Origin of the sequence: Mycobacterium sp. JS623, assembly GCF_000328565.1 — a bacterium.
Taxonomy (GTDB): Bacteria; Actinomycetota; Actinomycetes; order Mycobacteriales; family Mycobacteriaceae; genus Mycobacterium.
Genome location: NC_019966.1, coordinates 4,770,937 through 4,884,288, shown reverse-complemented (window position 1 = coordinate 4,884,288; position 113,352 = coordinate 4,770,937). Strand labels below are relative to the sequence as shown.

General features: G+C 66.1%; 110 protein-coding genes and 1 pseudogene (2 of these 111 cut by a window edge). 64 read left to right on the top strand and 47 right to left on the bottom strand.

Going from position 1 to position 113,352, the window contains the following annotated elements:
* On the bottom strand, window positions 1-25 hold the 5' portion of the coding sequence (locus MYCSM_RS23825; protein ID WP_015308731.1) for an Rv1157c family protein. Its footprint begins 917 nt before the window's first position; only the first 25 of its 942 coding nucleotides appear in the window; the start codon lies at window positions 23-25; its stop codon lies off the left edge, out of view.
* A 56-nt stretch (window positions 26-81) separates the two neighbouring features.
* Window positions 82-651: a hypothetical protein gene (locus MYCSM_RS23820; RefSeq protein WP_015308730.1), complete on the bottom strand. Its 570-nt coding sequence runs from the start codon at window positions 649-651 to the stop codon at window positions 82-84.
* Between the two features lie 174 nt (window positions 652-825).
* On the opposite strand from MYCSM_RS23820, the gene MYCSM_RS23815 reads away from it, so the two are divergent.
* Window positions 826-2,031, top strand: coding sequence for a mannosyltransferase (locus MYCSM_RS23815; protein WP_232425835.1), 1,206 nt, complete (start codon window positions 826-828; stop codon window positions 2,029-2,031).
* Here the strand turns inward: MYCSM_RS23815 and MYCSM_RS36185 are convergent.
* Window positions 1,973-2,260: a 4a-hydroxytetrahydrobiopterin dehydratase gene (locus tag MYCSM_RS36185; RefSeq protein ID WP_015308729.1), complete on the bottom strand. Its 288-nt coding sequence runs from the start codon at window positions 2,258-2,260 to the stop codon at window positions 1,973-1,975. The genes MYCSM_RS23815 and MYCSM_RS36185 overlap by 59 nt on opposite strands.
* Window positions 2,261-2,286: 26 nt before the next feature.
* Between MYCSM_RS36185 and MYCSM_RS23810 the strand changes: the two genes are divergently transcribed.
* Window positions 2,287-2,679, top strand: coding sequence for a (deoxy)nucleoside triphosphate pyrophosphohydrolase (locus MYCSM_RS23810; RefSeq protein ID WP_015308728.1), 393 nt, complete (start codon window positions 2,287-2,289; stop codon window positions 2,677-2,679).
* A 14-nt stretch (window positions 2,680-2,693) separates the two neighbouring features.
* Window positions 2,694-2,933, top strand: coding sequence for a hypothetical protein (locus MYCSM_RS23805; protein ID WP_015308727.1), 240 nt, complete (start codon window positions 2,694-2,696; stop codon window positions 2,931-2,933).
* Here MYCSM_RS23805 and MYCSM_RS23800 read toward each other — a convergent pair whose 3' ends face one another.
* On the bottom strand, window positions 2,934-3,191 hold the full coding sequence (locus MYCSM_RS23800; RefSeq protein ID WP_015308726.1) for a hypothetical protein: 258 nt from the start codon (window positions 3,189-3,191) through the stop codon (window positions 2,934-2,936). It lies immediately after the preceding gene.
* Window positions 3,192-3,410: 219 nt separating this feature from the next.
* Here MYCSM_RS23800 and typA point away from each other — a divergent pair, with 219 nt between their 5' ends.
* On the top strand, window positions 3,411-5,300 hold the full coding sequence (gene typA, locus MYCSM_RS23795) for a translational GTPase TypA (protein ID WP_015308725.1): 1,890 nt from the start codon (window positions 3,411-3,413) through the stop codon (window positions 5,298-5,300).
* A 44-nt stretch (window positions 5,301-5,344) separates the two neighbouring features.
* Window positions 5,345-7,252, top strand: coding sequence for an ABC transporter family substrate-binding protein (locus tag MYCSM_RS23790; protein WP_051073936.1), 1,908 nt, complete (start codon window positions 5,345-5,347; stop codon window positions 7,250-7,252).
* On the opposite strand, the gene MYCSM_RS23785 is transcribed toward MYCSM_RS23790, so the two are convergent.
* Together MYCSM_RS23785 and MYCSM_RS23780 are read right to left on the bottom strand one after the other, a co-directional pair.
* Window positions 7,253-8,827, bottom strand: coding sequence for an LCP family protein (locus MYCSM_RS23785; RefSeq protein WP_015308723.1), 1,575 nt, complete (start codon window positions 8,825-8,827; stop codon window positions 7,253-7,255).
* 100 nt (window positions 8,828-8,927) lie between these two features.
* Entirely contained in the window at window positions 8,928-10,163 is a 1,236-nt protein-coding gene (locus MYCSM_RS23780) for a chloride channel protein (protein ID WP_041314797.1), read from the bottom strand.
* A 55-nt stretch (window positions 10,164-10,218) separates the two neighbouring features.
* Here MYCSM_RS23780 and mshB point away from each other — a divergent pair, with 55 nt between their 5' ends.
* A complete protein-coding gene (gene mshB, locus MYCSM_RS23775; protein ID WP_198345117.1) occupies window positions 10,219-11,103 on the top strand; it encodes an N-acetyl-1-D-myo-inositol-2-amino-2-deoxy-alpha-D-glucopyranoside deacetylase in 885 nt (294 codons plus the stop codon).
* 113 nt (window positions 11,104-11,216) lie between these two features.
* On the top strand, window positions 11,217-11,630 hold the full coding sequence (locus MYCSM_RS23770; RefSeq protein ID WP_015308719.1) for a hypothetical protein: 414 nt from the start codon (window positions 11,217-11,219) through the stop codon (window positions 11,628-11,630).
* Window positions 11,631-11,633: 3 nt separating this feature from the next.
* On the opposite strand, the gene MYCSM_RS35335 is transcribed toward MYCSM_RS23770, so the two are convergent.
* The gene (locus MYCSM_RS35335; protein ID WP_015308718.1) at window positions 11,634-12,659 is read right to left on the bottom strand and encodes a hypothetical protein; all 1,026 of its coding nucleotides are present in this window, start codon (window positions 12,657-12,659) and stop codon (window positions 11,634-11,636) included.
* Between the two features lie 207 nt (window positions 12,660-12,866).
* On the opposite strand from MYCSM_RS35335, the gene MYCSM_RS23760 reads away from it, so the two are divergent.
* Window positions 12,867-15,446 (top strand): bifunctional FO biosynthesis protein CofGH, encoded by a 2,580-nt coding sequence (locus tag MYCSM_RS23760; protein ID WP_015308717.1) that lies wholly within the window; start codon window positions 12,867-12,869, stop codon window positions 15,444-15,446.
* Between the two features lie 49 nt (window positions 15,447-15,495).
* Window positions 15,496-15,957: a DUF2231 domain-containing protein gene (locus MYCSM_RS23755; RefSeq protein WP_015308716.1), complete on the top strand. Its 462-nt coding sequence runs from the start codon at window positions 15,496-15,498 to the stop codon at window positions 15,955-15,957.
* A 71-nt stretch (window positions 15,958-16,028) separates the two neighbouring features.
* On the opposite strand, the gene MYCSM_RS23750 is transcribed toward MYCSM_RS23755, so the two are convergent.
* From MYCSM_RS23750 to MYCSM_RS23735, 4 genes are all read right to left on the bottom strand, one after another.
* Window positions 16,029-16,589, bottom strand: a complete 561-nt coding sequence (locus MYCSM_RS23750; protein ID WP_015308715.1) for a YceI family protein — start codon at window positions 16,587-16,589, stop codon at window positions 16,029-16,031.
* 156 nt (window positions 16,590-16,745) lie between these two features.
* On the bottom strand, window positions 16,746-18,779 hold the full coding sequence (locus MYCSM_RS23745) for an NADPH-dependent 2,4-dienoyl-CoA reductase (protein ID WP_015308714.1): 2,034 nt from the start codon (window positions 18,777-18,779) through the stop codon (window positions 16,746-16,748).
* Window positions 18,776-19,336, bottom strand: a complete 561-nt coding sequence (locus MYCSM_RS23740) for a PadR family transcriptional regulator (protein ID WP_015308713.1) — start codon at window positions 19,334-19,336, stop codon at window positions 18,776-18,778. The genes MYCSM_RS23745 and MYCSM_RS23740 overlap by 4 nt, the downstream gene beginning before the upstream one ends.
* 80 nt (window positions 19,337-19,416) lie before the next feature.
* On the bottom strand, window positions 19,417-19,629 hold the full coding sequence (locus tag MYCSM_RS23735; protein WP_015308712.1) for a hypothetical protein: 213 nt from the start codon (window positions 19,627-19,629) through the stop codon (window positions 19,417-19,419).
* 364 nt (window positions 19,630-19,993) lie between these two features.
* Here MYCSM_RS23735 and fdxA point away from each other — a divergent pair, with 364 nt between their 5' ends.
* Together fdxA and dapC are read left to right on the top strand one after the other, a co-directional pair.
* Window positions 19,994-20,320, top strand: coding sequence for a ferredoxin (fdxA, locus tag MYCSM_RS23730; RefSeq protein ID WP_015308711.1), 327 nt, complete (start codon window positions 19,994-19,996; stop codon window positions 20,318-20,320).
* Window positions 20,317-21,435 (top strand): succinyldiaminopimelate transaminase, encoded by a 1,119-nt coding sequence (gene dapC, locus MYCSM_RS23725; RefSeq protein ID WP_041312593.1) that lies wholly within the window; start codon window positions 20,317-20,319, stop codon window positions 21,433-21,435. The genes fdxA and dapC overlap by 4 nt, the downstream gene beginning before the upstream one ends.
* A gap of 56 nt (window positions 21,436-21,491) precedes the next feature.
* Here dapC and MYCSM_RS36180 read toward each other — a convergent pair.
* A pseudogene (locus MYCSM_RS36180) lies at window positions 21,492-21,653 on the bottom strand (response regulator transcription factor); the annotation flags it as partial.
* 207 nt (window positions 21,654-21,860) lie between these two features.
* On the opposite strand from MYCSM_RS36180, the gene MYCSM_RS23715 reads away from it, so the two are divergent.
* The 8 genes from MYCSM_RS23715 to MYCSM_RS23680 are packed head-to-tail and all read left to right on the top strand — an operon-like array spanning window position 21,861 to window position 29,347.
* Entirely contained in the window at window positions 21,861-22,973 is a 1,113-nt protein-coding gene (locus MYCSM_RS23715) for a polyprenyl synthetase family protein (RefSeq protein WP_015308709.1), read from the top strand.
* The gene (gene crtI, locus MYCSM_RS23710; protein WP_335337497.1) at window positions 22,970-24,496 is read left to right on the top strand and encodes a phytoene desaturase family protein; all 1,527 of its coding nucleotides are present in this window, start codon (window positions 22,970-22,972) and stop codon (window positions 24,494-24,496) included. Before MYCSM_RS23715 ends, crtI begins: the two co-directional genes overlap by 4 nt.
* Window positions 24,493-25,443 (top strand): phytoene/squalene synthase family protein, encoded by a 951-nt coding sequence (locus MYCSM_RS23705; RefSeq protein WP_015308707.1) that lies wholly within the window; start codon window positions 24,493-24,495, stop codon window positions 25,441-25,443. The genes crtI and MYCSM_RS23705 overlap by 4 nt, the downstream gene beginning before the upstream one ends.
* Window positions 25,444-25,445: 2 nt before the next feature.
* Complete coding sequence (locus MYCSM_RS23700) at window positions 25,446-25,790, top strand: lycopene cyclase domain-containing protein (protein ID WP_015308706.1); 345 nt, start codon at window positions 25,446-25,448, stop codon at window positions 25,788-25,790.
* The gene (locus MYCSM_RS23695) at window positions 25,787-26,116 is read left to right on the top strand and encodes a lycopene cyclase domain-containing protein (protein WP_015308705.1); all 330 of its coding nucleotides are present in this window, start codon (window positions 25,787-25,789) and stop codon (window positions 26,114-26,116) included. The genes MYCSM_RS23700 and MYCSM_RS23695 overlap by 4 nt, the downstream gene beginning before the upstream one ends.
* Window positions 26,113-26,823, top strand: coding sequence for a class I SAM-dependent methyltransferase (locus tag MYCSM_RS23690; RefSeq protein ID WP_015308704.1), 711 nt, complete (start codon window positions 26,113-26,115; stop codon window positions 26,821-26,823). The genes MYCSM_RS23695 and MYCSM_RS23690 overlap by 4 nt, the downstream gene beginning before the upstream one ends.
* Window positions 26,820-28,343 carry an FAD-dependent oxidoreductase gene (locus MYCSM_RS23685; protein WP_015308703.1) on the top strand — a complete coding sequence of 508 codons (1,524 nt, stop codon included), beginning with the start codon at window positions 26,820-26,822 and terminating at the stop codon, window positions 28,341-28,343. The genes MYCSM_RS23690 and MYCSM_RS23685 overlap by 4 nt, the downstream gene beginning before the upstream one ends.
* The gene (locus MYCSM_RS23680; RefSeq protein ID WP_015308702.1) at window positions 28,340-29,347 is read left to right on the top strand and encodes a DUF5914 domain-containing protein; all 1,008 of its coding nucleotides are present in this window, start codon (window positions 28,340-28,342) and stop codon (window positions 29,345-29,347) included. Before MYCSM_RS23685 ends, MYCSM_RS23680 begins: the two co-directional genes overlap by 4 nt.
* On the opposite strand, the gene idi is transcribed toward MYCSM_RS23680, so the two are convergent.
* Window positions 29,341-29,892, bottom strand: a complete 552-nt coding sequence (idi, locus tag MYCSM_RS23675) for an isopentenyl-diphosphate Delta-isomerase (protein ID WP_015308701.1) — start codon at window positions 29,890-29,892, stop codon at window positions 29,341-29,343. The genes MYCSM_RS23680 and idi overlap by 7 nt on opposite strands.
* A gap of 52 nt (window positions 29,893-29,944) precedes the next feature.
* Entirely contained in the window at window positions 29,945-30,814 is an 870-nt protein-coding gene (locus MYCSM_RS23670; RefSeq protein WP_015308700.1) for a MerR family transcriptional regulator, read from the bottom strand.
* Between the two features lie 99 nt (window positions 30,815-30,913).
* Here MYCSM_RS23670 and MYCSM_RS23665 point away from each other — a divergent pair, with 99 nt between their 5' ends.
* Entirely contained in the window at window positions 30,914-31,342 is a 429-nt protein-coding gene (locus MYCSM_RS23665; RefSeq protein ID WP_015308699.1) for a hypothetical protein, read from the top strand.
* 9 nt (window positions 31,343-31,351) lie between these two features.
* Here the strand turns inward: MYCSM_RS23665 and MYCSM_RS23660 are convergent, their stop codons facing one another.
* Window positions 31,352-32,971 carry a PucR family transcriptional regulator gene (locus MYCSM_RS23660; protein ID WP_015308698.1) on the bottom strand — a complete coding sequence of 540 codons (1,620 nt, stop codon included), beginning with the start codon at window positions 32,969-32,971 and terminating at the stop codon, window positions 31,352-31,354.
* Between the two features lie 93 nt (window positions 32,972-33,064).
* Here MYCSM_RS23660 and pruA point away from each other — a divergent pair, with 93 nt between their 5' ends.
* Both pruA and MYCSM_RS23650 read left to right on the top strand, forming a co-directional pair.
* Entirely contained in the window at window positions 33,065-34,696 is a 1,632-nt protein-coding gene (gene pruA / locus MYCSM_RS23655; protein WP_015308697.1) for an L-glutamate gamma-semialdehyde dehydrogenase, read from the top strand.
* Window positions 34,696-35,661 (top strand): proline dehydrogenase family protein, encoded by a 966-nt coding sequence (locus tag MYCSM_RS23650; protein ID WP_041314786.1) that lies wholly within the window; start codon window positions 34,696-34,698, stop codon window positions 35,659-35,661. The genes pruA and MYCSM_RS23650 overlap by 1 nt, the downstream gene beginning before the upstream one ends.
* A gap of 69 nt (window positions 35,662-35,730) precedes the next feature.
* Here the strand turns inward: MYCSM_RS23650 and MYCSM_RS23645 are convergent, their stop codons facing one another.
* From MYCSM_RS23645 to MYCSM_RS23635, 3 genes are all read right to left on the bottom strand, one after another.
* On the bottom strand, window positions 35,731-36,126 hold the full coding sequence (locus MYCSM_RS23645; RefSeq protein WP_015308695.1) for a YybH family protein: 396 nt from the start codon (window positions 36,124-36,126) through the stop codon (window positions 35,731-35,733).
* 183 nt (window positions 36,127-36,309) lie between these two features.
* Complete coding sequence (locus tag MYCSM_RS23640; protein WP_157681386.1) at window positions 36,310-36,843, bottom strand: pyridoxamine 5'-phosphate oxidase family protein; 534 nt, start codon at window positions 36,841-36,843, stop codon at window positions 36,310-36,312.
* Between the two features lie 37 nt (window positions 36,844-36,880).
* Window positions 36,881-37,417: an NUDIX domain-containing protein gene (locus MYCSM_RS23635; protein WP_015308692.1), complete on the bottom strand. Its 537-nt coding sequence runs from the start codon at window positions 37,415-37,417 to the stop codon at window positions 36,881-36,883.
* Window positions 37,418-37,458: 41 nt separating this feature from the next.
* On the opposite strand from MYCSM_RS23635, the gene MYCSM_RS23630 reads away from it, so the two are divergent.
* The 3 genes from MYCSM_RS23630 to MYCSM_RS23620 are packed head-to-tail and all read left to right on the top strand — an operon-like array spanning window position 37,459 to window position 39,838.
* Complete coding sequence (locus MYCSM_RS23630) at window positions 37,459-38,862, top strand: acyl-CoA synthetase (protein ID WP_041312588.1); 1,404 nt, start codon at window positions 37,459-37,461, stop codon at window positions 38,860-38,862.
* Window positions 38,853-39,203 carry a VOC family protein gene (locus MYCSM_RS23625; protein ID WP_015308690.1) on the top strand — a complete coding sequence of 117 codons (351 nt, stop codon included), beginning with the start codon at window positions 38,853-38,855 and terminating at the stop codon, window positions 39,201-39,203. The genes MYCSM_RS23630 and MYCSM_RS23625 overlap by 10 nt, the downstream gene beginning before the upstream one ends.
* Entirely contained in the window at window positions 39,203-39,838 is a 636-nt protein-coding gene (locus MYCSM_RS23620) for a M15 family metallopeptidase (protein ID WP_015308689.1), read from the top strand. The genes MYCSM_RS23625 and MYCSM_RS23620 overlap by 1 nt, the downstream gene beginning before the upstream one ends.
* On the opposite strand, the gene MYCSM_RS23615 is transcribed toward MYCSM_RS23620, so the two are convergent.
* The gene (locus tag MYCSM_RS23615; protein ID WP_015308688.1) at window positions 39,835-41,013 is read right to left on the bottom strand and encodes an MFS transporter; all 1,179 of its coding nucleotides are present in this window, start codon (window positions 41,011-41,013) and stop codon (window positions 39,835-39,837) included. The genes MYCSM_RS23620 and MYCSM_RS23615 overlap by 4 nt on opposite strands.
* Window positions 41,014-41,065: 52 nt before the next feature.
* Between MYCSM_RS23615 and MYCSM_RS23610 the strand changes: the two genes are divergently transcribed.
* Window positions 41,066-42,259, top strand: a complete 1,194-nt coding sequence (locus tag MYCSM_RS23610; protein WP_015308687.1) for an ROK family transcriptional regulator — start codon at window positions 41,066-41,068, stop codon at window positions 42,257-42,259.
* Here MYCSM_RS23610 and MYCSM_RS23605 read toward each other — a convergent pair.
* Both MYCSM_RS23605 and dapD read right to left on the bottom strand, forming a co-directional pair.
* Entirely contained in the window at window positions 42,256-43,533 is a 1,278-nt protein-coding gene (locus MYCSM_RS23605; RefSeq protein WP_015308686.1) for a nucleotide disphospho-sugar-binding domain-containing protein, read from the bottom strand. The two genes, MYCSM_RS23610 and MYCSM_RS23605, sit on opposite strands and share 4 nt — an antisense overlap.
* Window positions 43,534-43,638: 105 nt before the next feature.
* Window positions 43,639-44,583: a 2,3,4,5-tetrahydropyridine-2,6-dicarboxylate N-succinyltransferase gene (dapD, locus tag MYCSM_RS23600; RefSeq protein ID WP_015308685.1), complete on the bottom strand. Its 945-nt coding sequence runs from the start codon at window positions 44,581-44,583 to the stop codon at window positions 43,639-43,641.
* 34 nt (window positions 44,584-44,617) lie between these two features.
* Here dapD and dapE point away from each other — a divergent pair, with 34 nt between their 5' ends.
* From dapE to MYCSM_RS23580, 4 genes are all read left to right on the top strand, one after another.
* The gene (gene dapE, locus MYCSM_RS23595; RefSeq protein WP_015308684.1) at window positions 44,618-45,685 is read left to right on the top strand and encodes a succinyl-diaminopimelate desuccinylase; all 1,068 of its coding nucleotides are present in this window, start codon (window positions 44,618-44,620) and stop codon (window positions 45,683-45,685) included.
* A 78-nt stretch (window positions 45,686-45,763) separates the two neighbouring features.
* Window positions 45,764-47,374: an ABC-F family ATP-binding cassette domain-containing protein gene (locus tag MYCSM_RS23590; RefSeq protein ID WP_015308683.1), complete on the top strand. Its 1,611-nt coding sequence runs from the start codon at window positions 45,764-45,766 to the stop codon at window positions 47,372-47,374.
* 39 nt (window positions 47,375-47,413) lie between these two features.
* A complete protein-coding gene (locus MYCSM_RS23585; protein WP_015308682.1) occupies window positions 47,414-48,538 on the top strand; it encodes a hypothetical protein in 1,125 nt (374 codons plus the stop codon).
* 4 nt (window positions 48,539-48,542) lie between these two features.
* A complete protein-coding gene (locus MYCSM_RS23580) occupies window positions 48,543-49,226 on the top strand; it encodes a hypothetical protein (protein ID WP_015308681.1) in 684 nt (227 codons plus the stop codon).
* Here the strand turns inward: MYCSM_RS23580 and MYCSM_RS23575 are convergent.
* Window positions 49,223-51,292, bottom strand: a complete 2,070-nt coding sequence (locus MYCSM_RS23575; protein ID WP_041312586.1) for an AAA family ATPase — start codon at window positions 51,290-51,292, stop codon at window positions 49,223-49,225. The two genes, MYCSM_RS23580 and MYCSM_RS23575, sit on opposite strands and share 4 nt — an antisense overlap.
* A gap of 28 nt (window positions 51,293-51,320) precedes the next feature.
* On the opposite strand from MYCSM_RS23575, the gene MYCSM_RS23570 reads away from it, so the two are divergent.
* The 8 genes from MYCSM_RS23570 to MYCSM_RS23535 all read left to right on the top strand — a co-directional run bounded on the left by MYCSM_RS23570 (window position 51,321) and on the right by MYCSM_RS23535 (window position 58,537).
* Entirely contained in the window at window positions 51,321-51,911 is a 591-nt protein-coding gene (locus MYCSM_RS23570; RefSeq protein ID WP_015308679.1) for a TIGR00730 family Rossman fold protein, read from the top strand.
* Between the two features lie 52 nt (window positions 51,912-51,963).
* The gene (fadD6, locus tag MYCSM_RS23565; protein WP_015308678.1) at window positions 51,964-53,775 is read left to right on the top strand and encodes a long-chain-acyl-CoA synthetase FadD6; all 1,812 of its coding nucleotides are present in this window, start codon (window positions 51,964-51,966) and stop codon (window positions 53,773-53,775) included.
* 69 nt (window positions 53,776-53,844) lie between these two features.
* Complete coding sequence (folP, locus tag MYCSM_RS23560; protein ID WP_232425834.1) at window positions 53,845-54,669, top strand: dihydropteroate synthase; 825 nt, start codon at window positions 53,845-53,847, stop codon at window positions 54,667-54,669.
* Between the two features lie 46 nt (window positions 54,670-54,715).
* Window positions 54,716-55,666: a glucosyl-3-phosphoglycerate synthase gene (locus MYCSM_RS23555; RefSeq protein ID WP_015308676.1), complete on the top strand. Its 951-nt coding sequence runs from the start codon at window positions 54,716-54,718 to the stop codon at window positions 55,664-55,666.
* Between the two features lie 75 nt (window positions 55,667-55,741).
* On the top strand, window positions 55,742-57,250 hold the full coding sequence (locus MYCSM_RS23550; RefSeq protein ID WP_015308675.1) for an adenylate/guanylate cyclase domain-containing protein: 1,509 nt from the start codon (window positions 55,742-55,744) through the stop codon (window positions 57,248-57,250).
* A 43-nt stretch (window positions 57,251-57,293) separates the two neighbouring features.
* Window positions 57,294-57,665 carry a DivIVA domain-containing protein gene (locus tag MYCSM_RS23545; RefSeq protein WP_015308674.1) on the top strand — a complete coding sequence of 124 codons (372 nt, stop codon included), beginning with the start codon at window positions 57,294-57,296 and terminating at the stop codon, window positions 57,663-57,665.
* Window positions 57,662-58,264: a DNA-3-methyladenine glycosylase I gene (locus MYCSM_RS23540; protein ID WP_015308673.1), complete on the top strand. Its 603-nt coding sequence runs from the start codon at window positions 57,662-57,664 to the stop codon at window positions 58,262-58,264. The genes MYCSM_RS23545 and MYCSM_RS23540 overlap by 4 nt, the downstream gene beginning before the upstream one ends.
* 105 nt (window positions 58,265-58,369) lie before the next feature.
* Window positions 58,370-58,537: a DUF3117 domain-containing protein gene (locus tag MYCSM_RS23535; protein WP_083906423.1), complete on the top strand. Its 168-nt coding sequence runs from the start codon at window positions 58,370-58,372 to the stop codon at window positions 58,535-58,537.
* 24 nt (window positions 58,538-58,561) lie between these two features.
* Here MYCSM_RS23535 and glgA read toward each other — a convergent pair whose 3' ends face one another.
* Window positions 58,562-59,725: a glycogen synthase gene (glgA, locus tag MYCSM_RS23530; protein WP_041312584.1), complete on the bottom strand. Its 1,164-nt coding sequence runs from the start codon at window positions 59,723-59,725 to the stop codon at window positions 58,562-58,564.
* Between the two features lie 123 nt (window positions 59,726-59,848).
* Between glgA and glgC the strand changes: the two genes are divergently transcribed.
* Window positions 59,849-61,063, top strand: a complete 1,215-nt coding sequence (gene glgC / locus MYCSM_RS23525) for a glucose-1-phosphate adenylyltransferase (RefSeq protein ID WP_015308670.1) — start codon at window positions 59,849-59,851, stop codon at window positions 61,061-61,063.
* Here glgC and MYCSM_RS23520 read toward each other — a convergent pair.
* Both MYCSM_RS23520 and MYCSM_RS23515 read right to left on the bottom strand, forming a co-directional pair.
* Window positions 61,060-61,548, bottom strand: a complete 489-nt coding sequence (locus MYCSM_RS23520) for a MarR family winged helix-turn-helix transcriptional regulator (protein WP_015308669.1) — start codon at window positions 61,546-61,548, stop codon at window positions 61,060-61,062. The two genes, glgC and MYCSM_RS23520, sit on opposite strands and share 4 nt — an antisense overlap.
* Window positions 61,549-61,612: 64 nt before the next feature.
* Entirely contained in the window at window positions 61,613-62,179 is a 567-nt protein-coding gene (locus MYCSM_RS23515; RefSeq protein WP_015308668.1) for a TetR/AcrR family transcriptional regulator, read from the bottom strand.
* Between the two features lie 111 nt (window positions 62,180-62,290).
* On the opposite strand from MYCSM_RS23515, the gene MYCSM_RS23510 reads away from it, so the two are divergent.
* From MYCSM_RS23510 to MYCSM_RS23495, 4 genes are all read left to right on the top strand, one after another.
* Window positions 62,291-62,767, top strand: a complete 477-nt coding sequence (locus tag MYCSM_RS23510; RefSeq protein WP_015308667.1) for a DUF1772 domain-containing protein — start codon at window positions 62,291-62,293, stop codon at window positions 62,765-62,767.
* Between the two features lie 56 nt (window positions 62,768-62,823).
* A complete protein-coding gene (locus MYCSM_RS23505; RefSeq protein WP_015308666.1) occupies window positions 62,824-63,141 on the top strand; it encodes an NIPSNAP family protein in 318 nt (105 codons plus the stop codon).
* 22 nt (window positions 63,142-63,163) lie between these two features.
* Entirely contained in the window at window positions 63,164-63,541 is a 378-nt protein-coding gene (locus MYCSM_RS23500; RefSeq protein WP_015308665.1) for a DUF4267 domain-containing protein, read from the top strand.
* Window positions 63,542-63,671: 130 nt separating this feature from the next.
* Window positions 63,672-64,616: an NADP-dependent oxidoreductase gene (locus MYCSM_RS23495; RefSeq protein WP_015308664.1), complete on the top strand. Its 945-nt coding sequence runs from the start codon at window positions 63,672-63,674 to the stop codon at window positions 64,614-64,616.
* Here MYCSM_RS23495 and MYCSM_RS23490 read toward each other — a convergent pair.
* Window positions 64,613-65,479, bottom strand: coding sequence for a sigma-70 family RNA polymerase sigma factor (locus MYCSM_RS23490; RefSeq protein WP_041312582.1), 867 nt, complete (start codon window positions 65,477-65,479; stop codon window positions 64,613-64,615). The genes MYCSM_RS23495 and MYCSM_RS23490 overlap by 4 nt on opposite strands.
* Window positions 65,480-65,547: 68 nt before the next feature.
* Between MYCSM_RS23490 and MYCSM_RS23485 the strand changes: the two genes are divergently transcribed.
* Entirely contained in the window at window positions 65,548-65,949 is a 402-nt protein-coding gene (locus MYCSM_RS23485; RefSeq protein WP_015308662.1) for a hypothetical protein, read from the top strand.
* On the opposite strand, the gene MYCSM_RS23480 is transcribed toward MYCSM_RS23485, so the two are convergent.
* The 6 genes from MYCSM_RS23480 to MYCSM_RS23455 all read right to left on the bottom strand — a co-directional run bounded on the left by MYCSM_RS23480 (window position 65,922) and on the right by MYCSM_RS23455 (window position 71,333).
* Window positions 65,922-66,596 carry a methyltransferase family protein gene (locus MYCSM_RS23480; RefSeq protein WP_015308661.1) on the bottom strand — a complete coding sequence of 225 codons (675 nt, stop codon included), beginning with the start codon at window positions 66,594-66,596 and terminating at the stop codon, window positions 65,922-65,924. The two genes, MYCSM_RS23485 and MYCSM_RS23480, sit on opposite strands and share 28 nt — an antisense overlap.
* A 12-nt stretch (window positions 66,597-66,608) precedes the next feature.
* Window positions 66,609-67,283, bottom strand: coding sequence for a methyltransferase family protein (locus MYCSM_RS23475; RefSeq protein WP_015308660.1), 675 nt, complete (start codon window positions 67,281-67,283; stop codon window positions 66,609-66,611).
* Window positions 67,284-67,295: 12 nt separating this feature from the next.
* Window positions 67,296-68,948, bottom strand: a complete 1,653-nt coding sequence (locus MYCSM_RS23470) for an ABC transporter permease (RefSeq protein ID WP_015308659.1) — start codon at window positions 68,946-68,948, stop codon at window positions 67,296-67,298.
* Window positions 68,945-69,877, bottom strand: coding sequence for an ABC transporter ATP-binding protein (locus tag MYCSM_RS23465; RefSeq protein ID WP_015308658.1), 933 nt, complete (start codon window positions 69,875-69,877; stop codon window positions 68,945-68,947). Before MYCSM_RS23465 ends, MYCSM_RS23470 begins: the two co-directional genes overlap by 4 nt.
* Window positions 69,849-70,535 (bottom strand): TetR/AcrR family transcriptional regulator, encoded by a 687-nt coding sequence (locus MYCSM_RS23460; RefSeq protein ID WP_041312580.1) that lies wholly within the window; start codon window positions 70,533-70,535, stop codon window positions 69,849-69,851. Before MYCSM_RS23460 ends, MYCSM_RS23465 begins: the two co-directional genes overlap by 29 nt.
* 132 nt (window positions 70,536-70,667) lie before the next feature.
* On the bottom strand, window positions 70,668-71,333 hold the full coding sequence (locus tag MYCSM_RS23455; RefSeq protein ID WP_041314778.1) for an O-methyltransferase: 666 nt from the start codon (window positions 71,331-71,333) through the stop codon (window positions 70,668-70,670).
* A 179-nt stretch (window positions 71,334-71,512) separates the two neighbouring features.
* Between MYCSM_RS23455 and sigE the strand changes: the two genes are divergently transcribed.
* The 4 genes from sigE to tatB all read left to right on the top strand — a co-directional run bounded on the left by sigE (window position 71,513) and on the right by tatB (window position 74,701).
* On the top strand, window positions 71,513-72,268 hold the full coding sequence (gene sigE, locus MYCSM_RS23450) for an RNA polymerase sigma factor SigE (RefSeq protein WP_015308655.1): 756 nt from the start codon (window positions 71,513-71,515) through the stop codon (window positions 72,266-72,268).
* A gap of 91 nt (window positions 72,269-72,359) precedes the next feature.
* Window positions 72,360-72,752 carry an anti-sigma E factor RseA gene (gene rseA / locus MYCSM_RS23445; protein WP_015308654.1) on the top strand — a complete coding sequence of 131 codons (393 nt, stop codon included), beginning with the start codon at window positions 72,360-72,362 and terminating at the stop codon, window positions 72,750-72,752.
* A 69-nt stretch (window positions 72,753-72,821) separates the two neighbouring features.
* Window positions 72,822-74,312, top strand: coding sequence for a serine protease HtrA (htrA, locus tag MYCSM_RS23440; protein ID WP_041314775.1), 1,491 nt, complete (start codon window positions 72,822-72,824; stop codon window positions 74,310-74,312).
* Complete coding sequence (tatB, locus tag MYCSM_RS23435) at window positions 74,312-74,701, top strand: Sec-independent protein translocase protein TatB (RefSeq protein WP_015308652.1); 390 nt, start codon at window positions 74,312-74,314, stop codon at window positions 74,699-74,701. Before htrA ends, tatB begins: the two co-directional genes overlap by 1 nt.
* Window positions 74,702-74,767: 66 nt before the next feature.
* Here the strand turns inward: tatB and MYCSM_RS23430 are convergent, their stop codons facing one another.
* The 4 genes from MYCSM_RS23430 to MYCSM_RS23415 form a co-directional block, all read right to left on the bottom strand.
* Window positions 74,768-75,934 carry an Mrp/NBP35 family ATP-binding protein gene (locus MYCSM_RS23430; protein WP_015308651.1) on the bottom strand — a complete coding sequence of 389 codons (1,167 nt, stop codon included), beginning with the start codon at window positions 75,932-75,934 and terminating at the stop codon, window positions 74,768-74,770.
* A gap of 34 nt (window positions 75,935-75,968) precedes the next feature.
* Window positions 75,969-77,312, bottom strand: coding sequence for a lytic transglycosylase domain-containing protein (locus MYCSM_RS23425; RefSeq protein ID WP_015308650.1), 1,344 nt, complete (start codon window positions 77,310-77,312; stop codon window positions 75,969-75,971).
* Between the two features lie 88 nt (window positions 77,313-77,400).
* Window positions 77,401-77,952, bottom strand: coding sequence for a DUF1003 domain-containing protein (locus MYCSM_RS23420; protein WP_015308649.1), 552 nt, complete (start codon window positions 77,950-77,952; stop codon window positions 77,401-77,403).
* Window positions 77,952-79,271 carry a magnesium transporter MgtE N-terminal domain-containing protein gene (locus tag MYCSM_RS23415; RefSeq protein ID WP_015308648.1) on the bottom strand — a complete coding sequence of 440 codons (1,320 nt, stop codon included), beginning with the start codon at window positions 79,269-79,271 and terminating at the stop codon, window positions 77,952-77,954. The genes MYCSM_RS23420 and MYCSM_RS23415 overlap by 1 nt, the downstream gene beginning before the upstream one ends.
* A 26-nt stretch (window positions 79,272-79,297) precedes the next feature.
* On the opposite strand from MYCSM_RS23415, the gene MYCSM_RS23410 reads away from it, so the two are divergent.
* Window positions 79,298-80,266: an HpcH/HpaI aldolase/citrate lyase family protein gene (locus MYCSM_RS23410; protein ID WP_015308647.1), complete on the top strand. Its 969-nt coding sequence runs from the start codon at window positions 79,298-79,300 to the stop codon at window positions 80,264-80,266.
* Between the two features lie 30 nt (window positions 80,267-80,296).
* On the opposite strand, the gene MYCSM_RS23405 is transcribed toward MYCSM_RS23410, so the two are convergent.
* Both MYCSM_RS23405 and MYCSM_RS23400 read right to left on the bottom strand, forming a co-directional pair.
* Window positions 80,297-80,722 carry a DUF4190 domain-containing protein gene (locus tag MYCSM_RS23405; RefSeq protein ID WP_015308646.1) on the bottom strand — a complete coding sequence of 142 codons (426 nt, stop codon included), beginning with the start codon at window positions 80,720-80,722 and terminating at the stop codon, window positions 80,297-80,299.
* Between the two features lie 2 nt (window positions 80,723-80,724).
* A complete protein-coding gene (locus MYCSM_RS23400; protein WP_015308645.1) occupies window positions 80,725-81,453 on the bottom strand; it encodes a DUF4190 domain-containing protein in 729 nt (242 codons plus the stop codon).
* A 107-nt stretch (window positions 81,454-81,560) separates the two neighbouring features.
* Between MYCSM_RS23400 and MYCSM_RS23395 the strand changes: the two genes are divergently transcribed.
* The 6 genes from MYCSM_RS23395 to MYCSM_RS23370 all read left to right on the top strand — a co-directional run bounded on the left by MYCSM_RS23395 (window position 81,561) and on the right by MYCSM_RS23370 (window position 87,251).
* On the top strand, window positions 81,561-82,088 hold the full coding sequence (locus tag MYCSM_RS23395) for a general stress protein (protein ID WP_015308644.1): 528 nt from the start codon (window positions 81,561-81,563) through the stop codon (window positions 82,086-82,088).
* 189 nt (window positions 82,089-82,277) lie between these two features.
* On the top strand, window positions 82,278-83,675 hold the full coding sequence (locus MYCSM_RS23390) for an ABC transporter substrate-binding protein (RefSeq protein WP_041314770.1): 1,398 nt from the start codon (window positions 82,278-82,280) through the stop codon (window positions 83,673-83,675).
* Window positions 83,672-84,598, top strand: a complete 927-nt coding sequence (locus MYCSM_RS23385; RefSeq protein ID WP_015308642.1) for a carbohydrate ABC transporter permease — start codon at window positions 83,672-83,674, stop codon at window positions 84,596-84,598. The genes MYCSM_RS23390 and MYCSM_RS23385 overlap by 4 nt, the downstream gene beginning before the upstream one ends.
* A 19-nt stretch (window positions 84,599-84,617) precedes the next feature.
* Window positions 84,618-85,442 (top strand): carbohydrate ABC transporter permease, encoded by an 825-nt coding sequence (locus MYCSM_RS23380; protein WP_198345115.1) that lies wholly within the window; start codon window positions 84,618-84,620, stop codon window positions 85,440-85,442.
* Window positions 85,443-85,446: 4 nt separating this feature from the next.
* Complete coding sequence (locus MYCSM_RS23375; protein ID WP_015308640.1) at window positions 85,447-86,661, top strand: ABC transporter ATP-binding protein; 1,215 nt, start codon at window positions 85,447-85,449, stop codon at window positions 86,659-86,661.
* The gene (locus MYCSM_RS23370; RefSeq protein WP_015308639.1) at window positions 86,658-87,251 is read left to right on the top strand and encodes a suppressor of fused domain protein; all 594 of its coding nucleotides are present in this window, start codon (window positions 86,658-86,660) and stop codon (window positions 87,249-87,251) included. Before MYCSM_RS23375 ends, MYCSM_RS23370 begins: the two co-directional genes overlap by 4 nt.
* Window positions 87,252-87,368: 117 nt before the next feature.
* Here MYCSM_RS23370 and corA read toward each other — a convergent pair whose 3' ends face one another.
* Window positions 87,369-88,472 carry a magnesium/cobalt transporter CorA gene (gene corA / locus MYCSM_RS23365; protein WP_015308638.1) on the bottom strand — a complete coding sequence of 368 codons (1,104 nt, stop codon included), beginning with the start codon at window positions 88,470-88,472 and terminating at the stop codon, window positions 87,369-87,371.
* 183 nt (window positions 88,473-88,655) lie between these two features.
* Here corA and MYCSM_RS23360 point away from each other — a divergent pair, with 183 nt between their 5' ends.
* The 3 genes from MYCSM_RS23360 (at window position 88,656) to MYCSM_RS23350 (ending at window position 91,739) form a co-directional block, all read left to right on the top strand.
* A complete protein-coding gene (locus MYCSM_RS23360; protein ID WP_015308637.1) occupies window positions 88,656-89,645 on the top strand; it encodes a malate dehydrogenase in 990 nt (329 codons plus the stop codon).
* Window positions 89,646-89,712: 67 nt separating this feature from the next.
* Window positions 89,713-90,894, top strand: coding sequence for an NAD(P)-dependent malic enzyme (locus MYCSM_RS23355; RefSeq protein ID WP_015308636.1), 1,182 nt, complete (start codon window positions 89,713-89,715; stop codon window positions 90,892-90,894).
* A gap of 8 nt (window positions 90,895-90,902) precedes the next feature.
* Complete coding sequence (locus MYCSM_RS23350; protein ID WP_015308635.1) at window positions 90,903-91,739, top strand: glycine betaine ABC transporter substrate-binding protein; 837 nt, start codon at window positions 90,903-90,905, stop codon at window positions 91,737-91,739.
* A gap of 52 nt (window positions 91,740-91,791) precedes the next feature.
* On the opposite strand, the gene MYCSM_RS23345 is transcribed toward MYCSM_RS23350, so the two are convergent.
* The 5 genes from MYCSM_RS23345 to MYCSM_RS37880 form a co-directional block, all read right to left on the bottom strand.
* Window positions 91,792-92,622 (bottom strand): SDR family NAD(P)-dependent oxidoreductase, encoded by an 831-nt coding sequence (locus MYCSM_RS23345; protein WP_015308634.1) that lies wholly within the window; start codon window positions 92,620-92,622, stop codon window positions 91,792-91,794.
* Between the two features lie 360 nt (window positions 92,623-92,982).
* Complete coding sequence (locus tag MYCSM_RS23340) at window positions 92,983-93,759, bottom strand: cutinase family protein (RefSeq protein ID WP_015308633.1); 777 nt, start codon at window positions 93,757-93,759, stop codon at window positions 92,983-92,985.
* 245 nt (window positions 93,760-94,004) lie between these two features.
* The gene (locus tag MYCSM_RS23335; protein ID WP_442928540.1) at window positions 94,005-97,802 is read right to left on the bottom strand and encodes a multifunctional oxoglutarate decarboxylase/oxoglutarate dehydrogenase thiamine pyrophosphate-binding subunit/dihydrolipoyllysine-residue succinyltransferase subunit; all 3,798 of its coding nucleotides are present in this window, start codon (window positions 97,800-97,802) and stop codon (window positions 94,005-94,007) included.
* A gap of 91 nt (window positions 97,803-97,893) precedes the next feature.
* Complete coding sequence (locus MYCSM_RS23330; protein WP_015308631.1) at window positions 97,894-98,649, bottom strand: hypothetical protein; 756 nt, start codon at window positions 98,647-98,649, stop codon at window positions 97,894-97,896.
* Window positions 98,650-98,808: 159 nt separating this feature from the next.
* Entirely contained in the window at window positions 98,809-99,096 is a 288-nt protein-coding gene (locus MYCSM_RS37880; RefSeq protein ID WP_015308630.1) for a WGxxGxxG family protein, read from the bottom strand.
* 181 nt (window positions 99,097-99,277) lie between these two features.
* Here MYCSM_RS37880 and MYCSM_RS23320 point away from each other — a divergent pair, with 181 nt between their 5' ends.
* Together MYCSM_RS23320 and MYCSM_RS23315 are read left to right on the top strand one after the other, a co-directional pair.
* Window positions 99,278-100,540, top strand: a complete 1,263-nt coding sequence (locus MYCSM_RS23320) for a multidrug effflux MFS transporter (protein ID WP_015308629.1) — start codon at window positions 99,278-99,280, stop codon at window positions 100,538-100,540.
* Between the two features lie 88 nt (window positions 100,541-100,628).
* Complete coding sequence (locus MYCSM_RS23315) at window positions 100,629-102,839, top strand: MFS transporter (RefSeq protein WP_015308628.1); 2,211 nt, start codon at window positions 100,629-100,631, stop codon at window positions 102,837-102,839.
* Here MYCSM_RS23315 and MYCSM_RS23310 read toward each other — a convergent pair.
* A complete protein-coding gene (locus MYCSM_RS23310) occupies window positions 102,836-104,179 on the bottom strand; it encodes an FAD-binding oxidoreductase (RefSeq protein ID WP_442928539.1) in 1,344 nt (447 codons plus the stop codon). The two genes, MYCSM_RS23315 and MYCSM_RS23310, sit on opposite strands and share 4 nt — an antisense overlap.
* A 2-nt stretch (window positions 104,180-104,181) precedes the next feature.
* Complete coding sequence (locus tag MYCSM_RS23305; protein WP_015308626.1) at window positions 104,182-107,655, bottom strand: TM0106 family RecB-like putative nuclease; 3,474 nt, start codon at window positions 107,653-107,655, stop codon at window positions 104,182-104,184.
* Between the two features lie 190 nt (window positions 107,656-107,845).
* Here MYCSM_RS23305 and MYCSM_RS23300 point away from each other — a divergent pair, with 190 nt between their 5' ends.
* Window positions 107,846-108,775: a DUF559 domain-containing protein gene (locus MYCSM_RS23300; RefSeq protein ID WP_015308625.1), complete on the top strand. Its 930-nt coding sequence runs from the start codon at window positions 107,846-107,848 to the stop codon at window positions 108,773-108,775.
* 51 nt (window positions 108,776-108,826) lie between these two features.
* On the opposite strand, the gene MYCSM_RS23295 is transcribed toward MYCSM_RS23300, so the two are convergent.
* Window positions 108,827-109,375 (bottom strand): LppP/LprE family lipoprotein, encoded by a 549-nt coding sequence (locus MYCSM_RS23295; RefSeq protein ID WP_041314765.1) that lies wholly within the window; start codon window positions 109,373-109,375, stop codon window positions 108,827-108,829.
* Between the two features lie 87 nt (window positions 109,376-109,462).
* Between MYCSM_RS23295 and MYCSM_RS23290 the strand changes: the two genes are divergently transcribed.
* The 3 genes from MYCSM_RS23290 to MYCSM_RS23280 form a co-directional block, all read left to right on the top strand.
* Complete coding sequence (locus tag MYCSM_RS23290; protein WP_015308623.1) at window positions 109,463-111,163, top strand: DEAD/DEAH box helicase; 1,701 nt, start codon at window positions 109,463-109,465, stop codon at window positions 111,161-111,163.
* Complete coding sequence (locus MYCSM_RS23285) at window positions 111,160-112,311, top strand: acyltransferase family protein (protein ID WP_015308622.1); 1,152 nt, start codon at window positions 111,160-111,162, stop codon at window positions 112,309-112,311. Before MYCSM_RS23290 ends, MYCSM_RS23285 begins: the two co-directional genes overlap by 4 nt.
* A 270-nt stretch (window positions 112,312-112,581) precedes the next feature.
* Window positions 112,582-113,352, top strand: the 5' portion of a protein-coding gene (locus MYCSM_RS23280; RefSeq protein ID WP_041314762.1) for a formate/nitrite transporter family protein. Its footprint extends 60 nt past the window's final position; the window shows 771 of its 831 coding nt (coding positions 1-771); the start codon lies at window positions 112,582-112,584; the stop codon falls past the right edge of the window.

The following is a 113,352-nucleotide window of genomic DNA, read 5'->3' as shown; positions in this document are numbered from 1 at the left end:
CGAATGTCCTCCTGATCGATGACATGGTTTCCCCGATTCCTGGTTGCCTGGTTTGTGGTCAGCGATGCGCGCCAACCGCTGTCACGGCAGCGCCGACAGCGGCATGATCAGCGGCGCGATGGCTTGGGTTGCCCCCGCCGCGGGTGCGGCAGCCACTGGAGCCGCTGCGGCAGGAGCCGCGGCGGCGGTAGCGGCGGGCGCGGCCGCCGCCGATGGCAGCAGCCCGGCAAGCGGTGTGCCCGCCGGCATCAACGACGCCAACGCGCCCGGGACCGAGGTCAGCAGGTTCTGCGGCGCAGCCAGTGGGGATGCGGCCGGCGCGGGGGCAGGAGCCGCGGCCGGGGCCTGCGGCAGGGTTATCGACGCGGTTGCAGCGGGCGGAGTGGCGGTCGGAGCTGAGGCAGGCGCTGCGGCCGGTGCAGCTGCGGATTGCGCGGTACCGAGGAACGACGTGAGGCCCTGCATCAGGGTCGTCGCCGTAGCCGGATTAGTGGCGAGCTGCTGGAGGAACGGCAGACCCGGTACGCCCGGGGTCGGTGCGGGCGCCGCGGCTGGGTCGGCTGCAGCGGTCGCGCTGAGCCCGAGCGCGAGCCCGGCCGCGCTCGCGGCGGTGATCATGCTGGTCGCAAGCGTTTTCCTGGTGAATTTCATGGTTCTCCCAATCAGTTGTAGGCACGCCTGGGCCCGAGAGTCGTCGCGTTACTGGTGTTACTCAAGTGACACGTGTGGCGGAGATCGAAACGTTACGGATGCGACGACGTACCGTGACCGCTCGCTAGAGTCGGCGGCATAGACGCCACCGAATCCGCCGCCACGACATCTCCGCTGACGCCGAACCGACTGGCGATCGCGGCGCCGGTGCTGTTGGCGCTCAGCATCGCCGCTCGCCTCGCGTGGACGTACTTCGTCCCCAACGGCGCCAACTTCGTCGATCTCCACGTCTACGTCGGCGGCGCTGGCGCGCTCGACCATCGCGGCACGCTCTACGACTACGTCTACGCCGACCAGACGCCCGATTTCCCGCTGCCGTTCACCTACCCGCCGTTCGCGGCGGTCGTCTTCTATCCGCTGCACCTGATCCCGTTCGGAATCCTCGCGTTCGCATGGCAACTCGGCACCATCGCGGCGCTCTACGGGGTGGTTCGCGTCAGCCAGCGACTGCTGCCCGGGCAGTCGGGTGACCCTCGGATCGCGATGTTGTGGACCGCGGTCGGCATCTGGCTGGAGCCGCTGCGGAGCAATTTCGACTACGGGCAGATCAACGTGCTGCTGGTGCTGGCGGTGTTGTACGCGGTCTACAGCACACGATGGTGGCTGTCGGGGCTGCTGGTCGGGCTCGCGGCCGGCGTGAAGCTGACGCCCGCGGTGTCGGGGCTCTACTTTGTGGGCGCCCGACGCGGGGCTGCCGCGGTGTTCTCGGCGGTGGTGTTCTTCGGCACGATCGCGGTCTCGGCCGTCGTCGTCGGCGACCAAACCCGTTACTACTTCACCGAATTGCTCGGCGACGCTTCTCGCGTAGGCCCGATCGGCACGTCGTTCAACCAGTCGTGGCGCGGCGGCATCTCGCGGATTCTCGGACACGACGCGGGGTACGGGCCGCTCGTGTTGGCAGGCATCGCGATCACCACGGTGTTGGCCGTGTTGGCGTGGCGTGCGATCGGCGGCGCATCCGATCGGCTCGGCGCGATCGTCGTCGTGCAGCTGTTCGGGCTACTGCTGTCGCCGATTTCGTGGACGCATCACTGGGTGTGGTTGATCCCGCTGATGATCTGGCTGCTGCACGGCCCGCTGCGTGAGCGGCTGGGCGCGCGGGTGCTCGGGTGGGGCTGGCTGGCGCTGACGGTCATCGGAGTGCCGTGGCTGCTGAGCTTCGCGCAGCCCACGATCTGGGTCATACCCCGCCCCTGGTACTTGGCATGGGCCGGACTGATCTACATCGTCGCGACGTTGGCGACGCTGGCGTGGATCGCGACTACGGGTTCCCGACGATCTCGTTTATCTCCCGAGCCATGTCGAGATCGTTCTCGGTGATACCACCGGCGGAGTGCGTCACCAATGCGAAAGTTACTGTCCGCCAACGGATATCGATGTCCGGGTGATGGTCTTTTTCCTCGGCTTTTTCGGCTACTCGACGCACAGCGTCGATGCCGTCGAGAAACGCGGGAAACTTGATCGAGCGGCGCAACGCCCCGTCGGCGCGCTCCCAGCCGGGAAGGTCGGGCAGTGCGGCGTCTACTTGGTCATCCGTTAACACAGCCATGTTCCGACGGTATACCGTCGCGGGCAGTGTCAGATCAGATCGTCGTTGCCGGTGCACTGATTTCGGGTTCCCTACTGCTCGTGGCCCAGCGCGCGCGGCCGCCGGAACTCGCCGGCCTCTGGGAGCTTCCGGGTGGCAAGGCCGCCGCGGGCGAGAGCGATGCCGCCGCGTTGGCCCGTGAACTGCACGAGGAACTCGGCGTCGACGTCACCGTGGGCACACGCATCGGCGCCGATGTCGCGCTGACCGAATCCATGACGCTGCGCGCCTATCGCGTCACCCAGACCGGCGGAGCGTTGCATCCCAACGATCACCGCGCCCTGCGCTGGGTCGGCGCCGACGAACTCGACGACCTGCCATGGGTGCCGGCCGACCGGGCGTGGGTCGGTGAGCTGACCCGCTTGCTGCGCCCCGACTAGCAGCCGCCCTGCCAGTGATCACCGTCGCAGACGCGAAAGGCCATGCGGGACAGACGTTTCGCCTGGAGGGGCAACTCGCATCCAAGCCGGCGTACTGGGCACCGAAGGGCACCGGACGCGGGGGCAACAACTACGCGGGTGCCGGCGTGCTCGTGGACTTGTCGTCAGGCGGCCAAGCGCTGCTGCTCGCCGAGTCCGACTTCCCGCCACCTTCCGACGGCGGTCGAGTTTTGGTGCTGTTGACCACGCCGTAGTTAGTAATGCAGTCGGTCGTTGACGACCACGCCGGCGTGGCGTACGGAGTGGATCGGATGCATTAGCGCGGGGTGCTTGCAGTGCGGGCAGGACTCTCGCGACTGATTGGCCGACGAGAACGTCAGATGGCGGCAGGCCGCGCACCGGACGACATAGAAGGCGCCGATCCAGTTGAGCAGCCCGAGGTAGATTGCCGCCGTCGCGGCGGTCGCCAGCACGGCGATGACTGCGATGGTGAAAACCTCTTCAGCAGGCATATTCGTCAACCTCCAACCCACTATTGACGGGCTAAATCGACGCTACGCCCGGACGCTGTGAGTGGCCTGACGATCGCCGAACGTTCCGTACCGCTCGAAAAATTGCCGAAATTTCGAGCGGTACGGAACGTTCGCGGCGGGGATGGTCGCGGGGTGAGGGGTAGTGACCGGCGTCTCTCGTTTTCATGATCGACCCGCCACACTGCGACAATCGGCGACGTGGATTTCAGAAACGTCGCCATCGTGGCACACGTCGACCATGGGAAGACGACCCTCGTCGATGCCATGCTGCGCCAATCGGGTGCCCTGCACCATCGGGGTGACGACGCGGTCGAACGCTTGATGGACTCCGGTGACCTGGAGAAGGAAAAAGGCATCACGATCCTGGCCAAGAACACCGCGGTGCACCGCAAGCACCCGGACGGTTCCATCACGGTCATCAACGTCATCGACACCCCCGGCCACGCCGATTTCGGCGGCGAGGTCGAGCGCGGACTCTCGATGGTCGACGGCGTGCTCTTGCTGGTCGACGCCTCCGAGGGCCCGCTGCCGCAGACCCGCTTCGTGCTGCGTAAGGCGCTCGCGGCGCACCTCCCCGTGATCCTGGTGGTCAACAAGACCGACCGGCCCGACGCCCGCATCGCCGAGGTCGTCTCCGAAAGCCATGACCTGCTCCTCGACGTCGCCTCCGACCTCGACGAGGAGGCCCAGAAGGCCGCCGAGGAAGCTCTCGGATTGCCCACGCTCTACGCGTCGGGACGCGCAGGCATCGCCAGCACCACCGAACCGGCCAACGGCGAGAATCCCGACGGCGAGAACCTTGACCCGCTGTTCGATGTGCTGCTCGAGCACATTCCGCCGCCGCAGGGCGATCCAGAGGCGCCGTTGCAGGCGTTGGTCACCAACCTCGACGCGTCGGCCTTCCTCGGCCGCCTCGCGCTGATCCGCATCTACAAGGGCCGGATCCGCAAGGGCCAGCAGGTCGCCTGGATGCGCGAGGTGGACGGCCACCCGGTGATCACGAACGCCAAGATCACCGAGCTCCTGGTCACCGAGGGCGTCGAACGCACGGCGACCGACGAAGCCATCGCCGGTGACATCGTCGCCGTCGCGGGCATTCCCGAGATCATGATCGGCGACACCCTGGCCGATCCGGACCACGCGCACGCGCTGCCGCGCATCACCGTCGACGAGCCCGCGATCTCGGTCACGATCGGCACCAACACCTCGCCGCTGGCGGGCAAGGTGTCTGGACACAAGCTGACCGCCCGGATGGTGAAGTCGCGACTCGATCAGGAACTCGTCGGCAACGTGTCCATCAAGGTCGTCGACATCGACCGGCCCGACGCATGGGAGGTGCAGGGCCGAGGCGAGCTGGCGCTTGCCGTGCTCGTCGAGCAGATGCGACGCGAGGGCTTTGAGCTGACGGTCGGCAAGCCACAAGTGGTCACGCAGACGATCGACGGCAAGCTGCACGAGCCGTTCGAGGCGATGACCATCGACTGCCCCGAGGAGTTCGTCGGCGCGATCACGCAGCTGATGGCCGCCCGCAAGGGCCGCATGGAGGAAATGACCAACCACGCCGCGGGTTGGGTCCGGATGGATTTCATCGTGCCCAGCCGCGGCCTGATCGGCTTTCGCACCGACTTCCTGACGCTGACGCGCGGCACCGGCATCGCGAACGCGGTGTTCGACGGCTACCGGCCGTGGGCTGGCGAGATCCGCGCGCGCCACACCGGCTCGCTGGTGTCGGACCGCTCGGGGAGCATCACCCCGTTCGCCATGATCCAGCTCGCCGACCGCGGGCAGTTCTTCGTCGAGCCGGGCCAGGACACATACGAGGGCCAGGTCGTGGGCATCAACCCGCGCGCCGAAGACCTCGACGTCAACGTCACCCGCGAGAAGAAGCTGACGAACATGCGCAGCTCGACGGCCGACGTCATGGAGACGCTGGCCCGGCCACTGGAACTCGACCTCGAGCAGGCCATGGAATTCTGCGCGGAGGACGAGTGCGTCGAGGTGACGCCCGAGGTGGTCCGGGTGCGCAAGGTCGAGCTGACGGCCAGCTTGCGGGCCCGGGCAAAGGCTCGTGCGAAGGCGCGCGGCTGAGGTTTGATGTCGCCAGCCGTATCGGCTCCGACCCTGCCGATACCCTGAACAGCGTGCTGGGCCCCCTACGCGTTGTCGCTGCGCTATTTGCACTGGTGACGTTGGTAGCGGCGGGGTGCACCGTCAGCCCACCGCCCGCGCCACAGAGCACCGATACGTCCGAGTCGACGCCGCCTCCCCCGATGAAGGCCACGCAGATCATCATGGCCATCGATTCGATCGGCCCGGGCTTCAATGCACACCTGCTGTCGGATCAGTCGCCGGTAAACGCGGCGATAAGCGCGCTGGTGCTGCCCAGTTCCTTTCGGCCGGTGCCGGATCCCAACGCGCTCACAGGGTCTCGCTGGGAGCTCGACACCACGCTGCTGGAGTCGGCGGACGTCACCAATCAGAACCCGTTCACCGTCACGTACAAGATCCGTCCCGAGGCGTCGTGGACGGACAACGCACCGATAGCCGCCGACGACTACTGGTACCTGTGGCGTCAGATGGTCAGTCAACCGGGAGTCGTGGATCCGGCGGGCTATGACCGGATCACCGGCGTGCAATCGGTCGAGGGCGGCAAGACCGCGGTGGTGACGTTCTCTCAGCCCTATCCCGCGTGGCGCGAACTGTTCAACAACATCCTGCCCGCCCACATCGTCAAGGACGTACCCGGTGGATTCGCGGCAGGCCTGGCGCGCGCCCTGCCGGTCACCGGCGGCCAGTTCCGGGTGGAAAGCATTGACCCTCAGCGCGATGAGATTCTGCTCGCCCGAAACGACCGCTATTGGAGTGCGCCCGCCAAGCCGGACCAAGTGCTGTTCCGTCGCGGCGGGTCGTCGGCCGCGCTGGCTGACTCGATCCGCAACGGCGACACCCAGGTCGCCCAGGTGCATGGCGGGGCGGCGGCATTCGCACAACTATCGGCGATTCCCGACGTTCGGACCGCCCGCATCGTCACCCCGCGGGTGATGCAGCTGACGCTGCGGGCCCAGCAACCCGCGCTCACGGATTCCCAAGTGCGCAAAGCGATTCTGGGCCTGCTCGACGTCGACCTGCTCGCCTCGGTTGGCGCCGGCGACGACAACACCGTCACCTTGGCGCAGGCCCAGGTGCGGTCCCCGTCCGATCCGGGTTATGTCCCGACGGCGCCGCCCGCGATGACGAAGGAGGCCGCGCTCGCGCTGCTGGCCAACGCGGGCTATCAGGTTGAGCCGATCGAGACGCCGCCGGGCACGCCTACGCCGGAGAACAATCGCGGGCGGATCACGAAAGATGGTGTGCCCCTGACGCTTGTCCTCGGGGTAGCGGCCAACGACCCCACTGCCATCGCCGTGGCCAACACCGCCGCCGACCAATTGCGCAATGTCGGCATCGGCGCGTCGGTGTCCGCACTGGATCCCGTTGCGCTCTACGGAGATGCGCTGATCAACAACCGAGTCGACGCCGTTGTGGGGTGGCATCAGGCGGGCGGCGATCTCGCGACATCCCTTGCGTCGCGATACGGCTGCCCGGCGCTGGAGGCGACGGCGGTTTCGACGGCCACACCTGGAGCCACGTCGTCGACCCCTTCACCGACGACGAATTCGCCTTCGCGGACAAGCAATTCGCCGACACCGCCCCGGCCGACCACCCCGCAGACAACTCCGACGCAGACAACGCCGACGCAGACCACTCCGGCCCCGGCGCCCGAAACAGGACAGCTCGTCCAGGCGCCAAGCAACATCACCGGCATCTGCGACCACAGCATTCAGCCGAAGATCGATGCGGCGCTCGACGGCACCGAGGACATCGGCGAGGTGATCAACGCCGTCGAACCTCGGCTCTGGAACATGTCGACTGTGCTGCCGATCCTTCAGGACACCACGATCGTCGCGGCGGGCCCGAGCGTGCAGAACGTCAGCCTGTCCGGCGCGGTGCCGGTGGGCATCGTCGGAGACGCAGGAAAGTGGGTCAAACCGCGGCAGTGATCACTTCACACAGGGAGTGTTCTTGCCCGCCATCTCGGTGAGGTCCGTCGGCGCGGGCGCCTGCGTTCCGGTGGCGGTGGCCTCGACCGTGGTGACCGGGGTCGAAGGTGTGGTGGGCGTGCTCGAGGCCATGTACTGATCGGCGGGGAAATCGGCGCCGATGGTCAACAACACCGTGTCGGGGGCGACGGTGTCGGAGGCGGTCGCGGAGAGCTGGAGGCGGTCGGCCAACATGCGCGCGGCGTCTGCAGCGCCGACTCCGTAGGCGATGCTGCTCGTGTTGGCCAGGCGATCTGCCGTCGACACCGCCCCTGCGATCATCCCGTCGGTGCCGAAGGAACGCTCGACGGCCGTGCCGAGGCCGTCGTGATTGGTGGCGTTGACGACGTCGAGTGTTGTTGGGGCAGAAGGTGTTTGAGTCGGCTTGGGAGTCGGGGTTGACCCGTCGGCGAACAGGTTGTGCACGATACCCCGAATGCTTTGCACGTCAACGATGTTGACGTCCTCGCCCGCGGTGTCCTGGCCGAACTCGCTGATGGGCAGCGTGTAGAGGGTCAGGGAACTGTCGGTCAGCGCTGCAGCGTGGTTGACGAAACTCGCGAGGTCGAATCCGTCGTCAACGGCGATGTTCTGCCGCGCGACCTGCAGCAGGTTTCGTAGGTCAGCCGGATTGGACAACGCGCCGCCGCGGCGCAGCGCGGTCACCAGCGACACGATGAATGCCTGCTGGCGGCGCGTGCGGTCCATGTCGGTGAACATCTGATCGTTCTCGTCGCGGCGCTGCCGCACGAACGCCATCGCCTGCGCCGCGTTGATCTGTTGGGTGCCACGGTGGAAGTCGGCACCGGAGTAGCTGTCCGACGTGTCCTCGTTGAGGCACACGGTGATCGGCTGGACCACCTGGGCGATCTGAAAGAACGCGCCGAGCGTGACTTCGACGAAGTGATCGATCGGCACACCCAGCAGCCTTCGCACAGTGTCGATCTCGGCCTTGCGGCCGGCCTCGCGCGCGGTCTGCTCGCGTGCGGAGGCGGCGATGCTGTCACTCAGCGAGTTCATCTGCTGCTGGTACGCCAAACCGTAGGCCTGCTTGACCTTGCCCTTGCACACCCCGCTGGGACAGCCCGGCAGGTCGACGTAGTCATCGCGGGGTATCGAAACGGCGCTGACCGGACCGCTGCCACCCGGTAAATGCAGAAGGATCAGGACGTTGGAGTTGTAGCCGCCGACCGTTTCGTCGCCCGCATGCAGCGCGTCGTAAATGTCTTGGGGGAGCGGCTGGCCGTGTTGGTCCAGCCTGCTGTCCAAACCCATGATGAGGATGTTCTGCGCCCCGCCGACCGACGCGGGTCCGCCTACCAACGCTTGGGAGGTGGTGATGCCGCCGGACAGATGGCGGTAGCCACTCCAGCCTGCCGCCGTGACGGCCAGCACCAAGACAGCGGCCAGTCCGCCAAGCACTCGACCGGCGGCAAGGATCCGCTTTCGACTGCCGCGCTGGGATAGCCGATGTCGCGGACCATTCACCCGCGGTATCGGCTCCGTATCCAACGCCGAAGCGGCCGATCGACTCATGATTAAGTGGGATTATCCCGACACCTCCTGAGAACGCCGACACGGGATTCTCAGGATCTTCGAACAGGAATCGGCCGCCTTCGGGGGAACGACAGTGCAATCAGTTGGCGGGCTCAGTCTGCCGTTGCTCGCGGAGCAGACGCAGGCCATGCGATGCGAACGCCGCGATCGCGAACACGGCAAGCAGCCAGTACGGCGGCCTGGCAAGTTCCCAGACGAACAGCGCGGCGAAGAGCGGCGCCCGCTGCGTGATCGCCAGCACGCCCGCCGCACACGTCAAGGACACCGCGGACACGTGAATGCCGGTGCCGGCCAAGTGGTTCAAGGCCAGTGTCGCCAGCGAACCCGCCGCGGCGCCGGTCGCCATCGCGGGCGTGAGCAGGCCGCCGACCGCGCCGGCGCGCAGGAACAGTGCTGTCAGTAGCGGTTTCAACAACAGGATGACCGCGGCCGCACCGAGGGTCAGTCCGCTGTTGATGCTGACCGTCAGGATGCTCCTGCCGTTGCCTGGTAACTCCGGCCACCAGATCGAGCAGACTCCGGTCAGCAGTCCGGCCGCGGCGACCGACGGGATCAGAACCCACGATTTGAACTGCACCTTGGGCCGGGCGATCGCCATCACGCGGTTGAACGCGAGGCCCACCGCCGTCGCCAGCGGTGCAATAGCCAGCGCCAGAAAACCGAATAGGTAGGACAGCTTGGCGTCCGGCCACGTCAACGCGTGCTCGAGATGCGTGACCGGCGACGCCACCGCAACCGCGAGGCTCGACGTGATCAACGCCGCGCCGAGCACCCTGGGATGCCACGTACCCATCACGATGCGCGCCGCGAACAACGCGCCGCCAAGCGGAACGCTATAGACCGCGCCGAGGCCTGCTCCTGCAGCGCAGGCCAGCAGGATTTCGCGATCTCGCGGCGTCAGCGCCAACCGCGTGGTGCCGAAATCGCCTAGCGCGGCGGCGAGTTGGCGAGGCGCGCCTTCGCGGCCCAGCGACGCACCGGACCCGACGATCAACACCTGCAGGCCCGCGTCGACCGACAGCGGCCATCGGGGAACTGCGCCATGGCTCTTGATGGTCTCGGTCAGGCCGGGAACCTCGGTGCGCCGTCGCAGAATCCACCACCCCCAGCCGGCCAGCGCGCCACCGATCATCGGGCCGACGGCCCGCCGGATCGGGCTGCTGCCGCCGACGCCTGCGAGCAGGGTGCCGAATGTGTAGTGATACGTGAGGTGTTCGATACCGTGCAGCAGCAGCGTCGTGGCCGCGCCCGCAACTCCTGCCAACAGGCCGATGATGACGATGGCGCAGCCGAACTCAACGCTGCGCCGTGTCACCAGGTGAATGTATGTCACCGGGCCGCTCTGTTCCGGTTGATGACGAGCAGGCAAGCTGATGCGAATGGAAAGCCCGCGGCTGTTGTTCGTCCATGCCCATCCCGACGACGAAACCCTGACGACGGGCGCGACGATGGCGCACTACGCCGCGCGCGGCGCTCAGGTCTGTGTCGTCACGTGCACGCTCGGCGAGGAAGGCGAGGTGATCGGCGAGCGTTGGGCGCAGCTGGCCGTCGACCACGCCGATCAGCTTGGTGGCTTCCGCATCGCGGAGCTGAGCGCTGCGCTGAGCGTGCTGGGCCTCGACGGTCCTGTGTTCCTCGGTGGGGCAGGACGCTGGCGTGACTCGGGAATGGAAGGCACGCCGCCGCGACGTCGGCAGAGATTCGTCGACGCCGATCCCCGCGAGGCCGTCGGCGCGCTCGTGGCGATCATTCGTGAGCTACGCCCGCACGTCGTCGTCACCTACGACGCCAAGGGCGGCTACGGACACCCCGACCACATCCACGCGCACGAAGTGACGATGGCTGCGGTCGCCGCATCGGGCGGTGCCGACTTCGCAGGCGAACCGTGGACGGTGCCGAAGGTGTATTGGACCGTGATGTCGACGTCCGCGATGGCCGTGGGGCTCGAGGCAATTGGGGACACCCCCCCGGAGTGGCTGCGGGTGTCGATCGACCAGGTGCCGTTCGGCTACCCCGACGACGCGATCGACGCGGTGATCGAAGTGCCAGACCAGCTGCCCGCGAAAGTCGCGGCGCTGCGCGCGCACGCCACCCAGGTCACCGTCGCGCCTGATGGCCGGTCACTGGCCCTGTCAAACAACATCGCGCTGCCGATCGGGCCGATCGAGCACTACATCCTCGCTGCGGGCAGCCCGGGCGAGCGCGACGGCCGCGGCTGGGAAACTGACCTGCTGGCGGGCCTTAACCTGGAATAGGCGGACTGGCTCGCGGTAAGCTCCGACAATCGGTCGCGTGTGAAAGGGATGGCAATGGACCCGGATATGGATCCCAACCTGCAGCACTGGCAGGACCGCGCGGATAACTTTCAGTGGGTGCTCGGCTCGCTCGTCTCACTGCTCGACAGCATCCCGACCTGATTCAGCCGCGTCCCGTCGTTCTGACGCTGCTTGGGATCGACGGTGTCCTCTCGGCCGTCGCAGGCGCATTCTTTCTTCCGCTCCGAATCGGATCGGTGCCGTTTCCGATCAGCGCACTGATCAGTGGCCTGATCAACGCCGGGCTGGTGTGGGCCGCCCTGCAATGGACGTCCTCACCGCGACTGGCTGCGTTGCCGCTGTGGTGCTGGTTGCTGACCGTTGCGGGGCTGACCTTCGGCGGGCCCGGGGACGACATCGTCTTCGGCGGCGGCGGACCCATGGAGTACGCACCGCTGCTGCTGATCGTGTTGGGTGCGCTGCCGCCCGCGCTGGTGCTGTGGCGGCGCGTGCGCGCCGAGGCTTGACGGCTACTCCTTGTCGGCCTTCTTCTTGTTGTTGCCGCTGTCGTCGTTCTTGTTGCCGTTGTCGTCGTTCTTCTTGGCCTCGTGCTTCGGGCCGGTATCGGCTTTCTTCGCGTCGTTCGAGACCTTCTTGGCGTCCGTAGTATCCGCATCCGCGGGCCCGCTGCTTGCCTCGCCCCGAGCCGAAACATCGGCAGTCTTGGGCGTTTTGGGCTCACTGGGTTTCTTGATGACGTCGGAGGCCGTGGCTTCGGGCGCCACCAGGCTGTGCTTCTCGCTGACCTGGGTGGTGTCGGCCAACGTCGCCGTGGCTTCGGGCGCCGCCAGGCTGTGCTTCTCGCTGACCTGGGTGGTGTCGGCCAACGTCGCTATGTCTGCGGCCGCCGTCGTCGCGGTCGTTGCCTGCGTCGCCGAGAACGGGAAGAAGATCGGCGGCAACGGCGGAATCGGCGGAAGTGGTGGCAACCAGAACGCGAGTTGGTCGTTCGCCAGGAAGATGAACGAGTTGATGGTGTCGACACCGACGTTGACCAAGCCCTGGCCGAAACTGATCTTCCCATCAAGAAAATCGGCGATGTTGAACGTGATGCTGCGTGCGATTCGTTCGCCGAAGTTGTAGAAGATCGTGATCTGCGGCGCCAGCCATCCGACATACGGAATCCAGCCGACGGCGTAGGCGGCCAGATCGGCGGCGTATCGCGCCCACGGTTCGACCGCGGTGTAGATCCACTTGATGCTGCTGCCGATCGACGTCGGCGCAACCACTGGCGGGAACTGCGGCGTCGGGAAGGGTTGGCCGGCACTAGGCGGCACCGCGATCCGTTGCAGCCAGTCGACCAGCAGGCCCGGCAGATCGGCCACGGCCAACGGCTGCACCGCTGCCGTGAGTTGGACCGGCGGCGTCGCAACCTGAACTACCGGTGGGCGCGACGCGAGCGGCGTCGGCTCCTGGACGGCTGGGCCGAAGGCGACGGCCGCTGCGGTGATCGCCGCGACGCTTGCCGTCAGGCATGTGCGAAGTGAAATGTCCATGTCAGCTTCCCCTCCAACTACTGCAGCTACTGGACATCTGCGAACTTACGCCGCTGTCAAACCGATGGCGGGGCATTGAGCAACGCGTCAGGGGCGGGGCGCACAACCCGCGCTCGGCTGCGACTACTGTGACCGATATGTTCGGCGCAGTGGTTTCAGAATGTGAGACATGCGGATGATTCGCGACGAGCGTGGGGTTACACGGGAGTGGCTCTGAACTCCCAGCGCGACGCCGATCTGCCCAGCCCGGTGGTCCCCCCGAAGTCTGACGCGCCAAGCGCTGCTGCTCTGCGGCGGGTGTTGCGGCGGGCTCGCGACGGTGTCGCACTCAATGTTGACGAGGCCGCGATCGCGATGACCGCGCGCGGCGAGGACCTGGCGGATCTGTGTGCAAGCGCGGTGCGGGTGCGTGATGCGGGGCTGGAGGCCGCAGGCCGCCGCGGCGCCACTGGGCGATTGCCGGTCAGCTATTCGCGCAAGGTGTTCATCCCCGTCACGCATCTGTGCCGCGACACCTGCCACTACTGCACCTTTGTGACGGTGCCTGGCAAGCTGCGCGCTGCCGGTATGGGCATGTTCATGGAGCCCGACGAGATTCTGGACGTGGCCCGCCGGGGTGCCGAATTGGGTTGCAAGGAAGCGTTGTTCACGCTCGGCGACCGGCCTGAGGCGCGATGGGACGAAGCGCGGCAATGGCTCGATGAGCGCGGCTATGACTCGACGCTGGACTATGTCCGCGCGATGGCGGTCCGGGTGTTGGAGGAGACCGGGCTGCTGCCGCATCTGAACCCGGGCGTGATGTCGTGGTCGGAACTGTCACGGCTCAAGCCCGTCGCGCCGTCGATGGGCATGATGCTGGAGACCACGTCGCGGCGGCTGTTCGAGACCAAGGGGCTGGCGCATTACGGCAGCCCCGACAAGGATCCGGAGGTGCGGCTGCGCACGCTGGCGGATGCCGGTCGGTTGTCGATTCCGTTCACCACCGGGCTGTTGGTCGGCATCGGCGAGACGCTTGTCGAGCGCGCTGAGACCATTCATGCGATTCGTAAGTTGCACAAGGAATTTGGGCACGTTCAGGAAGTGATCGTGCAGAACTTCCGGGCCAAGGATCACACCGCGATGGCCGCGGTTCCCGACGCCGGCTTCGACGACTTCGTCGCGACGGTGGCGGTCACCCGATTGGTGATGGGGCCCAAGATGGTTATCCAGGCGCCGCCGAACCTGGTGTCGCGCACCGAGTGCCTGTCGCTGATCGGCGCTGGTGTCGACGACTGGGGCGGGGTGTCTCCGTTGACCCCGGACCACGTCAATCCGGAGCGGCCATGGCCGGCCCTTGACGAACTCGCGGCCGTCACCGCCGAGGCGGGCTACGACTTGGTGCAGCGGCTGACCGCGCAACCGAAGTATGTGCAAGCCGGTGCGGCGTGGATTGACCCGCGGGTGCGGGGTCACGTCGACGCGTTGGCCGACCCCGACACCGGCCTGGCCGCTGACGTCAATCCGGTCGGGCGGCCGTGGCAGGAGCCCGACGAGGCCAGCGAGTCGCTCGGCCGCATCGATTTGGCGACGGCCATCGATTCCGAGGGTCGACTCACCGAGACCCGCAGCGATCTGGGCAGTGCGTTCGGCGACTGGGAGTCGATCCGCGAGAAGGTGCACGAGCTGGCGGCGCGCGCGCCCGAGCGCATCGACACCGATGTCTTGGCGGCGCTGCGTTCGGCCGAGCGTGACCCGGCCGGCTGCAGTGACGACGAATACCTGGCGCTGGCCACCGCCGACGGTCCAGCGCTGGATGCCGTTGCGGCGCTGGCAGATTCGCTTCGTCGCGAGGTGGTGGGCGATGACGTGACGTTCGTCGTCAACCGCAACATCAACTTCACCAACATCTGCTACACGGGATGTCGGTTCTGCGCGTTCGCCCAACGCAAGGGTGACGCTGACGCGTACTCGCTGTCGACGGCCGAGGTGGCCGACCGGGCGTGGGAAGCCCACGTCGCGGGCGCGACCGAGGTGTGCATGCAGGGCGGCATCGATCCCGAACTGCCGGTGACCGGCTACGCCGATCTGGTGCGCGCGGTCAAGGCGCGGGTGCCGTCGATGCATGTGCACGCGTTCAGCCCGATGGAGATTGCCAACGGCGTGACCAAGAGCGGGCTGTCTATTCGCGAGTGGTTGACCTCTTTGCACGAGGCGGGCCTGGGCAGCATCCCTGGCACGGCCGCCGAGATCCTCGACGACGAGGTGCGCTGGGTGCTGACGAAAGGCAAGCTGCCGACGTCGATGTGGATCGAGGTCGTCACCACCGCGCATGAGGTCGGGCTGCGGTCGAGCTCGACGATGATGTACGGCCACGTCGATTCGCCGCACCACTGGGTGGGCCACCTCAACGTGTTGCGCGGCATCCAGGATCAGACCGGTGGCTTCACCGAGTTCGTGCCGCTGCCGTTCGTGCACCAGAGCAGCCCGTTGTATCTGGCTGGCGGCGCGCGCCCGGGCCCGACCCACCGCGACAACCGCGCCGTGCACGCGCTGGCCCGAATCATGCTGCACGGCAGGATTTCCAACATCCAGACCAGCTGGGTCAAGCTCGGCACCGAGCGCACACAGGTGATGCTGCAGGGCGGTGCCAACGATCTGGGCGGCACGCTGATGGAAGAGACGATCTCGCGGATGGCAGGTTCGGAGTTCGGGTCGGCCAAGAGCGTCGAGGAACTGGTCGACATCGCGGCCGGGATCGGCAGGCCCGCCCGCCAGCGGTCGACGACATACGCGCCGCTGGCCGCTTAGCTCACGGTTGACAGCAAGTTTTCAGCAAGTCGCGAATACTGTGGCGTTGATGACAACGATCGCTGGACTGCCTGCCCACGCCTTGCTCGTGCACGCGATCGTCGTGCTCGCGCCATTGACCGCGTTGCTCGAGATTCTGTGCGCGGCTTGGCCCGCTGCTCGTGAACGTTTCGTGTGGCTAGTACTCGCCTTAGCGGCGGTGAACCTCGTGCTCACCCCGGTGACCACCGATGCCGGTGAGTGGTTGCTCAGCCAACGCCGCAGCGTCAGTCCGGCGCTGCAGACGCACGCCCAACTGGGCGACTGGATGATTTACTTCTCCGCCGCATTGTTCATCGTCGCCGTTGCACTGGCCGTACTGCATTGGCTCGACGGGCGGTCGGACCAGCGCAGAACGGCGGCCAATGTCGTGGTGGCCATCGTCGCACTATTGGTGGGCGTCTCATCGATCATCACGGTTGTGCGGATCGGTGACTCCGGCGCGCATTCGGTGTGGGGTGATGGAGGGTGACTCCTGCGCCGAATGTGAAGCCACCGCGAGTATCTGATCGATTCTTCGCAGTGGCTACACACTCGAGAGAGTCAGGCCTGCTTGAGCGCCTCGATCTCCAAGGTGATGGTGACCTTGTCGCCGACGACCGTGCCACCCGTTTCCAGCGGCATGTCGATATCGATGCCGAAGTCCTTGCGGTTCAACACGACTGACGCCTGGAAACCGGCCACCTCGCCGTGACCCATGCCGGGGTTGACGCCGTTGAACTCGAGATCCAGGCTCACCGGCTTGGTGACGCCCTTCAAAGTGAACTCGCCGTCGAGGACATAGTTCTCGCCGTTAGCGCGGAGGTTCGTCGACCGGAACGTCGCGGTGGGGTGGTTCTCGACGTCGAAGAAATCGGCTGACTTGATGTGGCCGTCGCGCTGCTCGTTGTTCGTGTGGATCGAGTCGACGGCGATCTCCGCCGTCACCGACGGGGTGCCGTCCTCGGCGACGACGATCGCTCCACTGAACTTCTCGAAGCTGCCTCGCACCTTGCTGACCATCAGATGGCGTACGGAAAAGCCGATCGACGAGTGAACCGGGTCGATGGCCCAGGTACCGGTGCTGAGCTGGGCGGTCCCGGTGGCCTCCGAAGTTGAAGTCATGTCTATCTCTCTCACCTAAGGGCGTCGGCCTCTCCGACGTCTTCGACAAACTAAACGGACTGCAGTCCGAATGCATTCCCGGGCATCGAGCGACCACAAAATGCCAGCACGTGGCGGTGTGTCGCCGTACCGACGCGGTCGCTCGCAGGACGGTGGCTAAAGCTTGGCCGCGAGCTCGGTGCCCTGCCGGATCGCGCGCTTCGCGTCGAGCTCGGCCGCCAGAGCGGCGCCGCCGATGATGTGCGGTTCGACACCGTTCGCGCGCAGGCCGTCCTCGAGGTCGCGCACCGAGTCCTGGCCCGCGCAGATCACCACGTTGTCGACCGCGAGTAACCGCGGGTCGGAGCGGTCGGCGCCGAAGGTGATGTGCAGCCCGTCGTCATCGATGCGTTCGTAGTTCACTCCGGACAACTGCTGAACGCCCTTGGCCTTCAACGAGGCCCGGTGCACCCAGCCCGACGTCTTGCCGAGCCGCTTGCCCTGCGGGCCTTTGGTCCGCTGCAACAGATACACCTCGCGTGCGGGCGGAGCGGGCAGGGGTGTCGTCAACGCGCCGCGGGTCTCCTGCGGATCGGCCACACCCCACTCGGCCTTCCACTCCTTGAGAATTATTGATGGCGACCTGTATTCGCCTGTCGGCTCGGCCGGCGTAGTCACCAGGAACTCGCTCACGTCGAAGCCGACGCCGCCCGCGCCGACCACTGCGACGGTCTTGCCGACCGGCTTTCCCGTGATCGCCTCCGCATACGACAGCACCATCGGATGGTCGATGCCGGGAATGTCGGGCATCCGCGGCGACACACCGGTCGCCAGCACCACATCGTCGAAACCGGCGAGCTCGCTCACTGTCGCGCGGGTCCGCATCCGCACCTCGACGCCGTGCTTGTCGAGCATCCGGGTGTAGTAGCGGATGGTCTCGCTGAATTCCTCCTTGCCGGGAATCCTTCGCGCCAAGTCGAATTGACCACCAATCGCATCGCTCGCTTCGAACAGCGTCACCTGGTGGCCGCGCTGGGCTGCGGTGACCGCAGTGGCCAGGCCGGCCGGTCCCGCGCCGACAACGGCCACGCGTTTGGTGCGCCGCGTCGGCCCGAGGGTCAGCGTTGTTTCGTGGGCCGCGCGCGGATTGAGGAGGCACGAAACCGTTTTGTGCACGAACGCATGGTCGAGGCAGGCCTGGTTGCAGGCGATGCAGGTGTTGATTTCGTCGGCCGCATCGGCTTCTGCCTTGCGAACCCAGTCCGGGTCGGACAGCAGTGGCCGTGCCATCGAGATCAGTGCCACATTGCCCTCGGCGAGAATCTGCTCTGCCGCCTCCGGCATGTTGATTCGGTTGGACGCCACCACCGGGATCTGCACGTGTTCTGCCACCGCGTTGCTGATGTCGACAAACGCGCTATTGGGCACTGAGGTGACGATGGTCGGCACCCGCGCCTCATGCCACCCGATACCGGTGTTGATGATCGTCGCGCCCGCAGCCTCGACTTCGGTTGCCAGCGCGATGATTTCGTCCCAGCTCTGGCCGTCCTCGACGTAGTCGGCCATGGACATCCGGTAGCAGATGATGAAGTCGTCGCCCACCGCGGCGCGGGTCCGACGCACGATCTCGACGGGCATCCGTCGGCGCTTCTCCCGTGTGCCGCCCCAACCGTCGGTGCGCTTGTTGGTGCGAGGGGCGAGGAACTGGTTGAGCAGATAACCCTCGCTGCCCATGATCTCGACGCCGTCGTAGCCGGCTTCGCGGGCTAGCACCGCACAGCGCACGAAGTCGTCGATGGTGCCGTTGACATCGCGCAGCGCCCGCGGGCGGAACGGGTTGATCGGCGCCTTGATCGACGAAGCACTCACCGAAAACGGGTGGTACGCATAGCGTCCGGCGTGCAGGATCTGCAGCAGGATCTTGCCGCCTGCGCCATGCACCGGTTGCGTGATGCGCCTATGCCGCCGGGCATCGGAGCTCGACGTCATCTGTGCGGCGAACGGCAGCAGCCAGCCGGTGCGGTTGGGCGCGTACCCGCCGGTGATGATCAGGCCCACGCCGCCGCGGGCGCGTTCGGCGAAATACTCAGCGAGCCGGTCGGTGTCGCGGGCACGGTCCTCCAGGCCGGTGTGCATCGAGCCCATCACCACCCGGTTGCGCAGGGTGGTGAAGCCAAGATCCAACGGCGACAGCAACTTCGGATAACTCACTGAACATCCCCCGTCAAGGCCGCTGCCACTTCGTCGAGCCAGCCGACGGCGCTCTCCTCGGCACGGATACCGCCGCGGAGCACCAGGTATTGGTGCAGCGCAGCACCGGTCAGACTGCGTGGGTCGGGAAACTGGCGCTTTTCGAATCCGCGGTAGGTGTCGAGTAGTTCGGTGCGCTCGGCCCGCAACGCGGCCACTTGAGCGCGCACCGCGTCGACGTCGCCGTACTCAGCACCGCGAACCTTCACCGCGATGTCGCGGGTGCGGTTGTCGGCGACAGAGCTGCCGCGCCCCGACAGCGGTTCGGCGATCCAGCGCGCGAGTTCGGCGCGGCCGGCGTCGGAGACCTCATAGACCTTCTTGTCCGGCCTGCCCTGCTGCGCGACGGGCGTGACGGTGACCCAGCCGTCGTCCTCCATCGTTTTCAAGGTGCGGTAGATCTGCTGATGGGTGGCCGCCCAGAAGTAGCCGATGGACCGGTCGAACCGGCGGGCCAGCTCGTAACCGGAGCCGGAATGTTCGCACAGCGACACCAGGATCGCGTGGGGGAGGGCCACGCGGGGAGCCTAAAGCGAACCCGCGGTCCTATGCAACTTGTTGCACTGCAAACAAGCGCATAGGGCGCGGGTTCGTCAGGTCAGCACCAGTTCACGTTGACGTCGGTGCCGCCGGAATTGACGTGCACCGAGCAGTCGACGGGCCGAACGGTCGGCGAATCGGAATGCGTCGAGTAGACCGCATCGTGATTGGGCGTGACGTAGTCGGGCGCGGCCATCGCGGGGCCTGCCAGCCCGAGGCTGATGGCGGCGAACGCACCTGCACTGGCCAGGCCGAGGGCGAACTTCTTCATCTCTGACTCCTTTGTCTGGCTTAGCCGGGCTAAGTACTCTATGCCGGTTGAAACGCGTTACGAAGGGGCGGTGTTCCGTCACGTGGCCCGGCTCGCAGGCGATCACAGGTTGGTCACGGGTGTGGCGGGCATCACACACCTGACAAGCAGCGAGAAGACCGATTCAGATGGGATTGTCCCTAGGCGCGCTGTATGTGCAACGTCTAGTATCAGTAACTACGCGGCACCCTTAACCGGGCACCACGGAAGTTAGGGCACACTGACACGAATGTCCGAGTACCGGCAACGGATACTTGGCAGCGACTTTTCGGCGGGCCCGGCCAAAGAGCGGCAGCCCCACTGACAGGAGATCGAGGAGACCTCAGTGACGTACACGATTGCCGAACCCTGCGTCGACATCAAAGACAAGGCGTGTATCGAAGAGTGCCCGGTCGATTGCATCTACGAGGGCGCACGCATGCTGTACATCCACCCGGATGAATGCGTCGACTGCGGCGCCTGCGAGCCGGTCTGCCCTGTCGAGGCCATCTACTACGAAGATGACGTGCCCGACCAGTGGAGCGGATACACCCAGATCAACGCCGACTTCTTCAGTGAACTCGGATCGCCAGGCGGCGCCTCCAAGGTTGGCCTGACCGAGAACGATCCGCAGTCGGTCAAGGACCTCCCGCCTCAAGGTGAGGATTCCTGACGGCTCGCGCGGAGCTTCGTAAGCGCGTCTCATCGTTATTGCCTGAGTTCCCCTGGGACACCCTGGCTGACGTCACCGCGCTTGCACGTGCGCATCCCGACGGCATCGTCGATCTGTCGGTCGGTACACCTGTCGATTCGGTGGCGCCACTGATCCGCGACGCGCTTGCCGCGGCCAGCTCGGCGCCCGGTTACCCAACGACGGCGGGCACCCCGGCGTTACGCGCGTCGGCTGTCGCGGCGTTGGTTCGCCGATACGGCATCACCGGGTTGACCGACGACGCCGTGCTACCCGTTATCGGCACCAAGGAACTGATCGCGTGGCTTCCTACGCTGCTCGGTCTCGGCCGCGACGAGCTGGTCGTGGTGCCCGAATTGGCCTATCCCACATACGAAGTCGGCGCGCACCTGGCAGGCACTCAGGTAATCCGCGCGGACTCGCTGACGCAGCTCGGTCCACAGTCACCGGCGCTGGTCTATCTGAATTCGCCAAGCAATCCGACGGGAAAGGTGTTGGGCCTCGACCATCTCCGCAAGGTGGTCGGGTGGGCCCGCGAGCGCGGCGCGCTGGTGGCGTCCGATGAGTGCTACCTGGGACTGGGTTGGGACGCCCAGCCGCATTCGGTGCTGCATCCCGACGTCTGCGACGGCGACCACACCGGGTTGTTGGCCGTGCACTCACTGTCGAAGACGTCGTCGTTGGCCGGCTATCGGGCGGGGTTCGTCGCAGGCGATCCGGCGGTGGTCGCCGAGCTGCTGGCAGTTCGCAAGCACGCAGGCATGATGGTGCCGACGCCGATACAGGCCGCCATGGTCGCCGCGCTCGACGACGATCCGCACGAACGTGTGCAGCGCGAGCGGTATGAGCGGCGACGAGCCTTGCTCCTGCCGGCACTGCGATCGGCAGGACTGACGGTCGATGACTCCGAGGCCGGGTTGTATCTGTGGGCTACCCGCGCCGAGCCGTGCCGCGACACGCTCGCGTGGCTGGCGCAGCTCGGAATCCTGGTGGCGCCTGGCGAGTTCTACGGCCCGCGCGGGTCACACCACGTCCGGGTCGCGTTGACGGCGGACGACGAGCGGATCGACGCTGCGGTAGCCAGGTTGCGCGGCTGACGGCCTAACCGCGAGCAGTCGCAAAATGCCCCGACACGCCGATGATTTGGGGCACTTTACGTCTGCTCGCGCAGAAGACCGAGCGACATCGCGGTCGTCACGGCCGCAGTGCGGTCCGACACCCCAAGCTTGTTGAATGCCCGCAGCAGATGAGTCTTCACCGTGGCTTCGCTGATGTGGAGCTGCTGGCCAATCTCAGCGTTGGATCTGCCCTTCGCGCGAGGCCCGCACGGTTGATTTCGCTGTCCATCGACCGGTTGACTGGGTGAACCGTTCCGAAGTGAAGCAATCGATGCATAATCGATGCAAAATGGGGTACAACTGACTACTACGTCGCGAGATTTGGCTTTTCCCCGACGGGGTACAGCAACGCCATCGATGCAGGAGAGAGGTGCCGCTTGACGGCTATCGACGGACGCGCGCGCATGCCCGCATCGACCTTGCAGCGGGCCACCGCTGGATCCCGGTCCCATCCGGAGTTGTGTGGCGATCGTTGGCGCAGGACCACGCGAGGCGCCGTGCAGGCGATCATCGAGGACTTCGTCACCACGCGATGCGCACCCCAGCTGCACACCGCAGGTATCGGCATCGCTTCTGAGGTGCTTCGCGACTTCGTCACAGGCGGCAAGTGCGTGCGGTCGACTTTCATGTACCTGGGTTGGTTGTGCGGGGCCGACGAGGATGACGCCGCGCTGCGGGCCGCCGCCGGCCTCGAGCTGCTGCACGCATTCGCGCTGCTGCAGGACGACGTGATGGACGGTTCGGTACTGCGCCGTGGTCGGCCGTCAGGCCACGTCGCGTTCGCCGGATGGCACCGTCACCTGGGGCTCTCGGGTTCGCCCGACCGGTTCGGTGATTCCGCCGCCGTCCTTCTCGGCGACATGTGCTTGGTCTGGGCCGCCCAGATGATGCGCGAAAGCGGTGTCCCCGCGGCTTCACTGGACCGGGTCTGGCCCCGATACGATGCGATGCGGACGGAACTCGCGGTCGGGCAGTTCGCCGATCTGATCAACGATGCCCGCGTCTTTCCGACCTTGGACAAGGTGCTCGACGTGTCGCGGCGCAAGTCCGGCAACTACACCGTCAAGCGGCCGCTCGAAATGGGCGCCGCGATGGCCGGCTGCGGCGAGCATGTCATGACCATGCTCGCCGAGTACGGCGATGCGATCGGCGAAGCGTTCCAGATGCGGGACGACGTGTTGGGAATCTTCGGATCGCCTGCCCTAACCGGAAAGCCCGCCGGCAGCGATCTCGCCGAACGCAAGGCCACCACAGTCGTCGCCGCCGCCTACCATCTCGCCAACCCGAGCCTGCGCAGGCAGCTGCGCGAGATGATGAGCGCCGACCACCTCGACGACAACGACGTCCGCCGATGGGCGGCGTTGATCCAAGCCACCGGGGCGGTCGATTGGATTGAACGACTGATCGATTCGCGGCTCACCCTCGCCTTGAATTTGGTCAGTGACTGTGATGTCCGCCCCGCCGTCCAAACCGCCCTGGCGGATATGGCGGAAGCGTGCGCCGAGCGGACGGCGTGACGGACATGCGAACCATCGGGAAGAACGCCAACCGGGTCGTCGTGGTGGGCGCCGGGCTGTCCGGATTGTCCGCGGCGCTGCACCTCGCCGGTCGCGGCAGGGACGTCACTGTCGTTGAACGGGCACCGCATCCGGGCGGCCGCGTCGGCCGGCTCGACATCGATGGTTACTTCATCGACACCGGCCCGACAGTGCTGACGATGCCCGACATCATCGACGACGCCTTCGCCGCCGTCGGCGAAACGCTATCCGACCGGCTTGATTTGATGCGCGTCGAACCTGCCTATCGCGCTTCGTTCGCCGACGGCAGCGCGTTGAACGTGCACAGTGGCCGCGACGCGATGGCCGCAGAGATCGAGCGATTCGCGGGCCGTAAACAGGCGGATGGCTATCTGCAGCTGAGGGATTGGCTGACCAGACTCTATGAGGTCGAGTTCGAGGGGTTCATCGCCGCGAATTTCGACTCGCCACTGTCTCTGCTCACTCCACAGCTCGCTCGACTCGCCGCCATGGGGGGCTTCCGACGCTGGGATCGGGTGGTTCGCCAATTCATCAGCGATGAGCGACTGCAGCGGGTGTTCACCTTCCAGGCCCTCTACGCAGGGGTGCCACCCGAACGGGCCTTGGCGGTCTACGCGGTCATCGCCTACATGGACACGATTTCCGGGGTGTACTTCCCCCGCGGCGGCATGCGCGCGCTTCCTGACGCGCTCGCCGCGGCTGCCACCCACGCCGGCGTCGAATTCCGCTATGGCGCAGCCGTTTCCAGATTAGAGCGAAGTGCAGCGCAAATCACGGCTGTGCACAGTGACAACGGGGACCGGATTCCGGCCGACGCGGTGGTATTGACAACCGAGCTTCCCGACACCTATCGACTGTTGGGCCGAACACCGCGCAGGCTGCTGCCGCTGCGTCCGGCGCCGTCTGCCGTTGTCGCACACGTGGGTTGCCGCGCCGTTGGCGACGACATCGGCCACCACAACATCGTGTTCGGTGAGGCGTGGCAGCAGACCTTTCGCGACATCATCGACGACGGGCAGTTGATGGCCGATCCGTCGCTGTTGGTCACCCGACCAACGGCTGGTGACCCCCGGTTGGCTCCAGCGGGCCGTGACCTGCTCTACGTCCTGGCCCCGACGCCGAATATCGCTGTCGGCAAGGTTGATTGGGCCAGCAGGGGAGCGGACTACGCCGAGCAGATGCTGCAGGCGGTTCACGACCGGTTGCCTGCGCTCGGCGTCGACGCCGAGGTGCTGCACGTCGACGATCCTGCCGCGTGGGCGCGGCAGGGAATGGTGGCAGGCACACCATTCGCGTTGGCGCACACTTTCGGCCAGACCGGCCCATTTCGGCCGGCCAACACGGTGCGCGGCATCGACAACGTGGTCCTCGCCGGATCGTCGACCGTGCCGGGAGTCGGGGTGCCTACTGCCCTGCTTTCGGGTCGCTTGGCCGCCGATCGAATTACCGGCGCGGTTTCACGGCAGCGTCGTCAACGCCGTCCTAGGGTGGTGCAAACATGATCAGTTCAGAACTCCACGCAGCCGGTGTCCGAGATCCCGCGCTGCGCAACGCCTATCGTCGTTGCCGCACGCTCAACTCGCAGCACGGGCGCACCTTCTTTCTGGCTACCCGACTGCTCGCGCCCGAGCAGCGCCCTGCTGTGCATGCCCTGTACGGCTTCGCCAGACGCGCGGACGACATCCTCGATGACTTCGATCCGGCGTTGCAGACAGCCGACCGGGAGCACGAGCTGCAATGCCTGGCGACACAGCTCTTCAACCGGATGGTGGAGGGCGCCGCCGACGGTGGCGATCCCGCGCTGGCTGCGGTGGTCGACACCGCACACAAGTACGGGATCCGCTGGGAGTTGTTCGACGACTTCCTCGCTTCGATGCGAATGGATCTCACCACCACCGACTACGCCGACCGTGCGGCACTGAACCGCTACATGTACGGCTCGGCAGAAGTGATCGGCTTGCAGATGCTGCCCGTCCTCGGCACGGTATGCGAGCGCGAGGAAGCCGCGCCGTACGCCGCCGCATTGGGAAAAGCCTTCCAGCTCACCAACTTTCTCCGCGACATAGGCGAAGACCTGGAGCGGGGACGGATTTACCTGCCCGCCGACGAGCTCGCTGTTCATCAGGTGAACCGTGACGTGTTGATGTGGTGTCACACCCATCAGCGCACCGATGCCCGGGTCCGCAGAGCACTGATAGAACAGCACGCGGAAACCCGGCGTATCTACGACTATGCACGCCAAGGCATTCCGCTGCTGCACCCGCGGTCGAGGCCGTGCATCGCCGCGGCGTTCACCTTGTATTCGGAGATACTGGATCGCATCGAAGCACTCGACTTCGCCGTGTTCAATCAGCGCGCCGCCGTGGGGATGGGCAGGCGACTGCAGGTCGCCGGTGCCGGCCTGACCAGAGCGTGGGTTGCCCGGTCCTGGGGCGCACGAGGGGCGTGACGATGAGTCACTGGCAGTATCTGTTCGTTCTCGCAGCATGTTTGGCGATCACGCTGCCGCTGGAGCTTCTGGGCCCCGGCGTATACCGGCAGCCGTGGCGGACCGCCTGCGCGGTAATCCCCGTCGCCGTGGTTTTCGTGATCTGGGACGCGATCGCCATCGCGGCGGGCATCTGGACCTACAACCCGCTCTACGTCAGCGGCATCGAGGTTTTCGGGCGGATACCCATCGAGGAATTGTTGTTCTTCGTCGTGATCCCGCTGTGCGGACTACTGACCTACAACGCCGTCGAGGCGATTCTGAAGCGATTGCGGCGGTCCCGGTCAGAACCTGCGCGGGCGCCATGATCGGCCTCGGCTACACCGTGCCGGCCGTGATTGCGGTCGTCGCGGTGTGCGTACTGGAGTTCGCGGTGTTGCGCACCGGCCTGTTTCGTCGTGCTGCGTACTGGATCTCGATGGTGATCGTGCTGGGATTTCAGATTCCGGTCGACGGCTGGCTGACCAAACTCCACGCCCCGATCGTCGTCTACAACGAGCGTCACACCGCAGGCGTGCGGTTTCCGTTCGACATCCCCGTCGAAGACTTCCTGTTTGGCTGGGCGATGGTGACCGCTGTGCTGCTGCTGTGGGAACGCCTGCGGCACCGCGACCGCGAAAGGCCGGTTTCATGACTCTGTCGTACGGCGATATCCCGGACGCGTTCGACGTCGGCGCGCCTGCGTACGACAAACTCGTCGGCACCAACCCCGGATACCACAGCCATCTGCGGCTTTCGGTGCAGCGGATGCGATTGCCGGGTGACGGCGCGGGGCTACGTCTGCTCGACGCGGGGTGCGGCACAGGCGCATCCACGGCTGCACTGGTCGCTGTCGCACCGAAGGCCGAGATCGTTGCCGTCGACGCGTCGAGTGGCATGTTGGCGCAGGCGACTGCCAAACGCTGGCCGACCTCGGTGCGGTTCGTGGAAAGCCGGATAGAAGACCTCACCGACGCAGGAGTGTGCGGGCCGTTCGACGGCATTCTGGCTGCCTATCTCATCCGTAACGTCGAGGACAAGGACGGCCAGCTGCGGAGGTTTGGCGCCTTGTTACGGCCCGGGGGAACGCTCGCCGTTCACGAGTACTCGGTGCGCGATTCGCGGCTCGCCACGATCGTGTGGAACGCCGTATGCGCGACGATCATCATTCCCAGCGGCCGCGTGCGCAGTGGTGACGTGGCGCTGTACCGATACCTCAGGCGAAGCGTCAACCGGTTCGACGGCGCAGCCGCGTTCCGAGACAGACTGCGCGCCAACGGCTTCACCTCGGTGCGGAGTGAAACGATGCCCGGCTGGCAGCGCAACGTCGTGCACACCTTCTTAGGGCAGGCGCCACGATGACCGATCCGCGACGCGTGACGCTGGCCGCCCGCCAAGGCGTTCCTGATGCCGCGGCGCTACCCAGCAGGCCACACGTGGTGGTCATCGGCGGAGGCATCGCCGGGCTGGCGGCCGCGACGGGATTGGCAGAACGCGGCGTCACGGTCGACGTTGTCGAGCAGCGTCCGTACCTCGGCGGCCGGGTCGGTGGCTGGACAGAGACCTTGCCTGCGGGCACCGATGTGGCGATGAACCGCGGGTTTCACGCGTTTTTCCGCCAGTACTACAACTTGCGGAACCTGTTGCGCCGCGTGGACTCAGACCTGTCGATGTTGACGCCGGTGGATGACTATCCCCTGATCGACGCGGCAGGCCGGCTGGACACTTTTCGCGGGCTGCCGCTGGCGCCACCGCTCAACGCGTTGGCATTTGCGCTACGCAGTCCGACATTTCGGCTGCGCGATCTCGTGCGGCTCAACGCCCGCGCTGCCGGTCCGCTTGCCGCGGTGTCGGTGCCCGACATCTACCACCGGCTCGACCACATCGATGCCGATTCGTTCCTTCGTGACATCAACTTCCCAGAAGCGGCACGGCATCTGGCGTTCGAAGTGTTCTCGCGCAGCTTTTTCGCCGAACCGGCCGATCTGTCGGCAGCAGAACTTGCGGCGATGTTCCACATCTACTTCCTGGGCTCCAGTGAGGGCCTGCTCTTCGATGTCGCCAACGCCAATTTCGATGTCGCCCTGTGGAATCCGCTGCGGCGCTATCTGGAGTCGCTCGGCGTTAGGTTCCTGACAGGCACGGCCGTGCGGGAGGTATGCGCCCAAGGACCGATGGTGGTGCACTGTGAGTCCTCGAAACGGCTCGATGCCGACGGTGTGGTGCTGGCGACTGATGTCGCAGGCCTTCAGCGCATAGTGGAGAACTCACCCTCTCTCGGGGACGACGACTGGCGCAAGAGTGTGACGAAGCTGGGCACCGCGCCGCCCTTTGTGGTGCTTCGGTTGTGGCTTGATCGCAAAGTGAATCCCGACCGCGCACCGTTCGTGGGCACGGGCGGGCGGACTCCGTTGGACAACGTCAGCGTGCTGGAGCGCTACGAACGCGAAGCGAAAGCATGGTCTGAGCGCACCGGCGGGTCCGTCGTCGAACTGCACTCGTATGCGGTGACGGCCCACGCCGACGTGCGTGAGGAGTTGTTGGATCGGTTACGTGAGCTGTACCCGGAAACCAGGGCGGCCAGGATTGTCGGTGAGAAAGTGTTGTGCCACAACGATTGCCCGCGGTTTGCGCCGGGCGACTTCGAGGATCGTCCTGGTGTGGCCACGCCGAACCCCGCTGTGATGCTGGCCGGTGACGGCGTCCGCATCGACCTACCTGTCGCGTTGATGGAACGCGCCGCCACGACCGGTTGGGCGGCCGCCAACGGTCAACTGCAGCGATTCGGGATCCGGGGTCACCCGGTGCACACTGTGCCGAACGCCGGCCGGATAAGACTTCTGAGCCGGCTTGCCGACCGCGAAAGGCGATCACAACGATGAGCAGGTTCGCCGATCTCACCTCACGCCTGTCGAAAACGACGCCCTTTCAAATGCTTCCGGCCCTGCGCTGGTCGCAACAACGTCCGACCTATCTCGATGCGGCGCCTGCTGTCATCAATGCCGCGTTACGCCGCTCGCAACGCCGCCCAAGCGGCAACTGGTATGCGTTCGCCGCCAGTGATGCCATCAGGAAGCGACCGGTTGGCGGGTCCGTCGCCGGCGTTGAACTGGTCGCGTGGCGAGGTGAAGACGGTGCCGTGCATATCGGACCGGAGGCATGCCCACACCTTGGCGCCGACCTCACGACGGGGAGTGTCGACTGCGGCGCGCTGGTATGCCCGTGGCACGGGCTACGCCTGCACGGCGGATCCGAATTCGGTTGGCGGCCTTATCCGTCGCACGACGACGGCGTGCTGACCTGGGTGCGTCTGGACGGCATCGGCGGTGAGCCGCCCACGGAGCGCCCGGTGCTTTCCGAGCGGCCGCGCGGGGCTCAAATCGACGCAGTGGCGCGCCTGGTCGGTATCTGCGAGCCGCGCGACGTCATCGCCAACCGGATGGATCCCTGGCATGGATCATGGTTTCACCCGTACTCGTTTACTCGGCTCGACGTCCTCACCGCGCCGCCGGCTGACGACGATGTTCCAGAGGAGCTGGATCGTTTCCTGGTCGCGGTGACGTTTCGGATCGGCAGGGTGGGGGTGCCCGTCGTCGCCGAATTCACGAGTCCGGAACCGCGGACGATCGTGATGCGCATCGTCGACGGCGAGGGAACGGGCAGCGTGGTCGAAACGCACGCCACGCCAGTAGGTCCCGGAGCCGACGGATTGCCCCGCACCGCTGTTCTCGAGGCGGTCGTAGCGCACTCAGACAGGCCGGGTTTCGGCCACGCATTGCGTGGCGCACCCCTGATCAAGCTGGCGATGCGACGCGCTGCCACCCGGCTATGGCGCGACGACCTCGCCTATGCCGAACGGATCCATCGCCTGCGGCGGCGTCACTGATTCGGGCCACCAGCACCCTCGAGCAGTGGGATCTGCTCGGCCGCCCACGGGCTGATCGCCCAGCGCAGGCCAGCGGCCGTCCGCAATTCGGCCCCTGGCACCCAGGCGTGGTCCATGACCTCGTCGGGCACCGGGCGGACGGGCCCCGCCGCAGTGGTGCAGAACACCGGGCAGAGTTCGTTTTCGACCGTGCCGTCGGCGGCAACCGCGCGGTACCGATAGTCGGGCAGCACACATGTCAGTCCATCGATACTCAGGCCGAGTTCCTGGCGAGCCCGTCGGTGCACCGCGTCCATGACAGCTTCACCCGGAGCGGGATGGCCGCAGAACGAATTCGTCCACACCCCGGGCCATGTCCGCTTGCCGAGTGCCCGCCTGGTCATCAAGACGCGGCCGTCGGCGTCGAACACGTAGCAGGAGAAGCCCAGATGCAGAGGTGTCTTCTCGTGATGGACGGAGGCTTTGGCGGCGGTTCCAAGCTCTCGTCCATCGTCGTCGACGAGCACGACCAATTCGTCGGTGCCGGCTAGTGCGGTCTCAGGCATCTGCTACGGGTACCCAATCAATCGATGCGGAAACGATGCAACCCTGGGCAGTCTACTCGACCAGGGCCTGCAGCGCGGCCTGGAGGCTGTCTACCCGGACCGCCTTCTTTGGCAGCCGCGCCGACTGCCATCCGGGGCCGCCAACAAACAGCCGGGCATGAGCGGCGGCGACCGCCTTGGCCGTCGCAATATTGGCGGTGTCGGAGGATTGCGCCCACAACACCACGTTCGTCGGCCGAGGTGTGCGTTCAATGGCGTCGACGAGTGCGGCGGGCGGCACGTCGGCGCCCAGCATCAACGAGCCGTGGCCGTGGTCCCCGAGCGCCGCGCGGAGCGCCTCGATGGGCAGGGTGTGCGTCTCGCCTTCGCTGCACGCCAGGATGGTGGAAGCGGATTTGTCGGCAGCCGCGATGGGGACACGCTGCAACGACCGCGAGACCGCCCACGAAAGCGCGTGTTCGACATCGATGCATCCTTCGCCGTCGGCCTGTCGGGCTTCGATGGCCGAAAACACGGGCCGTATCAACAGATCCCACGTGTCAACGACGCCGTAGTGGCGCAGGTGGCCCTCCAGCTGTCGGCCTGCGCGGACGATGTCCAGATCGAAGGCAGCCACGAGCAGGTTTTCGGTATCGGCCCGGGGCGGAACAACCGCATCAAGCGCGGCGCGAGCAGCGCTACGGGGACTGGCGCCTTCGCCGATCAGGTGGTGCATCCGCTCGACCATCAAGATGTCGTTTTGGCTGTAGAGCCGGTGGCTGCCCGGGCTGTGATCGGGCGGCCCCACGCCGTATCGCTGATTCCAGCTGCGCAGGGTGGCGATCGGCACACCGATGCGTTCCGCGACCACACCGACGGTGTACTGCGGCAGGTCCGCGTCACGATCCTCGCGACGGCCCTTGCGTCTTGACGTCTGGTCCACTGTCCCTCCAACCCGACACAATAGAGCCAGGTTGCCTCCCAGCGATCGCTATCAATGCACAAACGATGCATTCGGTCCTGAAATGGGTATGTCGGCACTATGACTCAGATGGACACGGGGCAGCGCGTGCGCCCCGACGGGATGGACGATGCGACGGTCGAGGCGGTCGGTGCCGTCTCAGAGGCTCTGGAATGCGTAGAACGTGCGCGTGGTGAGCTGTACTCGTTTCATCAACTGATGGGCCATGCCGATCTGCTGTTGGGCGACGCATGCAACAAGCTCAGGAAAGCGGGGCATGCCGCGATCGCCGAGCGGCTCGAGGCGGAGGTTCTCGGCCGCAATGTCCTGTACGGCCGGTGGACATTCCAGATCGTCGAGGATTTCGACGACAACTACTGGTCGGTGTTCCGCGAGCACGAGCGCCAGGTCCGGGACGAACTTCAACAGGGAGTCAGGCACATCTTCGAAGCAGAGATGAAGGAACGCCGTCGCACCCATGGCAAGCCCGGTCACGAAAGCCGGCCCTGACGGGTATGACTAGCGCTCGGTGGCGCGCAAGCCCAGCGCGAGGACCAGGCGGTCGTCGGGGTCATCGAGCGACGTCGACAGCAGTTTCTCGATCCGGCGCACGCGATAGCGCACCGTGTTCGGATGCACGTGGAGTTGTTGTGCGACGGCCGCGATGTCACCGAACCCGTCCAGGTAGGCCTCCAATGTCTCAGCCAGCATCGGCTCTTGCTCGCGCAATTGCCGCACTCGAGGATCGACCAATCTCGGTTGGCCGGCCACCTGCGAGACGATCTCGTCGAGCAGCACGGTGGTGCGTGCCTCGTCGAGCGAGCTGACCTGTCCGATGGCGCCGGGGTGACGCTCGGCGCTGTCGAACACCCGGTCCACTTCGGCGCGTGCCCCCGCGGCTGCTGCCAGGCCCGTCAACGGTGCGGCGATCACCGCGCGCAATGTCAAGCCGAGTTCGCGCCGTAACGCGGCGACCACGCCGCGCACCCACGACGTCACCGAGGATGCGCCGCCCGTCTTGGGTAGCAGCACGTAGACCCGCTCGCCTGTCGACGCGACTTGGGCGTCGGCTCGAAAAGCACTGGCGCTCAACGCGATCACCTCCGCAGGCACTGAACTCTCGATGCCGACGAAGCCGATCAACGCCGCACGTCCGTCGACGGTGATGCCCAGCTCGCGCGCGATCGCGCCGATGTCGGCCTCCTCGGAGGTCAGCCCGAGCAACTCCTGCACGCGCATGGTATGTGTCGACGGCGTCGCCGCCAGCCGCGACATGATCCGCGCCGCGAGCACCGCGCCGCCGCGCAGGATGTCCTCGACGTCGTCGGCCAATGGCGCCGAACCCTGTTGCAGCCAAATGGTTCCCGCGTACCCGGGCCTTCTGCGTGAGTCGGTGGGGGGCAAATGGATGCCGACCGCCAGGCGCGGCCGCAACCCCAGCTCCGGACGTTCGGCCACGCGGACCACATCACCGCTGGCGCGCAACGCGTCGAAAATGCCCCACTGCCCAATCCATTCCAGGTGTTCGGGCGGGCCCGCGCGGCCCAGGATCGTCAGCCTGCGTAGCTCGTCGGCTTCGTCGCTGGACGCCGAGTACGCCAGCATGTGCGAGTCCGCGTCCTCGATGCTGATCATCCCGCGCGTGCGGTCGGCGATCGACTGCGCGAGACCGAACAGGTCGGTGCCGGAGTCATACAGCGGATCGCTGCGGTCGCCGTGGTGCTCGAAGGCATGGTTGACGAGTTTGTAGAGCAGCTCCCAGCGCGCCTGCGGTTCCACGGCCACCACCGCGATGCCGAGCGCAACCGCACGCTTGATCGCGGCCGCTGACGGCTCCTTGACGAAGATGGCGGCCGGCTGCCGGAGCCGCTCCGGCGGCGACATCGGGCCGGAGCCCGGGCTTCCGATTTGTTCTGCGATCCAGCGCACCGCCTCGTCGTCCGAAACGCCGAGCAGGAAGAACAGATCCGCCGAACCAGGGCCGACCGCGAGGCCGAGCCGGACGTCGTCGGCGTCGACGAGCGCCACCGAACCCACCGGCATATCCAGGCCGCGCGGCGCCTCGACCAGCGTCACCATCGTGCGATCGAGCGCCAGCAGGAGCTGGCCGAGACCCAACCCGGTGCTCTGCACAGCCATGCCGCACTCCTTTGTCCGATTCGACTATAGATCGCTGACGCTGTTGTCGGATCGGCCATGTGTTGCGCGTCGCATTCCGGGGATCCTTGCTGCATGGACGCCATCACCGACGTGCCCTTCCCGGCCAACGAGCCGATCCACGAGTACGCACCAGGTTCGGGTGATCGCACCCGGCTCACCGAACAGCTTCGAGCGCTAGCCGCCGATCCGATCGACCTGCCGCACGTCATCGGCGGCAGACACCGCATGGGCGGCGGCCACCGCTTCGACGTGGTCCAGCCGCATCGGCACGGCGCGCGACTGGGCACCTTCACCAACGCCGAGCACTCCGACGCATCCGCCGCGATCGAGGCAGCGATTGCCGCCAAGGCGGACTGGGAGGCCACCCCGTTCGACGAGCGGGCCGCGGTGTTCCTGCGCGCCGCCGACCTGATGGCCGGACCGTGGCGAGAGAAGATCGCCGCGGCCACCATGCTTGGTCAGTCCAAGACCGCCTATCAGGCCGAGATCGACTCGCCGTGCGAGCTTGTCGACTTCTGGCGGTTCAACGTCGCATTCGCGCGGCAGATCCTGGCGCAGCAGCCGATCAGCAGCCGCGGCGTTTGGAACCGCACTGACTACCGGCCGCTCGAGGGCTTCGTCTACGCGATCACTCCGTTCAACTTCACCGCGATCGCGGGCAACCTGCCGACGGCCCCCGCGTTGATGGGCAACACGGTGGTGTGGAAGCCGTCACCGACGCAGACGTTCGCCGCTTACCTGACCATGCAGCTCCTCGAGGCGGCCGGCTTGCCGCCAGGTGTGATCAATCTGCTGGCCGGTGACGGCATCGCGGTTTCCGATGTGGCCCTTGCGGATCCGCGGCTGGCCGGGATCCACTTCACGGGGTCGACGGGAACGTTCCAGCACCTCTGGCGCGTCGTCGGTGCGAACATCGATAGCTACCACACCTATCCGCGGCTCGTCGGCGAGACCGGCGGCAAGGACTTCGTGGTCGCGCACGCGTCGGCGCGGCCGGATGTGCTGCGCACGGCGCTGATTCGCGGCGCGTTCGACTACCAGGGGCAGAAATGCTCGGCGGCGTCGCGCGCGTTCATCCCTCGTTCGGTGTGGCAGCAGATGGGCGACGACTTCCTTTCGGCCACCGAGGCATTGCGCTACGGCGACGTCACCGACTTGACCAATTACGGCGGCGCCGTGATCGACGAGCGGGCATTCGCGAAGAACGTCAAGGCGATCGAACGGGCGAAGAGGGCGGCCAACGTGACGATCGCCGTCGGCGGCGAATATGACGACAGCGAAGGCTATTTCGTGAGGCCGACCGTGCTGCTGTCCGACGACCCGACCGACGAGTCGTTCTGCACCGAATACTTCGGGCCGATCCTGGCGGTGCATGTGTACGCCGACGACGAGTACGACCGGATTCTCGACGTCGTGGACACCGGTGCCAAGTACGCGTTGACGGGCGCGGTGATCGCCGACGATCGGTCTGCGGTGTTGACCGCCGAGAAGCGGCTGCGCCATACGGCAGGCAACTTCTACGTCAACGACAAGCCGACAGGAGCCGTCGTCGGACAGCAGCCGTTCGGCGGTTCGCGGGCGTCGGGCACCAACGACAAGGCCGGTTCGGCGCTGAACCTGCTGCGCTGGACGTCGGCCCGCTCGATCAAGGAGACGTTCGTCCCGCCGACCAACCACACCTACCCGCATATGGAGAGCGAATGATGTCCGAGCTTTTCCACCGGGTCGCGCGCCCGGCGATCCTGGCCGCCAGCCGGCGGGACGGCTTGCGGCGCACCGCCGAGCGGCTGCCTGTCACACGCGATGTAGTGCATCGGTTCGTACCGGGTGAAACCGTGGCCGATGCGATGAACTCCGTTGAGCAACTGCGGCATTCGGGACGGTTGGTCAGCATCGACTACCTCGGCGAAGACGTCACCGACGTCGAAACGGCGAACGCGACGGTCGACGCCTACCTGGGCCTGCTCGACGCGCTCGGCACACGCAGCGAGGCTTCCGGGCGATTGCGCCCACTCGAGGTGTCGCTGAAGTTGTCGGCGCTGGGGCAGGCACTACCGCGCGACGGCGAGAAGGTCGCGCTGGAGAATGCGCACACGATCTGCGAGCGTGCACAGAAGCTTGGCGTGTGGGTGACGGTGGACGCCGAGGATCACACGAGCACCGATTCGACACTGTCGATCGTGCGTGACCTGCGCACCGAGTTCGACTGGCTGGGCGCGGTTTTGCAGGCCTACCTGAAGCGCACCGAGGACGACTGCCGCGATTTCGCGGCGTCGGGAGCCCGGATCCGGTTGTGCAAGGGTGCCTACGACGAGCCCTCGTCGGTGGCCTACCGCGCCGGCGAGGACGTCACCGAGTCGTACTTGCGGTGTCTCGAGGTGTTGATGGCGGGGTCCGGCTACCCGATGGTGGCGTCCCACGATCCGCAGATCATCGAGGCGGTGCCTGCGCTGGCTCGCGAGAATGGCCGCGGGGTAGACGATTTCGAATACCAGATGCTGTACGGCATCCGCGATGCCGAGCAGCGACGGCTGGCCGACGAGGGTAACCACGTCCGCGTCTATGTTCCGTTCGGCACGCAGTGGTATGGGTACTTCGTCCGGCGGTTGGCCGAGCGGCCCGCGAACCTGACGTTCTTCCTGCGGGCGCTCGCGGAGCGCAGGCACTAGGGCATCGAGACTGCGCACAGATCGCGAATTCCTCCGGAATCGCGATCTCTCCGCAGTTTCGGCGAGGCACTAGCCAGCCAGCGGGAACGAACCGTGTTCGTGGGTGACGATCCAGCGGCCGTCACGCTTGCGCAGGCCGAAGGTCATCCGCAGCCGATTGTCCGGGTTCTTCTCGAAGTCCTCCGGTTCACCGCAGCGCGCCAGTGCGTACGCGAACGCCACGTCCGAACCCGCCGTCACATCCAGCTCGGTGATTTCGAAGACTGCACCCTGGCGCTGCCACTCGAAGAAGTCCGGCCAGGTGTCCCGATAGGCGTCGATGCCGCGGACACCGTCGTATGGTGGCGGCACGTCGAATTGGACGATGCCTGGATCATGGTCGGCAAGAACGGTTTCGAGGTCGCCGGTGTGTCCAGCGTCGGCCCAGCGGAGAATGAGTTGGCGGACGGCTTCCTCATCAGTCATCGGCGTTGCGTTTCCTCACTTTCGGCGGTGCCGCCGGATGACACGAGGACGTAGCCGGCGCTGGCGAACAATACGGGCATCATCGCCAGCATCCCCAAGATCATGGTCATCGTGTCACCCCTTTCTGCGGCGTCACCACTGGTTAGTGGTTTCAACGAGGTAGACCCTCGGGTGGTTCAAAACTCATCGCGATAGATCAAATCTGGTCGCGCCACCTGGTTCGGCGGTGCCGAACGCGAACACGGTGTCGGGTGTGATTCTGTAGACATGCCACGGCGGCGGTCCCGCCGACGGCGCGCTGTATTCGGCGGTAAGGGCGTCGCCGGCTACTTGCGCCGGCCAGCCGACGCGGTTGTATTCGTCTGCGACAGAACGCAGTTCGTCAGCATCGGTGACGAGTGCGGCGCTGCCCTCGATGACGAGGTCGAATGGTTGAGTCGCGATGCTGATGACACACCGGGGGTCGGCGTCGATGTTGCGCGACTTGCGAGTACCGGGTCCGGACGTGAAGTAGCGGACGCCGTCGAGCTGGATGACGCCGACAGGCGTGACATGCGGCGCGCCGTCGGGATTGATCGTGGTCAGCCAGGCCGTGTGTCGGTTCGGGCCGCCGGTATCCGGGGCCTGCGTGATGTCGGAGTTCAGGACCTCCTGTACCCGCTCCCACTCGATGGGCGGGGTGCCGTAGCAGTCGAGGTTTTTCGCGTTAGTCTTCATGCCCATATAGACCGAGCGCGCGGCGAGAACTCATTGCCTACCGCTCTGACAGCAACAGCAACGCCCACGCGGCGATGGTTTGTGCATCGGTGATTTCGCCCTCGCGGATCATCCGTTCCAGCTGATCGCGGGAGAACCACTCGCTGTGCATGTCCTGCTCTTCGTGCTCACGGTCGTGGGCGCCCTCGGTGAGTCCCGTCGCGAGGAAGACCCGCCCGCGCTGACTGCTCATGCCCGGCGCGGCGTCGAGCATGCCCAGGAACTCCATCGACGCGGCGCGCAATCCCGTCTCTTCGCGCAGCTCGCGGTGGGCCAGCTCGATTGGATCCGCCTCCTCGCGATCAGGCGCGGTGCCCTGCGGAAACTCCCAGCGCCGCATGCCCAGCGGATACCGGAACTGCTCGACCAGGTGGAAGCGATCCCCGTCTTGCGCGATCACCAGCGCGTACGTCGGTTTTTCGATCACCGAATAGATGCCGTCGGTGCCGTCAGGTCGCCGGATCCGGTCTTCGCGCAGGGACAGCCAGTTGTTCCGGTACACCTCGCGCGAGGCCACTCGATGGATCTGATTCACCGGCCCAGTATCGCCGAGCGGCGAATGGGTAACCTCACGTCGTGCTCCTAGCCTCCATGGACCCCGCGACTGTCGCTGGCGGCGCCGACATCGATGACGCGGTCCGCATCGACGGCACCACGCTCAGCCGCAGCGATCTCGTCGGTGCCTCAACGTCGGTGGCTGAGCGGGTGGGTGCCGCCGATCGGGTTGCCGTGCTGGCGACTCCGACTGCGGCGACGGTGTTGGCTGTCGCCGGCTGCTTGATCGCGGGTGTTCCCGTCGTCCCCGTGCCCGCCGACGTCGGCGCGGCCGAGCGTCGACACATCCTGACCGACTCCGGCGCGCAGGCATGGCTGGGGGAGAAGCCAGACGAGACCGAAGGTCTGCCGCATATTCCGGTGCGCCTGCACGCCCGGTCATGGCACCGCTACCCGGAGCCGCATCCGGATGCGACCGCGTTGATCATCTACACCTCTGGCACCACCGGTCCGCCCAAGGGCGTGGTGGTGAGCAGGCGCGCGGTCGCTGCGGACATCGACATGCTTGCCGAGGCGTGGCAGTGGACGCCGGCCGACACTCTGGTGCACGGGCTGCCGCTGTATCACGTGCACGGCCTGGTTCTCGGACTGCTCGGGTCGCTGCGGATCGGAAATCGCTTCGTGCACACCGGAAAACCCACGCCCGACGCATATGCGGCTGCCGGTGGCTCGATGTACTTTGGCGTACCGACGGTGTGGACGCGAGTCGTCGGCGATGAATCTGCGGCGCGGGCTCTGTCGTCGGCGCGGCTGCTTGTTTCGGGCAGCGCCCCCCTTCCGGTCCCGGTATTCGACAAGCTCGCGGAGCTAACCGGGCACAGACCGTTGGAACGCTATGGCGCCACTGAGTCGCTGATCACGTTGTCCACCCGCTTCGACGGCGAGCGCAGGCCCGGATCGGTGGGACTGCCGTTGATCGGCGTGCAGACGCGCCTGGTGGATGACGACGGGGACACCGTGGCACACGACGGCGAAACCATTGGGCGCCTGCAGGTTCAGAGCCCGACGATTTTCGATGGTTACCTCAATAGGCCGGACGCGACGGCCGAGGCATTCGACGGCGACTGGTACCGCACCGGCGACGTCGCGGTGATCGACGACTCCGGCATGCATCGCATCGTCGGCCGTGAATCCGTCGACTTGATCAAGACCGGCGGCTTTCGCGTTGGCGCGGGCGAGATCGAAGCCGTGTTGCTCGGCCACGCCGGCGTCGACGAGGTGGCCGTTATCGGCGCACCGGACGACGATCTCGGCCAGCGCATCGTCGCGTTCATCGTCGGTGATGCCGACCCCCAAGCTCTGATCGGTTATGTCGCCCAACAACTTTCGGTGCACAAGCGCCCCCGCGAGGTGCGAAAGGTGGACAGTTTGCCGCGCAACGCAATGGGCAAGGTGTTGAAGAAGGAGTTGACCGAATGGGTCTGACGTTCGACGAAATCTGCATCGACGCCCATGACGCCAACGCCCTGGGTGCGTGGTGGTCGGAAGTGCTGGGCTGGCAGCAGCACGTCGACAAGGATGGTGATGTGGTGCTCGAGGCCCCGCCCGGTGCCGGACCCAACTGGCTCTTTCTCGCGGTGCCCGACGAAAAGGTGGTCAAGAACCGCATTCACCTCGACTTCCGGCCCGACGATCAGCAGGCCGAGGTCGACCGCGTGATCGGTTTGGGCGCACGGCATGTCGACATCGGCCAGGGCAAGCAGTCGTGGGTGGTGCTGGCCGACCCGGAGGGCAACGAGTTTTGCATCCTCGCGCCCCACACTTGATGTCCTCACTACCGCGAGCGTGCGTGTCTGCGCGCCGACACGCCGCATTTAACGTACATTTTGCGCACGCTCGCGGTCTGTTGAGTGCGACGGCGTTGCTCATCAGCGGGTGCGCCGCCGCCGTGCCGATCGAACCCATCGCCACCACCGAGCCGACCGCTGCTCCGGCACCGCTCACCATCGGCCCCGCAGCCACCGATACCTACGGCGGATGGATTCCAGACGGCCAGACGCTCAGCCCTTTCGACACGTCGAATCCAGCGGTGGGGCAACTCGATCCAGCTCTGCTGAAGGCTGTTCAGGACGCGGCCGACGCCGCAAAGCAGCAGGGAGTGGACCTGCGGATCAATTCGGGTTGGCGGTCGACGGGCTTTCAGCAACGATTGTTCGACAACGCAGTCCGGGGCTACGGCAGCGTTGACATCGCTCGGCAGTTCGTGGCATCGCCTGACGTGTCGAAACATGTTGTGGGCCAAGCGGTCGACATCGCTCCCGTCGACGCCGACAATTGGTTGATTCGCAACGGCGCCCAGTTCGGCCTCTGCCAGATTTACGCAAACGAGCTGTGGCACTTCGAGCTGGCCGTCGACCCGCAGGGCAACTGCCCGCCCTTGCGGCCGAACGCTGCTGGTTAAGCCTTCGCTGGAAATGCCTTGCGGGACAGTATGACTAACGCTAGACCAACCCCGATCAGCAATGCGCCAACCCACGGTAACGACGACAGGCCTGCCACTTGAAGTAGACCGGCGCCGATCGCCGAGCCACCGGCGATGCCTGCGTTGGCCGTCGCGTTCACCCATGCGCCCGCCAACTCCGGCGAAACCGCGTGCGTGCGCACCGCACACGCCTGGTATATCGACGGCAACCCACCAAACGCACCGTTCCAGACGGCCGTCGCAACGATCACCGCGACCAGCGACGGCCACGTGCTGCCGAGTACGACGACTGCGCCGATCACTATCGTCAGCACCACCACGGCGGCTCGTCTGGGTCTTTGGTCGAGATGCCTGCCGACCCACCACAAAGAAATCAGCCCACATGCGCCGCACGCCAACAGAATCGGCCCGACGAATGCGGGACTGACTCCGCTAGACAGCAACAGCACGCTGACGAAGGTGTACACCGTGAACTGCCCGAGAAATGCGAACAGATTCGACGCGGATACCGCCGTGAGCGCGCGGCGGCCCGCGCGGATGGAACCGCCCGCTGCCGGCTCGTGACCCACGCTCGGCAGCAATCTGCTCACGAGCATGAACGTCAGGATCGACAGCGCAGCCAACATGCTGAACGACACTCGCCAGCCGGCCGCGGTGCCCACCGATGTCGCCAACGGCACACCTAGCACCATGCCCGCGGACGCACCGCCACCTGCCAGCGCGAGCGCCCGGCCGACTTGCGCGCGCGACACCAGTCGGGGCGCATAGCCGATCATCAACGAGAAGAACAGCGCGTGGGTTGTACCCCCGATCGCCCGCCCGATTGCGACCACGATGAACACCGGTGCCGCGGCGACGAGCGCGTTGCTCAGCGCATAACCCAGCAGTGTCGTCAGCAGCAGCGGCTTGCGGCCGAAGCGGGCCGTCGCCAACGTCAGTGGCACTGCAAGCGCTGCGACCATGACCGCGTACAGGCTCACCAGCAGGCCGGTGACGGAATCGGACACCCTGAAATTGGCGCCGACGTCCGGTAGCAGCCCCACCATCGACACCTCGGTCGTCACTGCGAGGAACGACGCCAACGCGAGGGACAGCAGTCCCGGCAGGCTTTCGCGAAGGCCCTCCGTCGGAACGCGCTCGGCGGTTAGCGTCATGGCGCCGAATATACTCGGCAGTCGAGTATATTCAAGTGGAATACTACCGGCGATGGCACAGGAGCAGCGGCAAGCCGCACATGCGCGCTGGTTGAGCGCCGCTCAACTGATCGGCGTGGTGCGATCCGAGCCGGGCATCACCCGAGCGGCCGCGGCGCAGCGCCTCGGCATCGGCAGCGGCGGGGCCACCGAGCTGCTCGCACGGATGCGCCAAGCGCGACTGCTCGACGAAAGCCCGGCGCCTGCGCGGGGCCGCGGCAGACCGACCACGGTGATGGGCCCGCACGTCGAGGGGCCGGTCGTGCTCGCGGTCGACTTGCGCGCCGCGGATTGGCGGCTGGCCGTTGCGGGTCTGGACGGTGTGCCGCAGGTCGTCGGGCAGGCCGGTTATGTGGGCGGGGATTTCGACGCCGTGCTCGCGCCTATCGCAACCGAGATCGCGGCGATCTACCGGCGAAAGTCAAAGCGGCTGAGGGCAATAGCGGTTTCGGCCGCAGGGCCCATCAGCGGAGCCAAGCTCGGACAGTTCACCCCGCGGGGATGGAATGACGTCGACCTTTCCGTGCTGACCAAGAAGGTCCCCGCGCGCGCCGGTATCGAACTGCTATTGGGTAACGACGCGACGCTGGCGGGATTGGCCGAAGTACGCACCGGCGCAGCCCGTTCGGCCGCCACCGCGCTGTATCTGATGGTCGCCGAAGGCATCGGCGGCACGCTGGTGGTCAATGGCGAGCCGCTCGTCGGCTTGCACGGTGCAGCGGGTGAATACGGCCACGTCCCGTTCGGCGACCCCAAGCTGGTCTGTCCGTGTGGTGCGCGAGGCTGCTGGGATCTCACTGTCGACGGACGTGCCCTTGCCAGATACCTCGGCGACCCGCCACCCGACGATGCGGTCGCATACGTTCACGAATTGATCGGCCGGCCAACTCGAGACAAGAAGACCCAGAAGGCTTTTGAGGCTGTGGCAGCGTCACTGGGCGGGGGTATCGCGGCTTTCGTCAATGTGCATGATCCTGAGGTCGTCACCCTGGGTGGTGTTGCGGCCATACTGCGCGCCGCAGCGCCGGACGCCTTCGACGATGCATACCGCGGCGGTCTGATGGCTTTCCGTAAGAGCTCTCCGCCGCCGGTGCGCGACGCCAAGCACGGCGAGGACGGCCCGCTACACGGTGCCGTCGCGCTGGCGCTGGACCACATCACCACTGCGGCAGGACTGGCGGAATGGGTGGGCCTGCACCGTGGTTAATTGCGGACGACCTTCTCGATCAGATCTGCGGCCAGCACACGTCCGGGCGAGACCTGCAATCGCTTGGACGCGGCGGCGAGGCGTTTGGCCAACTGCTGATCGTTGCCGAGTCGGTCGATAGTACCGTGCAGTTCGTCATCGGTGAACTCGTAGGTGGAAAGCCGTACACCGTAACCACATTCGTCGATCCGCTGCGCGTTGTCGTACTGATCCCAGAACAGCGGCAACACGATCGTCGGAACCCCGAACGTGAACGCTTCTCCCACCGTGTTGTTGCCGCCGTGCGTGATCATCACGTCGCACTGCGGCACGATCGCGGTCTGCGGAACGAACTGCTCACCCCACATCCGGTCGCCGAGTGTGAGCTGATCATGCAGCGGACCCATCGAGACGATCACCCGGTGCGGGGTCCGATCAAGCGAGTCGATCGCCCGCTGCATCAACGGCACGTCCATGCAGCCGAGGCTGCCAAGCGACAGGTACACCAGCTTGCCGTCGCTGCCGACCTTCTCGGCGACATCGAAGGCACCATCGGAGTTGCGGGTCGCAGTGTCGATGCGATGCCACGTCGAACCGAGTGGGCGTGACCGCTGGTAGTCGAGCTCGGCCGGATACATGTAGAGGTTGAGATACGGTGACTCGTACTGTTCGCCGTCCGGCAACGGCGGCGCGCCGCACTGCTGGTGAAACGCCGACGCCCGCTCGACAAGCGGATCCGTCAACCTTCGATACTCCACCCAGAACTCGTCCCACCCGCGTCGGTCGCGTGTCGGGTAACCGGAGAACACCGGCGGGATGTCGGGGTCGGTGACCTCGAGCGGATTGGCCGACACCACACGAATCCACGGACAGCCGGCCAGCGACACGGACGGGAAGCTGGCGACGCAGTCGTGCACGATGGCGTCGGGCTGCAGTTCGTTCCAGATTTCGGTGAGCCTGTCGTGCGAATACTCGGCGCCGTCGACGAATTCGGCCCAGATGGGCGCGGTCACCGTCTCCAGCTGTTCGATGGTCGGCCTGCGAAACTGCGGTGAGGTCTCGCGGACGAACTCGGCCCAGCCTCCGCCGACGGCCTCTTCGCCACCGGGCGGCGCAGCCATCCGCATCAGCCGCTCTTCGAAGCCACGTGCAGCGAGCTCACCTTCGAATGATTCTTCGACGACGAAGACCGTGCGGATACCCCGCTCCTGCAGGTGATTCCCGAGGGCAACGAGGTTGTTGGTCGGCCCCCACGCGCCGGGTTCGGGAAACAGTGCGACGGTCGGCTGGTTCATGATCGAAACTTACGCCCGTCATCGCACGTTCGGTGCGTGACGAGCGTGCGCAAAATGCACGCAAATTGCGGCGTGTCGGGGCGCAGACACGCACGCTCGCGGTAGTTAGTTCTGGTGCAGGGCTTCGTTCAGCGTGATGCCGGTGCCGTCGCGCTTGACGACCTCGACCGCACCGGACAGCGAGTTGCGCCGGAACAGCAGGTTGCTGGCGCCGGACAGCTCGAGGGCCTTGACGGTCTCGCCGTCGGCGGTGACCACCTTGGTCCCGGCGGTGACGTACAGGCCGGCCTCGACGACGCAGTCGTCGCCAAGCGATATGCCGAGCCCGGCGTTGGCGCCGAGCAGACAACGCTCGCCGATCGAGTTCACCTCGGTGCCGCCGCCTGACAGCGTGCCCATGATCGACGCGCCGCCGCCGACGTCCGAGCCGTCGCCGACCACCACGCCCGCCGAGATGCGGCCCTCGACCATCGAGCTGCCCAGCGTGCCGGCATTGAAGTTGACGAAGCCCTCGTGCATGACCGTCGTGCCCGGCGCCAGGTGCGCACCCAGCCGGACCCTGTCGGCGTCGGCGATCCTTACGCCGGAGGGCACCACGTAGTCGACCATCCGCGGGAACTTGTCGATGCCGTAGACGGTCACCCGACCGCGGCGGCGTAGCCGGGCCCGCACCACCTCGAAGCCCTCGACCGCACAGGGGCCGTAGTTGGTCCACACGACGTTGGTCAGCACGCCGAAAAATCCATCGGCGTTCAGCCCGTGGGGGGCGACCAGCCGGTGCGAAAGCAGGTGCAACCGCAGATAGGCGTCGTAGGCATCGGTGGCCTTGTCGTCCAGCGACGCGATCGTCGTGCGCACCACCACTGTCTCGACACCACGGTCCTCGTCGGGGCCGGCCAGCTCCGCAAGCTCCGGCGGCACCTCGGCGACCGACAGGCGCACGGTGCCCGCCGGGCCGTCGGCGCCGAGTTCGGGCGAAGGAAACCAGGTGTCGAGGACGGAACCGTCGGCGGCGATGGTCGCCAGGCCGACGCCTGCTGCAGATGTCACGTCGCCAAAGGCTACTCGACTAACCTCGAACGTTGTGGGCCTGGACTTACGGGGCGACCCCGTCGCGCTGACCGCGGCGCTGGTGGACATCCCCAGCGAATCGCGGCAGGAGCAGCGCATCGCCGACGAGATCGAGGCCGCGCTGCGCGAGCAGGCCAGCGACTTCGAGGTCATCCGCAATGGCGACGCCGTGCTGGCCCGCACCAGCCGCGGCCTGCCCTCGCGGGTGCTGCTCGCAGGCCACACCGACACCGTTCCTGCCGCCGACAACCTGCCCAGCAGATTCGGCGGCGGTGAACTGCACGGCTGCGGCACCTCGGACATGAAGTCAGGCGACGCAGTGTTCCTTCACCTGGCCGCGACCGTCGAAGACCTCGCCCACGACATCACGCTGGTGATGTATGACTGCGAAGAGATCGAATCGGCCGCCAACGGTCTTGGCCGCATCGAGCGCGAGCTGCCGGGCTGGCTGCAGGCCGACGTCGCCATCCTCGGCGAGCCGTCGGGCGGGTTCATCGAGGCGGGTTGTCAGGGCACGCTGCGCGTCGTCGTCAGCGCCGCAGGAACCCGGGCGCACTCCGCGCGATCCTGGTTGGGCGACAATGCAATTCACAAACTCGGCGACGTGCTGGCCCGGCTGAAGACGTATCAAGCGCGCAGCGTCGACATCGACGGCTGCACCTACCGCGAGGGGTTATCGGCGGTGCGCATCGACGGCGGCATCGCAGGTAACGTCATTCCCGACGCGGCGTCGGTGACCGTGAATTTTCGCTTCGCCCCCGACCGCAGCGTCGAGCAGGCGTTGCAGCACGTTCACGGGGTGCTTGACGGGCTCGACGTGGAAATCGAATTGACCGACTCCGCCGCCGGCGCGCTGCCCGGGCTGACCAAGCCCGCGGCCGCCGCGCTCGTCGACGCGGCAGGCGGACAAGTGCGCGCCAAGTACGGCTGGACCGACGTCGCTCGCTTTGCAGCACTTGGCATTCCGGCGGTCAACTACGGACCCGGCGACCCCAACCTCGCGCATCGCGCCGACGAGCGCGTCGAGGTGGCCGCGATCACCGCCGCGACCGACATGCTGCGGAGATACTTAACCGCTTGACGGGGTGCCTACCCTGGGACACATGCGGTGAGACCCGGACTTCGTTCCCCCGTCGTCTATTCACGAGAGCTCTCTCGCATGTCTATTACTTGTTCGAATCTGTCTTTTTCCTGGCCCGATGACACGCCGCTGTTCACCGACTTGTCGTTCACGGTCGGCGACGGCCGCACCGGGCTCGTTGCACCCAACGGCGCGGGTAAGAGCACGCTGCTCAAGTTAATTGCCGGCGAATACCCGCCTACCGCAGGCACGATCACCGTGGCTGGCATTCTCGGGTACCTGCCGCAGACGCTGCCGTTCGTCGCGGATCGAAGCGTGGCCGATGTGCTGGGCGTCGCCGGTGTGCTGGATGCCCTCGCGGCGTTGGAGGCCGGTAACGCCGACGAGGACGTCTTCGCGGCCATCGGCGACGATTGGGACATCGAAGAGCGCACCCGCGCCCAGCTCGACCGTCTTGGGTTGGGCCACATCGGTTTTCATCGACGACTTGGGTCGTTGTCCGGCGGTGAAGTGGTGTCCCTCGGCTTGGCCGCACAGCTGCTCAAGCGACCAGAGGTGTTGTTGCTCGACGAGCCGACCAACAACCTGGATGTCGACGCGCGGCATCGGCTTTACGACGCGCTGGATGACTTTCCGGGGTGCCTGCTGCTGGTCAGTCACGACCGTGTACTTCTCGACCGAATGGACCGCATTGCCGAACTGTATCGCGGCGAAATGCTGTTCTACGGAGGCAATTTCACGTCTTATCAACACGCGGTGGCCGAAGCGCAGCAGGTCGCCGAGGCGAACCTGCGCAACGCCGAGCAGCTTCTCAAGCGCGAAAAGCGCGAGCGGCAGGAGGCCCGCGAGCGGGCGGCCCGACGGTCGAGCACCGCGGCGCGCAACCTGAAGAACGCCGGGCTGCCGAAGATCGTCGCAGGCAAGTTGAAGCGCGACGCCCAGGAGTCGGCGGGCAAATCCGATGACGTGCACGCCAAACGAGTCACCGAGGCGCAATCTCAGCTCGACGACGCCGAACGGGCCCTTCGCGACGACGCGATCATCGTGCTCGAACTGCCGGACACCAGCGTGCCGTCCGGGCGCACCGTGTTTCGGGCGGAGGGTCTTCAGGTCTGCCGCGGTGGTCGAAAGCTGTTCGCCGACAACGGCATCGACCTGAACATCCGCGGTCCCGAACGGATCGCGCTCAGCGGTCCCAACGGCGCGGGCAAGTCGACGCTGATGCGCGTCATGAGCGGCGACCTGCAGCCGGATGCGGGCACGCTGCAGCGCGCCGAAGGCCGTATCGCGTACCTTTCGCAACGGCTGGATCTGCTCGATCCCGACCGCACCGTCGCAGAGAGCCTGGCCGTGTACGCGCCCAGCCTGACCCACACCCGTCGCATGCATCTGCTGGCCCAATTCCTGTTCAGCAGCAATCGAATTCACCTTCCGGTGGCGGCTCTGTCCGGCGGTGAGCGGCTGCGCGCCACGTTGGTCTGCGTGTTGCACGCCGAACCCGCGCCGCAGTTGTTGCTGCTCGACGAGCCGACCAACAACCTGGACTTGGTCAGCGTCGATCAACTCGAGGCCGCGCTCAACGCATACCAGGGCGCGTTTGTCGTGGTCAGCCACGACGAGCGGTTCCTCGCCGATATCGGCATCCGGCGTCGGCTACGGCTGTCGGAGGGCAGGTTGGCGGCAATTTAGCGGACCGACAGCTAGCGGGGGCACGGTAATTTGTATGGCATGCCGATCCCACCCGACAAGAGCCCATATGGGTCGCAGACGGTGATGGGCCCTGGCTGGCCGAATGTCGACGAGGAGATGCTGGCCGCCGCGGCCGCAAAGTTCGAGGCGTTGGCCGCCAAAATCACCGGCTCGATCGTGCCCCAGCAGCAGGGCCAGCTGATGAAGCTGTCCGACGTCTGGGAGGGCGCCGGGTCGCTGGCGGCGACGGGTGAGGCCACGTCGATCATCGGCGGTCACGAGGCCAACGCCGCACACGCCGCCGCCGTCGCGGGGAAGCTGCGCGCCATGGAAGCCACCGTCGTCAAGGCGAAGATGCTGGCCAACACGATCGCCCAAGAGGTCCAGCACGAGTGCGAAGCGCTCTCGGCGATGCCCTTCAGTAACACCCAGGAGCTGGTGCAGAGCCGCATCAAGATGGGGCTGTCGCAGAACATCGCCAACATGACGGCCCACACGACCGAACTCGCCAACACCCTCGGCGTGCCCCCGAGCATTCCGTTCGCCGGGGCTCCGCCTGTGTCGGGCGGGAAGGAAGCCAAGGACACCACCGAGGAGGCCTCGAAACAGGCCGGGCAGGGCTCCCAGCAGGCGATGCAGATGATAAGCCAGATGGGGTCGATGGCCACACAGCTCCCGATGCAGCTCGGCCAGGCGGTGATGGCTGTGCCTCAGCAGATGGGTCAGCAACTGCAGCAGTTGTCTCAGCCTCTGCAACAGCTGACCTCGATGTTCGGTTCCGGCGGCAAGGCGGATTCCCTGGGTGCCGCGGGTCTGCCGTTTTCCTCGTTCTCCAATCATCCGCTCGCGGGCGGCTCCGGTGCGGGTGGCGGCTCGGGCATGGTGAAGGCGGCGGCTCTGCCCGGCTCCGGTGGGGTTCCGCTGCAGACCTCCCAGATGTCGAAGTTGGTTGGCACCAAATCGGTGAGCACAGCGCCGCAGGAGGGCGCGGCCGCCGGAGCCACTGCAATTGGCGGAGTCGCCCCCGCGGCCGCCGGCATGGGCATGGGCGGCATGGGCATGATGGGCCACCGAGGCGAGAGCGGTGGCACCAGCCCGGGGCTCGCGCTGCCCCCGCCGCTCGACTACGACCTGGCCGAAGACGACGTCGACGAGGATTGGTGACGCTGTGGGTGATCCATTGAAGACGCCCGAAGGCCTGAGCTGGGATCCGGCCGCGGTGGAACTGCCGGATATCCCGATGATTCCCGCCGGGCAGGACGCGTTGAGCGCGACGATCGCGGCGGTGCTCCCGACACTGGCGGCGCCGTTGGCTGCCAACGTCGCGACGCTGCAGGCGAAAGAGACGGTGTTCTCGGGCAAGGTGGGCGTTGCCCAAGCGGCCTACCAGACCTCCGACGATGCGGGCTCGCAGTCCGTCGGCCAGGTCGTCGGCATGCTCGGACAACTGGGACAGCAAGCCGGCCAGATGGGGCAGATGGCGGGTGCGCCCGGACAGATGCTGGGCGGCCAGACCGGCATGTTCGGTCAGCTGATGCAGCAGGCCATGCAGGGAGCAAAAGGCGGTGGCGGCGGGCAGTCGCTCGGCGCCCAGCAGACCGGTGGCGCTGGGGGAGTGGCCGGCGGTGCGCCCCCGACTGCGCCCGGCGCGGCCGGGCAACCCGCGCTGCGCGACGACGCAGTCGACGGCAACGACGGAGCCACCGCGCAGGAACCCCAGCGTGACGAACGTGAACTGTTGCACCGCGCTGAACCGAATGACCGCGCCACTGCGGGGCGGTCAGAGCATGGCCAGGCGCCGGTGAAGTCGCCGGAGCACAGGAGCCACGAGGATCTCGGTCGCAACCTCTAGGCGGTGTCGGCCTGTGCCGCCGCCCCGGCGGCCGCGCGCTTCATCCCGATCGAATCCAGTCGCGCGGACACGTCGTTGAGCGCTGCGGCGTCACGAGCAGTGACGGCACGCGCGTAGTCGAGCGCCAATCCGGCTAGCACACAGTCGACTTCGCCGCTGAGCCGCGCGATGGCGTCGGCCGCGCGGAGGTCGCCCAGCCGCGCGGCGTCGAAGTGAGCTCGCAGTGCGATCGCCGATTGGCCGCCGCGCTCGGCCGCCTTCGCAGCGTCGCGCGCGGCCGCGACCGCGCCGTGTTCGTCGCGTCGCGCGGACAACGTCCACGCCCGCGCCAACGACAGTTCCGGCGCGAACAGCATCGACTTCAACCCGTGCCGAGATTCGGCCCGCGACAACATCTTTCCCGCTTCGACCGTTTCGCCCAGCTGACCCAGCGCCTGCGCCAACAACATCAACGCCAGCGGACCCCACGAATACCCCGTCGGCGCAAGGGCTGCCGCCGCCTCGCGCAGCAGCGACACCGCCGACTCGAGCTCACCCTTGGCGATCAGCACGTCGGCCACCAACACCTCACCGATTGCGCGGCCGGGCTGCTGAAGCTGTGCGAAGTCGGTGAGCTGTTGTCCCAATGCCTGCGCCCGGTCCAGTTCGCCGGCCATCACCAATGCCGTCGTCTGCCCGAAGCCGCTGGTGAACCTCAGCAGGCCGGGATGCCCGGCGGTGATCGCGCGCTCGGCCAGCGCGTCGACCTCACTGAAGCGGCCCATCCGCGCCGCGCTCAATGCGGCTGCGGCCGCTGCCCAGCCGACCGCGGTGTCGTCGGCCGCGGGCGATGCCAGCACGTCATCGGCGATCTGTTTGGCACGGCTCGGACTGCCCGCGTTCATCGCGAAGGTGGCCGACAGCGCGTCGAGCGTGGTCTGCGCGGCCGGTGTCGACACCCGGCCGCGGGTGGCCTGCAGGAACGCCGTCGCCCGCTCTGGCTCGCACAACATCCAGAACTGGTTGGCCGCGCGCGGCAGCGCCCACGCCATCAGCTCGGTCTCCGAGAGCGTCGACGGATCCACGTCGGCCAGCACGGCATCGGCGTCCCTGCCCGACCCCTGCCATGCCAGCGCATAGGCCAGCGTTAGCCGAATCGAGAGCTCTGATGACCGTGCGACCGCCGCGCGGCCCAGGTGCTCGCTGAGTTCCAGATCGCCCAGCCGCAACGCGTCCTCGGCCGCAGCGGCCAGGTCGGCCACCGGTGGCGGACTGTCGCTGTCCACCGCGAGCACTGCGAACCGCAGCCGGTGCACGACGCCGCTCGGGGGTGCCGACGCGTTCACCACCTCGGTGCGCAACCGGCGCAGGTCCGGGCCGCCCATCGCGTTGCGGACCGCGTCGACGAACAGGGGGTGCGCCGGCCGCACGACGTCGCCGTCGATGACGACGGCGCCTGCCGCTTCCGCGGCGCCGAGGTCGCCCGCAAGCGCGGCAACGTCGGCGACCGGAACGGGATTGGCGACGGCCAGATATTCCAGCACCCGGTGGGCCGGCTTCGGCAGTGCGGTGACGAACTCCTCGACCGCGGCGGCCTGCCTACTGTCGTCGTGGCCTGGCGGCTCGACGCCGACCCGGGCCAGCAGGTCGTCGCGCCATAGGGCCGAAACCTCTTCGACGACAACAAAATTCGGGTCAACCGTGACGATCAGCTTCACTGCGCCGCTGACCGCCAACTGGTAAACCAGCGCGGCCGACAGTTTGTCCAGCAGGTGCGCGTCGTCGACGATCAACAACCTGCCGTCGCTCAGTGACTCCCGCGCGGCACGCAGCACGGCCGCCGTCTTACCCGTGTCGGGGACGTCGATCAGGTGATTGAACGCGGCGAACGGCACCGCTGGCGTCGTCCCAATGACCCAGTCGACGCGATCGAACTGCGCCGCCAGCCGGTCTGCCGCCGCGCGGGCTAACCATGTCTTGCCGACCCCCGCCGAGCCGATGAGCACCGTCCCGGCTTGTTCGCGGAGGCCCGTTTCGAGCTGTTCCAATGCGGGCTCGTGCGGTGTGGTCACCCACTCAACTGGCACCGCCGGAGACTATCGCTAGGTTGTCCGTGTGTCCCCAGAACCTGGCCGCGAATGGGCGGTCTGCGTGTACTGCGCGTCCGGGCCAACGCATTCGGACCTACTGGCTTTGGCTGTTGAAGTTGGCGAGGCGATCGCCGAGCGCGGCTGGACGCTGGTCTCCGGTGGCGGCAACGTCTCGGCCATGGGTGCGCTTGCCGGCGCGGCCCGCGCCCGCGGCGGGCGCACCGTCGGGGTCATCCCCAAGGCGCTAGTGCATCGTGAGGTGGCCGACACCGAGGCCGACGAGCTGGTCGTCACCGACACCATGCGCGAGCGCAAGCAGATCATGGAGGACCGCGCCGACGCGTTCGTTGCGCTGCCCGGCGGCATCGGCACGCTCGAGGAATTCTTTGAAGCCTGGACAGCGGGGTATTTGGGTATGCATGACAAGCCGGTGGTCATGCTCGACCCGATCGGGCATTACGACGGCCTGCTGGCCTGGCTGCACGGGCTGGTCGACAGCGGTTACGTCGCCGAAGGTGCGCTGGATCGGTTGGTTGTGGTGAACGACGTGGACGATGCGATGGCGATGTGCGCGCCCCGCGGGAGCCGCAACGGCGGCGGCATGACACCGCAGTGACAGCGATCACTAAGGTGAGCGACAACAGAACAGTGGAGGGGACGCACCGAATATGAGCGACGAGAAGTCGGGGACTCGCAGCAGCGTGGGGCTGCTCGACATCGCCAGCCATGTGCCAGGTCTGCTGATGGACCTACCGACGATCTTGAGTGGTGTGATCACCGGCTTCGGGGCGCGTCCGACAGCCAAGACCTCCATCGGCAGGGTGTTTCAGGAGCGCGCCGCCCGCCACGCAGACAAGGTGTTCCTTCGGTTCGAGGACCGCGACATCACCTACCGCGAGGCCAACGAGACCGCCAACCGGTACGCCGCGGTGCTCGCGGCCCGTGGCGTCGGCCATGGCGATGTCGTCGGCATCATGCTGCGCAACTCGCCGGAACCCGTGCTTCTGATGCTCGCCGCGGTCAAGTGCGGCGCCATCTCGGGCATGCTGAACTACCACCAGCGTGGCGACGTTCTCAAGCACAGTCTGGGCCTGTTGTCCGCCAAGGTTGTCATCGCCGACCCTGAATTCGTCGACCCGATCAACGAATGCGGCGCCGACACAGAGGGTCTGGTGACACTCGACGAATTCGACCGTCTCGCCGAGACGGCGCCGACGAGCAACCCGGCCTCCGCCGCGGCCGTCCTCGCCAAGGACAAGGCGTTCTACATCTTCACCTCGGGCACCACCGGCATGCCGAAGGCCAGCGTGATGACGCACTACCGGTGGCTGCGGGCGCTTGCCGGATTCGGTGGTCTCGGAATGCGGTTGAACAGTAACGACACCCTGTACTGCTGCCTGCCGCTCTACCACAACAACGCGTTGACGGTGGCGCTGTCGGCGGTACTCAACGGCGGTTCGACACTGGCGCTTGGCAAGTCGTTTTCGGCGTCGAAGTTCTGGGATGAGGTCATCCGCTACGAAGCCACCGCATTCGTCTACATCGGCGAGATCTGCGCCTATCTGCTCAACCAGCCGGAGAAGGACACCGACCGCAAACACAAGGTTCGGGTGATCTGCGGCAACGGGTTGCGTCCGGCGATTTGGGACGAGTTCACCGAACGGTTCGGCATCGAGCGGGTGTGCGAGTTCTACGGCGCGAGCGAGGGCAACACCGCATTCGTCAACGTTCTCAACGTGCCCAAGTCCACCGGGATCTGCCCGACGCCGGTGGCGTTCGTCGAATACGACTCGGAGACAGGCGATCCGGTGCGCGACGACAACGGCCGCGTCAAGAAGGTGCGCAACGGCGAGCCAGGGTTGCTGCTCTCAAAGGTCAGTAACTTCCAGCCGTTCGATGGCTACACCGACAAGAAGGAATCCGAGAAGAAGTTGGTGCGCGACGCCTTCAAAAAAGGCGACGTGTGGTTCAACACCGGTGACCTGATGCGGTCGCAGGGCTTCGGGCACGCGGCGTTCACCGACCGCCTTGGCGACACGTTTCGGTGGAAGGGCGAGAACGTCGCCACCACCGAGGTCGAGGCGGCGATCTCCACCGACCCGCAGGTCGAGGAGGCGACGGTGTTCGGCGTCGAGGTCGAGGGCGCCGGCGGCAAGGCGGGCATGGCGGCGATTCAGCTCAGGGAGGGCGAGGAGTTCCATGGCAAGGCGCTGGCCAAAGCGGCCTATGAGCGCCTGCCCGGCTACGCGGTGCCGCTGTTCGTCCGCGTCGTCAAGGAGCTGGCGCACACCTCGACGTTCAAGAGCCAGAAGGGCGACCTCCGCAAGGAGGGCTACGGCGGCAACACCGGCGAGGGCGACGAAGAAGCCGACAAGATCGAAGACCCGATCTACGTGCTGGCCGGCCGCGACGAGGGCTACGTCGAGTTCTACGACGACTATCCAAAAGAGGTCGCCGACGGAAAGAAGCCCAAGAACTAACGCCCGTAACCTGGTTAGGTGCAGTCCACGTTCCTCGGCCGTCCGGTGGCCGGCGATCGCGCCACGATCATGGCCATCGTCAACCGTACACCGGACTCGTTCTACGACCGCGGCGCTACTTTCACCGATGAGGCCGCCAAGGCCGCCGCGTATCGCGTGATCGAAGAAGGCGCCGATGTCGTCGACGTCGGTGGCGTGAAAGCGGGGCCGGGCGAGACGGTCGCTGTCGACGAGGAGATCGCCCGCGTCGTGCCGTTCATCGAGTGGCTGCGCGACACCTTTCCCGACCAGCTGATCAGCGTCGACACCTGGCGCTCCGAGGTGGCCAAGCAGGCCTGCGCGGCCGGCGCCGACCTGATCAACGACACCTGGGGCGGCCACGACGCCGTGCTGCCGGAAGTCGCCGCCGAGTTCGGGGCCGGCCTGGTGTGCTCGCACACCGGCGGTGCGACGCCGCGGACGCGGCCGTTCCGAGTCAACTACGGCATCTCCGAACGCGGTGTCGTCGATGACGTGATCGCCGAGGTGAGCGCCGCCGCCGAACGGGCAGTGGCCGCCGGAGTGGCCAAGGACGCCGTGCTCATCGACCCGACCCACGATTTCGGCAAGAACACTTATCACGGTCTTAGTTTGTTGCGCCACGTAAAAGACCTTGTAAAAACTGGATGGCCGGTCCTGATGGCGCTGAGCAACAAGGATTTCGTCGGGGAAACTTTGGGTGTGGGTCTGACCGAACGCCTGGAGGGCACCCTGGCCGCGACCGCCCTGGCTGCGGCGGAAGGGGCTGCCATGTTCCGCGTGCATGAAGTCGGGCCCACACGACGCGTACTGGAAATGGTCGCGTCGATCCAGGGCGCGCGCCCACCCGCGCGCACGGTGAGGGGACTGGCATGACACTGAGACGGACTCGAGCCAGCGACGAGCGACGGGGAGTCGAACGATGACGCTGTCGCCTGAACTACCGGGAACGGACGTTGTCACCGGCAGATGGCTGACCGACCACAGTTGGAACCGGCCGTCGTGGACGATCGCCGAACTGATCGCCGCCAAGGCCGGACGCACCATCTCTGTGGTGCTGCCTGCCCTCAACGAGGAAGAAACGGTCGGCAGCGTCGTCGAGACCATCACGCCGCTGCTGGGCGGGCTGGTCGACGAACTGATCGTGCTGGACTCCGGCTCCACCGATGAGACCGAGATCCGCGCGATCGCCGCGGGCGCCAAGGTGGTCAGCCGCGAGGTCGCGCTGCCCGAGGTCGACCCGCAGCCCGGCAAGGGTGAGGTGCTCTGGCGGTCGCTGGCCGCGACCACCGGCGACATCATTGTCTTCGTCGACTCCGACCTGATCGATCCGGATCCGATGTTCGTGCCCAAGCTGGTCGGCCCGCTGCTGACCACCGAGGGCGTGCACCTGGTCAAGGGCTTCTACCGACGTCCGCTGAAGGTCAGCGGCAGCGAGGATGCCAACGGCGGCGGCCGCGTCACCGAGCTCGTCGCGCGCCCGCTGTTGGCGTCGCTGCGACCCGAACTGAGCTGCCTGCTGCAGCCGCTTGGCGGCGAATACGCAGGCTCGCGTGAGCTGCTGACCTCGGTGCCGTTCGCGCCGGGCTACGGCGTCGAGATCGGGCTGTTGATCGACACCTACGACCGGCTTGGCCTGGACGCGATCGCTCAGGTCAACCTCGGCGTGCGCACCCACCGCAACCGGCCGCTGACCGAGCTCGCGTCGATGAGCCGCCAGGTCATCGCAACCCTGCTGTCGCGCTGCGGCGTCCCGGATTCCGGGGTGGCCCTGACGCAGTTCTTTGCCGACGGCGACGACTACACCCCGCGCACGTCCTCGGTGTCGCTGGCCGATCGCCCCCCGATGGTCACACTGCGCCCACGCGGATAAGCCTTGCTAATTGACCTGACGCCCTTCACAGGGAACGATCAGCGTCTATGTGGGGGAAGCACAACCGGTAGCGACGTGACCGTCGACGTCGAGTACGCCCGTCGGGGGGACATCTGCATCGCTTATCAGGCGATCGGTGATGGGCCCGTCGACATCATTCTTGGTGCGGGTCTGATTTCGCACCTGGATCTGGTGTGGGCGGATCCGAATGCGACCGCGTTCCTCCGAGAACTGGCGTCCATCGGGCGGCTTTTGCTGTTCGACAAGCCCGGCACCGGGCTCTCCGATCCGGTTGCCGGCGTTCCGACAGTGCAGCAGCGAGCCGATGATTTCCTCGCCGTGCTCGACGCGGCCGGCTCGAAACGGGCGGTGGTCATCGGGTACTCCGAGGCTTCTGCGCCTGCGATCCTGCTGGCCGCGACGCACCCCGAGCGCGTCGAGGGGCTGATCGCGATGAGCGGTATGGCGCGGCTGACGCCCACCGAGGATTTCATCCCGGGCACCGAACACCGGTTCGAGCCGTTTTGGGCCATGATTCGACATTGCAGCGACCACTGGGGCGACGGGTCGATGCTCCACACTCTGTCCCCGTATGCGCGCGAGAACCTGGTGTACCGCAGGCTGGCCCCGAACGTCGAGCGGGCGTGCGCGAGTCCTGGCATGGCGCGGGTGATGATCAACGCAATGTGGGATTACGACGTCACAACTGCGGTGGACGCGGTCGACGTGCCGACGCTGATCATCCACCGGACCGGCGACATCGTCCCGGTCGAGGGCTCACGTTGGATTGCGGACAACATCGCCGGGGCGAAGATGCTGGAACTGCCTGGGGCCGAGCACATCTGCTATTTCAACGGCGACGACATCCTCACCGGCATGGAGGACTTCATCGGCGGCAGCGCGCCCCGCGGGCCCATCTCGCGCAAGCTCGTGACGGTGCTCTACACCGACATCGTCGGGTCCACGGCGCGCGCGGTGGAAATGGGTGACGAGACATGGTCGACGCTGCTGGCCACGCACCACGCCGCGGTGCGTGATCAGGTCGAGCGTCACGACGGCACGCTCATCAAGACGATGGGCGACGGCGTGCTTGCGACGTTCGACCGCCCGACGCTCGCAGTCCGGTGCGCGCTGGCGATTTCCCGACATGCCAGTGACGAAGGTGTCGAACTGCGGGCGGGCGTGCATGCCGGCGAGTGCGAGGTGACCGACGACGACATCAGCGGAGTCGCGGCGCACATCGGATCTCGCATCATGGCGCTGGCCGGGCCGGGCGAGGTGTTGGTCTCGGCGACGGTGCGTGATCTGGTGTTCGGCTCGGGCGTCGAGTTCGAACCACGCGGGGCGCATGAACTGAAGGGCGTACCGGGCAGGTGGTCGGTGCACGCCGTCGTGGCCGATCGCCGCGAGGACCAGCGGCCGGCGTCGCAGGCCACGCCCGAACAGGCGGCGTTGACCCCATCGCCCAACGCGACGATGAAGCCCGCCGATAGGGCCCTCGTGCAGGTGGCGAACCGGGCGCCGCACCTGAGCCGCTTCACGCTGCGGCTGCTCACCCGCCGGCCGCGGTCGAAACCGGCCTGATCCGACGAGCCGGTTGTCAGGCCCTTCGGGCAGTATCGAGGGCGTGACCTTGGTTCTGCTGTATCTGGTTGTGCTGATCCTGGTGGCGGTCGTGCTGTTCGGACTTGGCAGCGTGCTGTTCGGCCGCGGCGAGCCGTTGCCGCCGCTGCCGGCCGCCACCACCGCCACGGTGCTACCCGCCTCCGGCGTCACGGGCTCCGACGTCGACGCCGTCAAGTTCACCCAGACCGTTCGCGGCTACAAGACCAGCGAGGTCGACTGGGTGCTCGACCGGCTCGGCCAAGAACTCGATCTGCTGCGCGGCCAGCTCGCAGCGGTGCGCGCGGCCCACGGTCTCGACGAGGACGCCGAACAGGCGGTTGAACACGCCGAGGGCCCGGCGCACGCGCTGCCCAACGGCGAGGAAGACTCGTGACCGTCGACGACGACGGTCGCACACGGTGCGGGTGGATCGACCAAACACGGTTGGCCCCAGCCGATTTCGTCCTCTATCGGGACTACCACGACACCGAATGGGGCCAGCCGCTGCGCGATTCGGCGGCCCTGTTCGAACGGATCAGCCTCGAGGCCTTCCAGAGTGGCCTTTCGTGGCTGATCATCCTGCGCAAGCGGGAGAACTTTCGTCGCGCCTTCCACAAGTTCGATGCCGAGCGCGTCGCGCGCTACACCAAACGCGACATCGACCGGCTGATGGCCGACACGGGCATCGTGCGCAACCGCGCGAAGGTCGAAGCCACCATCGCCAATGCGCGCGCGGTCGTCGACCTCTCGGACAACGGCGTGGATCTCAGCGAATTGTTGTGGTCGTTCGCACCACCGTCACGACCGCGACCCGCCGACCTGTCCGCGGTCCCCGCGGTGACGCCGGAATCCACCGCGATGGCCAAGGAATTGAAGCGCCGGGGCTTCCGATTCGTTGGGCCGACGACGGCCTACGCCTTGATGCAGGCCACCGGAATGGTCGACGACCACACCGCCGATTGTTGGGTTCCAGCCATCAAAGCCGCATCGTAATGACGGTCATGGCCGGGTCTTTGCACACCGATCGCTGCCGATAGGGAACAATAGGAGAAGTTCTGTATGCCCGACGACGGGCTGGCCATGTGGAGGGAGCACTCGATGGCGGCGATGAAGCCCCGGACCGGCGACGGTCCACTGGAAGCAACCAAGGAGGGGCGCGGCATCGTGATGCGAGTACCACTAGAAGGGGGCGGCCGACTCGTGGTCGAACTCACCCCCGAAGAAGCGTCTGCTCTCGGCGACGAACTCAAGGGCGTGACCAGCTAGTCTCCCGCTGCACGCCGGGGCCGCCTACAAAGACACTTTTCGGTAGATCTCCAACGTCTGCTCCGCGATATGCGCCCAGGAAAACTCCTGGATACAACGCTGCCGTCCGGCTTGCCCATATTGGCCGGCCCGCTCGGGATCGGCCACCAGCGAGTTGACCGCCTCGGCCAGGCGCCGCTCGAAGAACGTCGGGTCGCTCGCGTCGTAGTGCACCAGCAGACCGGTCTGACGGTCCGCCACCACCTCCGGGATGCCGCCCACATCGGAGGCGACCACTGCCGTCGCGCACGCCATTGCTTCCAGGTTCACGATGCCCAGCGGCTCGTACACCGAGGGGCACACGAAAACCGTTGCCGCTGAGAGTATTTCGCGAATCTTGCCGATCGGCAGCATCTCCCGAACCCAGTACACGCCGCTGCGAACGCGGGCCAGCTCCTGCACCGCCGACGTCACCTCGGCCGCGATCTCCGGCGTGTCCGGCGCGCCCGCACACAACACAAGTTGGATGTCAGGCGCGAAGTGATGGGTGGCCGCGATCAAATGCGCGACGCCCTTCTGCCGGGTGATCCGCCCGACGAACGCGACGATCGGACGGGTCAGGTCGACGCCGAGTTCCGCGAGCACCGAGTCGCCGGGTTCGGGCTGTGCGGGAAACCAGACGTCGGTATCGATTCCGTTGCGCACCACGTGCACCCGGTTGGGGTCCAGCGCCGGATAGGTGTGCAGCACGTCGTCCCGCATGCCGGAACTGACCGCGATCACGGCGTCGGCGGCCTCGACCGCGGTCTTCTCCACCCACGACGAGACGCGGTAGCCGCCGCCCAGCTGTTCGGCCTTCCACGGCCGCATCGGTTCGAGCGAATGCGCGGTCAGCACGTGCGGGATGCCGTACAGCAGCGCGGCCAAGTGTCCGGCCAACCCCGTGTACCAGGTGTGCGAATGCACGACGGTGGCGTTCGACGCGCCGTTGACCATGTTGAGGTCGGCCGACAGCGTCGACAGCGCGGCGTTGGCGCCCTTGAGAGCCGGATCGGGTTGATGCACGAAAACCCCTGGCCGCGGCGCGCCCATGCAGTGCACGTCGACCTCACAAAGATGGCGCAGTTGCGCGACGAGTTCGGTGACGTGCACCCCCGCGCCGCCGTAGACCTCGGGCGGATACTCCCGAGTCATCATCGCCACCCGCATAGTGTCGACCGTAATAGTTGGCGGAGGTTTCTTCGACCGCCAACTGGCCAATTACCTTGACGGACACCGATCAATCGCCGTCAATGGCTGGCAGTGGCGTGAAGCTGCGGATAGGTTTGAAGCATGAGGGAGTTGCCACACGTCCTTGGCATCGTCCTGGCCGGCGGAGAAGGCAAGCGGCTCTATCCGCTGACGGCCGACCGCGCCAAACCGGCGGTTCCCTTCGGCGGCGCCTACCGGCTGATCGATTTTGTGTTGTCGAATCTGGTGAACGCCCGATACCTGCGCATCTGTGTGCTGACCCAATACAAGTCGCATTCGCTGGATCGCCACATCTCGCAGAACTGGCGGCTGTCCGGGCTTGCCGGCGAGTACATCACGCCGGTGCCTGCGCAGCAGCGGCTCGGCCCGCGCTGGTACACCGGCTCGGCCGACGCCATCTATCAGTCGCTGAACCTGATCTACGACGAGGACCCCGACTACATCATCATCTTCGGTGCCGACCACGTGTACCGGATGGATCCCGAGCAGATGCTCCAGTTCCACATCGAAAGCGGCGCGGGAGCGACGGTCGCGGGCATCCGGGTGCCGCGCGCCGAAGCCACGGCCTTCGGCTGCATCGACTCCGACGAGTCCGGGCGGATCCGCGGGTTCATCGAGAAGCCGGCCGATCCGCCGGGCACCCCCGACGACCCGGAAGCCACTTTCGTCTCGATGGGTAACTACATCTTCACGACGAAGGTGCTGATCGACGCGATCCGGGCCGACGCCGACGACGACCACTCCGATCACGACATGGGCGGCGACATCATTCCGAGGTTGGTCTCCGACGGGATGGCCGCGGTCTACGACTTCCACAACAATGAGGTGCCCGGCGCCACTGAACGCGACCACGGCTATTGGCGCGACGTCGGGACACTGGATGCCTTCTATGACGCCCACATGGACCTGGTGTCGGTGCACCCGGTGTTCAACCTCTACAACAAGCGCTGGCCGATCCGCGGTGAAGCCGAGATGCTGGCGCCGGCCAAATTCGTCAACGGCGGCTCGGCGCAGGAGTCGGTGGTGGGCGCGGGCAGCATCATTTCGGCTGCGTCCGTTCGCAATTCGGTGTTGTCGTCCAATGTGGTGGTCGACGACGGTGCGATCGTCGAGGGCAGTGTGATCATGCCCGGCACGCGCATCGGGCGCGGCGCGGTGGTGCGCCACGCGATCCTCGACAAGAACGTGGTCGTGGGGCCCGGCGAGATGGTCGGCGTGGATCTGGAGAAGGACCGCGAACGGTTTGCAATCAGCTCAGGGGGAGTGGTCGCAGTGGGTAAGGGCGTCTGGATCTAGCCCGCGTTTCGGCTCCTGGGCGCGGCCGAGCGTGGTGGCCGACCACGCATGTGGTCGCGGACGCGGCTCATGATGTCGCCGAGGGTGTCCACGTCCTGCTCGGTAAGGGAGCCGTACAGGAGGTCACGTACGACCTCGATGTGGCCGGGTAGGACCTTCGCAACGCGCGCACGGCCCGCCTTGGTGATGGCGACGACGGTGGAGCGCTTGTCGTGGGTGCTGACTTCGCGGACGATGAGCCCTGCTTTTTCAAGTATTCCGGCCTGATGGGTCAGCCCGCTGCGGCTGTACACCACACCGTCGGCCAGTTCAGTCATCGTGAGCGGCCGGTCGGCGTCGACCAATTTGGCCAGGACCTCGAACTGCACGTAACTGAGCCCGCCCTCGGCTTGCAACTGCTCTTGAACGGCATACTGCAGCAGGCTCGCCGCCTCGGTCAGGGCGAAGTAGGTGCGCATCTGGGCAGGCTTGAGGCCGTCGGCCATGCCGTCATCGTAATGCTTCAATATCGAAGCGTCTGGAATGCGCGCTGTTGCGGCACAGCCAATCTCAATTGGTGAACTGCGTGACGAGCGCTTGCAGACGCTCCGACTCGTGGTCAGCGCGTAGTCTGCCGGTCCGGCTGAGGGTGACCAGTCCATGCAGCGCGGCCCAGAACACTTCGGTGAGGGTGTCAGCGTCTTGTGTATCGGCGACGAGCTCGACCGCTTGGTGCAACTCGGCGAAGGCCGCGGACAGCTCGGGGGGTGTCGCGTCGGCGGCGAAGCGCAAGCTGGTCGCGCGGGTGAACATCGCGTCGTAAACGGCGGGGTTGTCGCGGGCGAAGTCGAGATAGGCGCGGGCAATCCGGCTCAGCTCGCCGTCGGCCGGCTCGGCGCCCGCGCCCCGAATCGCTTCGGCGAGCTCGCCAAAGCCCTCGATGGCGATGGCGTCGGCGATTTGATCCATGCCTTGAAAGTGCTTGTACAGGACGGGTTGGCTGTACTCGATTTCGGTGGACAGCCGGCGGGTGGTGACGGCATCCCAGCCCTCAGCCTCGGCCAATCCGCGGGCTGTCGTGATGATCAGCCGCCGACGGGCCTCGCGTTCCCGTGCACGACGGTCCTCAATGGCCATGCCGCACTATAGCACCGCTAGAAGAGCTAGCGCCGCTATTGACACGCCGCCGAATCGAGGTTAGCGTTGCTAGCGCTAGCGCCGCTAGCACTTCCCAAGAGGAGATCCGAAATGGACATAGAGCTCATCACCCAGGCCGGCGCACTGATCGCGGTGCTCGCCACCGCCGTCGTGTACGGCACCGACGTCTTCTGCGCAGCCATTCTGCGACCGGCCTTGGCGTCGATCGACGACAACGCCCTGGTCGCCGTCATGGGCAACGTGCATCGATTCGGCGACCGGCGCATGCCGGTTCCCGGCGTGCTCGGGGTCATCGCCGCCGCGACGAGCATGGTGGCGGCCGCCGTCGCCGCGCATTGGGCACAGACGATCGTGGCGGGCGCCGCTCTGGTCCTGTTGTTGGTCTGGATTGTGCTCTACACACGTGTGAGCGCACCGATCAATCGTCAACTGACACGGGCTGCCGACACCGGCATGGTACTGCCGAATGGGCGTGCGCTGCAGGCAAAGTGGGACCGCGTCATCGACGCTCGCGCGGTGTTGCAAGGTCTCGCAGTGACTGCTCTTTGCCTGGTGCTCGTGATCTGACACGCGCACGTACACATTCGACTTGGCCGACATCCATTGAAGGAGAACAGCATCCGATGTTTCAGCTCAGGACCTACACCCTGCAGTCGCCGGAAGCTCTGCAGCAGTATGCAACGGTTCACTGGGCCCGCCACCTGGAAACGTTCAAGGCATTCGGCGTGATCACCGTCGGTGTGTGGACCGAGCGCAGCGCCGTCACGCATCGACTCGTCGCGCTTATCCGCTATCCATCGGACGCGGACCCTGAGCAACTGACCCGGCGCATCATGGCCAGCTCGGAGTTCGCCGCCGACATGGCCGGCTTCGACGTCGACGAAATCGCCGACGTACACACGGAACTGCTTGACCCGACAGTGTTTTCACCGATTCATTAACCAAACCCCAGGAGTGCTCGACATGACCACCACTATCATCGGCTACGCGCTCGCGGGCCTGATCGCTGCGGCCATCATCTTCATCGGCGCACGATTTCTGGTCGCGCCCCGCGTTGCCGCCGCGGGCTACGGTGTTCTTCCGGACCTGAATCAGCCTGCCGGAGGGGCTTACTTGAGTGTCAAGGGTGTGCGCGACATCGCGTCGGGACTGTTCGTCATCATCCTGATCGCCGCGGGCGCCACCCATCTCATGGGCTGGGTGATTCTGGCCGCCGCCATCATTCCGTCCGCAGACGCCGCGATCGTGCTGCGCAACGGCGGCTCCAAAGCAATCGCGTGGGGAGTCCACGGCGTCACCGCCGCTGTCATGCTCATCACTTCTGCGCTGCTGCTCGCCTGATCGGACGGCAGCTCTATCGCAGCAGTGAGACGAGCGTCACACCCGCCGGCGGAATTGCTTCGAGTTCAAAGCAAGTTATTGCGTTGATAACTTGCTTCAACATCGAAGCAATCGACCGAAGGAGGAGACCATGAAGGCCCTGCGATACCACCGTTACGGCGGTAGCGACGTTCTGCGGTACGAGGAGTCCCCGCGACCGGTGCCCGGCCCGCGAGAGGTGTTGGTGAAGGTGGCCGCCACCTCGTTCAATCCAGTCGATGCCGGCATCCGCGGCGGCTACCTGTCCGAGGTGTACAAGATCAGCTTCCCGCACATCCCCGGCGTGGACGTCGCGGGCACCATCGCCGAACTCGGTGACGAAGTTCAGGGGTGGAACCTCGACGACGCGGTCGTCGCGTTTCTGCCGCTCGATGCCGATGGCGCGGCCGCCGAGTATGCGCTCGTGCCTGCCGAGTTGCTGGCCGCCGCACCGCAGTCGGTGGATCTGGCCGATGCCGCCGCGTTGCCGGTGGCCGCCTTGACGGCGTGGCAGGCCCTCTTCGAGCTCGCGGGTTTGGCGGCGGGACAGACGATTCTGATCAACGGTGCGTCAGGTGCAGTCGGCGGCTACGCCATTCAGTTGGCCAAGAGCGCCGGTGCCGTGGTGACCGCAACTGCCAAAGCGCGTGACGCCGAGCGTCTGCGCAACTTGGGCGTCGACCGGATCGTCGACTACATCGACTACACGCACTCACCGATCGACGTCGATGGTGCACCGTTCGACGTGGTGCTCAACCTGGTCAGTACCACCGACGAACAGACCGAAGCCCTCATCGGCGTGGTCGCCGACGGCGGTTTCCACGTGGGCACCATGGTGTTCGGGCCGGAGAACCCAGGCCGGGGCGTCCGCACGCAACGGATCTTCGTCCGCAGCGACGCATCGCAACTCGCGGGGTTGGTCAGCCGAGTCGACGCCGGCCAACTGCGGGTCGAAGTCGCCGACCGCCGTCCGCTCGAGCGCGCCGCAACCGTCCACGCCGACTCCGACGCCGACCGCCTGCACGGCAAGACGATCCTCTTGCCTGCTGAGCACTAATCCAGCACCGCGAGTTCGAACGCACTCAGCCGCTGCGGGTCGGCGTCGATGTCGATCTCGGTGATTTTGTCGCCGGCGACAGCGAAGCGCAGCACCAGCGCCAGCTTGCCCTTGGGTGCGACGACGATACCGACGGCGCCGTCCACCAATGCAGGCTCGGCGAAGCGGGCGTTGGCCGAAAACGCGCGGGCATTGGTAGCGATCGTCTGGGCCCCGCGGAGGGTCGTCGGCGTGCCTGCCGCTGCGGCGTCGACGCGCAGCACGACGTCTGCGTCGAGCACGCTCAGCAACGCATCGAAGTCGCCGTCGTGCGCGGCGGCCAGGAACGCATCGACGAGCCGGCGTTGGCGCACCAAATCCATTGCGGGGTCCGGAGTTTTCCCGCGGACCCGGCGCCTGGCGCGCGCCGCGAGCTGAGCCGCAGTGTTCTCGGTACGGCCGACGATCGGCGCGATCTCGGCGTAGGGCAGTTCGAACATGTCGTGCAGCACGAAGGCCAACCGCTCGGCGGGACTCAGGGTCTGCAGAATGACGAGCAGCGCGACGCCGATGGAATCGGCAAGCACCGCTTCGGCTTCGGGGTCGACGGCGTCGGCGGCGATCGCGGGGGCTTCGTCGAGCGGCTCCTCGGATCGTGCACTGCGCGCCCGCAGCATGTCCAGGCAGATGCGCGCCACCACCGTCGTCAACCAGCCGCGCATGTTGCGCACATCGGTGACGTCGCTGCGGTGCATTCGCAGCCACGCTTCTTGCACCGCGTCGTCGGCCTCTGCCAACGAGCCCAGCATCCGGTAGGCGACCGCACGCAGATGCCTTCGGTGCTCCTCGAAGCGCTCTTCGGGCACGGTGTCTCCTTTTGTCATATTCCGCGCGGATGGGCCGTCATGGTTGTGACGGATGAATGCCCATCGGCATGACAGGGAGGACTGACATGAAGGCGCTGAGGGTGGTTTTCGCGCTGCACGGGCTGATCACGCTGGCCGGCGCGGTGGTATTGATGGCTTTTCCGCGGGCCATCCCGTCGATGGTGGGCATCACGATCACCAGACCCGATTATCTGCTCGTGTACCTGGTCGGCGCGGCTGAACTGGCCGTCGCGGTGCTGTCGTTCGGGGCCATCCGCATCACCGACTGGGCCGCGCTGCGGTTGATCGTGACGACGCTGGCGGTGTTGCACGCGACCAGCGGTGGCCTCGACGTCGTGTACATGGCGCTGACGCAACCGAACGCGACAATGATCTCGAATACGGTATTGCGGTTCGCGGTCGTCACGGTGTTGCTCGTCGTGTGGCAGGTGGCCCGGCGTCACCAGATGCCGGGCACCAGCCGGTAATGCACCTTGTGTGTGTACTCGTCGTACCCGTCGAGGTCCTGTGTCAGCGCCTTCTCCTCGTCGAGAATGCGGGTGGCGAGTACCGACAGCCCCGGGATGACGAACAGCAATGCCCAGTACGACCCGAGGGCCAACGGAACGCCGATCATCATGACCACGTTGCCGAAGTACATCGGGTGACGGACAACGGAATACACGCCGGTCGACACCACCTTCTGGTCGGACTCGACAGTGATGTTCGCGGCAGCGTAGCCGTTTTGGATCGTCGTGATCATCGCGATCAGAAGACCCGCACCGACAAGGATGTCGCCGAGCACCGAGACCGCCGCTGGCACCGACGACCAACCGAAGCGGTAGTCCAATGCGCTCACGAGGATCATCGCCCCCATCGAGACGAACGCGAACGTGATGACGACCTTCTGCACCGGCCGACTCTCCGCGGCGGGTCCCGCCTGCATACGTCGTTGCAGCGCAGCGGGATTCGTGGCCGCCAGATACACACTCGGGATCGTCGTGGCGAGCGCGAACACCACGATGAACGTCCACCCGCGCCAGTAATCAAACGTCCCTGCGGGTAGGAACACCAAGAGCAGGAAGACCGCGAAGCCGATGATCGACGTCGTTACTGCCTGAATTGCTGTCTTCATGATTGTCGACCCTCACCAGAAGCCGGGCACCAGTCGGGAATGCACCTTCTCGGTGTATTCGCGGTATCCCGTGAGTTCTTCTGTCAACGCCCTCTCCTCGTCGAAGATACGGACGGCAAAAAGAACCACGTAGAGAACATCGACCAGAACAGCCCAGAAGGACCCGAGCGCAAGCGGAACACCGATGAGCATGATCAGCGCGCCGAAGTACATCGGATGCCGGACGAGTCCGTACAGCCCGGTGGACACCACGGCCTGATCGCTCTCGACCGTGATATTTGCTGCGGCATAGTTGTTTTGGACGACAACCAGCATGGCCAGGCCAAGCCCGACCGCCACCAGCACGTTCCCGATGACAACCACCGGGATCGGCACGTTCGACCAGCCGAATCGATGGTCGAGCGCCGAAACCACCAGCAGGGCAGCGAATGCCAGCACCACGCCGACGATGACGATCTTCTGCACAAGCCTGGATTCGTATTGCGGACCCGCATTCATCCGCCGGCGTAGCACCGCCGGGTTGGTCAACCCCACATACACCGTGTAGACCACCGACAGGGTTATGAACAAACCGAGAAACACCCACGCCTGCCAGTAGTTGAACGTCCCCGCCGGCCAGAACAACGCCAGGGCGAACAGGACAAAGCTGAGCACCGATCTCGCCGTAACCTGTAGTGCGGTCTTCATGTTTCCCTTCTCCTAGATTGCATCGCGAATGCGATAGAGCCAGCCAGCGAGGAATGTCAGCGCCGCCGCGGCAACGACCATTACGGTCAGCGCGACGACCGGATAGTCCGTCGGCGCCGTGGTCCTGCCGACCGGCGACAGATCGATCAGCCAACGTGGCAGCCTCAGCAGCGCGCCGAGATAGAGCGACATGACGACGAATGTGACTGCAAGCCAACCGATCCAGGTGTGACGGACGGCGACGGCCAGGGCCGCGATGCCTGCGATCACCGCCATGGCGGGCACGTACGCCAGACCGGCCAACGTCAGTCTCGCGATGGTTGCGGGCTCGCCGAGCGTCAGGCCCGCGCCGAGCCCGTTGCCGAGCCCCGCGAAGAACATCAACACGACGGATCCGGCGAGCGCAGCCGCCACTGCGCTCAGCAGCCAGCGCCACCGCGACACCGCGCCGGCCAACACCGCCTCGCCAAGGCCCGATTGCTCATCGTTGTACACCCGCAGCACGGCGCTGACGACATATGCGGTGGCGGCGGCGGCAAGGAACTGCGTCATCGTCGTGTACACGCCGTCGGTGCCCTGCGCGGTCAGCACCCGTGCCAGCAGCGGATTTTCCTTCGCCGCGTCCAACAACGACTTGGTCATCGAACCAAAGGCCAAGCCGCCCAAGAACAATCCGATGGTCCAGCCAATGGTTTGGCCGCGTTGCAGCGTGAGGTGCAAGACGAACACGCCGCTGATCGGGCGCGCGTTCGGCTTCTCACCGGTCGATGGGATCACTCCGGCGTCGTATTGCCTGCTGCTTTCCAGCCAGGCGGCCAGCGCCATCAGCGCGATCGTCAACCCGACGAGCATCGCGAACGGCCACCAGCGCAGGTCGACGAACGCGCGCATCTGCTGAGCCCACGCGATGGGGGAGAACCAGCTCAGCGCAGACCCGGAGTTGTCGATGACGTCACCGATGCCGCGCACCAACGCGGCCAGCGCAAGAGCAGCCATCGCCGCTCCGGTCGCAGTCCGCGCCTGGCGCCACAGTTGCGCCGTGACCGCGGCCACCGCCCCGAAAACCATGGCGACGCCAGTGATGCCCAGCGACATCGCGGCGGTGTCGACGAACGCGAAGCCCGTCGAGGCCATCGCCAACGTCATGGTGACGGCGAGGACGGCGTTCACGCCACCGACGAGTATCAGCGCGGCATACGTGCGGGCATATCGGCCGACGACCGACGACGAAACCAGTTCCGCGATGCCGTTTTCCTCCTCGGCACGGGTATGCCGGATGACGGTGGTGATCGCAAGGATCGACGCCGCGATGATCAGCGTCAGCATCAGCTCGTTGGCCATCATCACGCCGAGGTCGGTCTCGTTACCGCCAAACATCGGTCCGCCCAGCATCATTCCTGCGGGCGTTTTGAGCAGGTTCACCCGCGCGAGCCGCTGGGGCTCCTCGGGATAGGCCAGCTTCACCGCGTTCGGGGCGTACACCATCATCAGCGTCAGCATCGTGACCCATACCGACAGCCGGATCCGGTCGCGTCGCAAGGCAAGCCACAGCAGACTCGGGACCCCGGTGAACGGCGATCCCGACGGGGCGGCTTCGTGCCGACCCCCATGGGGTGTGACGAGGGTGTTGCCCGATGTCGTCGGCCGGGCGGCTCCCGTTGTCATCGGTTCGTCCCCTGATACTCGCGCAGGAACAAGTCCTCCAGCGACGCCGGTGTCACGGTCAGTTCCGCGATACCGAGATCGGTGAGGTGCTCCATGACGAAGTCCAGCTCGTTGCGATCCACCGAGAAGCGGACGTCGGAATTCTGCCCACTGAAGTCATGCACGTACGGAAGCTGTTGCAGCGCACTGGCATCCCCCCGGGTGTGCACGGCGATGGTGGTACGCATCAGGTGGCGCAGTTCCTCGAGGGTGCCGGATTTCACCGAGCGGCCGGCGCGGATGATCGTGACGTTGTGGCACAGCTTCTCCACCTCGGCCAGGATGTGGCTGGACAGCAGCACTGCGGCACCATCCTGTGCGACCTCCTCGACGCAGGTCTGAAACGCCTTCTCCATCAATGGATCCAGGCCAGAGGTGGGCTCGTCGAGGATGTAGAGCTCGGCGTTGGTGGAGAACGCGGCGACGATCGCAACCTTTTGTCGGTTGCCCTTCGAATAGGTGCGTGCCTTCTTGTGCGGGTCGAGTTCGAACCGCTCGATCAGCTGATCGCGGCGCCGGGTATCCACGCCGTTGCCGCGCAGGCGAGCGAGGAAGTCGATGGCCTGAAGACCGGTCAGGTTGGGCCACAACGTGACATCGCCGGGCACGTAGGCGATTCGCCGATGCAGGCCGACCGCGTCGCGCCAGGGGTCGCCGCCGAGCAGTCGCACGGTGCCGCCGTCGGCGCGCAACAGGCCGAGCAGCACCCGGATGGTGGTGGACTTGCCCGCGCCGTTCGGGCCGAGGAAGCCGGTGATGTCACCCGGCGCGACGGTCAGGTCCAAACCGTCGAGCGCCTTGGTGCGGCCGAAAGACTTGGACAGACCTCGGATTTCGACAGCGAGGTGCGACCGTGTGGTGTCACCTCGTTGCAGAGATGCCGCCGTCATTGTGCTCTCCTTCATCGGATGTGAACGGAATGCCTTTTTCACGTGCCTCGAGGAATGCGTCGTACATGGTTGAGTCGGTCATCAGGCCCTCGGTGTAGAGCTCGAGGGCAGGCAGCACCATCTCCTCGCCGTAATCGCGGAGGACGGCGCGCAGATCGGTTGGCGTGGGGTGCATTTGGATGTAGAGGAAGAATCCGCCGCCGCCGGTCAGGCCGAGAAACTTGGCGCGAGCACGCGGATCACGGCTGGGCTTGAGCAGGCCGTTTTGCACACCCTCTTCGAGATACCCTTCCGCGTTGTCAATCATCCTCTGCCACAGCATCTTTGCCAGCTCACTGCCTGACTGCATGCTGCGCACCAGGTAGGCCATCATCGGCGCGTACGACTCCATCTCGGCCATCTGCCTGAACCAGTCGGCCGGATCGCTGGTCTGCATCGATGCCGATTTGCCGGTGCGGATCTCCTCGGCGATGTAGTGGTCGCAGGCCTTGCGCAGGCCGTCTTTGGAACCGAAGTGATGGATCACCAGCGCGGCGGACACCCCCGCGGACTCGGCGATGCTGCGAAGCCCGACGTTGAATCCGTGCTCGCCCCACTGCTCGATCGCGGCGTCGCGGATCCGCGCGACGGCCGTGCGATCGTCTGACGCTGAACGCATGTTTAGTACGCTAAACATGTGTTCAGTGCGCGGTCAAGCACCTTCCCCGTCAGAAATCCGTAAAGATCGCGATTCGGCCGTGACGAGTCGCGGTCAGCGCGACTGATCACGCCGAAACCGCAGCAGAACGAGTCAGTCGCGGGCGGCGGCGAGCAGGCCGTCACCCAGCGGGACGAGCACCGGCGTCAGCCGCTCATCCTCGGCGATCACCCGCGCCGCCTCACGCACGGCGCTGACCTCGGCATCCTTGGCGTTCGCGTCTCCGGCGCGCCCGCCAAGTGCCGCCCGATGCACGACGATCGCGCCGCCGGGCCGCAGCAGTCGCACGCCTTCTTCGACGAATTGCGGCTGGTCGATCGGATCGCCGTCGATGAAGACCAGGTCGTAGGACTCGTCGGCCAGCCGGGTGAGTACCTCCTGCGCCCGGCCGACGATCAACCGCGTCCGTCCCGGCCCAACGCCGGCCTCGGTGAACGCCTGCTTGGCCAGCCGCTGATGCTCGGGTTCGACGTCGATCGTGGTGAGCACGCCGTCGTCACGCATGCCTGAGAGCAACCACAGCCCGCTGACGCCCGCACCCGTGCCGACTTCGACCACTGCCTTGGCGCCGGTCAGCTTCGCCAGCACGCAGAGCAGCGCACCGACGGCCGGGGTGACCGCGCCGGCGCCGATGTCCACGGCCCGCTCACGGGCAGCGGCCACGATCGCGTCCTCAGAAATCGAGCCCTCGGCGTGGCTGACGATCGAGTCGGGCCGGCTCTGTGGGACGCCCCCGATGACGTCGTCAATGCCGGCCATGCCCGCAGCGTAGAGCGAACCGATGTGGCCCGCAGCCGCGACACGCCCGCGCCCGATCGCCAGAATCACAGCCTGCGCAAACCCGTTTCAGCTGGTGAGAAAACGGGAACCGAATGTTCTCAGGAAAAGTTCAGTTTGCTCATATGCCAACCACACCCCGGTCGGAGAACGTATTTCGCATGGAACACGGCGGACGCTGGCGTTATGGGAATAAGCACGTGGACAAGCGCGTTGCCGTCGACATCGAGCCGTCGATGAATGGCGGCTGTGACCAGGAGGATCCGACGACCAATTCAATCGCCCCCGCCGCTCCCGTGTCTATGGCACATCTCGAGCAGTACACCGACGGGAATTGGGTCGAGCCGTCTGACGAGTTGACCGGCACCGCGGTGTTCGACGCCACCGGTGATGCGACCACGATGCCCTCCTGGGACGAGCTGGTGCGTCAGCACGCCGACCGGGTGTATCGGCTGGCCTACCGCCTTTCGGGTAATCAGCACGACGCCGAGGATCTGACGCAGGAGACGTTCATCCGCGTCTTCCGGTCGGTGCAGAACTATCAGCCCGGCACCTTCGAGGGCTGGCTGCACCGCATCACCACCAACCTGTTCCTGGACATGGTTCGTCGGCGCGGCCGAATCCGGATGGAGGCGCTGCCCGAGGACTATGACCGGGTGCCTGCCGATGAGCCCAATCCGGAGCAGATCTACCACGATTCTCGGCTCGGCCCTGACCTGCAGGCCGCCCTGGACTCGCTACCGCCGGAGTTCCGCGCCGCCGTGGTCCTGTGCGACATCGAAGGCCTGTCGTACGAGGAAATCGGCGCCACACTCGGGGTCAAGCTCGGCACTGTGCGCAGCCGGATCCACCGCGGACGCCAAGCGCTACGTGACTACTTGGCAAGCCACTCGGACGACACGGCGAAAACAGCCTGAGGTTCGCGGGTGTAGCCCACAGGCTGCCGCGCTACATTCAAGTCAGGACCGTCGTTGGCGAACGTGAACGAGAACCGAGAGGAGCTGGGTGATGGTCGACCCGGGACACGTGTTCCGCCGCGCTTTCTCCTGGCTGCCCGCTCAGTTCGCCTCGCAGAGCGACGCGCCCGTCGGACCCCGGCAATTCGGCTCCACCGAGCACCTGTCGATCGAGGCTGTCGCGGCGTTCGTCGACGGTGAACTGCGGATGACCGCGCACCTGCGCGCCGCTCATCACCTGTCGCTGTGCCAGGAGTGCGCGGCCGAGGTCGAGGCCCAACGCCAGGCCCGCGCAGCCTTGCGGGACTCCGGCTCGATCGCGATACCGACATCTCTACTGGGCATGTTGTCCCAGATCCCGCATGCTCCACCCGTACCGCCGGACCCGGCCGATCAGCCTCAGTTTGCTGACGGCACACCGCGGTATCGGCGTAGACGCCGGTAGGGTAAATGCAAGATGACGTGCGCCGAACCCCAATTTTGGGCGGGCGCTCCAGCAGAGGGTGATGAACGGGTGACCAATCTGGACCAGTCCGGGCGTGAGCGCCTAGCGCCGCGCCCTGTGTCGCGTCCACCTGTCGATCCGGCGGCTCGGCGCGCGTTCGGCCGGCCCGACGGCGTCGACGGATCGTTCGTGGGTCTCGACCGCTACCGCAACCAAGCCGAGTACACACCGACGGACAAAACACCCGACCCAGTGCTGGCCGAGGCATTCGGACGGCCGTATGCGGGTGGCGACTCGTTGCAGCGCCACCCCGCCGATGTCGGCGCGCTCGAGGCAGAACGCGATGGCGCGGGCATCGACGCCGACGATCCATGGCGCAACCCCGGTGCCGCCGCGGCGCTGGGCACGCCTGCGTTGCCGCAGACCGCCCCGGCCCCGTCGCACGCCGCCATGGGCAAGCTCGGCGTACGTGACGTCCTGTTCGGCGGCCGGGTCTCGTATGTCGCGCTGACGGTCCTCGCGATCCTGGCGTTGGTGGTCGGCATCGGCGGCGGCTGGGTAGGACGCAAGACGGCTGAAGTCGTCGAGGCGTTCACCACATCGAAGGTCACGCTGGAAACCGGCAACAACGACGCGCCTCCGACGGGTCAGTTTGCGAAAGTCGCTGCGGCGATTGCTGATTCGGTAGTGACGGTCGAGGCCGTCAGCGATTCGGAAGGCTCGCAGGGCTCCGGTGTCGTGGTCGACGGCCGCGGCTACATCGTGACGAACAACCACGTCATCTCCGAAGCTGCAGCCCACCCCAGCCAGTACAAGATCTCGGTCGTGTTCAACGACGGCAAGGAAGTGCCGGCCAATCTCGTTGGCCGCGACCCGAAGACGGACCTTGCGGTGCTCAAGGTCGACAACGTCGACAACCTCACGGTGGCCAAGCTCGGCGACTCGGAGAAACTCGTCGTCGGCGACGAGGTGATCGCTGCAGGCGCGCCGTTGGGTCTGCGCAGCACGGTCACACATGGGATCATCAGCGCGTTGCACCGCCCGGTACCGCTGTCCGGCGACGGCTCTGACACCGACACCGTCATCGACGGCGTGCAGACCGACGCGTCGATCAACCACGGCAACTCCGGTGGCCCATTGATCAACATGAACGCCGAAGTGATCGGCATCAACACCGCGGGTAAGTCGCTGTCCGACAGCGCAAGCGGCCTCGGCTTCGCGATCCCGGTCAACGAGGTCAAGAAGACCATCGACGCCCTGATCAAGGATGGCAAGATCGCGCATCCGACGCTGGGCCTGACCGCGCGTTCGGTGAGCAACGACATCGCATCCGGTGCGCAGGTGGCCAACGTGAAGGCGGGCGGCCCCGCCGAGAAGGGCGGCATCCTGGAGAACGACGTTGTCGTCAAGGTCGGCAACCGCACAGTCGCCGATGCCGACGAATTCGTTGTTGCGGTGCGCCAGTTGACAATTGGTCAAGAATCGCCGATCGAGGTGGTCCGCGACGGCCGTCATGTCACGCTGATGGTCACCCCGGGCGCTGACACACCCACGACGTAATGTTCGCCAACGTGGGCTGGGGGGAGATGCTGGTCCTGGTGATCGCCGGGTTGGTGATCCTCGGGCCAGAACGGCTGCCCGGCGCGATCCGATGGACATCGGGTGCGCTGCGCCAGGCGCGCGACTACATCAGCGGCGCCACCAGCCAATTGCGCGACGACCTCGGCCCGGAATTCGAGGATCTGCGCGAGCCGCTCTCCGAGCTCAACAAGTTGCGTGGCATGACGCCGCGGGCCGCGCTGACGAAACACCTTCTCGACGGCGATGATTCGTTCTTGACGGGCGCGTTCGACAAGCCCGAACAAAAGCCAGTCTCCTCACCGGCGCCGCAGCCCGTCGCACAGCCAGAGCCGCCTGCGTCGACGCCGTTCGACACCGACGCGACGTAGGCGCCCAAACTCACGTTTGGGCGCGAAAGTGGATTACGCCAAAACGTCGATCTCGGCGTGACGCGCTCAGCGGCCGGCGGGGTCCAGTCCGAGCGACATGCCGGCGAGCCCACGCTTACGCGAGGACAACGCGTCGGCGATCTTGCGCAGTTCCTTGCCCGCCGCCGAATCCGGGGCGGACAGCACCAGCGGCACACCGTCATCGCCGGCCGAAACCAGCGCGGGGTCCAGCGGCACCTGGCCGAGCAGCGGCACGTCGGCGCCAACCGACCGCGACAGGCTCTCGGCGACCTGCTTGCCGCCGCCTTCACCGAAGATCTGCATCGTGGTGCCGTCGGGCATCAGCAGCCCGGACATGTTCTCGACGACACCGGCGATGCGCTGCTTGGTCTGCAACGCGATCGCTCCGGCGCGTTCGGCGACCTCGGCTGCGGCCAGCTGCGGCGTCGTCACCACCAGAATGTCGGCGCCAGGAATCAGCTGCGCGACCGAGATCGCGATGTCGCCGGTGCCCGGAGGTAGATCCAGCAGCAGCACGTCGAGGTCGCCCCAGTACACGTCGGCCAGGAACTGCTGCAGCGCGCGGTGCAGCATCGGGCCGCGCCACACCACAGGGGTATTGCCCTGGGTGAACATCGCTATCGAGATGACCCGGACATCGTGCGCGACCGGCGGCAGGATCATCGACTCCACCTGGGTGGGCCGGTCGGTGGTGCCCATCATCCGCGGCACCGAGTGGCCGTAGATATCGGCGTCGAGCACGCCGACGGACAGTCCGCGCGCGGCCATCGCCGCAGCCAGATTGACTGTCACACTGGACTTTCCGACGCCGCCCTTGCCCGATGCGACCGCGTACACGCGAGTCAGCGAACCGGGTTGGGCGAACGGGATGACCGGCTCACGGGAGTCGCCGCGCAACTGCTTGCGAAGCTCGGTGCGCTGCTCATCGTTCATCACGTCGAGGCTGACCTTGACGGCGCCGGTGCCCGGCACATCCGCAACCGCCAGGCTGACGCGTTCTGAGATCTCGGTCTTCTTCGGGCAGGCCGCAGTGGTCAGGTACACCTCGACGTGCACGCCGCCGTCGGCCTCGACCGTGACGTTCTTGACCATGCCGAGCTCGGTGATCGGGCGCCGCAGCTCGGGGTCGATGACCTTGGCGAGCGCGGCGCGAATCGCCGATTCCAGCTCGGGGCGGGGCGGCGGCACAGCGCCAGTGGGAGTTTGAGACATCGGCTTCGAGTCTAGGCCGACTCGAAGGACGTCTTTAACCAGCCGGTCCCGGCACAGGCCCCAGTCCCGGTGGCAGGACCGCCGGCTGCTCGGCAATTGCGGGTGCCGGCTGGCTGGCCGGCTGCTCGGGTGCCATCGCAGGCGCAGCCGGCGGTGGGGCCTGGGGCATCAGCATTTGCGCTTCGCCCGGCACCGCCGCCGCGCTCGGAGCCGGTGCCGTAGGCGTGATGCAGAACACCGCGCAGCCGGCAGGCCGCGATGGCTGTTCCTGGGCAGCAGGTTGCTGCTGCTGCATCCATGGCGGCAGCGGCTGCTGCGTCGACTGCTCGGGCTCCGGCTGCTGCGGGACCATCAGCGGCGCGGGACCCGGCAGCGGTCCCGGCAGTGGTCCAAGCGCTAGTTGATTCGCGAGGTCGCCGCGCCCCATCATCGGAATCAATGCCAACGGGTCGTTGGCGGGCAGGCCGAGGGCGTTCTCCGGCAGACCGGGGCCAAGACCCTGGTAGTTGTCCAGATGGGCATCGCCGAGCGGCGGCACCGGCCCGGTGATCGGCGGCAGGTCCACCGGCACCACACCGGTCGCGTAGGCGGCGGCCCAACCCAGCACATTGCGGGCATAGGCGATCGAATTGTTGTAGCGAAGAATCGCGGTCATCACTTGGCTCGGATCACGCAAATTCAGCCCGCCGCTGCAAAGATATCGAGCGGCCGCCAGCGAAGCGTCGTACACGTTTTGCACGTCGGCCTTGCCGTCGCCGTCGCCGTCACTGGCGTAGCGCGACCAGGTGCCGGGCAGGAACTGCATCGGGCCCATCGCGCGCGCGTACGTCACTCGGTCGGAGGCGCGGCTCTGCACAATGACTTCGTTGCCCGGCAATGTGCCGTCCAGCGTTGGCCCGTAGATCGGCCGCACCGCTGTGCCTTGCGAGTCCGTGGCGCCGCCGTTGGCGTGCAGCGATTCGATGCGGCCGATACCCGCCAGCAGGTTCCAACTCACGCCGCACGTCGGGTATGCAGCGGCCATCATCCGTTCGGCATTGCGATACGCCGACAACACAACGGCCGGAATACGAAGCGACCCAGGCGAATTCACCACCGCGGAGGGCGGGGGAGCAGACACCGTCGCCGCCGCGGCGATGTGGAACGCGGCCGGTGTCTTGGTGACCGCGACAACCGAGGCGCCGGTGCGGGTGCCTGACGACTGAACCGACGCCAGCGGCGTCACAGCTGCATCGCGGACCGGTGTTGGTGCCGACGAGCCGACCGCGCCGGCGAGGATGAACGGGGTGATGATGGCAACGCCGAAGGCAGGCTTGCGTACGGCTCGCCCTGCTCGGCGCTGCGCTGCCTCGAGGGCGGCTCGTCCCCCTATGTGCACTCAACCGTCCTTGGTGTGCGGTGAATGGTGAACCAAGTCACCATAGGTGATTCTCGATTCAAGCGTTGTAGCAATGGCTTAAGCCGATCTAGCCCGGTCTTTTCGACCGTCGCTCCGCACCGTCGGATTTAGTCGGCGCTTCCCCGTCTGCCGCGGCCTGAGGGGGCTGCAGTTCGACCAGCAGGTCCCGCAATTCCTCGAGTTCTCGCCGCAGGTAGTCGCGGGTGGCGACCTCACCGACCGCCAGCCGCAATGCGGCCAGCTCACGGGCCAGATACTCGGTGTCAGCCTTGGTCCGTTCGGCCCGACGGCGATCCTCTTCCAGTGCCACCCGGTCACGGTTTTCCTGGCGGTTCTGCGCCAGCAGGATCAGCGGCGCCGCATAGGCGGCCTGCGTCGAGAACGCCAGGTTGAGCAGGATGAATGGGTACGGATCCCACCGCAGCTTGACCGCAAACAGGTTCAGCCCGATCCAAACGACCACCACAATGGACTGCCACAGCAGAAAACGCCCGGTGCCCAGGAACCGCGCGATCGATTCACTGAATTGGCCGACCGCCTCGGCGTCGACGTTGAGCGAGAAACGGCGGCGCGAGGTGCGTGGGGTGTCCAGCCGCTGGCGCGCCGATAAATCGCTCATCAGAGCTTCCTCGGAGCCGCTTGGCCGGCGACATCCGGCAGGGCGCCGGAAAGCTCAGGTTCTTCGCGTTCTCGCCAGTCGTCGGGCAGCAGGTGGTCGAGCACGTCGTCGACGGACACCGCGCCTAGCAGGTGGTTCTCCTCGTCGACGACGGGACCGCAGACAAGGTTGTAGGCAGCGAAATAGCGTGTCACCGCCGCGAGCGGGTCCTCGGGGCTCAGGCTCGGCAGATCCTTGTCGAGGATGCCGCTGACCAGCTCGGCGGGGGGCTCGCGAAGCAGCCGCTGCAGGTGCACGCAGCCCAGGTAATGCCCGGTCGGGGTGGCTGTTGGCGCGCGGGTCACGAAGACCAGCGACGCGACAGCCGGGGTGAGGTCCGGGTCACGGACGCGCGCGAGCGCCTCGGCAACGGTGGTGTCGGGGGCGAGCACCACGGGTTCCGACGTCATCAGGCCGCCTGCGGTGTCGGGTGAGTGGCTCAGCAGCCGTCGCACGTCCTCGGAGTCCTCGGGATCCATCCGACGCAGGAACTGTTCGGCGTCGGCGGGCGTCATCGTGCCGAGCAGGTCGGCCGCGTCGTCGGGATCCATCGCCTCGAGCACATCGGCCGCGCGGTCGGTCTCCAAGTGCTGCAGCACCTCGGCCTGCTCGTCTTCGGGCAGTTCCTGCAGCACGTCGGCGAGCCGTTCGTCATCCAGCGCTCTGACCACCTCGAAGCGCCGCTTCTCGGGTAGTTCGCGAATCGCCTCGGCGACTTCGATGGGTCGTTGACCCTCGAATTGTTCGAGCAGTTGGCCGACACCCTGGTCGGGCATTGCCAGTCCGGACGGTGTCAGGCCCTGCACGCGATTCCAGTCGACGATCGACACGTTGCTTCGTCGGCCGAGCCGACGTTGCGGCCGCACGGCCACCTTGGTGACCACCCAGTCCCTGGTTCGGGACTGCTCAATGCCGAGATCGACCACGTCGACGTCGATTCCGGCCAGCTCCGGCAGATCGGGATCGTCGACGCGGACGCGGGTCTCGATCACCTCGCCGAGCACCAGCACCTCGTTGGGCCGTTGAGAGAACCGGCGCAGCGACACATTGCCCGTCGCAAGCGTGACGGCGCTCGGTTCGATCGCGGTAACCCGCAGAATCGGAACGAAAATCCTTCGGCGGGTTAGCAATTCGACGACGAGGCCGAGCACCCGCGGCTGGTGACGTGCGACACCGATGCTGATCACCACATCGCGGACACGGCCGATGGACTCGCCGTCGGGACCGAGCACCACCATCCCCGCTAGCCGGGCCGCATAGACCCTGTTCACCGCTGCCATGTCTGTAGAGAGTAGAGAGTAGGGCTGTGGAAAATGCTTATCGGCCCCGTCGAACGTGCCTCTCGGTTCCTGGCAGCAACCCCAAGATGATCGAGAAGGCAAAGAGTCTGCCGGCCGATGAGGTGTTCCTCGACCTGGAGGACGCTGTCGCTCCCGATGCCAAGGCCGAGGCGCGCACGCAGGTTGCGGTCGCGCTCGCCGAACCGGGATGGGCGGGTCAACTGCGCGGAGTGCGGGTCAACGACTGGACGACGCCATGGACCTACGCCGACGTGATCGAGGTGGTGTCGACGGTCGCTTCGGCAAAGGACGCAGCTCTCGACATTGTCGTGCTGCCCAAGGTGACTGACGTCTCGCACATCCACGCACTCGACCTACTGCTGAGCCAGCTCGAGACCACGCACGGACTCCCGGTGGGCCGCATCGGGATTGAAGCGCAGATCGAAAACGCGCTGGGGCTGACCAACATTGACGCGATCGCGGCCGGGCCTCGAATGCAGGCACTGATCCTGGGGCCCGCGGATATGGCGGCCAGCCTCAACATGCGATCCCTCGAGGTTGGTGAGCAACCGGAGGGTTACGACGTCGGCGACGCGCATCACCATGTGCTGATGCGGATTCTGGTCGCCGCACGCACCCATGGTGTCCTGGCGATCGACGGACCGTATCTGAAAGTCCGTGACGTGGAGGGTTTCCGGCGCGTCGCGGGTCGGTCGGCGGCGCTGGGGTATGACGGCAAGTGGGTGTTGCATCCCGATCAAATCGCGGCGGGCAACGAGGTTTTCAGCCCCCGGCAAAAGGACTATGACCACGCCGAGTTGATCCTCGAGGCCTACGAGTGGCACACCTCGCGCGCAGGCGGTGCCCGCGGTGCGGTGATGCTCGGCGACGAGATGATCGACGAGGCCAGCCGCAAGATGGCATTGGTGATCGCGGGAAAGGGCCGCGCCGCCGGCATGGAGCGCACGACCGAACGGTTCCAGCCGCCGGCTTAACTCCCGTGTGATCCCTTCGTCCGCACTAACTCACGGCGCCCACTGCCAGCCGCTGGCGTAGATGCTGATCGATAGCAGCAGGTAAACCACCCAACCGGCGACCGCGAGGCCGCCGATGATCGCGCCAACCAACGCGATCGCATAGCCGTCTTGGCCCGTGCGTTTCGTCTCGCGCATCCCGACGATGCCGAGTACCAGGCCCCCGATCGAGGGCAGGCCGCAACACACCAGGCCCACCAGCGACGTGACGAGTGCCGCGATCGCTTTGCCGTTCGTGCCAGGCGGTTTCATGGGCCGGTACGGGTCGTAGCCCGGGTAGCCGGGCAGCGGGGCGGGATAGGGCGGCGGGCCGGGATAGGGCGGCGGGCCGGGATAGGGCGGCGGATAGATCGGCGGCGGCAACCCGGCGTCGGCCGGATAGTCGACCGGCGGCTGCTCGGGGTCGCGGTCGATCATCGTCAGCTGTTGAACGCCACAACCATGAAGATGAATCCGACGATCAGCGACACCGCGCCGATGGCGATGCCCGCCACCGCCAGACCGTGTCCCTCTTCACGGGACTGCTTGATCTGGTTCATCGCGACGATGCCGAGCACTATCCCTGCGATCGAGCCCAGCCAGCACAGAAAGCCGACCAGCGAGGCGACCAGCGAGGCGATCGCCATCGAGTTCGTCTTGTGCGGCGGTGGTCCGTAGATCGAGTAATCGGGCGCCGGATAGCCGGTCGGCGGTGGGCCGTAGCCCGTCGGCGGCGGCGGATAGCCGGGCGTCGGAGCCCCATATGGCGGCGTCCCGTACTGAGGTGTCCCGTATTGGGGCGGCGGCGGATACGACGGCGCGCCGTAGCCAGGCGGTCCGGGGTACGGCGGCGGCGGATAGCCAGGCTGGGCAGCGCCAGGCGCCGGATAGTCCGTCGGCGTCGAATAGTCCGGCGGCGGAAAGTTGGGGTAGCCCGGCTGTTGCGGATAGCTGGGCGCGTCGTACACGGGCGGCGGGGTGTAGGCCGAAGGCGGGGTGTAACCGGGCTGCTCGACCTGTTGGGTCACGCCGGACTGCGGGGAGCTGGCAGGGTTGGTCTCGGACTGCTCGATCGAGGGCGCCTCGTAGCCGCCGGACGCCGGCTCCGACGCCCCGCTATCGGAGTCGGATGATGCCGTTTGGCCTGCGTCCTCGCCCGGATTTGTCATGCTGATCAACCTAGCGCACGTCCAGGGCACCATTGGGGGCGTCGCAGCGTTGGTCCGAGTGAGAGCAGCGACGAAACGCAGGTGCGCACAGAGGAGATGGTAGAGCCATGACCAGCCCGTTTCAGCCAGGACAGACCCCGGGCCTGACGCCGGGCACCCCCACCGCGGGACGCGGTGGCCCGGCCGCTTTGCCCACCCCGCCGAAGGGCTGGCCGATCGGCTCGTACCCGACCTATGTCGAGGCGCAGCGCGCCGTCGACTACCTGTCCGACCAACAGTTCCCGGTGCAGCAGGTGACGATTGTCGGCGTCGACCTGATGCAGGTGGAACGGGTTACCGGCAGGTTGTCCTGGCCCAAGGTGCTGGCAGGTGGGGTGGTGACCGGGGCGTGGCTTGGCCTGTTCATCGGCCTGATCCTCGGCTTCTTCAGCCCCAGCCCGTGGGGGGCGCTGATCACCGGTCTGGTGGCCGGTGTGTTCTTCGGGTTGATCACGTCGGCAATCCCGTATGCGATGGCGCGCGGCACAAGAGATTTCAGCTCGACGATGCAGCTCGTCGCCGGCCGCTACGACGTTCTGTGTGACCCCCAGAACGCAGAGCGGGGCCGGGATCTGCTGGCGCGCTTGACGATCTGACCTCACCTCCCGCGCCGGTCCACACGCAAGTAGGGAACGTGCGCGCACTCGCAGGAAGTAGCTGGCGCTTTGCGCACGCTCGCAATTGCGTAACGGTGCGCGACGCGCGCGCCGAAAGTGTTGCGAATCACGCCTAACTGGCAATACGGTTTGCCCGCGGGAGATTCCCGTCAGACGGGAGTGTCAGTGGTGCGCGCTCGGCGGCTAGGTGCTGCGGCATTGGCAGCGTTGACGACTGCGTCAGGGGTATCCGCGTGTGGATCCGGCGGCGGCGGCACCGTCATCAACTATTACACCGCGGCTAACGAGATGACCACGTTCACCGCGGTCGCCAAGCGCTGCAACGAAGAACTCGGTGGACGTTTCAAGATCCAACAGGTCAGCTTGCCGAAGGGCGCCGACGATCAGCGCCTGCAGCTGGCTCGGCGGCTCACCGGCAACGACAAGACGCTGGATGTGATGGCGCTCGACGTGGTGTGGACCGCCGAGTTCGCCGAGGCCGGTTGGGCTTTGCCGCTTTCGGACGATCCGTCGGGCAAGGCGGAGGCCGATGCCAAGAGCAACACGCTGCCTGGACCGCTGGAGACGGCCACCTGGCAGAACAAGCTCTACGCCGCCCCGATCACGACCAACACCCAATTGCTTTGGTACCGAGCCGATTTGATGGACAAGCCACCCGAGACCTGGGATGGCATGGTCGATGAAGCGACGCGATTGCACGATGCAGGCAAACCCAGCTGGATCGCGGTTCAGGCCAAGCAATACGAGGGTCTGGTGGTGTGGTTCAACACCTTGCTGGAAAGCGCTGGCGGTCAAGTGCTTTCCGATGACGGCAAGTCCGTTACACTGACCGATACCCCTGAACATCGCGCCGCGACCGTCAAGGCGCTCCAGGTGATAAAGGCCGTTGCTACCGCACCCGGCGCCGATCCGTCGGTCACGCAGACCGACGAGAGCACTGCGCGGTTGGGATTCGAGCAGGGCAAAGCCGCGCTGGAAGTGAACTGGCCCTACGTACTGGCGGGGCTGCTGGAGAACGCCGTCAAGGGCGGCGTTGCCTTCCTGCCGCTGAACAAGGATCCCGACCTGGCCGGCACCATCAACGACGCAGGCACGTTCTCTCCGACCGACGAGCAGTTCAAGGCCGCCTTTGACGCCAGCAAGAAGGTGTTCGGCTTCGCGCCCTACCCAGGAATGCAGCCAGGTGAACCGGCCAAGGTGACGATCGGCGGGCTGAACCTCGCTGTCGCGAGGACCACCCAACACAAAGCGGAGGCGTTCGAAGCCATTCGCTGCCTGCGCAATGTCGAGAATCAGCGGTACACCTCGGTCGAGGGCGGCCTGCCAGCCGTGCGGACCTCGCTATACGACGATCCGGCGTTCCAGGCGAAATACCCGCAGTACGCCATCATCCGGGACCAGCTGACCAACGCCGCGGTGCGGCCCGCGACCCCGGTCTACCAAGCGGTGTCGACGCGAATCTCGGTCACGCTGGCGCCGATCACCGACATCGACCCTGAGCGCACGGCCGACGAGCTCACGGTCCAGGTGCAAAAGGCCATCGACGGTAAGGGGCTGATCCCATGACCGCGGTTGCTCAGCCGGCCGCCCCTGCCACGCCGACCGGCGGCACCGACGACAAGAAGTCGGAGCGGCGGCTCGCATACCTGTTGATCGCTCCCGCGGTGTTGCTGATGATTGCGGTCACTGCGTATCCGATCGGTTACGCGGTGTGGTTGAGCCTGCAGCGATACAACCTCGCGACACCGGACGACACCTCTTTCGTCGGCGTGCAGAACTACATCACCGTGTTGTCCGACCGGTATTGGTGGACGGCGTTTGTGGTGACGCTGGCGATCACTGTGGTGTCGGTGGCCATCGAGTTCGTGCTCGGCATGGCGCTGGCGCTCGTCATGCATCGCACGATCTTCGGTAAGGGCTTGGTGCGCACCGCGATTCTGATTCCATACGGCATCGTGACCGTCGCTGCATCGTACAGCTGGTACTACGCGTGGACGCCGGGGACCGGCTATCTGGCCAACCTGCTGCCGTCAGGCAGCGCACCGCTGACCGAACAGCTTCCGTCGCTCGCGATCGTGGTGCTGGCCGAGGTGTGGAAGACGACGCCGTTCATGGCACTGCTGCTGCTCGCCGGATTGGCCCTGGTGCCACAGGATCTGCTGAACGCGGCTCAGGTCGATGGAGCCGGCGCGTGGAAGCGGTTGGTCAAAGTGATTCTGCCGCTGATCAAACCGGCCATTCTGGTGGCGCTGTTGTTCCGCACGCTTGACGCGTTCCGGATCTTCGACAACATCTACGTGCTGACCGCTGGCGCGAACCAGACGGGCTCGGTGTCAATCCTTGGCTACGACAACCTATTCAAGGCATTCAACCTTGGCCTGGGGTCGGCGATCAGCGTGCTGATCTTCCTGTCGGTCGCGATCATCGCGTTCATCTACATCAAGCTCTTCGGCGCCTCGGCGCCGGGAGCCGACGAAGAGAGGCGCTGAGATGGCTACGCGCGAGCGGGTGGGCGCGGGGCGCGCGACGGGTTGGACCGTCGTCAACATTCTGGTCGTCGTGTACGCGTTGTTCCCGGTGCTGTGGATCCTGAGCCTGTCGCTGAAGCCGACGTCGAATGTCAAGGACGGCAAGCTGATCCCGTCGCAGATCACCTTCGACAACTACAAGGGGATTTTCCAAGGCGACATCTTCACCTCGGCGCTGATCAACTCGATCGGCATCGGGTTGATCACCACCGTGATTGCGGTGGTTTTCGGCGGAATGGCGGCCTATGCGGTTGCGCGACTGGCGTTTCCCGGCAAGCGGCTGCTGATCGGCGTCGCGCTGCTGATCGCGATGTTCCCGCAGATCTCGCTGGTGACGCCGATCTTCAACATGTGGCGCAGCGTCGGGCTGTTCAATACCTGGCCCGGCCTGATCATTCCGTACATCACGTTCGCGCTGCCGCTGGCGATCTACACGCTCTCGGCGTTCTTCCGGGAGATCCCTTGGGATTTGGAGAAGGCGGCCAAGATGGACGGTGCCACCCCGGCTCAGGCCTTCCGCAGGGTGATCGCCCCATTGGCAGCGCCGGGCATCGTCACAGCAGCGATTCTGGTGTTCATCTTCGCGTGGAACGATCTGCTGCTGGCCTTGTCGTTGACGGCCACTCAGCGCGCCATCACGGCGCCGGTGGCGATCGCCAACTTCACCGGCAGTTCGCAATTCGAGGAGCCGACGGGCTCGATCGCGGCGGGCGCGATGGTCATCACCATCCCGATCATTATTTTTGTTCTAATCTTCCAACGACGGATCGTGGCCGGCCTGACGTCCGGCGCGGTGAAGGGATAGATCCATGGCCGAAATTGTGTTGGACCGGGTGACCAAGAGTTACCCCAACGGCGCGACGGCCGTCAAAGACCTGTCGATCACGATCGCGGACGGCGAGTTCATCATTCTGGTCGGGCCATCCGGGTGCGGAAAGTCCACGACGCTGAACATGATTGCCGGGCTCGAGGAGATCTCGTCGGGCGAGCTGCGCATCGGCGGGGAGCGCGTGAACGAGAAGGCGCCCAAGGACCGCGACATCGCAATGGTGTTCCAGTCCTATGCTCTGTACCCGCATATGACTGTGCGGCAGAACATTGCCTTCCCGCTGACGTTGGCCAAGGTGCAGAAGGCCGAGATCGCGCAGAAGGTCGAGGACACCGCGAAAATCCTTGGCCTGACGGAGTTTTTGGATCGCAAACCAGGACAGCTCTCGGGTGGTCAGCGGCAGCGCGTGGCCATGGGGCGTGCCATCGTGCGGGATCCCAAGGCGTTCCTGATGGACGAGCCGCTGTCGAATCTGGACGCCAAGTTGCGCGTTCAGATGCGTTCGGAGATTGCGCGGCTGCAGACCCGGTTGGGCACCACGACCGTCTACGTCACCCACGATCAGACCGAGGCGATGACGCTCGGCGACCGGGTGGTGGTGCTCTTGGGCGGCGTGGCCCAGCAGATCGGCACACCAGACGAGCTGTACAACAGGCCGGCCAACCTGTTTGTCGCCGGGTTCATCGGGTCCCCGGCGATGAACTTCTTCCCTGCGACCTTGACCGACGTCGGCGTGCGCCTGCCGATGGGCGAGATCACGTTGACCCAAGAGGTCCACGACATGCTCGCAAAGCACCCGACACCAAACAACGTGATCGTCGGGATCCGGCCGGAACACCTCGAGGATGCCAGCCTCATCGACACCTATCAGCGGATCAGGGCGCTGGTCTTCGAGGTGAAGGTCGACGTGGTGGAATCGCTCGGCGCCGAGAAGTTCGTGCACTTCAAGATCGAGGGTGCGAGTGCGCAGTCGGCCCAGCTGGCCGCGGCGGCCGAATCCGAAGTCGGCGAAAACGAGTTCGTCGCACGGGTTTCCACTGAGTCGAAGGTGACGCCGGGCCAGACCATCGAGCTGGCGTTCGACACCACCAAGGTCGCAATCTTCGACGCAGACTCCGGAGTGAACCTGACGATCGACCCGGCGGGTTCGCAGGAGGAGCCGTCCGCAGCGGCACCGCCGCCGCCCGCCGAGTGATCGACGTCCTGGCGAAGGTCCGCTCGCATCTCGGCGAGCACTTCACCCGGGCCGGGATCATCGCGGAACCCGACGAAGCCAGTGTGACGTTTCTTGGCAGCGAGCGCATCGAACTGTTGCGGTTCGGCCCCGACGATGACGGCGTGAGTCACTATGTGTCGCTTGGCTGTTCACGCCATCCGATGTTCGACCCGACGGAGATGGTGACCGACGCGCTACACGGTCCGCGTGCCGAGATCGTCGTCGCGTTGCGCGGCCCAACACCCGCGGGGCTTACCCGCTCGGTGGCCGTCGTGGCCGCCGCCCCCGCCGTCGAGGGCCTGATCCTCGAGCCCGACGCGCTCATCGATCTCGAGACACCGTTGTGGGACTCTGCGCCGTTCACCGCATTCCTGTTGGGCCGCAGCGACATTGACGATGTTCCGCTGACGGACCCGCTGCCGCCGGTTACCGTGCTGTCGGCCACGCCGATCACCGCCACCGAGGCTGCGTGGGTGCGCCTGAAGGGCGCCGACGCGATGCGCGAGGCGTGGGCGCAGGACGGAGTCGACGTGCTGGATCCACGGCGGCGAGCCGCCAAACCCACCTGAGCGGCGAGCCGCCAAACCCACCTGAGCGGCGAGCCGCCAAACCCACCTGAGCGGCGAGCCGCCAAACCCACCTGAGCGGCGAGCCGCCAAGCCGGACTAGGGGGCCGACGGCGACACTCAGAGCCAGTGGTTGTGCCGGAAGGTCCGGTACAGCAGCGAGCAGACGATCACCATCGTCAGAAGCACCGTCGGATAGCCCCACACCCAATGCAACTCGGGCATGTGGTCGAAGTTCATGCCGTAGATGCCCGCCAGTGCGGTCGGTATCGCCGCGATGGCCACCCATGCCGAGATCTTGCGCATGTCGACGTTCTGCTGCATCGCGACCTTGCCCAGCGCGGCCTGCACCAGCGAACTGAGCATGTCGTCGTAGCTCGCGATCCGGTCGGCGGCCTGGATGTTGTGGTCGAGAACGTCGCGCAGGTACCGCCGGACCTCGATCGAGATCAGGTCGTTGTGGTCGGCGCCCATGCGCTGCAGGGCGAGCGTCAACGGCGCAACCGCCCTGCGCAGCTCAACAACCTCGCGCTTGAGCAGATAGATGCACTCGATGTTCGTCTGCGTCCTCGGCGAGAAGATGTCCTCTTCCATCGCGTCGATGTCGGTCTCGATCAAATCGGTGATGTCGAGGTATTTGTCGACGACGTGGTCGGCGATCGCGTGCATGATCGCGTAGGGCCCGAGCTTGAGAATCGCGGGGGAGGCATCGAGCCGCCGTCGCACGTCGGCCAGGCCACCGTGCTCGCCGTGCCGGACGGTGACCACGAAGTCGGGTCCGACGAAGATCATGATCTCGCCGGTCTCGACGATCTCGCGGGCGTTGATCATCGACTCGTGCTCGACGTACTTCACCGTCTTGAGCACCAGGAACAGCGTCTTGTCGTAGCGCTCCAGCTTGGGCCGCTGGTGTGCGTGCACGGCGTCCTCGACAGCCAGCTCGTGCAGGCAGAAGACGTCGGCGACGGCCTGCATCTGGTGTTCATCGGGTTCGTGCAGACCGATCCAGACGAACGCGTCCTTGCCTTCGCGTTCGAGCTCGTGGACCTTGTTCAGCGCCGCGGCGTGGGTGTACTTGCCCGGCGCGCGCTGACCGTCGACGTAGATGCCGCAGTCGACCATGGCGCGGGCCACCGGCACATGGATCGACTTCACGTCCGGATGGCCGTGTTTGGGGCGCACCGCCGGCCGAAGAGATGGTGGTAGTCCGCGGAACGATGGCATTTCAATCTCCCCTCGCCGCGCAGGTCTGACCAGCGGATCAATGCTACGCGCCCTGCTATACCCACACGTGCCATGAGCAGCGGTGTACCGGAGATTCACAGCTGCGGCGGGTGCGCTAGTTTCGTCCCGGACAGACCTTCGCCCGCGGTGCGGGCAATCGACTTCGCCCAAGGAGCATCTGACGTGAGCACAACTCCCCTCAAGGTCGCCGTCACCGGTGCCGCAGGCCAGATCGGCTACAGCCTGTTGTTCCGCCTGGCTAGTGGATCGCTGCTCGGCCCCGACCGCCCGATCGAGCTGCGGCTGCTGGAGATCGAACCGGCGCTCAAGGCGCTCGAGGGTGTCGTGATGGAGCTCGACGACTGCGCGTTCCCGCTACTGGCGGGTGTCGAGATTGGCTCGGACGCCAACAAGATCTTCGACGGCACCAACCTGGCCCTGCTGGTTGGCGCGCGTCCGCGTGGACCGGGCATGGAGCGCGGCGACCTGCTGGAGGCCAACGGCGCGATCTTCACCGCTCAGGGCAAGGCGCTCAACGAGGTCGCCGCCGACGACATCCGCATCGGCGTCACGGGCAACCCCGCCAACACCAATGCGCTGATCGCGATGAGCAATGCGCCCGACATCCCGAAGGAGCGGTTCTCCGCGCTCACTCGCCTCGACCACAACCGGGCCATCTCGCAGCTGGCCAAGAAGACCGGCGCGGCCGTCACCGACATCAAGAAGGTGACGATCTGGGGCAACCACTCGGCCACCCAGTACCCCGACATCTTCCACGCCGAGGTCAACGGCAAGAACGCCGCCGAGGTCGTCAACGACCAGGGCTGGATCGAGAATGACTTCATCCCGACTGTGGCCAAGCGCGGTGCGGCCATCATCGACGCGCGCGGCGCATCGTCGGCCGCTTCGGCTGCATCGGCGACCACCGACGCCGCCCGCGATTGGCTGCTGGGCAGCGCCGAGGGTGACTGGGTTTCGATGGCGGTGCTCTCGGACGGCAGCTACGGCGTGCCGGAGGGCCTGATCTCGTCGTTCCCAGTGACCACCAAGGACGGCAACTGGAGCATCGTGCAGGGGCTGGAGATCGACGATTTCTCCCGCGCCCGCATCGACAAGTCGACCGCGGAGCTCGATGACGAGCGAAAAGCGGTCACCGAGCTCGGCCTCATTTGAGCGCAATATTCGCAAAATTCACAACCCCGTCGGCGGACTCGTTAATTCGGCCAAGTAGCCTGACGCGGTGACTGAAACGGTGCCGCAGGAAGTCCAAAGCCCGCAGATCGTCGTCACCGATGAGGAGATCTTCGAGGCCCACGTAGGCGGCAAGCTGTCTGCGGAGCTGAAGGCCCCACTGGACACACAGCGCGCGCTGTCGATCGCCTACACGCCCGGCGTGGCACAGGTCAGCCGGGCGATCGCCGCTGACCACACCCTGGCCGCCCGCTATACGTGGGCCAACCGGCTGGTGGCGGTTGTCAGTGACGGCACCGCGGTACTCGGCCTCGGCGATATCGGGCCTGCAGCGGCGCTGCCGGTGATGGAGGGCAAGTGCGCGCTGTTCAAGGCATTCGGCGAGCTGGACTCGATCCCGATCGTGTTGGACACCAAGGATCCCGACGAGATCGTCGAAACCCTGGTGCGGCTGCGGCCGACGTTCGGCGCGGTCAACCTCGAGGACATCTCGGCGCCGCGCTGCTTTGACATCGAGCGACGCCTGATCGAAGCGCTCGACTGCCCGGTGATGCACGACGACCAGCACGGCACCGCGATCGTCGTGCTCGCGGCCCTGATGGGCGCAACGAGGGTGCTCGACCGCGACATGGCCTCGCTGCGCGTGGTGATCTCCGGTGTCGGTGCCGCGGGCGTTGCGTGCGCGAATATCCTTCTGGCAGCAGGCGTTACGGATATCACCGTGGTCGACACCCGCGGCATTCTGCATCCTGGCCGCGACGGGCTCACGGAGGTCAAGGCTGAGCTGGCGGGACGCACCAATCCCGACGGCCTGACTGGCGGCATGGTGGAGGCGCTGCGGGGCGCCGACATGTTCCTCGGTGTCTCCGGAGGCGTGGTCCCCGAGGATCTCGTCGCGACGATGGCGCCCGACGGCATTGTGATGGCGCTGTCGAATCCCGATCCGGAGATCCACCCCGACGTCGCCGCGAAATACGCCTCCGTGGTTGCGACCGGCCGCAGCGACTTCCCGAACCAGATCAACAATGTGCTGGCGTTCCCCGGGATCTTCCGCGGAGCGCTGGACGCGGGGGCGCGGCGAATCACCGAGCGGATGAAAGTCGCTGCCGCGGAAGCGATCTTCGCGGTCGCCTGCGACGACCTCGCCGTGGACCGGATCGTGCCGAGCCCGCTCGATCCTCGGGTCGCCCCGGAGGTCGCAGCGGCGGTGGCCGCAGCCGCTGAGCTCTGATCGGCCCGATGCAGATACGCCGATGGGCAGTCGCGCTCCTCGCGCTGATTCTGGTCGGCTGCGGGGCGCCGGCTGCGCCGCCGTCGATCGCGGTCGGTGCGACGTCTGAGCCGGAATCACAATTGGTAGCGCACCTGTATGCGGCGGCACTGCGGTTTTACGGCAGCCCCGCACAAGTGAAGTCGGTGCCGGACCCAGTGGCCGAATTGGATTCTGGGGACGTTCTGGTCGCGCCGGGGTCCACCGGTCAACTGCTGGCCATATTCGACCCCGATGCCACCGCACGAGCGGACGCGCAGGTGTACCGCGCCTTGCTGTCAGCGTTGCCCGAAGGTGTTGCGGCGGGCGACTATACGACGTCGGCTGAAGACAAGCCCGCGATCGCGGTGACTGAACAGACGGCAGGTGCATGGGATGGGCGCGATGTCACCGCGGCGGTCCGCAACTGTGCGAAGATCGTCGCCGGTGTGTTGGCGGGCGCGGCCACGCCGTCGAAGGTCGGCCCGTGCGCTATGCCCAAACCGCGCGAATTCCGGGACAGTGCAACACTTTTCTCGGCACTGCGAGCCGGCCAGATCAACGCCGCGTGGACGACGGAGGCCACGCCGAACATCCCGACGGAGCTGGTCGTGCTGTCCGACAAGACCGCACTGATCCGGGCGGAGAACCTGGTTCCGCTGTATCGCCGAAACGAACTCAACGAGCAGCAGGTGCTCGCGCTCAACGAGGTGGCAGGCGTGCTCGACAGCGGCTCGCTGGTCGACATGCGCAGGCAAGTCGCCGAAGGCAAGGAACCCGGGCTGGTCGCCGACGCCTGGCTCGACGCCCACCCGTTGGGTCGCTAGTGTGGTCGCCTGCTGCGGGGTGCCAGCTTCGGCCGCGGTTACAACGTCTGGGTCAGTGCGCTTCGGGCACCATCCGCGACATCACCGTCGAGAACAGCCGCTGATAGCCCGACCCGGTGATGCGCACGATCAGGTCGAGCGCTGTCGCATCGGGCCCGACGAGCACGCGCGCCTTGTTCTTGCGGACGCCGTCGAGAATGATCTGCGCGGCCTTCTCCGGTGTGGTGTTGGCGAGCTTCTTGTCGAAGGTCTTGGTCAGCTGGTCCTTGTCGACACCGTCGACGGCCGTCATATTCCGCACGATGTTGGTCTTGATGCCGCCGGGGTGCACGGTCGTCACCTTCACCGGGTGCCCGGCCAAATGCATCTCCTGGCGCAATGCCTCGGTAAAGCCGCGAACCGCGAACTTCGCCGCGTTGTAAGCGGCCTGGCCAGGCACAGCGAACAGCCCGAAGACGCTGGAGACGTTGATGACGTGGCCGTCGCCGGACTCGATCAGGTGGGGCAGGAACACCTTGGTGCCGTTGACGACGCCCCAGAAGTCGACGTCCATCACCTTCTCGATGTCCTTGAACTCGGTGACCTCGATATCGCCGGCGAACGCGATGCCCGCGTTGTTGTAGATCTGATTGACCTTGCCGAAATGCTCCTTGACGGCGTCGGCGTACAACTCGAATGCCCCGCGCTCGGTGACGTCGAGGCGGTCGGCCTTCACTGGCGCGCCGATGGCCTTCAGCCGCTCCTCGGTGTCTGCCAGGCCTTCGGTGTTGACGTCGCTGATCGCCAGGCTGGCGCCTGAACGGGCCAACTCAACGGCCAGTGCTTGCCCGATACCTGACCCGGCGCCGGTCACCACCGCGACCTTTCCGGCGAAGCCCTGCATAACCACTCCCTCGTGTCAGTGTGACTCGGTCGAGGCTAGTCGGTACCCGCGGTCCCGCCTTTAGCGGCCCTCCGCGCAGCCGAGATCAGACGTACAACATGCCAGCCCGCCGTTTTGCATACCGGAACGCTATTTCGGCGATACGGCGGGCTTCGTCGCGGTGATCACGTGCGTGCCCATGCCCGGACCCCGGTAGTCGGCCTCGTGCTGGCGAACGTCTACAGCAGTCATCCATCCACGGTAGATCGCCACTATCGGCTATGGGGCGCTACGTCTTTCGCTGTCAACTGGGCTGTGAGGGAGCGACGGCCGGAAGCAGTCCTTGGGGACTGACTTCCGGCCGTGGGCGAGGGGTTCTTCTCAGTTTCCGGGATCGGCCTCGCCGGCGGTTTGCACGACCGGCGCCACCGGTGCAGGGCCGCCGAGCTTGCCGACCACGAAGTCGGCCGCCTGATCGGCCATGCCGTTTGTCTTGTACGAGCTGTGCGCGGAGCGATCCAGGCCACCGGGAAAGCAGACCGGGTCGCCGGTGGCGCACAGCTGAATAGTCTTGCCGGCGTACAGGTCACCGATGGTTATCGGCGGTGCGTTGCGATCGGCCAGGCCCAAAAACCAGGGGTCTGGTGTGCCGAACAGAGCCACCGCCGAGACATGGGAGGCGACGGATGCAGGCATCGGCCCGGAGATGCTTGCCGGCAGTGGGTATCCGGCGGGCACGACGCTGGATGTGGTGTAACCGGCGACAGCGGCGCCCTGCGAGTAACCGCCGAGCACGATCTTTGTCGACGGGCACTGTGCGGTAACCGACTGAATCTTGTTGACAGCGTCGGCAATTCCGGTGACGGCCTGCCCGAAATCCAGCGAGGCCGGATAGTCGACCCCGTACACCTCGACCGACTTACCTGGCAACCGCGCTTGCAACGCGTCGACGAATGCTTGCCCGGTGGCGCCGACGCCGGGCGCCTCGAAAGTGCCGCGGGCGAAGACGACCTCGACGGCGGCGCACGCGTCGTCAGCGGCATTGGCGGTGGCAGCGGGGCCTGCGAACAGCCCGGCGACGACAGCAACCAGCGCGAGCGCCGCGAAAGTGGCCGTTTGCGTCGTCTTGACGGCGCGGGCCAGAAGTGGTGTCCTCATGAGCGGTCCCGTCCTTCGGTCTGGTCTGCCATCGCTTCTGTGCAGAGGTGGCAACTGCCTGCTACAAGCCCGATCCGCTACCCGCGATTCCAGAAATGTCAAGTGATCTATCTCACGGGCGGAAAGCTCGCCGGCGGGCATGGTCGACGGTCCTCAAAGCGTTTGCTCGCCGACTAGGCGCTCAAAAATGCGTTCAGGGTCGTGAACCTCTGAGGTTCACGACCCTGAACGCGAAAACGACAGACTTACTCCGCGAAAGCCTCGTCGATGATCTCCTGCTGCTCGACGGCGTGCACCTTCGACGAGCCCGACGATGGCGCAGACATCGCGCGTCGCGAAATCCGTTTGATGCCGGAGAGCCGATCCGAGCACACCTCGGGCAGCGTGAGCCCGAACGTCGGCCACGCGCCCTGGTTCGCCGGCTCCTCCTGCACCCAGAAGTACTGCTCGATGTTCGGATAACGGTCCAGCGTCTCGGACAGGCGTCGCCGAGGCAATGGAGCGAGCTGCTCGATGCGGACGATCGCGACGTCCTCGCGGTTGTCCTTGTTCTTCCGCGCGACCAGCTCGTAGTAGATCTTGCCGCTAGTAAGCAGCATCCGCTTGACCTTGTTGCGGTCGCCGATGCCCTCGTCGTAGGTGGGTTCCTCGATGACTGACCGGAACTTGCCCTCGGTGAAGTCTTTGAGGTCGCTGACCGCAGCCTTGTTGCGCAGCATGGACTTTGGCGTCGCCACGATCAGCGGCCGGTGAATGCCGTCCAGACCGTGGCGGCGCAGCAGGTGGAAGTAGTTCGCCGGTGTCGACGGCATCGCGATCGTCATCGAGCCCTCAGCCCACAGCAGCAGGAACCGCTCGATGCGCGCCGACGTGTGGTCTGGGCCCTGGCCCTCGTGGCCGTGAGGCAGCAGCAGCACCACGTCGGACAGCTGGCCCCACTTGGCCTCGCCGGAGCTGATGAATTCGTCGATGATCGACTGCGCGCCGTTGACGAAGTCGCCGAACTGCGCCTCCCACAACACAAGTGCGTCGGGATTGCCGACGGAGTAGCCGTACTCGAAGCCCACGGCGGCGAACTCTGACAGCGCCGAGTCGTACACCATGAACTTGCCGCCGGTGGGCGTGCCGTCGGTGTTCGTGGTCAGCAACTGCAGCGGTGTGAACTCCCGACCCGTCTTGCGGTCGATGATCACCGAGTGCCGTTGCGTGAACGTGCCGCGGCGGGTGTCCTGCCCGGACAGCCGAATCGTCTTGCCCTCGGCCAGGAACGTGCCGAGCGCAAGTAGCTCCGCGAACGCCCAGTCGACCTTGCCCTCGTACGCCATCTCCCTGCGCTTCTCGAGCACGGGCATCACACGCGGGTGCACGTTGAAATCGTCGGGAAACGCCAGATGCGCGTCACCGATGCGGGCCAGCAGCGACTTGTCCACCGCGGTGGTCATCCCGGCGGGCACCATCTGGTCGGACTCCACCGAGGCGCTCGGGGCGATCGGATGCTTCTCGAGGTCGCGCACCTCGTTGAACACCCGCTCCAGCTGGCCCTGGTAGTCGCGCAGCGCGTCTTCGGCCTCTTTCATCGAGATGTCGCCGCGGCCGATCAGTGCCTCGGTGTAGGTCTTGCGGGAGCCGCGCTTGGTGTCGATGACGTCGTACATGTACGGCTGCGTCATCGACGGGTCATCGCCCTCGTTGTGCCCGCGGCGCCGGTAGCACAACATGTCGATGACGACGTCCTTCTTGAACTGCTGGCGGAAGTCCATGGCCAGCCGCGCCACCCAGACACACGCCTCGGGATCGTCGCCGTTGACGTGGAAGATCGGCGCGCCAATCATTTTCGCGACGTCGGTGCAGTACTCCGAGGACCGCGAGTCGTTCGGCGATGTGGTGAAGCCGATCTGGTTGTTGACGATGATGTGGATGGTCCCGCCGGTGCGGTAGCCGCGCAGCAGCGCCAGGTTCAGCGTTTCGGCCACCACGCCCTGGCCCGCGAACGCGGCATCGCCGTGCAGCATCATCGGCACGACGGAGAAGCCGTCGGGCGCGTCCCCCTTGTCGAGCAGGTCCTGTTTCGCGCGGACCAGACCCTCGAGAACCGGGTCGACGGCCTCCAGGTGCGACGGGTTGGCGACCAGCGATACCTGAATGTCGTTGTCGCCGAACATCTGAATGTAGTTGCCGGTAGCGCCCAGGTGGTACTTCACGTCACCGGAGCCGTGCGCTTGCGACGGGTTCAGGTTGCCCTCGAACTCGCTGAAGATCTGCGAATACGGCTTGCCGACGATGTTGGCCAGCACGTTGAGCCTGCCGCGGTGCGGCATGCCGATCACGACCTCGTCGAGCGCATGCTCGGCGGCCTGATCGATGGCAGCATCCATCATCGGGATGACAGTCTCGGCGCCCTCGAGCGAGAATCGTTTCTGCCCTACATATTTGGTCTGCAGGAACGTCTCGAACGCCTCGGCGGCATTCAGCTTCGAGAGGATGTACTTCTGCTGCGCGACGGTCGGCTTGTCGTGCTTGACCTCGATGCGCTCCTGCAGCCACTTCTGCTGCTCGGGCTCGAGGATGTGGGTGTACTCGACACCGACGTGGCGGCAGTACGCGTCGCGCAGCAGACCGAGCACGTCGCGCAGCTTCTTGTACTCCTTGCCCGCGAAGCCGTCGACCTTGAACTCGCGGTCCAGATCCCACAGCGTCAGGCCGTGGTTCTGCACGTCGAGATCGGGGTGGCTGCGGAACCGGGTCTTGTCCAGCCGCAGCGGGTCGATGTCGGCCATCAGGTGGCCGCGGTTGCGGTAGGCGGCGATCAGCTCGATGACGCGGGCGTTCTTGTCGACGATCGGGTCCGGGTTGTCGGTGCGCCACCGGACCGGCTCGTACGGGATACCGAGTTCGCGGAAGATTTCGTCGAAAAAGTCGTCGGACAGCAGCAATTCGTGGATCGTGCGCAGGAAGTCGCCCGACTCGGCGCCCTGGATGATGCGGTGGTCGTAGGTCGACGTGAACGTGACCAGCTTGCCAACGCCGAGTTCGGAGATGCGTTCCTCGCTGGCGCCCTGGAACTCCGCGGGATACTCCATCGCGCCGACGCCGAGGATCGCGCCCTGGCCGCGCATCAGCCGCGGCACCGAGTGCACGGTGCCGATGGTGCCCGGGTTGGTCAGCGAGATCGTCACGCCGGAGAAGTCCTCGGCGGTCAGCTTGCCGTCGCGGGCACGCCGGACGATGTCCTCGTACCCGGCGATGAACTGACCGAATTGCATTGTCTCGCAGCCCTTTATGGCTGCAACGACTAGTTGCCGGTTGCCGTCCTTGCCCTGCAGGTCGATCGCGAGACCGAGGTTGACGTGTTCGGGCGTCACCGCATTCGGCTTGCCGTCCACCTCGGCGAAGTGGCGGTTCATGTTCGGGAACTTCTTGACGGCCTGCACCAACGCGTACCCGATCAGGTGCGTGAAGGAGATCTTGCCGCCGCGGGTGCGCTTGAGGTGGTTGTTGATGACGATTCGGTTGTCGATCATCAGCTTGGCAGGGATGGCCCGCACGCTGGTCGCGGTCGGCACCTCAAGGGATGCCGACATGTTCTTCACGACCGCCGCGGCGGCACCGCGCAGCACCTGCGTCTCATCGCCTTCGGCCGGGGTCAATGCGGGGGCAGCCGGCCTGGCCGCAGCTTTCGCCGGTTCCGCAGCCTTCGCGGGTTCCGGCGCCTTCGCCGCTTCCGGCACCTTGGCGGGCGCAGCGGCGGCGCCGTTGCTTGTCTCGGTCTTGGGCGCAGGTGCGGGCGCTGGCTCCGGCGGCGCGACCGGAGCCTGCGCCGGCTGCCCATTGCCGATGGTGGGATGCGTTTCGGTAGTTGGCTCGGGGGAGTAGTCGACTAAGAATTCATGCCAACTCGGGTCTACCGACGAGGGATCCTCGCGAAATTTGCGATACATCTCCTCGACCAACCACTCGTTCTGTCCGAATGGTGATGGTGAGTTCACGGCAGCTACTCGCCTCGATTCCTTCTTCAGGCGAGCGGTTCGACGCTCGCCACCCATATTCCCGCGGACCACGAGGGTTGCCCGCGATTCCGCCGCCTAAAGGCTAACGCTTCGGTCGTCGGCCAAACCACGCGAACGGCAGTTATCGTCATCGCTCGTTGGGGCCGGGCAGCACGTGCAGCGACGAGGGCCACCGCGGCGGCGGGTTGCCGAACGCCTTGTGCGCGTTGGCGACGATCTTCTTGCCCATCAGTCGGTTTCCGACGCCGCCGACGACCGCGCCAATGCCTACTGGCAGCAACTTGCCGAACGCGATCGCACCGCGCTTGAGCGTGTAGCGCTTCACGAAGTAGCGCAGCAACCGCGAATTCAGTTGGGACACCGCTGGCAGCGGCAACGTCGCCGCGCCGTCGGCCATCCATGCACCGCTGGTGCGGCCCGGGCCGAGCAGGTCTGCGACCGCATGCTTGCTCTCGTCGCCGACCAGGACCGCCAGCACCAGCGCACGCCTGCGCTCGCGGTGATCGGCGGGAATTCCGTACACCTCAGCGAGTGCCAGCGCATAGACGGCCGTGCCCTCCAGGAACACCGCGGTTTCGCCGGCGACGGCCGACAACGCGGCCAGCGTGCCGATGCCAGGAAACGCAGCCGCTGAGCCGACGGCGGCGCCGCTGGCCATCACGGCCGCGAGGTAGTGCTTCTCCAGCTTCTTGACGATGTCGGCGGGCAGCGCGTCCGGACTGCCCTGGCGCAGCCGGTCCACGTAAGACTTGATCGCAGGCCCCTGAACCCGGCTGCCACGTTCGATGATCTGGGACAGCACCTTGGCCGCTGCGCCAGCGTTCTCCGCCGTGCCGTCCGTGGTGGCCGGCAGCTGATTGTTGGTGTTCGACCGAGCGCTCATATCCGGGCTCCCCCTTGTCGACCAGGTTCGACCTGTCCGAACCTCAGGCTAACGCTTGCTCAACGAACGGGAGTGGCCCGCGGGTGCCCGGCCGGCAAGGTTCCCGGGTGTGGCCTCCGCCACCGCGGCGAGCGCGATGGCGGAGGCTTGGACAAATTGCTACACCCGCGGGTTCGTGCCAGGGCCCTGTGCGGTGGCAGGACCAACCCGGCGGTCGACACCGTTGCGTCGCTTGAGGCCGAGGAGCCCCAGCAGGCCGAGCAGCCCCGCAAGGCCCCACAGGCCGGTGTCGTCGCTGTCGTCGTCGGCGGCGCCCTGTTGAGCGACGATCGTCGTTGTCGCGGTCGGAACGCTCGAGATGTCCGTTGCGGTTGTGGCATTGGCCACTCCCATACCCCCGAACATGACGCCGACGGACGCCAACAAGGCAGCAAGGATGTTACGCATTTTCGGTCTCCTAAATTGCTGGGCACACGGCCCGATAACCCGCGAGCCAGGGGCTATAGCTCGCCTATTCAGCGGCGAAGAGGCGGTGCCCCCCGCGCCGCGGCAACAGATACCCGGTTGCCGTAGCCGCAAACCCGCCGGTGTGGGAACAAATTATTGAGAAGCGACGCTAACCACTCCCATGGCAACATCAATCGGCGTGGACGTGGCCAGCGGTGCGAAGCAGCCGGGCCGCGCCCGCATGATCACGATCCTCGGCGCGCTCGTCGCGCTGGGCCCGTTGACCATCGACATGTACCTGCCTGCGCTGCCCAAGATCGCTGACGACCTGTCGGTGTCCTCGTCGGTCGCGCAACTGACGCTCACCGGCACGCTGGCCGGTCTGGCGCTGGGCCAACTGATCGTCGGGCCGCTGTCGGACTCGCTCGGCCGCCGCAGGCCGATGATGGCCGGCATCGTGCTGCACATGCTGGCGTCGGTGCTGTGCCTTTTCGCGCCCAACATCGGTGTGCTCGGCGTGGCGCGCGGACTGCAGGGCATGGGCGCCGCGGCCGCGATGGTCGTCGCGATCGCCGTCGTCGGTGACCTGTACGCCGAATCCGTCGCCGCCACCGTGATGTCCCGGCTGATGCTCGTGCTCGGCGTCGCGCCCGTCATCGCCCCATCACTGGGCGCGGCCGTGCTGCTGAAGGCCTCATGGCACTGGGTGTTCGCGGCGCTGGTCGTGTTGGCGGGTGGTCTGCTTCTGCTCGCGGCGGTTGCGCTACCGGAAACGCTGCCCGACTCACACCGTCGGCCATTGAACGTGCGCAGCATCGGCGCCACCTACGTCGAGCTGCTGCGCGATACCCGCTTCGTCATCCTGGTGTTGGTGGCTGCGCTCGGCATGTCCGGGCTCTTCGCCTACATCGCGGGTGCATCGTTCGTGCTACAAGGCCACTACGGCCTCGGCCAGCAGGCCTTCGCGCTGGTGTTCGGGGCCGGCGCGGTGGCGCTGATCGGCGCCACGCAGTTCAACGTGGTGCTGCTGCGGCGGTTTGCTCCCCAGACGATCGTGCTGTGGGCATTGACCGCGGCCGCGGTGGCCGGCGTGGTGTTCGTCGGGCTGTCCTACCAGCACATCGGCGGCCTGTTCGGGTTCGTGGTGCCGGTTTGGTTCATCCTCGCCGCGATGGGCCTCGTCATTCCGAACGCGCCTGCCGTCGCGTTGTCCCGGCATCCCGACGCGGCAGGCACTGCGGCGGCATTGCTGGGCGCGGCCCAGTTCGGCCTGGGGGCCGCGGTGGCACCGCTGGTCGGCGTGCTCGGCAACAACGAGATCGCGTTAGCCTTGGTGATGACGGTCGGCATGGTGATCGCGTTGCTGGCCCTCTTGGCGGTCGGCGTGCCGGCCACCGAAACCAAGGACGACGTCACCGGCGACGCCGTCGCCGAACCAGTCTGACGTTCGTTACCGGCTGACCCCGGACTTGTCCGGGGCATATCCAGGTCCGTACCGTCGGCTGAATCGTTGCTTTTCTGGTCGACCCGAGATGTTCCAAACGTTAACTAACCGGCAGGATTGCCGCGCTCGATGGGGAGTGCGGCTCCAAGTCGACCCCGGCAATCCCTGGAACGCCTTATGGGCCATGCTGGTCGGCTTCTTCATGATCCTGGTCGACGCGACCATCGTCGCGGTCGCCAATCCCTCGATCATGGACAAGCTCGGCGCCAGCTATGACTCCGTCATCTGGGTGACTAGCGCCTACCTGCTGGCATACGCGGTGCCGTTGCTGGTGGCGGGCCGCCTCGGTGATCGGTTCGGCCCGAAGAATCTCTACCTGGTGGGCCTGACGATCTTCACGGCCGCCTCGCTGTGGTGTGGCCTCGCAGGCAGCATCGGAATGCTGATCGCCGCTCGCGTGGTGCAGGGCATCGGCGCCGCGCTGCTCACTCCGCAGACACTGTCGACCATCACCCGGATCTTCCCGGCCGACCGTCGCGGCGTGGCGATGAGCGTGTGGGGCGCGACGGCCGGGGTGGCGACGCTGGTTGGTCCGCTGGCCGGCGGTGTGCTGGTCGACCGGCTCGGTTGGCAGTGGATCTTCTTCGTCAACGTGCCCGTCGGCATCATCGGGTTGGCGCTGGCCGTCTGGCTGATCCCGGTGCTGCCCACGTCGACCCACAAATTCGATGTGCTCGGCGTCGTGCTGTCCGGCATCGGCATGTTCATGATCGTGTTCGCTCTGCAGGAGGGCCAGTCGCACCACTGGGCGCCCTGGATCTGGGGCACCATCGCGGGCGGCATCGGCGTCATGGCCGCGTTTCTCATCTGGCAGTACGTCAACACCAGCGAGCCGCTGATCCCGTTGGTCATCTTCCGCGACCGCGACTTCTCACTGTCGAATGTTGGAGTCGCGACCATCGGCTTCGTCGTGACAGGAACGTTCCTGCCGCTGATGTTCTACGCCCAAGCGGTGTGCGGACTTTCGCCGACGCGCTCGGCACTGCTGACAGCGCCGATGGCGATCGCGACCGGCGTGCTGGCGCCGTTCGTCGGCAAAATCGTCGACCGGTCACATCCACGCCCGGTGATCGGTTTCGGGTTCTCCGTACTGGCGATCGCGATGACGTGGTTGTCCGTCGAGATGACGCCGACCACGCCGATCTGGCGGCTGGCGCTGCCGATCACCGCGATGGGCGTCGGCTCGGCATTCATTTGGGCGCCCCTGGCCGCGACCGCTACCCGCAACCTGCCGCCGAAGCTGGCAGGCGCCGGTTCCGGCGTCTACAACACCACGCGACAGGTGGGCTCGGTATTGGGCAGCGCAGGGATGGCCGCGTTCATGACGTCGCGTATCGGCGCCGAAATGCCGCCGATGCCTGCGCAGGCAGCGCCGGGCGAAGGTGCGGTGACGCAGCTCCCGAGGTGGCTGCACGATCCGTTCGCCGCGGCGATGTCGCAATCGATGTTGCTGCCCGCGTTCTTCGCGTTGTTCGGCGTCATCGCGGCGGTTTTCCTGCTTGGGTTCGGCAACCCTGACCGGATCGATGACGGCGATGACGAGGTGGACGACGACCACGACGCCGGCTTCGCTGTCGAATACGGCGGCGACGAGACGTTCATCGACGACGACGAGTACCTCGAATACGAAGTGCGTTGGGACGACGACCATCCCGCCGATTCTGCACCGGTGGTGGGGCCCGACGCCGTTGTGCACGTCGACGACAGTGTGACCGAGCCAATGCGGTCGCGCGCCGAGCACTTGCTGCAGGCGCCTGCCGAAACATGGCACGCCGAACCGGTCGAGTCCTGGCGGCACCTCCCGCCCGATGACCCGACGCCGCAGCCGGAGGAGCCGGCCGATCGCGAATCGTGGCGCGGCATCCTGGACCAACTGCTCAGCGACGGTCCGCCCGTCGCGCCAAAACCCGAACCAATCGGCTTTGCGCACAATGGTTTTCATGTCGACGAGGAAGAGCGGTTTCTGCCGTTGCCGCCGCCGGTGCAGGATGCGCCGCCGGCACACCACGAGCAACCGGCACGCTACGAGCGACCGTCGCGCCACGAGCAACCGGCACGCCACGAGCGACCGTCGCGCCACGAGCGACCGTCGCGCCACGAGCGACCGTCACCCCACTACCCTCCGGAGAACCAACCGCAGAAGCGGCCGTTCTGGTTCGAGTCCAACGGCAGGCACTCCCGCGACGACCCCGACGATGCGCCGCGTTACGGCAGGCATTCGACGCCGGGCCACGACTAGCCGAAAAGCACTGCGGGGTTGAGATATCCGGTCGGATCGAATGCAGCCTTGATCGCGCGCATCGCCGTAATGTCGGCCTCGGTGCGCGACATCGACACATAGTCGCGCTTGCGGGTGCCGACGCCGTGTTCGGAGCTGACGTTGCCACCGCTGCTTGCGATCAATTCCATCATCGCCGAATACACGGTGCGCTCAACGTCTCCGGCGGGGAACCGCAGCACGTTCAGATGCAGATTGCCCTCGCCGATGTGGCCGAAAAGCACCGGAATGGCCTCGGGGGCGTGTTTGACGATGAGCTCGGCGGATTCCGCCGCAAACCGCGAAATCGCTGACAGTGGAAGGGACACATCGAATTTCAGTGGTGGTCCGTACACGCCGAGTGCCTCGGCCACCGATTCGCGGACCTGCCACAGCCGCTGCTGCGCGCCGATATCGACGCCGACCGCGGGTTGGTCTGACATGTGCGCATCGTCGAGGGCATCTGCCAGCCGGTCGGTTTGGTCTGTGTCACCGGCCAATTCGATGAGCAGCTGCCATGCGCCGTCGACAGGCGCTGCCACCCCTACATGCTCGGCGGTCAGTGCGCTGGCGCGGGCGTCGATCAGTTCCAGCGCCGCGATGCCGTCCGTGTCGCGGAACACGCGGCCTGTTTCGACGAGCGCATCGAGATCGTCGAATCCGCAGATCGCGGTGACTCGTTGCTTTGGTGTCGGGTGCAGCCGCAAATCGAGTGCGGTGATGACACCGAGCGTGCCCTCGGCGCCCACGAACAGCGACGCCAGGTCATAGCCGGTGTTGTCGCTGCGTACTTGACTGTGCCGGTGCACAACCGATCCGCCGGGAAGCGCCACATCCAGGCCGATGACTTGCTCGCCCATGTTGCCGTAGCGCACCGTGCGCAGCCCGCCTGCATTCGTCGACGCCATTCCGCCGACGGTCGCGGAATCACGCGCGGCCAAGTCGACGCCGAACACCAGGCCCGCCGCAGCTGCGGCGCGCTGCACCTCGGCCAGCGTCGCGCCTCCGCCCACGCGGATGCGCCGTTCGACGACATCTACCTCACCGAGCTCGCGCAGCCGCTCCGTCGACAACAGAACGTCGTCGTGTTCGGGTACTGTGCCGGCAACCAACGACGTCCGACCGCCCTGCACGGTGACGTACACGCCGGCGTCGCGGCAGGTCCGCAGTACCGCAGCGACCTCGTCGGCCGATCCCGGCCGCACCAGCGCGCTGGCCTTCCCGCGATAGCGCCCGGTGTGGTCGACGCTGCGGCCGTCCAGCACATCGGGATCGGTGATGACGTGTGCGGCGCCCACGATCCCGGCCAGCGTGTCGGTCAGGCTCACCCCGTGGGTCTATCACAGGGCTGACTGTCGGTTTCGCGGACGCCCGGATTCTCCGGCTGCGCTGTGCCGGCCGTGCCTCCCGCCGCGAGCGCCAAGAATGCCCCTAGCTCCACCAGACGGTCCGGGGTGGCAGGCAGGTAGTCGGTCAGCAGGGCCGATCGGACGATGATCGCGGTGTACTTCGCCCTGCTGACAGCGACGTTGAGCCGATTCCTGTTGAACAGGAACGAAACCCCACGCGGCGCGTCATCTGCGGAAGACGCCGCCATGGAGACGAACACCACCGGAGCCTGCCTGCCCTGAAACTTGTCGACGGTGCCCACTTCGACTTTGGCGAGCCCAGCGGCGTCCAACTTGCGCCGCAGGGTGACCACCTGCGCGTTGTACGGCGTCACCACGAGGACGTCCTCGGCCGCCAGCGGCGCGGTGCCATGTTCGTCGCTCCACGGGATTCCGAGGAGGCCGCGGATCTCCGTGACGATCGCGTCAGCCTCTTCGGGGCTGTCGGTGGAGTTGCCGTCGTGTTCGACGGTCAGCACCCGAACGCCGGGCGCCACGCCTTCCAGGCGGCGCGCGGCACTCACGTTCTCACGAGAGCGCAGTCGGCCGTCGTAGGAAAGCCGGGAAATCGGTTCGCAGACCGCGGGATGCATCCGATACGAGTAGTCGAGGAAATAGCCGCGCTCTGCGGGCAGCGTGTGATGGCCCTCCACGAGCCAGCCGAGCGCGGATTCGTTCACCGGCTCTGGATGCGTGCCCTGGCTTACCTGCGGCAGCTGCTGCGGATCACCAAGCAGCATCAGGTTTCTGGCCGACGGCGCGACGGCGATGGTGTTGGCCAGGCTGTACTGGCCGGCCTCCTCGACGACAAGCAGATCGAGTGCCTGCCGCGGAATCTTGTTGGCATTGGCGAAGTCCCATCCCGTCCCGCCGACGATGCACCCGTCGTGCGCTTCGATGAAGCCGGCGAACTCGGGATTGGTCAGGTCGGTCCAGCCCATGTTGACGGTATTGAGTTTCTTGCCGACGCGCTCGCCGTCGACGCCGGCCTTGAGCACGTCGCAGAACAGGTTCTCGACCACAGCATGCGACTGGGCGACGACGCCGATCCGCCATCGATGTTGGTTCACCAGCCGCGCTATCACTTCCGCGGAGGTGAAGGTCTTGCCGGTGCCAGGCGGCCCGTGCACCGCGAGATAGGACGAGTCGAGATCCAGCAGCGCGGCGGTGATGTCGTCGGCGATCACTCCGCTGCGGGGCAGCTGTGCGGCACTGAGCATGCGCGGATTGCGCCGCAGCAGAACATCTGTCATCGCGTCGACAGGCAGATTGGGAAGCCCTGCGGCGACGAGCGCGGCGGTCTCGGCGATGGAGTCCTGCAACGGTTTGGTGTTGATGGGTGGACCCGGCGTCAGCGCGAACGGCAACTGCTCGAAGACGTCGCCGTCCTTGGGCTGTTTCTCGACGACGATCGCCTCGGTCGGCGCTTCGGGATTGTCACAGTCGACCACCGTCACGGACCCGAACCCGCGTCGGTCGGGATCGTCGGCCAGGCTCGCTGGAGCGGGTGGATCGTAGAGCGCGTACATGTCCTTGCACAGTTCGCCATTTGCGATGCTGCCGATCAGACGGATATGACGCTGGGGCTTGCGCGCTTTCGGCGGCTGATGCCAGTCGTTGACAATCTCGACGCGCTCGGCGATGAAAACGTCGCTGTTATCGCCCCACTCGTCGACCGGGTTGTTGACGCGGTCGAAGTGACTCCACCAGTACGGCTTGTCCTCACGCTTGTGAAAGCCCCGCGCGGCGGCGACCATTGCCACTGCCTGCTGCGCGGGAGTGCGTTCCTCGACGCCGTCGCCGGCGAACTTGCACAGTCTGCGGTCGATTTCGTCGCTGAGTTCGATTGCGCCGCCGTCACTTACGGGTTGCGGGCCGCGCGGGGGTACGCCGGACTCGATGGCGCGGGCCATCAGCCAGTCGCGCAACCGTCGCGTCGATCGGCAGTCGTAGACGTTGTAGTCCTCGATCTCTTTCAACACCGAAGCCGCCTCGCCGGCTCGCCCTTCGTCGCGCAGCGCGCAGTACCGCGCGTACTGCGTGATGGAGTCGGCAGCGGTGGTGACCTCACCGCTGCGTAGCTCGTTGCCCATGTACAGTGGCTCCAGCGACTTGATGCTGTAGTTCTCGGTACCGACGCGAATGCTCTTGCGCACCAAGGGATATAGGTCGACGAGGACACCATTGCGGAGTAGGTCGTCGATGTCGTTCTCACCGACGCCGTAGCGGCCGGCCAATCGGAGCAGCGTGCTCTTCTCGTACGCCGCGTAGTGGTAGATGTGCATGCCGGGATGACGCCGCAACCGCTTGCGCACCATGGCGAGGAAGTCGAGCAGCGCCTGGCGCTCGCTGGCCCGGTCGTGTGCCCAGAACGGGTGGAACTCGTCGGTGACAGTCAGTACGCCCCATAGGTATTCGAGACCCCATTCCCTACCGTCGACGGTCCACAGTGGGTCGCCTTCGAAGTCGAAGAACAAGTCACCCTTGTCTGCGTCGGGCAGCACCATCAACGGCTGGGCGTCGACGACTTCGTACGGCGGCTTGCCGTCGATGCGGTCGGCGACCTGGAGTCGGGCTTGGGCGGCCAGCGTCTTGACGGTGCGGGCAGGCAGTTCGTCCACGGCGCCGCTGTGGTCGGCCAGCTGGTGCAGGGTGGTGATGCCGGCGTCGATGAGCCGGGCGCGCTGCGTGACGCGCATGCCCGCCACGAGCAGCAGGTCGTCACTGGCGCGCACCTGGATCTCGCATTCGGGGCAGCGGAAGCATGCCCGCACGTCATCGTCCTCCCACGTGACCGCTTTGCCGCCGGCCATGTGGTCGTCGAGCAGGCGATGCAGTTCGGCGCGGCGAGGCCGGTAGACAGGCAGCAGCTCATCGACGCGGTAGGTCGCGATCGCGCCGTCGCCGAGCACGAGTTCGACTTCGTCGGCGACGGGGACACCGACCGCAGCGAGCGTGTCCGCGTAGGCCGCCAGCTGAAGCAGCGCCTCGACCTTGACTGAGCGGGCCAGCTTCGTGTCGCGCAGTCGGTAGCGCGCGCCGTCGAACACCAGGAAGTCGGCGAAGCCGACGAACCGGCCGTCGAACATGGCGGCTTGATAGATGACGGGCGCCCGGCGCTCGATGGCGCGCATGGTCTGGTCCGCGGCGGCGGTCAGCCCGTCGACGGTGTACTTCGGCCTGCCGATGATCGCGACGGTGTCATCGGCGAGGTCGCGCAACTCGTCGAGGTGGCGCTGCTCATGCTCCCCGCCGAGTTTGGCTGTCCGCGCGAGCAGTTCGTCCTCGACGGCGACCGCAGGACCCCAGCCGAGCTGCGCGTCGAACGAGCGCAGCAGCGCGTACTCGCAACGCGCTGCGGCGGCGAGATCAGATGCGCTGTAGATGACGCGATCGTCTGCGACAAACACGCTGTCAGCCTATGTGAGCCAGCCGACACCCCACTTCAGGCGCGAACGTGGGTTACCCGCACGCTTTGAGCCGCCGCAGCGTGACACAAGCCCACACTCGTCGATCCCCAGTCGTGCCGCTATCCACAGAGAGACCAGTGAGCTGGCTGCGACGGCCGATTGTGTGGGTCTGTGTCGCGACCGTGACGGCATGAATGACGAAGTGATGCCGTTCATCGGCACCGAAGCATTGGCGGCCCGCAAGGTAACCCGGCGAACGCTGGTGAGCCGCCACGACATGGTCTACCGCAACGTGTATTTGGCGAAGGGCTTGGAACTCACGCCCGTCAGACGAGCGATCGCCGCATGGCTGTGGTCTGAGCGGAACGCCACCATCGCAGGAATGTCCGCCGCGGCACTGCACGGTTCACAGTGGGTAGCTTCGGACCTACCTGCTGAGTTGATCCGTCGCGACACCTGCGGCGTCGACGGCATCATCATTCACCGCAACCGACTCCGCGATGACGAGACCTGCGTCGTGCGCGGAATGCCGGTCACTACGCCGGCGCGAACAGCATTCGATCTTGGTCGGCGCGATCGACTCGAAACCGCGATCATCCGGATCGACGCACTGGCGAACGCGACCAGGCTGAAGGCGGTAGATGTCGAGGGTCTCGCCCAAAACCATCGCGGCGCGCGCGGCATGCTTCAACTGCGGCGTGTCCTGGACCTGATGGACGGCCGCGCAGAGTCACCGCAGGAAACCCGGACGCGCCTGCTGTTGATCGCCGCCGGGTTTCCGAAGCCTCAAACGCAGATCGTCGTCCTCGATGAGTTCGGGGAATTCGTCGGGCGCGTCGACATGGGGTGGGAGGAGTGGAAGGTTGGCGTCGAATACGACGGTCCTCAACACTGGGATGACCCCGACCAGCATGCCCGCGACATCGACCGACTAGCCCGGCTCGTCGCTCAGGGCTGGTTGATCATCCGGTTGAGCCGTGATCACTTGCGATACCGGTCTCATGTTTTCCTCGCTCGCGTGCGTGATGCGGCGTGCGCGGCGGGTTGGCCCCATTGGCAGGAAGTCCGACTCGACGCGCGTATCTCTTGGCTAGATCCGGTCCGCCGAGAGTGGGCTTGATGCACGCGTCACACACAAAAGCGTGTGGGTAACCCACGTTCGCGCCAAGGACTAGCCCGGCGTGTTGCCGATCAGCTCGACACCGTTGCCGTTCCACCGGAACTTCACCACGCTGTCGAGGCCTTGGATTCCGCCGGAGTACTTCAGCGCGATCGTGTCGCCGGTGGTGGCGGACTCGTCGACGCCGTTAAACCCGTAGGTGTCCGGCACGCCGGTCGGGATGAACTTGCCGAGGTGAAACAGCACGGCGCGGGTGTTCGGATTATCCGAGTTGGTGTTGGCCTTGACGATGACCGCGGACAATTGTGCGCATTCGTTGTAGTTGCCTGCCAGTGGCTCGGGGCTCCAGGCCTGATTGCTGCGCGGATCGCGGGGCAACTCCGAGACGGCCTTGGCGATCTCCGGCGCGGCGAGGTTGACCGCGCATGGGTCGGCGGAAGCGGTGACCGTGGGTGCGACGACGGGCGGCGGTGGGGGCAACGCCGGGGCAGGTGCAGCGGTCGCCACGGTCGGCTCCGGCGTCTTGGACACCGTCGAGTCGCCCGATCCGCAGCCCGCGACAGCGACCGTCGCCGCGACAAGGAGGACCGCCCACTTCACACCGACGGAACCTACCGTCAAGACCACGGGCCCGCAGACAGGCGCGCGGCGGGGAATCGCACTCCCAACCACTAGACTTCCTGCGAGATGACGACCTCTGAACCAGATCCGACCAGCGCCGATCTGACATTCGCTGATCTGCAGATTCACCCCGCGGTGCTGCAGGCCATCGGCGACGTCGGATACGAGTCGCCGTCGGCCATCCAAGCCGCGACCATCCCGGCCATGATGGCGGGCTCCGACGTCGTCGGCCTCGCGCAGACCGGCACCGGCAAAACCGCCGCATTCGCGATCCCGATCCTGTCCAAGATCGACCCGACCAGCCGCGTCACCCAAGCCCTCGTCCTCGCCCCGACCCGCGAGCTCGCGCTGCAAGTGGCTGAGGCATTCAGCCGCTACGGCGCGCACCTGCATGTCAATGTTCTGCCGGTCTACGGCGGATCTTCCTACGGTCCGCAGCTTGCCGGGCTCAAGCGCGGCGCGCAGGTCGTCGTCGGTACACCGGGACGGGTGATCGACCACCTCGAAAAGGGCACCCTCGACGTCAGCCACCTCGACTACATGGTGCTCGACGAGGCCGACGAGATGCTGCAGATGGGGTTCGCCGAGGACGTCGAGCGCATCCTCGCGGACACCCCGGAGTACAAGCAGGTCGCGCTGTTCTCGGCGACGATGCCGCCCGGGATCCGCAAGATCACCAAGAAATACCTGCACGACCCGGTCGAGGTGACGGTCAAGTCGAAAACGCAGACCGCCGAGAACATCTCGCAGCGCTACATCCAGGTGGCGGGTCCGCGCAAGATGGATGCGCTGACGCGGCTGCTCGAGGTCGAGCCCTTCGAGGCGATGATCGTGTTCGTCCGCACCAAACAGGCCACCGAGGAGGTCGCCGAGAAGCTTCGGGCGCGGGGGTTCTCCGCGGCCGCGATCAACGGCGACATCCCGCAGGCGGTGCGTGAGCGAACGATCAACTCGCTCAAGAACGGTTCGCTCGACATCCTGATCGCCACCGACGTGGCCGCGCGCGGCCTTGACGTCGAACGCATCTCGCACGTGCTGAACTACGACATCCCGCACGACCCCGAGTCCTACGTGCACCGGATCGGGCGCACGGGTCGGGCCGGCCGGTCGGGGACGGCGCTGCTGTTCGTCACCCCGCGCGAACGCCACCTGCTCAACTCGATCGAGCGCGTCACCCGGCAGAAGCTCGTCGAGTCGCAGTTGCCCTCGGTCGACGACGTCAACGCTCAGCGGGTGGAGAAGTTCCGCGATTCGATCACCACAGCGCTCAGCGCTCCGGGAATCGACTTGTTCCGCAAGCTGATTGAGGGCTACGAGCGCGATAACGACGTGCCGATGGCCGACATCGCCGCCGCGCTTGCACTGCAGAGTCGCGACGGCGAAGAGTTCCTGATGACCGAGCCGCCGCCGGAGAAGCGGCGGGAGCGGCCCGACCGCGGATCGCGCGATGACGGTCCGCGCAAGCCGCGTGAGCGTCGCACCGACCTTGCCACGTATCGCATTTCGGTGGGCAAGCGGCACAAGGTGATGCCCGGCGCGATCGTCGGCGCGATCGCCAACGAGGGCGGGTTGCATCGCAGCGACTTCGGTCATATCACGATCCGACCCGACCATTCGCTGGTCGAATTGCCCGCGAAGTTGTCCAGAGAGACGTTGAAAGCCCTTGAGAAGACCCGTATTCAGGGTAATCTGATCAACCTCCAACCGGACCGTAGTGGGCAAGGATCGAAGCGGCCACCAGGCAAGTCAAAGCGGAAGCACGAATGACTGCGCCGAGAGGCGTGAAAGACCCAGTCGCGCAAGGTGGCCTGGAATCGGTCAGCAAGGCCGAGCGCGTCGCGTCGCTGACAGGCATCCGCGCAGTCGCGGCGCTGCTGGTGATGGCCACGCATGCCGCGTACACCACCGGCAAGTACACGCACGGCTATGTCGGGTTGGTGTACTCGCGCATGGAGATCGGCGTGCCGATCTTCTTTGTGCTGTCGGGGTTTTTGTTGTTCGGCCCGTGGGTCAAGGCCGTCGCCACCGACGGTGCGTCTCCGTCGGTGCGCCGCTACACCTGGCATCGCGTGCGTCGCATCATGCCGGCCTACGTCGTCACCGTGCTGCTGGCCTTTGCGATCTACCACTGGCGCACCGCGGGGCCCAACCCCGGGCACAGTTTGATCGGCTTGCTCCGCAACTTGACGCTGACGCAGATCTACACCGACAACTACCTGTATTCGTATCTGCACCAAGGGCTTACCCAAATGTGGAGCTTGGCGGTCGAGGTCGCGTTCTACGTTGCGTTGCCGTTGCTCGCGTATCTGTTGTTGGTGGTACTGTGCCGTCGTCGCTGGCGGCCGCTGCTACTGCTGACGGGGCTGGCGGGGCTGGCGTTGATCACGCCCGCGTGGCTGATCCTGGTGCACACCACCGACTTTCTGCCGGACGGCTCCCGGCTATGGCTGCCAACGTATCTCGCGTGGTTCATCGGCGGCATGATGCTGGCGGTGCTGCAACCGATGGGTGTGCGGGCGTACGCGTTGGTGTGCGTGCCGTTGGCGGTGGTGTGCTACTTCATCGCCTCGACACCGATCGCAGGTGAGCCCACCACGTCGCCGCACGAGCTGCGTGAGGCACTGATCAAGGCGGCGTTCTACGCCGTGATCGCCACGCTCGCGGTCGCTCCGCTCGCGTTGGCCGACCGCGGCGTCTATGCGCGGTTTCTCGCCACCCGGCCGATGGTCTTCCTCGGCGAGATCTCCTACGAAATCTTCCTGATCCATCTGGTAACCATGGAGCTGGTGATGGTGGAGATCCTGCGCTGGCCCATATACACCGGGAACACCGCGATCCTGTTTTTCGCGACGTTCGTAGTGACGGTGCCGGTGGCGTGGCTGCTGCATAGGTTCACCCGCGTCCGCACGGACTAGCGCGGCTTCCGGCGCGCTACCGAGCGGGGGTTTTCGAGTCGCCACGACCGGGCACTCCTGAGCCCGACAGCACATGGATCGCCGTTCGGTGACCGAGGAAAGAACCCACATGGCCACTCCAGGATCTCAGGGCAACGGCGTGCCGTGCCCGTCAACGACGCCGACAGTCGGCTGCACCTCCGGCTCGCGACGGAAATGGTGCCCACGCGGCGCCGCTGGGCCGTGTCCGGGGACGCGGAGCGCAGCGGATATGACGCCCTCGATCGTCCAATGAGTGGCACCGACCAACGCCAACTCGGAGAGTCCGGCAGCCCAATCGAAGATGAGCTCGAGCACGCGTTCAACAGGATGGTCGACGAGGGCAGCCAGCGGCTGCACCGGACCTGGCGCGAAGTGCTTGTTACCGGATTCTTCGGCGGCACGGAAGTCGCGATGGGCGTACTTGCGTACCTGTCCGTACTGGACGCGACGCACAGTCCTCTGCTTGCCGGGCTGGCGTTCTCGATCGGCTTCCTCGCCCTTCTCTTAGGCCGCAGCGAGCTGTTCACCGAGGGCTTCCTGGTCCCGGTGACCACCGTGGCCGCCAAACGGGCCAGCTTCGGTCAACTGCTCAAGCTCTGGGGTGGCACGCTGGCTGCCAACCTCGCAGGCGGGTGGGTGATCATGTGGTTGATCATCACCGCGTTCCCCAAACTGCACCCACAGGCGGTCGAGTCCGCGACCCACTACGCCACCGCGCCGATGTCCGCAGAGACGTTGGCGCTTGCGGTGCTCGGGGGGATGGCGATCACATTGATGACGCGGATGCAGCACGGCACGGACGCAATGCTTGGCAAGATCGCCGCAGCGGTCGCCGGCGCTTTCCTCCTCGCCGGGCTGCAGATGTTTCACTCCATCCTGGACTCGCTGTTGATTTTCGGAGCGATGTTCACCGGCCATGCACCGTTCGGCTATTTCGACTGGCTCACCTGGTTCGGTTACACGCTGGTTGGCAATATGGTCGGAGGGCTCGGATTGGTGACCCTGCTGCGCCTGCTCCGA

Excerpts from the sequence above, each read along its gene's own strand:
- MYCSM_RS23820 (WP_015308730.1), bottom strand. The coding sequence starts at position 651 with ATGAAATTCACCAGGAAAACGCTTGCGACCAGCATGATCACCGCCGCG.
- MYCSM_RS36185 (WP_015308729.1), bottom strand. The coding sequence starts at position 2,260 with ATGGCTGTGTTAACGGATGACCAAGTAGACGCCGCACTGCCCGACCTT.
- MYCSM_RS23800 (WP_015308726.1), bottom strand. The coding sequence starts at position 3,191 with ATGCCTGCTGAAGAGGTTTTCACCATCGCAGTCATCGCCGTGCTGGCG.
- MYCSM_RS23785 (WP_015308723.1), bottom strand. The coding sequence starts at position 8,827 with ATGAGTCGATCGGCCGCTTCGGCGTTGGATACGGAGCCGATACCGCGG.
- MYCSM_RS35335 (WP_015308718.1), bottom strand. The coding sequence starts at position 12,659 with ATGGACATTTCACTTCGCACATGCCTGACGGCAAGCGTCGCGGCGATC.
- MYCSM_RS23755 (WP_015308716.1), top strand. The coding sequence starts at position 15,496 with ATGACAACGATCGCTGGACTGCCTGCCCACGCCTTGCTCGTGCACGCG.
- MYCSM_RS23750 (WP_015308715.1), bottom strand. The coding sequence starts at position 16,589 with ATGACTTCAACTTCGGAGGCCACCGGGACCGCCCAGCTCAGCACCGGT.
- MYCSM_RS23735 (WP_015308712.1), bottom strand. The coding sequence starts at position 19,629 with ATGAAGAAGTTCGCCCTCGGCCTGGCCAGTGCAGGTGCGTTCGCCGCC.
- MYCSM_RS23715 (WP_015308709.1), top strand. The coding sequence starts at position 21,861 with ATGCCCGCATCGACCTTGCAGCGGGCCACCGCTGGATCCCGGTCCCAT.
- MYCSM_RS23705 (WP_015308707.1), top strand. The coding sequence starts at position 24,493 with ATGATCAGTTCAGAACTCCACGCAGCCGGTGTCCGAGATCCCGCGCTG.
- MYCSM_RS23700 (WP_015308706.1), top strand. The coding sequence starts at position 25,446 with ATGAGTCACTGGCAGTATCTGTTCGTTCTCGCAGCATGTTTGGCGATC.
- MYCSM_RS23695 (WP_015308705.1), top strand. The coding sequence starts at position 25,787 with ATGATCGGCCTCGGCTACACCGTGCCGGCCGTGATTGCGGTCGTCGCG.
- MYCSM_RS23690 (WP_015308704.1), top strand. The coding sequence starts at position 26,113 with ATGACTCTGTCGTACGGCGATATCCCGGACGCGTTCGACGTCGGCGCG.
- MYCSM_RS23685 (WP_015308703.1), top strand. The coding sequence starts at position 26,820 with ATGACCGATCCGCGACGCGTGACGCTGGCCGCCCGCCAAGGCGTTCCT.
- MYCSM_RS23680 (WP_015308702.1), top strand. The coding sequence starts at position 28,340 with ATGAGCAGGTTCGCCGATCTCACCTCACGCCTGTCGAAAACGACGCCC.
- idi (WP_015308701.1), bottom strand. The coding sequence starts at position 29,892 with ATGCCTGAGACCGCACTAGCCGGCACCGACGAATTGGTCGTGCTCGTC.
- MYCSM_RS23665 (WP_015308699.1), top strand. The coding sequence starts at position 30,914 with ATGACTCAGATGGACACGGGGCAGCGCGTGCGCCCCGACGGGATGGAC.
- MYCSM_RS23660 (WP_015308698.1), bottom strand. The coding sequence starts at position 32,971 with ATGGCTGTGCAGAGCACCGGGTTGGGTCTCGGCCAGCTCCTGCTGGCG.
- pruA (WP_015308697.1), top strand. The coding sequence starts at position 33,065 with ATGGACGCCATCACCGACGTGCCCTTCCCGGCCAACGAGCCGATCCAC.
- MYCSM_RS23650 (WP_041314786.1), top strand. The coding sequence starts at position 34,696 with ATGTCCGAGCTTTTCCACCGGGTCGCGCGCCCGGCGATCCTGGCCGCC.
- MYCSM_RS23645 (WP_015308695.1), bottom strand. The coding sequence starts at position 36,126 with ATGACTGATGAGGAAGCCGTCCGCCAACTCATTCTCCGCTGGGCCGAC.
- MYCSM_RS23640 (WP_157681386.1), bottom strand. The coding sequence starts at position 36,843 with ATGAAGACTAACGCGAAAAACCTCGACTGCTACGGCACCCCGCCCATC.
- MYCSM_RS23625 (WP_015308690.1), top strand. The coding sequence starts at position 38,853 with ATGGGTCTGACGTTCGACGAAATCTGCATCGACGCCCATGACGCCAAC.
- MYCSM_RS23620 (WP_015308689.1), top strand. The coding sequence starts at position 39,203 with ATGTCCTCACTACCGCGAGCGTGCGTGTCTGCGCGCCGACACGCCGCA.
- MYCSM_RS23615 (WP_015308688.1), bottom strand. The coding sequence starts at position 41,013 with ATGACGCTAACCGCCGAGCGCGTTCCGACGGAGGGCCTTCGCGAAAGC.
- MYCSM_RS23610 (WP_015308687.1), top strand. The coding sequence starts at position 41,066 with ATGGCACAGGAGCAGCGGCAAGCCGCACATGCGCGCTGGTTGAGCGCC.
- MYCSM_RS23605 (WP_015308686.1), bottom strand. The coding sequence starts at position 43,533 with ATGAACCAGCCGACCGTCGCACTGTTTCCCGAACCCGGCGCGTGGGGG.
- MYCSM_RS23590 (WP_015308683.1), top strand. The coding sequence starts at position 45,764 with ATGTCTATTACTTGTTCGAATCTGTCTTTTTCCTGGCCCGATGACACG.
- MYCSM_RS23585 (WP_015308682.1), top strand. The coding sequence starts at position 47,414 with ATGCCGATCCCACCCGACAAGAGCCCATATGGGTCGCAGACGGTGATG.
- fadD6 (WP_015308678.1), top strand. The coding sequence starts at position 51,964 with ATGAGCGACGAGAAGTCGGGGACTCGCAGCAGCGTGGGGCTGCTCGAC.
- folP (WP_232425834.1), top strand. The coding sequence starts at position 53,845 with ATGGCCATCGTCAACCGTACACCGGACTCGTTCTACGACCGCGGCGCT.
- MYCSM_RS23555 (WP_015308676.1), top strand. The coding sequence starts at position 54,716 with ATGACGCTGTCGCCTGAACTACCGGGAACGGACGTTGTCACCGGCAGA.
- MYCSM_RS23535 (WP_083906423.1), top strand. The coding sequence starts at position 58,370 with ATGGCGGCGATGAAGCCCCGGACCGGCGACGGTCCACTGGAAGCAACC.
- glgA (WP_041312584.1), bottom strand. The coding sequence starts at position 59,725 with ATGCGGGTGGCGATGATGACTCGGGAGTATCCGCCCGAGGTCTACGGC.
- glgC (WP_015308670.1), top strand. The coding sequence starts at position 59,849 with ATGAGGGAGTTGCCACACGTCCTTGGCATCGTCCTGGCCGGCGGAGAA.
- MYCSM_RS23520 (WP_015308669.1), bottom strand. The coding sequence starts at position 61,548 with ATGGCCGACGGCCTCAAGCCTGCCCAGATGCGCACCTACTTCGCCCTG.
- MYCSM_RS23515 (WP_015308668.1), bottom strand. The coding sequence starts at position 62,179 with ATGGCCATTGAGGACCGTCGTGCACGGGAACGCGAGGCCCGTCGGCGG.
- MYCSM_RS23510 (WP_015308667.1), top strand. The coding sequence starts at position 62,291 with ATGGACATAGAGCTCATCACCCAGGCCGGCGCACTGATCGCGGTGCTC.
- MYCSM_RS23505 (WP_015308666.1), top strand. The coding sequence starts at position 62,824 with ATGTTTCAGCTCAGGACCTACACCCTGCAGTCGCCGGAAGCTCTGCAG.
- MYCSM_RS23500 (WP_015308665.1), top strand. The coding sequence starts at position 63,164 with ATGACCACCACTATCATCGGCTACGCGCTCGCGGGCCTGATCGCTGCG.
- MYCSM_RS23495 (WP_015308664.1), top strand. The coding sequence starts at position 63,672 with ATGAAGGCCCTGCGATACCACCGTTACGGCGGTAGCGACGTTCTGCGG.
- MYCSM_RS23490 (WP_041312582.1), bottom strand. The coding sequence starts at position 65,479 with ATGACAAAAGGAGACACCGTGCCCGAAGAGCGCTTCGAGGAGCACCGA.
- MYCSM_RS23485 (WP_015308662.1), top strand. The coding sequence starts at position 65,548 with ATGAAGGCGCTGAGGGTGGTTTTCGCGCTGCACGGGCTGATCACGCTG.
- MYCSM_RS23480 (WP_015308661.1), bottom strand. The coding sequence starts at position 66,596 with ATGAAGACAGCAATTCAGGCAGTAACGACGTCGATCATCGGCTTCGCG.
- MYCSM_RS23475 (WP_015308660.1), bottom strand. The coding sequence starts at position 67,283 with ATGAAGACCGCACTACAGGTTACGGCGAGATCGGTGCTCAGCTTTGTC.
- MYCSM_RS23470 (WP_015308659.1), bottom strand. The coding sequence starts at position 68,948 with ATGACAACGGGAGCCGCCCGGCCGACGACATCGGGCAACACCCTCGTC.
- MYCSM_RS23465 (WP_015308658.1), bottom strand. The coding sequence starts at position 69,877 with ATGACGGCGGCATCTCTGCAACGAGGTGACACCACACGGTCGCACCTC.
- MYCSM_RS23460 (WP_041312580.1), bottom strand. The coding sequence starts at position 70,535 with ATGCGTTCAGCGTCAGACGATCGCACGGCCGTCGCGCGGATCCGCGAC.
- MYCSM_RS23455 (WP_041314778.1), bottom strand. The coding sequence starts at position 71,333 with ATGGCCGGCATTGACGACGTCATCGGGGGCGTCCCACAGAGCCGGCCC.
- sigE (WP_015308655.1), top strand. The coding sequence starts at position 71,513 with ATGGAACACGGCGGACGCTGGCGTTATGGGAATAAGCACGTGGACAAG.
- rseA (WP_015308654.1), top strand. The coding sequence starts at position 72,360 with ATGGTCGACCCGGGACACGTGTTCCGCCGCGCTTTCTCCTGGCTGCCC.
- tatB (WP_015308652.1), top strand. The coding sequence starts at position 74,312 with ATGTTCGCCAACGTGGGCTGGGGGGAGATGCTGGTCCTGGTGATCGCC.
- MYCSM_RS23430 (WP_015308651.1), bottom strand. The coding sequence starts at position 75,934 with ATGTCTCAAACTCCCACTGGCGCTGTGCCGCCGCCCCGCCCCGAGCTG.
- MYCSM_RS23420 (WP_015308649.1), bottom strand. The coding sequence starts at position 77,952 with ATGAGCGATTTATCGGCGCGCCAGCGGCTGGACACCCCACGCACCTCG.
- MYCSM_RS23415 (WP_015308648.1), bottom strand. The coding sequence starts at position 79,271 with ATGGCAGCGGTGAACAGGGTCTATGCGGCCCGGCTAGCGGGGATGGTG.
- MYCSM_RS23405 (WP_015308646.1), bottom strand. The coding sequence starts at position 80,722 with ATGATCGACCGCGACCCCGAGCAGCCGCCGGTCGACTATCCGGCCGAC.
- MYCSM_RS23400 (WP_015308645.1), bottom strand. The coding sequence starts at position 81,453 with ATGACAAATCCGGGCGAGGACGCAGGCCAAACGGCATCATCCGACTCC.
- MYCSM_RS23395 (WP_015308644.1), top strand. The coding sequence starts at position 81,561 with ATGACCAGCCCGTTTCAGCCAGGACAGACCCCGGGCCTGACGCCGGGC.
- MYCSM_RS23385 (WP_015308642.1), top strand. The coding sequence starts at position 83,672 with ATGACCGCGGTTGCTCAGCCGGCCGCCCCTGCCACGCCGACCGGCGGC.
- MYCSM_RS23375 (WP_015308640.1), top strand. The coding sequence starts at position 85,447 with ATGGCCGAAATTGTGTTGGACCGGGTGACCAAGAGTTACCCCAACGGC.
- corA (WP_015308638.1), bottom strand. The coding sequence starts at position 88,472 with ATGCCATCGTTCCGCGGACTACCACCATCTCTTCGGCCGGCGGTGCGC.
- MYCSM_RS23350 (WP_015308635.1), top strand. The coding sequence starts at position 90,903 with ATGCAGATACGCCGATGGGCAGTCGCGCTCCTCGCGCTGATTCTGGTC.
- MYCSM_RS23345 (WP_015308634.1), bottom strand. The coding sequence starts at position 92,622 with ATGCAGGGCTTCGCCGGAAAGGTCGCGGTGGTGACCGGCGCCGGGTCA.
- MYCSM_RS23340 (WP_015308633.1), bottom strand. The coding sequence starts at position 93,759 with ATGAGGACACCACTTCTGGCCCGCGCCGTCAAGACGACGCAAACGGCC.
- MYCSM_RS23335 (WP_442928540.1), bottom strand. The coding sequence starts at position 97,802 with ATGGGTGGCGAGCGTCGAACCGCTCGCCTGAAGAAGGAATCGAGGCGA.
- MYCSM_RS23330 (WP_015308631.1), bottom strand. The coding sequence starts at position 98,649 with ATGAGCGCTCGGTCGAACACCAACAATCAGCTGCCGGCCACCACGGAC.
- MYCSM_RS37880 (WP_015308630.1), bottom strand. The coding sequence starts at position 99,096 with ATGCGTAACATCCTTGCTGCCTTGTTGGCGTCCGTCGGCGTCATGTTC.
- MYCSM_RS23320 (WP_015308629.1), top strand. The coding sequence starts at position 99,278 with ATGGCAACATCAATCGGCGTGGACGTGGCCAGCGGTGCGAAGCAGCCG.
- MYCSM_RS23315 (WP_015308628.1), top strand. The coding sequence starts at position 100,629 with ATGTTCCAAACGTTAACTAACCGGCAGGATTGCCGCGCTCGATGGGGA.
- MYCSM_RS23300 (WP_015308625.1), top strand. The coding sequence starts at position 107,846 with ATGAATGACGAAGTGATGCCGTTCATCGGCACCGAAGCATTGGCGGCC.
- MYCSM_RS23290 (WP_015308623.1), top strand. The coding sequence starts at position 109,463 with ATGACGACCTCTGAACCAGATCCGACCAGCGCCGATCTGACATTCGCT.
- MYCSM_RS23285 (WP_015308622.1), top strand. The coding sequence starts at position 111,160 with ATGACTGCGCCGAGAGGCGTGAAAGACCCAGTCGCGCAAGGTGGCCTG.